The following is a 115,343-nucleotide window of genomic DNA, read 5'->3' as shown; positions in this document are numbered from 1 at the left end:
TTTCATTTGCCCGTAATCTCTTTGGACAGCAAGGTATGCTCTCTGATTTGGAATTACGCTTGAAACCGGGTAGCAATCTGGATGCTGTAAAGGCTGAGATGCAGCAGATAGCTGGTAATAAATATAAAGTGCTTGACAGATTTGAACAACAGGAAGATACCTTTAAAATTATGTCGATAGAGAAGATGATTGCTTATATCTTCCTGACCTTTATCTTAGTTGTTGCATGTTTCAATATCATCGGGTCGCTTTCTATGCTTATTATTGATAAGAAAAATGATGTAGTGACTCTTCGTAATCTTGGAGCTAACGATAAGCAGATTACCAGAGTATTTCTTTTTGAAGGTAGAATGATAGCTGTGATAGGTGCTGTTATCGGTATTGGATTGGGCTTGCTCCTCTGCTTTTTGCAGCAGCAATATGGATTTGTACGTCTGGGAGATTCTGAAGGCTCCTTTATTGTTGATGCTTATCCGGTAAGTGTCCATTACTCAGATGTTGCCATTATCTTCGTTACTGTAATTGCTGTAGGTTGGCTTGCTGTATGGTATCCTGTAAGAGCGCTGAGTAAAAGGCTGTTGAGTTAAAACCTACAGAATTTTTATGCTTGGGTGCATATACTAAAAGAAATGGCATGAATCTTTCATGGGGGATTCATGCCATTTCTTATTCTAATTGATTTTTTATTTTTTCCTGATGAGTGTAAGACCATCGCGTAGCGGTAAGATAACAACCTCTACCCTAGGATCTTTTGCTATTAAATCATTGAAAGCCCGAATGCCTTGAGTCTGGTGGTCTCGGTCGTAGGCAGGATCGATGACGTGACCATCCCAAAGAGTGTTGTCTGCAAGGATGTAGCCTCCAGGGTTCAGGATGCTCATAACCATTTCATACGTTTCTATATAGGTACGCTTATCGCCATCAACAAAAGCCATATCGAATTTTACGCCTAGTTGGGGCGCTTCTATATTGGCATCACCGATGCGGAAGTCAATCTTGTCGGCAACATTCGAACCTTCTATCCAGGGACGGGTAAAATCTTCCATCTCATCATTGATTTCGAAAGTGTAGAGTTTTCCACCTTCCTGTAATCCCTGGGCCAGGCAGATAGCACTATAGCCACTAAATGTGCCTACTTCCAGAATGTTCTTCGGGCGAATCATCTCTACAAGCATCTTGAGAAGTCTGCCCTGAATATGGCCGCTAGCCATACGTCCGTGGATAGTATGTATATTGGTGGCGCGGTAAAGACGATACAGATAATCGCCTTCAGGCTCTATATGCTGGCAGATATATTTGTCTATGAGTTCAGTCTCTGTCATAATCTGATGGATTTAGAGTAACGGAAATCTTACTCTTCTGTTTCTTTCTGTGCTAAGATTCCAGAAATGGCAAGCTCGTAAGAAGCCAGACCGAAACCGCAGATTACGCCCAGGCAAGCACAGGAAATATATGAATGATGGCGGAACTCTTCACGTTTATGCACATTAGAGATGTGTACTTCAACGCAAGGGCATTTCAAACTGCGAATACAATCCTGCAAGGCGATGCTGGTATGAGTATAGGCGCCAGCATTGAGTACTACACCATCATAGGAAAAACCTACTTCCTGCAGCTTGTTGATTAACTCGCCTTCAATGTTGCTCTGAAAGTACTCTATCTCAATATCAGGGAATTTCGCTTTCAGCTTAGGCAGATAACTCTCGAAAGAATTGCTACCATAAATACCCGGTTCTCTTACACCAAGAAGGTTCAAGTTTGGACCATTAATAATTTGTATCTTCATATTTACTTGATTTTTAATCGTAATCCATATTTTTTTCGTATCTTTGCGGCAGAGATCTTTTGTACTCTCCTGTCTTATGCAAAGACGATGCAAAGATACAATAAATTAAGGAAACTGACAAAAAATGAGGAATGAAATTATAAAGAACTATATGAGATACCTCAAGTTGGGGCGTAATTTCTCCAAAAATACGTTGGATGCCTATTATCATGACTTGAATTTTCTCTTGGAGTATGCTGATAAGAACAATTTGGTGCTGACGGAAATGAAATTGGAAGACTTGGAGAATTTTTCTGCAAGTTTACATGATCGTGGTGTTTCTGCTCGTTCACAAGCTCGGATTTTGAGCGGAATCCGTTCTTTCTACCGGTATCTGGTGCTTGATGATTATATAAAAGACGATCCGACCGAATTACTGGTTTCTCCCCAAATAGGAAAGCATTTGCCGGAGTATTTATCTGTAGAAGAGGTTGACATGCTTGAAGCGGCTATCGATTTGGAAAAATGGGAGGGACAGCGTAATAAGGCGATTATAGAAACCCTGTTCTCCTGTGGCCTTCGCGTTTCGGAACTTGTGAATCTAAAGAAAAGCGATGTGTTTGAAGAAGAAAAGTTTATTAGGGTTATAGGTAAAGGTAACAAGGAACGCATCGTTCCTATTTCAGGTAAGGCTCTGAAAGAAATCAATCTTTGGTATATAGACCGGAATCTGATGACAATCAAGCCAGGTGAGGAAGACTATGTCTTCTTGAATCGTAGAGGTGCTCATCTCACACGCAATATGATACTTATCATGATAAAAAATGCGGCTTATGATGCAGGAATCAAGAAAACCATTTCTCCTCATACTTTACGCCATAGTTTTGCTACAGCCTTGTTGAAAGGTGGAGCCGATCTGAGAGTAATTCAGGCCTTGCTGGGGCATGAAGATATTGGAACCACAGAGATTTATACTCATCTTGAAACTTCAGATTTGCGCAGAGCTATCTTGGAACATCATCCTCGAAATATCAAATATAGTGAAGAAAACCAAGTGCTTGATTCTGATAAAACAGACAAAAGATGCCCGAATAACAGATAAAGCACAAGGAATTGACGTTTTTTATATAGGAATATGACAAAATCTGAAAAAATATGAGTAACTTTGCAGCCGCAAAATAATGAATATCAATAATTAATAGAAATAAAGTAAGAAAATATGGCATATTTGTTTTCATCAGAATCAGTTTCTGAAGGACATCCAGATAAAGTGGCTGATCAGATTTCAGATGCATTGCTTGACCAGTTTTTGGCTTACGATGACCACGCTCATTGCGCCATCGAAACCTTTTGTACTACTGGTCAGGTAGTAATCATGGGTGAGGTTCGCTCTAACGTTTATGTTGATTTGCAGAACATTGCCCGCAAGACTATCAAGAAAATCGGTTATACCAAGAGCGAATATCAGTTTGACGGCGACTCTTGTGGTGTGCTTACTGCTATCCATGAACAGAGCGATGATATTAACCGCGGTGTAAGTCGTGAGGAGGATGAGAATCAGGGTGCAGGCGACCAGGGTATGATGTTCGGTTATGCTACAACGGAAACCGAAAATTATATGCCGGTATCACTCGACTTGGCTCAGCTCATCATGCGTGTACTTGCAGATATCCGCAAGGAGGGCAAGGTGATGACTTATCTCCGTCCGGACTCTAAGAGCCAGGTAACTATCGAATACTCAGACGATAATATCCCACAGCGCATCGATACCATCGTAGTTTCTACCCAGCATGATGATTTTATCAAGAAGGCAAATGGTGAGGACGATGATGATGCTATGCTGGCAAAGATTCGTGAGGATGTAATCAATATCCTGATTCCAAGAGTAAAGACTCACCTGAGTGATAAGGTGTTGGCTCTCTTCAATGATGACATCAAGTACTTTGTAAACCCTACAGGTAAGTTCGTGATTGGTGGTCCTCATGGAGATACAGGTCTTACCGGTCGTAAGATCATTGTAGATACTTATGGAGGCAAGGGCGCTCATGGTGGTGGTGCCTTCTCAGGTAAGGATAGCAGTAAGGTTGACCGTTCGGCTGCTTATGCTGCCCGTTATATTGCAAAGAATATGGTTGCAGCCGGCGTTGCAGATGAAATGTTGGTTCAGGTAAGTTATGCTATCGGTGTGGCAGAACCGGTTAGTATCTATGTAAATACTTACGGCAGAAGCCATGTGAATATGACTGACGGCGAGATTGCAAAGAAAATTGCAGAAATGTTTGATCTTCGTCCTAAAGCAATCGAGCGCCAGTTGAAGTTGCGCCAGCCAATGTTCCAGGAAACTGCGGCATATGGACACATGGGACGTAAGAATGAGATAGTAGAGAAAACCTTCACTAGCCGATATCATGAGGCTAAAACTGTGAAGGTAGAACTCTTTACATGGGAAAAATTAGATAAGGTAGACGAAATCAAGAAAGTTTTCGGACTTTAAGGAATGGTGCAACAGGCAGATTCGATACAGACAGATGCCGCACTTGAGGCTGAATCGCAACAGCAAGTGCTCAGGCAACATAGCAGCCAGCTCACACCCAAAGAGGTGTTGAGCTGGCTGCCTAAGAATGCAACGCCAGCTCAGCAGGACTCCATGATTAGGGCACATATCAAGCCCAGTGAGATTCATTGGAGCAAGATGCCGGATACATTACACTTGCCGGGACATAAGGCAGGTAAGAGTTTTAGGGATGTAAGTTTGCCACAATATTATCGTGAGTCATTCTTTTCAAAAGATTCTCTGTTTCATCCGGAATTAAAGGGTGGACGCTTAGGGGTGGCAGGTGATCCTGTTCCCTATACGGTAGCTGGTGATAGCTTTATTACTTCATTGCTGTTGGTCTGTTTTCTCTTGGCTTGTATAGCATTCTCTAAATCTAAGCATTTTGTTATACGCCAGGCAAAAACCTTCTTCCGTACTCCACGCATCGGTACAACAGAGGTGACGGAGACCAGTTCTGAAGTAAGATACCAGTTCTTCTTCGTGTTGCAGACCTGTCTTTTGCTGGCAATCGGGTATTTCATTTATTCGAAAGCATCTATCAGCGATACGTTTATCGTAGACCAATATCAGGTGATCAGTATATATGCTGGTTGTATGGGGGGCTATTTCTTGTTGAAGGCGTTCCTCTATGTGATTTCTGGTTGGGTATTCTTTGAAAAGAAAAAAAATGTACAATGGCTCAAGGCATACTTGTTCCTTATATCATGTCAAGGAGTGGCCTTGTTCCCAATGGTGATGCTTTTGTCGTATTTCGATTTTCCATTGCAAATTGCAGTGATATACACGTTGACTATCCTTGGATTAGTTAAATTGTTGGCTTTTTTGAAGGCTTACATTATCTTTTTTAGAAGAAATGGCGTGTTTCTGCAAATATTTTTGTACTTTTGTGCCCTTGAAGTGATACCCTTGTTCGCTCTTTGGGGTGGACTTGTGTTAATCAGTCATTATTTGAAAATAAACTTTTAAGACAAAATGATAAAGAAAATTTTAGTTTCTCAGCCAAAACCTGCAAGTGAGAAGTCTCCTTACTTCGATATCCAGGCTCAATATGGAGTAGAATGTGTGTTCCGTCCATTCTTTAAGGTAGAGGGGCTCTCTTCTAAAGAATTCCGTCAGCAGAAAATAAATTTGCTTGACTATACTGCAGTCGTATTTACATCTCGTCATGCAGTAGACAACTACTTTAAATTAGCTAAGGAGATGCGTATCACAATTCCTGAAGATATGAAATATTTCTGTGTGATAGAGACTATCGCTCTCTACATCCAAAAGTATGTTCAGTATCGCAAGCGTAAGGTGTTCTTTGGTGATACAGGTAAAATTGATGGGTTGATGGGACAGATGGCTCGCCATAAAACCGAGAAATATCTGGTACCATTAAGCAGTGTTCATAATGATGATATTGCCAACTTGCTTGATGAGAAAAAACTCAATCATACAGAATGTGTAATGTATCGTACTGTAAGCAATGATTTCTCAGAAGAGGAAATCAAGAACTTCGATTATGATATGATGCTTTTCTTTAGCCCAACAGGTGTAAAGGCTCTGAAGAAGAATTTCCCTAATTTTGAACAAGGGAATATCGCTGTTGGCGCTTTTGGTCCTGCTACAGCAAAAACGGTTGAAGATGAGGGCTTACGCCTTGATCTGGAGGCTCCTAATAAAGTTTTTCCATCTATGACAGGTGCCTTGGCAGATTATCTGAAACGTCATAATAAATAGGAAATATTTAATAGAATAGATATGTCAACAGACAGAAATAAAACATTCGGAAAGAAAGAGCATCTATGTAAACTGACACTTATAGAACAGCTCTTTGGAGGTGGTGCTAAAGCAATGACGGCATGGCCTATGAGAATGGTGTTTCTTCTTGTTGACAAGAAAGATGAGCAAGCACCTTCTGTTCAAGTTCTTATCAGTGTATCAAAGCGTTATTTTAAGCACGCAGTAAAGCGCAATCGGGTAAAGCGACAGATACGTGAAGCTTTTCGTTATCAAAAACAAGAGCTGGAGACTTGTATGCAGAATTATGTTGGAAAACAATTGCTTGTGGCTTTTGTTTGGCAAACAGAACAATTGCAGCCTTCAAAGCTGGTTTCAACCAAAATGACTAAACTTTTGGATAGATTGGTTGATAATATCAAGGAGATGCAATCTGAAACAGTCATGAAAGAGAGCAGTTTATGATGAAGATTCTCTTTATGATAGCACATGGCATGAGAAAGGTGTTGGTATGGATTCTTATACTGCCGATATTGTTTTATCAGAAGTGTATTACTCCTTATACGCCACCTTCTTGTCGCTTTCAGCCCACTTGCTCAGAGTATGCGAGACAAGCCATCCTGAAGCATGGTCCCTTTAAGGGACTGGCTTTGGCTGTTTGGCGCATCTTAAGATGCAATCCTTGGGGTGGTTCGGGTTATGATCCCGTACCGTAAGTTTCCGACTGTATTGTTGGACCCCTTATACATATTATATAATATAATAAAAAATCATATTCTATGGCAAAAAATTTTGTTGAAGAATTGAAATGGCGTGGTATGCTGGCGCAGATAATGCCAGGTACTGAGGAATATCTCAACACCCACATGGTGTCTGCCTATCTCGGAACCGACCCTACTGCAGACTCTCTGCACATCGGTCACCTTTGTGGTATCATGATGTTGCGCCACTTGCAGCGTTGTGGCCATAAGCCTTATCTCCTCGTCGGCGGTGCCACGGGTATGATTGGCGACCCTTCTGGCAAGAGCCAGGAGCGCAATCTTCTCGATTCAGAGACTCTCTATCATAACCAGGAAGCTATCAAGAAGCAGGTATCTAAGTTCCTCGACTTCGATGGCAATGAGCCTAACAAGGCGGAGTTGGTGAACAACTACGACTGGATGAAGGACTTCACCTTCCTCGATTTCGCTCGTGTGGTTGGTAAGCATATCACTGTAAACTACATGATGGCGAAGGATAGCGTGCAGAAGCGCTTGAACGGTGAGGCTCGCGACGGCTTGTCTTTCACTGAGTTCACCTATCAGTTGCTCCAGGGCTACGACTTCCTCTATCAGTATGAGAAGTATGGCGTGCGTCTCCAGTTGGGTGGTAACGACCAGTGGGGTAACATGACTACCGGTACTGAGCTGATTCACCGTACATTGGGTAACGATGCAGAGTGCTTCTGCCTTACTTGCCCATTGATTACCAAGGCAGACGGTAAGAAGTTCGGTAAGACAGAGAGCGGTAACATCTGGTTGGACCGTAATCGCACTACTCCTTACGCTTTCTACCAGTTCTGGTTGAACGTAAGCGATGATGATGCCGAGAAGTACATCAAGATCTTCACTGACCTTGACAAGGAGACTATCGATGCTCTCGTAGAGGAGCACAAGCAGGATCCAGGTCGCCGTGTACTCCAGAAGCGTCTGGCTGAGGAGGTTACCATAATGGTTCACTCTCAGGAGGATTTGGATATGGCTATCGCAGCCAGCAACATCCTCTTCGGTAAGGCAACCAAGGAGAATCTGGCACAGCTCGATGAGGCTACATTGAACGATGTATTTGCCAATGTACCTCACTACGATCTCGACAAGAACTTGCTCGGTGGTACAGCTGTTGACCTCTTCAACCAGGAAGGTATGCAGATCTTCCCAAGTAAGAGCGAGATGCGTAAGCTCGTTAAGGGTGGTGGCGTTTCACTCAACAAGGAGAAGCTCGCTGCTTTCGATCAGGTTGTAACTGCTGATGACCTGATTGACGGCAAGTATCTTTTGGTTCAGAAAGGTAAGAAGAACTACTTCTTGATTACTGTTAAGTAATCGTTAAAAGTATTGAAAATATTTGGTAGTGGAGAAAAAATCCACTACCTTTGTAGCCGATTTGCTTGTCCTATGGTGTAATGGTAGCACTACAGTTTTTGGTTCTGTCAGTGGTGGTTCGAATCCGCCTGGGACAACAAGTCATAAATAACCCTTCAAGTCTTTGCGGATTTGGAGGGTTATTTTGTTATATAAGAGTTTAGTTTAGATAGAGAAAGTTTATGCAAGAGATAGACTTGATATTTCAGCAGTATTATCGTCCGCTATGTCTTTATGCCACTCATTATCTGCATGATATCGATGAGGCTGAAGACGTGGTGCAGGATTGTTTTGTGAAATTGATAAGTAGGAACATCATGCCGGAAAACATCAAGGCTTTCTTATATATCTCTGTGCGCAATGCCTGTATCGACCTGTTGCGCTGCCAGTCTCCGATAGATACGGAGATTTCTCCTACCGATTTATGTGGCGTGATTTCTGATGACCAGGCACAGGAAAGTTCTTTCCGGGAGGCAAAACTGTGGACGGCTATCGAGCTATTACCCGAACGATGCAGGGAAATCTTCCTGATGAGCAAGCGTGACGGAATGACTTATCGGGAGATAGCTGAAGAACTGAACCTGTCGGAAAAGACCGTGGAGCATCAGATTTCCAAGGCTTTAAAGACCTTACGAGGCAAGAAAGATGATTTTCTTGCAGATTTTTTCTATATTTTACCTTTCATCCATGGGGGTATTCTGTAATTCTTGCGTTATAGCAATAAAAGAATGAATAAAAGTACAGTTATGAAAGGTAAAGAGATAATTTTTGCGCTCTCAATTCTAGCCTTGCCAGCTCCAACGTTGGCAGGTACGCCGAAGATGATGGTGGAAACTGAGACTTCTACCACCATCCGTCAGCAGATGGATTGGCTGCACCGCATCAGGAAAATCAACTTCGTCTATGATTCATCGCTTGATGGGGAATTGAACATCAAGTATCATGGACCAGACATCCAGCATCTTCCGGTGAAGAAGGCACTGAAAGCGCTTTTCGAGAAAACTCATATTCTATATAATATCAATGCGAACTATGTGATATTGAAGCGAAAACCCGTACAACAAATATCAACATCTTACACGAATATCAATCACAAAGTTCAGCAGGTTCAGCGTCGCCACACTCTCAGCGGATACGTCCGTGACGAGAGTGGCGAATCGCTGATTAATGCCACCATCTATGATCTGACGGATGGCATCGGCACAACCACCAATGAGTATGGTTTCTTTTCGCTTACTCTGCCTGAAGGCGAGCACCAGCTTCGCTTTTCGTATGTGGGCTATGCCGACAAGGTGGAAAAATGGAATCTTTCGAAAGATATGCATCATAATATGGCACTCCGTGTTGATGGTAAACTGCCTGAGGTGGTGGTAGATGGCGACTTGAACTCTCCGCTTCTGACCACGCAAACCGGCAAGCGCTCCTTTTCGAACAAGGATATCAAGACTGAATTTGCCCTGATGTCTTCGCCGGATGTGGTGAAGACCCTGCAGCGTGTGAGTGGAGTGGCAGAAGGACAGGAGTTGGCAAGCGGACTCTATGTGCATGGCGGCAATGGTGATGAGAACCTTTATCTGATAGATGGTACTCCGCTTTATGATACGAATCATGCGCTGGGGCTTTTCTCCAGTTTCAATGCCGATGTGGTGAAGAACGTGGATTTCTACAAGAGCGGCTTTCCTGCACGATATGGTGGAAGATTGTCGTCGGTGGTGGATGTGCGTACTGCCGATGGAAACATGAATCAGTTTCATGGTGCCTATCGCATCGGACTGCTCGATGCCAGTGTGCAGTTTGAGGGACCTATCCGGAAAGGCAAGACCTCTTATAATATAGGTATGCGCCGTTCCTGGATGGATTTGCTGTCCCGTCCCTTGACCAAGGCTTTCTCTGATCCAGACGATAAACTCTCGATAGGTTATTACTTCATGGACCTGAATGCCAAGGTAACCCATCGTTTCAACGACCGTTCGAAGATAGACTTGAGTCTCTATCACGGAAAAGACAGCTGGGATGTGAAGGATGATTTTGATCAAAGTAAGGCAGATGGGTATCAACCCAACCAAAGCTATGACAAGGACTTGACGAAGTCGCAGCTGGATTGGGGAAACTTTAATGTAGCACTCAACTGGAACTACCTGTTCTCTCCGAAGCTCTTTTCAAACATTACAGCGGTGTATTCCCATAATCGTTCCAAGTTGTATTCCTTTGATGATGATCGTTATATCAATCCTTCGGGAGAGAATGCCACTTCTGTCACTCACTTGGAGCATGGTTATACCTCAACGATTTATGATGCGGGCTATCGTCTGGCATTCGATTACCGTCCGAACCCTCGTCATCATTTCCGTTTTGGAAGCGACTATACGATGCATCTCTTTCGCCCCCAGACAGCTATGCAATTGGATTATACTGGATATGAGGGAAATGCATCAGCCCAAGTTGATACCATCCGAATGAATAGTAGTAATCGTCATGTGGCGCATGAGTGGACGGTATACGCAGAGGATGAAATCAATATCAACCGCAACTGGAGTATGAATGTTGGCTTCAATATGGGCCTTTTTCATATCAGTAACAAGAACTTCTTGAATATCGACCCACGTTTTGCCCTGAAATATCAACTGAGCAATGAGGTGTCGCTGAAGGCTTCCTTTACTCAGATGACCCAGTATGTGCATAAGGTCTCTAACAGCTACTTGTCCTTGCCTACGGATTATTGGGTACCGACTACCCGAAATCTGAAGCCAATGCGTTCTTATCAGTTTGCGGCAGGAATCTATGCCCAGCCCAACCGCCATTGGCTTCTGTCGCTCGAAGGGTATTACAAGTTGTCCAAGCATCTGCTTCAATACAGCAGTTGGGTAGGCATAGAGCCGCCTGCTGAGCATTGGGATTCGCAAGTGATGGATGGCAAGGGGCTCTTCTATGGCGTTGAGGCTGATGCCACTTATCGCACCAATCATCTGACTTTGAGTGGTTCTTATACGCTCTCTTGGAACAAGCGAAAGTATGATGACTTCTATCAGGATTGGTATTACGACAAGTATGATAACCGCCATAAGCTGAATCTGTCCTTGCGGTATGCGTTCAACAAGAAGGTGAGTTGCTTTGCGGTCTGGAACTATCACACGGGCAATCATGCCACGGTGCCAACCCAGTTGGCGGCATTGCCAAGCTTGCCAGATCAAGAAGGCAAGTATTACAGGAATTGGTGGAATTCCGCCTCTTATGTCTATGCCATCCCCAATAATTTGACGCTTCCAGCTTATCATCGCTTGGACTTGGGATTCGATTTCCGTCATGTCACCAAGCATGGACATGAGCGCATTTGGAATTTGAGCATCTATAATGCTTATTGCCATCTCAACTCGATGTACGTCAAGGTGGACTATAATGAGGGTACGCAGCAGTTTGAGGCGAAAAACAAGGGATTTATTCCAATAATACCTTCATTTAGCTATACTATCAAGTTTTAAAACAAAAGAAATCTCATTGGATATGAATACAAATCATAGAAGAATAAAAATCAATGTAAGTTGGAAATGGGGACTGTTCTTCTTTTTGATGAGCGTGGTCTTTTCTTCTTGCATAGATGATTTTGATGTGAAGAAGCTGCAAGATACTCCCCGATTGGTACTTTATTGTTTTCCAACGGAGGGAGATACCACACTTATCGTTGTAACGAAAAGCTTGCCCGTTTCTTCTTTCAAAGGAGATATAGATACCCAATCACGCTTGCCCGTGGATGCAAGTGTCGTATATAAGGTAAATGGAATGCCACAGGAGGTGAAACGTATCGAAAACATAAAGGAAGCGCAGTCCTTTTCTCAAGTTTCCGATAGTTGGTCTCTTTCTACCCTAATAGGACAGTATTATGCCGTAGGAAAGCAGAAGGCTGGAGATAAGATTGAGGTCCAGGTATCGGCAGATGGTCTCTCCGAGGTTTCTGCTTCGACTTCCATTCCTGAGAAGGTTGATGTAAATATAGGTGACATCCATTTGAAAGAGAAATCGTCGGATCATGATGTTTATTTCTCGGTAGATAAGTTGGAAGCGACTTTTAGTGACCCTGCTTCAACCACGGATTATTATTCTGTGAAGGTAACTCGCAAGCAGAAATATGGAAACTTGAAAGGTGTTCCCAAAGAAGGCAATAGATGGCAATATGATGTTTATGCTAATAATTACCAAGATTACCTTAATTATTTGGGTAGGGAGGATGAATATGAATGGTGTTTTGATAGTTTGGCATCAAATATTGTTTGGCCTGAGATGGTGACCACCAGTGAGCCATTGATTAACAAGAAGTCAGAGTTGGATAATGATTTCGGCTTTGACGAATACAAATACTTTGATGATGTTTATATCTTCAATGACCGGACGATAAATGGACAGACCTATACGATGAATTTGGAAGTGAACAGTAATGATTCTTATTGGCACACGTATGATGGTTGGGACCGTTTGTTTGGCTTTACTTATAATGTACAACTTTGCAAGGTTACTCCAGAGTACTATCGCTTCTTGAAGAGCATTAACGATGCGCAGAGCAATAGTTGGGCGGACGCTGGATTGATGCAGGTGACACCTACTTATTCGAACGTAAAAGGTGGTTTCGGTGTAGTGGCAGGATTTAATGTCTGTGAAGCTTCGAAATATATCGCCCCATTGCCATCGGCACCATCGGATAATCAAGGTGGAATATATACCAAATAAAAAAGTGAGGAGTATGAAAAGAAGTCTTTTTATCATTTTAGGTACCTTGTGCTTTGCCATTGCCGGCAAGGCACAGATTACAGGACAATTTTAAAGGAAGAAAGGGATTCTATGATGAAGATCAACAAGAATGAACAGGATTTTGTGCTGAAGTATTTTCAGCCGGGCAAGCTGGATACCCGGAAGGCTTTGCAGAAAGTGAAGGCTCGGGTTGGCATTGCTGATGAAGAGGTTTCGCATGCTGCAACTGTATCTTTACGCATGCGTCGCATCCGCTGGATAGCTGTGGCTGCATCTATTCTGGTACTTTTCACCATAGGAGCCTATACGCTTTTGCAGCCAAAGACGGTAACGCTTTCTGCCGAATCAGAAGTAGTGGCGTATCATTTGCCAGATGGAACGAAGGTATCGTTGATGCCTCATTCTTCTCTTTCCTATCAAAAAAATGATTGCAGAAAGGTGGAGATGAAGGGATGTATCTATTATCAGGTGAAGCATGATGAACAGCATCCTTTCGATGTGATGGGAGAACATGGACATGTAAGGGTGCTCGGTACCCAGTTTATGGTGGATGAAAGAACGGATGCTCCCGAAGTGATGGTAACCAGCGGAAAGGTGCTTTTCACAGCTCGTAACTCTGAAGAGGGTGTCTTCCTGATTAAAGGAAAACGGGCACGTCTATTGAAAGGGGCTGCCCAGCCTAAGTTGTTGGCAGATTATGATATCAATGATGTGGCATGGGCTACCCATCGCCTGCATTTCGACAATACTCCATTATCAGAAGTATTGGAGGATCTTTCTAAATTATCAGGCACAAGCTATACTGCTTCTGATGAGAGCAAGCGTCTGACGGGTGATTTTGATACGAATTCCATCCCACAGGTCATCCAAGTAATAGAAGAAACACTGGGTGTTCAGATAAGATAAGTGTGTGAATAAAACATCGTAAAAAGGGACAAACTTAGGAAAAGCAGTCAATAAAATGAGAAAATAAGTAAAAAGGGTGCATCTTTCGTATTGATTTAGGGTGATATTCAAAATTATTTTGTATCTTTGCCCTCGTAACAAATCAAACAATTTATAAAAAATAAAAGTATGGACTTTAACAAACTATTCTCATTGGAGGGTAAGGTTGCCCTCGTAACAGGTGCCGCATACGGTATCGGTTTCGCTATTGCTGAGGCTTATGCCAAAGCTGGTGCTAAGATTGCTTTCAATTGCCGTAGCCAACACCACATGGATCAGGCTCTTGCAGATTACAAAGCAAAGGGTATTGAGGCAAAGGGTTATATCTGTGATGTAACAGATGAGGAACAGGTGAAAAACATGGTAGCTGACATCGAGAAGGAACTTGGTGTTATTGATATTTTGGTAAACAACGCAGGTATTATCAAGCGTATTCCTATGACAGAGATGTCTGTAGATGACTTCAAGCAGGTTATTGACATTGACCTCACTGCACCTTTCATCGTATCTAAGGCAGTTATCCCTGGTATGATCAAGAAGGGTCATGGTAAGATTATCAACATCTGTTCTATGATGAGCGAGCTGGGCCGTGAGACAGTTTCTGCATATGCAGCTGCCAAGGGTGGCTTGAAGATGTTGACACGTAACATCTGCTCAGAGTATGGTGAGTACAACATCCAGTGCAATGGCTTGGGCCCTGGTTACATCGCAACTCCTCAGACAGCACCTCTCCGTGAGCGTCAGGCAGATGGTAGCCGTCATCCATTCGACAGCTTCATTTGTGCAAAGACTCCTGCAGGTCGCTGGTTGGAACCAGAAGAGTTGGCAGGTCCTGCTGTTTTCTTGGCTTCAGATGCTTCTAATGCAGTGAATGGTCACATTCTCTATGTAGATGGTGGTATCTTGGCATATATCGGAAAGCAGCCAAAATAAAGGATCAAACATGAAGATTTAAGTTTGAATAAACTTGAATAGAATAAAAAAATATAGGGCAGCCATAAAGGACTGCCCTATATTCGTAATTAAAATAATCTTTACAATTATTTGTTGATTGCATCTGCAAGCTCAGCACCAGCCTTGAACTTAGCAACCTTTTTAGCTGCAATCTGGATCTTCTCCTTAGTAGCTGGATTGATACCCTCACGAGCAGGACGCTCGTTAATGCTGAATGTACCGAAACCTACCAACTGGATCTTGTCACCTGCAATGAGGGCTTCCTTCAATGCGTTTGTTGTAGCTTCAAGAGCGGCCTTAGCCTGTGCCTTTGTAATCTCAGCACCTGCTGCAATCTTGTCAATCAATTCTGTCTTGTTCATAATTTTTCTTTATTAAATGAATAATATTGTTGTTTCTTAGTTGAATTCGTTTACAAATATAGCTTTTTCTTGTGAAAGTTCAAATAAAAAAAACAGAAAAGTGATGAAATTATTGAAATTTAAGTGTAATAAGTCTATTTTTTGGTGTTTTCACGGATATTTTTCGTAATTTTGTCGCCAAAATACAAATATTATTCAGATTATTAAACTGTTTATAGAAATAAAGTTATGCGCAATATTCCAATTGTAACAAAGAATTTGCTGATAGTGAATGTAGTAGCATTCCTGGCATGCATGCTGATGGACAAGAGTATGGGTGGCGGTTCTGGCCTGACAGATATGTTTGGGCTTCATTTCTTCCTGGCATCCGATTTCCATATTTATCAGTTAGTTACCTACATGTTTATGCATGGTGGTTTCCAGCATATTCTCTTTAATATGTTTGCCTTATGGATGTTTGGCTGTGTGGTTGAAAGAGTTTGGGGACCAAAGAAATTCCTTTTTTATTACATAGCGTGTGGAGTGGGAGCAGGTTTGTTCCAGGAAGCTGCACAGTATATTACCTATGTGGCAAAGGATATGGCAGCTTATGATTATGTTAGTGTTAATGGGGCCAGAATTACAATGGAGCAATATCTGAACCTATGGACTACCGTGGGTGCTTCAGGAGCTATTTATGCCATATTGCTTGCCTTTGGTATGATTTATCCAAACGAGCGTCTCTTCATTTTCCCGTTGCCGGTTCCTATTAAAGCTAAATTCTTCGTGATAGGCTATGCTGTCATAGAATTGGTTTCAACATTCTCTCTCTCTGATGACGGTGTGGCTCATATTGCCCATTTAGGAGGTATGGTCTTTGGATTCTTCCTGATCCGTTATTGGCGTAAGCAGATTGATAATGGTTACTATCATTCAAATTCTGCAGACGCTTTTGATAAGTTGAAAGGTATGTTCGGTGGAAAGCGTCGGGCAGGTAGAACGCATTTTACTTATACCAAGAATGAATCTTATAATCAGACTTATGAACAGGATGCTGAATGTAAGACCAACGAAAAGGTTGTATCACAGGAAGAGATAGATCGAATCTTAGATAAAATAAGAAAGAGCGGTTATGATAGCTTGACTCCTAGCGAAAAGCAGATGCTCTTTGATCAGAGTAATAAGTAAAAAGCATGTTTAAAGGATTTAAGGAATTTACATATAAGATGATAGCTGGTGCTAATGTGGCAACTATCATCATCATGTTGCTGGTGGGCTTTTCTGACTTCTTTCAGCCAGAAAAGTTCGCCGCATTGGCTAATCTTGGCTTACTTTTCCCGGTTTTTCTTATAGTTAACTTAGGCTTTTTGCTTTTCTGGTTGCTCTTCCGGTCTAAGTATGCCATTATTCCATTCTTAGGCTTCTTGATCTGTTTTGTTCCTGTCCGCAAGTATATGCCAATCAACTTTTCTGGCGAAACTCCAAAAGGCTGTATCAAAGTTCTATCATATAATACCTGGAATTTTGGTGCACAGACAGAGGATGCCGAAGGAACTAATATCTGTATTGCTTATCTGCAGGAGCAGGATGCTGATATTGTTTGTCTGCAGGAAGCATGTCCTACTTCCCGGAATGTTGAGCAGATAGATAGTATGCTCAAGCCGATGTATGCTTATCAGGATACAACGATGCACGTGAATGGTGGAAATTGTCTTATGTTGCTCAGTAAATACCCTATTCTTTCAAAAGAGCGAATTCCTTATGAATCGAAAGGAAATATGAGTGTAGCGTATCGTCTGAAAGTGAAAGATAGAGAGGTCCTTCTCATCAATAATCATTTGGAAACAACCGGCTTAAGTTTAGAGGACAGACGCCAGTTCAAGAATCTGGTTATCGGAAAATTGCAGGTCGATACTGCAGAAGAAACTTCCAAATTGCTCGTTGTAAAACTTGCCGAGGCAACAAAGAAACGGGCTCCGGAGGCTGAGGCTGTAGCAAAATACATTCAGCAGCATAAAGAACAGAGTATTATTTTGTGCGGTGACTTTAATGATGGTCCTATCTCTTATGCTCATCGTACGATAGCTAAAGATTTGACGGATTGCTACATTGCAAGTGGTAACGGACCGGGTATCAGCTATCATCATGGAGGCTTTTTTGTTCGCATAGACAATATCATGTGTTCAGACGATTGGGAGCCTTATGAATGTAAAGTTGATGATAAAATCGCCGTTTCAGACCACTATCCTATCATTTGTAAGCTAAAAATGCGCCCTAAAAAGCAAAAATAGAGCAAATTATTCTTATATAAGAAAAAAAATGCTTATTTTTGCACAACTTTATGGAGGTTTTTGAAAGAATCCCTAAAAGCAATTGAAAAGAAACAAATAATTAATAACAATAAATAGAAATGCAAAACAAAGGAATTGTAATTTGTGTAGCCGTCTTACTGACACTCGCAAGTATCTTCTATTTGTCATTCTCGTTTGCCACACGTTACTATGACAGCGAGGCTGCAAAGATTAAAGATCCTATTGCTCAGCAGGATTATAAGGATTCTGTTAAGTACTTAGGTGTTTATTCTTACCAGAACTGCTTGGAGACTCAGATTGGTCTTGGACTTGACCTTAAGGGCGGTATGAATGTAATTCTTGAGATTTCTGTACCTGATGTACTTGAAAACCTTGCCGATCATAAGACCGACGCTGGTTTTACCAATGCCATGAAGGAAGCTAGAGCTCAGGAAGAAGCTAACGGTGGTGACTTCGTGTCACTTTTCATTAACGCTTATCATAAGAGCGCACCAGGTCATAAACTCGCAGAAGTGTTCGCTACCCAGCAGTTGCAGGGCAAGGTTTCTCCTCAGAGCAGCGACGCAGAGGTAGAGAAGGCTATCCGCGCTTCTGTACAGGATGCTATTGACAACTCTTTCAATGTTGTCCGCACCCGTATCGATAAGTTCGGTGTTGTACAGCCTAACATCCAGAAATTGGAAGGTCAGCAGGGCCGTATCATGGTAGAAATGCCAGGTATCAGCCAGCCAGAGCGTATGCGTAAGATGCTCCAGGGTAGTGCAAACCTTGAGTTCTGGGAGACATACAACTCAGAGGAAATCGCTCCTTATCTCCAGCAGCTTGATACTCGTATCGCAAATGGTGATAATGGTGAGGAGGAGAAAGATTCAGTTGCTGCTGATACAACTGTAGCAAAGAAAGAAGTTGCTAAGGCTGAGCCTAAGAAGGCTGAGGCTAAGTTCTCTATCAAGAAGAAGGACGATGCTGCAAGCAAGGTAGGCGAGGATGCGCAGAATGCTGCTGCTATCAAGGCTCACCCATTGTTGGCTCGTTTGCAGCTCGGTGGTGGTTTGAGCACTGTTGGTTATGCTAGCGTTCGCGATACTGCTGCTATCAACAAGATTATCTACTCTGCTGTGGCTAAGCGCGTTCTGCCATCAGACTTGCGTCTGCTTTGGAGTGCTAAGCCAGCTGATAACCTGAAAGCTAAGAATATCTTCGAGCTTCACGCCTTGAAGGTGACTACCACTACTGGTCGTGCTCCACTGGAGGGTGATGTAATTACCGATGCTAAGGACGAGTTCGACCAGATGGGTTCTCCTGTTGTTAGCATGAAGATGAATACAGAGGGTGCCCGTAAGTGGGCTCAGATGACCAAGGCTAACGTAGGTAAGGCTATTGCTATCGTTCTGGATGGCGTAGTTTACTCTGCTCCTCGTGTAAACGGCGAGATTGATGGTGGTAGCTCTCAGATTTCCGGTAACTTCACTATTGAGGATACCAAGGACTTGGCTAACACATTGAAGTCTGGTCGTATGCCAGCTCCTGCACGTATCGTTCAGGAGGAGGTTGTAGGTCCTACACTCGGTGCACAGTCTATCCAGATGGGTATTGTATCATTCGTTGTAGCTTTCGTACTCCTGATGGTTTACATGGTGATGATGTACAATATCATTCCTGGTATGATGGCTAACCTGGCTTTGCTCGTCAACGTATTCTTCACGCTGGGTATTCTGACGTCCTTCCAGGCGGCTCTGACGTTACCTGGTCTTGCCGGTATGGTCTTGTCTCTGGGTACTGCCGTGGATGCCAATGTGCTTATCTATGAGCGTATCAAGGAGGAGCTCCGCTCTGGCAAGGGTATGAAGCAGGCTGTAGCTGCCGGTTATGGCAACGCTTTCTCTGCTATCTTCGACTCTAACTTGACATCTTTGATTACTGGTGTTATCCTGTTGATTACCGGTACAGGTCCTATCCGTGGTTTCGCTACTACATGGATCATCGGTATCGTAGTTTCATTCTTCACTGCTGTGTTCCTGACTCGTCTGGTTTACGATTATAAGTTGAACCACGATAAGTGGATGCACTGCAAGTTTGATACTCCTGTTTCTCACAACCTGATGCAGGGCAAGAAGTATAAGTTCATGTCTATGTACAAGACTACCTTCACCATTGCCATCGTAGCAGCTGTGGTATTCATCGGTAGCTTCTTTGTTCGTGGCTTGAGTAAGAGTATCGACTTCACTGGTGGTCGTAACTATGTGGTACAGTTCGAGAATCCTGTAGAGCCTGAGCAGATTCGTACTGTTCTTGGCGATGCATTCGTCAATGCAGACGGCACCAAGGCAACTACTGGCGCTATCGCTATCGGTACAGATGGCAAGACCATCCGTGTATCTACCAACTATATGATTGAGAGCAACAGTCCAACTGTTGACGATGAGGCAGAGACTATCCTTTACAACGCCTTGAAGAAGGTTAACCTGGTTTCTCAGAAGAGTGTTGAGGCATTCAAGAACCCAGATGTTCGTCAGGGTGGTTCTATTATCAGTAGTACAAAGGTAGGTCCTTCTGTGGCTAAGGATATCACTATGGGTGCTATCTATAGTGTGCTCTTCGCATTGATTGCTATCTTCCTCTACATCCTGATACGTTTCCGCAACGTGGCCTTCTCTGTAGGTTCTACAGTAGCTTTGGCATTTGATGCCTTGACAGTAATCGGTTTCTACTCACTCCTGTGGGGTCTCGTTCCATTCTCATTGGAGATTGACCAGACCTTCATCGGTGCTATCCTGACCGTGGTAGGTTACTCTATCAACGATAAGGTGGTTGTATTCGACCGTATCCGTGAGAACTTGAAGTTGCATCCTAAGGGCGACCGTCAGCAGCTCTTCAATGCATCTATCAATGAGACATTGGCTCGTACCATCAATACGTCTACATCTACATTGCTCGTGTTGCTCTGTATCTGCATCCTCGGTGGTGACAGCATCCGCAGCTTCTCATTCGCAATGATCCTGGGTGTTGTATTCGGTACATTGTCATCTATCTTCATTGCATCTCCTATGGCTTACATCGTTCTTGGTCGTAAGATTAAGGAAGAGCCAGCTGAGGAGGTTGCAGAAGTTAAGTAATCAGAAACTCTTCATTCTTTCTCTGTCCGATGTATGTCGGATAGAGAAAGATACTGGAAAGAATATAAAAATAATAAAGGTCGCTTCCTGATTGTCAGGAGCGACCTTTATTGTTTTATCATCTCTGGAATGATAAGGAAAGTACGTGGTCCCACCGAGAATCGAACTCGGATCAAAGGTTTAGGAAACCTCCGTTCTATCCGTTAAACTATAGGACCATTGTAAACCGACTGCAAAGATACATCAAATCGTTGACAATACAAAATAAAATGTTATGTTTTTCACTCTCATCTTATCAAGTTTCCTCACTTTTGTGGAGTTGAACTGCGAAAACCTCTTCGATACGAAGCATGATTCGCTGAAGAATGACTATGAATTCCTGCCACAGAGCAGTTACAAGTGGACGCCTTATCGCTATTGGCGCAAGCTGGCAAATCTTTCCAAGACTATAGTGGCTTTGGGTTATGAAGATTTGTCGCTTGTTGGTACCGCCTCCCCAGATAATCCTTCAAGACCCTCGGAGAAGTCCTGGCATGTTCCCGATTTTGTGGCGCTTTGCGAAGTGGAGAACGATAGTGTGCTGTTTGATTTAACCCGGCGTTCAGCTCTTCGCGGTGTAAATTATGATTATGTGATGACCGATTCGCCTGATGAACGAGGCATAGATGTGGCTTTGCTTTATCAGCCATCTTCTTTTGCGCTTATACAGTTCCGGTCCATCCGCATCAAGCCGCTGCCTGATACTCGCCCTACGAGAGATATTCTCTACGCTTCGGGGCGGATTATAAATGATGATACGCTCCATGTCTTTGTATTGCATGCGCCTAGCCGGCGTGGCGGCGAACAGGTTTCGCGTCCCTACCGCCTGCAGGTAGCCAGCCAGCTGGCTTCTGCTGTAGATTCTATCTATGCGCTCAATGATAGTGCAAGGATTATCGTAGCCGGCGATTTCAACGATTATTCCGATTCTCCGGCTCTTCGTTATCTTTATCAGCATCACCTTATTAATATATCTGTTGGCGTCAAAGGCTCTCATGGTGCCAAGGCTACTTATCGCTGGCATGGAGATTGGCGAAGTCTTGACCAGATTCTCTTCAGTCCTTCGCTTTCCCGGCTTAAGATGAGTTGCCAGATAGGAGATTTGCCATTCCTCTTAGAAGATGATGAGAAATATGGCGGAAAGAAACCTTTCCGCACCTATCTCGGTCCACGATATTTGGGTGGATACAGCGATCATCTTCCGCTTGTTGCCAAGTTTAAGATAGAGGGTGGATATGAATAAAAAAACAGGTATGCTCAGATTTTTACTGAACATACCTGTCTGTATATTTAGTGAGATTTTTTCTCTTCTGCCTGATTATCCGTAGATAACATTACCGTTCTCATCCTCATAAGGAGTCATATCCTTAGCATACTGGTTCATAGCACGGAGGCTCATACCCATTGATGAGAAACCACCATCGTGGAAGAGGTTCTGCATGGTTACCTTGCGGGTGAAGTCAGAGAACATCATCACGCAGTAGTTAGCGCAATCCTCAGCTACGGCGTTTCCGAGTGGAGACATCTTGTCGGCGAAGTCCATCATGTTCTCGATATCCTTGATACCCTTACCTGCTGTTGTAGCTGTAGGGCTCTGAGAGATGGTGTTGATACGCACGTGCTTCTCACGACCATAGATGTAACCGAAGCTGCGGGCGATACTTTCGAGCATGCTCTTGGCATCAGCCATATCGTTGTAACCGAAGAATGTACGCTGAGAAGCTACGTATGTGAGAGCTACTACAGAACCCCACTCGTTGATAGCATCCAACTTCTTGGCTACCTGCAACATCTTGTGGAAAGAGATAGCAGAGATGTCCAATGTCTTGTTCAGGAAGTTGTAGTCGAGGTCATCGTATGTACGATGCTTGCGAACGTTAGGGCTCATAGCTACAGAGTGGAGCACGAAGTCGATTTTGCCACCGAGTTTCTCCTGAGCCTCTGTGAATACCTTTTCCAAGTCTTCTACGCTAGTCGCATCAGCTGCGATGATAGGAGCGTTGATCTGTTCAGCGAGCTTATCCAGCGTACCCATACGCAAAGCCATAGCTGTATTACTAAGTGCGATAGTAGCACCCTCTTCAGCAGCCTTTACAGCTACTTTCCAAGCGATTGATTCCTCATTGAGTGCACCGAAGATGATGCCACGCTTGCCTTTTAACAAATTGTGAGTCATTGTTATCTTAATACTTTTGTTTATACTAACGACAATCCCCTACATATATCATTCTATATATATAATAAGGTGTAAAACCACTTTGTTTTGTTCTAGTCGTTGAAATCGTGCGCAAAATTACGAAAAATGTGCAATATACCCAAATTTTTTAACTAAAAAGTGCCGTAAACGTTTTCTTTTTTGTGGTATGTCAAGTATTTCGCTCCCTGCAGTCAGTATGATATTCTATTTATTCTTTGCAGATAATAAGCTTGAAACAGATATATCTTATGCTTATAGATAACGTATCTGTTGGTCTGAGGAATTAGATTTGTAGGGTTGCTGCCATATGCCAGCAGAGTTATCGACATATGTCAGCAACCTTGTTGGCAACTGCCGGCAACCGAACGGAACTAATTGTTAGAGCCGATGAATCGTAGAACTGTGACAATTTAATCTATTTGTTCTACGTATTTAAGCAATACGTCTTACCCGGCAGATGCCTGTATAGATAACTTAAGAACCTTCTTATTTCTGTTCTTACAAATTATAGCCTTATTGTTGCAAAAATATTCTTTTTGTTGCAATATGACAAGGTAGAAGTGTTAAAAACAGACTTTTTTATGTGCGTTATTAAATTTTTCTTTCAAAATATTTGCAAATATCCGAAAAAAAATCTAATTTTGCAGCCGATTATTATAAATTTATAAATTATTATCTAATAAAGAGAGAGATTATGTTTAAAAGAATCGCTTTATTTGTGGGGGGGGGGCAATTCTCAGTTGTGGAGTAGCCTTTGCCCAAACATCTGTTACCGGTAAGGTAGTAGCTTCAGAGGATGGTGAGCCTGTTATTGGCGCATCAATCAAGGTAGCTGGTACTAATACGGGTACTGTTACGGATGTCGATGGAAACTTCAGTTTGAATGTTCCAGCCGGCTCCAAGTTGGAGATTACCTATATAGGTATGAATTCACAAACTGTCAAAGCAAGTTCTAACATGAAGATTGTTTTGACTTCTGATAACAAATCCTTGGATGAGGTGATTGTTACAGGTTATGGTAACTTCAAGAAATCCTCATTTACAGGTGCTGCTGCTTCCATGTCAACAGCTAAGTTGAGTGATGTTCCTTCACTTTCTGTTGAAGATAAGCTTTCTGGTAATATCCCAGGAGTTTCTATTTCTTCTTTCTCTGGCCAGCCAGGTGCAATGAACTATATCCGTATTCGTGGTATGGGTTCTATCAATGCAGGTAACGATCCATTGATTGTGATTGATGGTACTCCTGTGAACTCTGGTAACTTGAGTGGTTTCAATGATGCTCAGACTGGAATTGGTTACAATGGTTCTGGTACCAATGCACTTTCTACATTGAACAGCAACGATATCGAATCTATCACTGTTATCAAGGATGCTGCCGCAGCCTCTTTGTATGGTTCTCGTGCAGCCAATGGTGTGCTTGTCATTACAACCAAGAGTGGTAGTGCAGGTAAGACCCAGGTTGATTTCCGTAGCGACTGGGGATTCTCTAACATGGCTATCAACTATCGTCCAACGTTGGATGGTGATTCTCGTCGTGCCTTGATTTATCAAGGCTTGAAGAACTATGCTTACGACAATATTGATGGTACAACCGATGCTTCGGCTGCAGCATATGCTGATGCTAATATTGATGATTATGCAGCAAAACCAGAGAATGGCTGGGCTAATTGGCGTGACGCTCTCTTCAAAAATGGTTCTAACCAGAACTATCAGGCAAGTGTAACTGGTGGTAATGATAAGACCAAGTTCTATGCATCTTTGTCATATGCAAAGCAGAATGGTATTGTTGACCGTTCAGGCTTGGAACGTATGACAGGTAATGTAAACGTTTCCCATCGTTTTGGTAAGTTCAAGTTGGATGCTAGCTCAATGATTTCATCTATGCATCAGAACTCTGCTATGGATGGTGGCGCTTCTTTTGCTGGTGCCATCTCAAGTGCAGTATGGTTCCTCGGCCCTTCTAATGCTATCTATGACAAGAATGGTAATTTGCTGACAAAGACAGATGGTGCTTATAACAATGGTTATAACCCTATTTATGAGAACCAGCACATGTCTGATAGAACCAATACGACACGTTCTTACAGCACCTTGGCTCTCGAATGGAACATTTGGGACAACTTGAAGTTGCGTGAGAAGGTAGCTTACGACTACATCAACTCTACCGAGGATGTGCTTTGGGACAAATACTGTGGTAATGGTTCTGGCTCAAATGGTGTGATGCAGCGTACTTACAATGAGTGGACAACCATGAACACTCAGACACAGTTGACATATAATAAGTCTTTTGGTGCCCACAATGTGGATGCTTTGCTTGGTTTCGAGACAGAGGCATGGCATAACAACAACTCATACGCTTCCGGTACAGACTTCCCTGGCAACTTGTATGAGTTCGCTAACTCTGGCGATACCTCTATGCAGAGTTACAAGTATGACTCAAAGATGACTTCTTTCTTGGGTCGTGTCAACTACAACTATAACGATTTGTATTATGCTGGTGTAAGCTATCGTCGTGATGGTAGTTCTCGTATGGCACGTGAGAATCGTTGGGGTTCGTTCTGGTCTGTATCTGGTGCTTGGCGCTTTGGTGCAGAAAAGTTCATGGATTCTATCAAGGATATATTGAGCGATGGTAAGATTCGTGTATCTTATGGTGTGAACGGAACTCTTCCATCTGGCTTGTATAGTTACATGAACCTTTATAAGTATGGTGAGTACTACAATGGTAGCAATGGTATGGGTATCATTGGTGTAGCCAACAAGGACTTGAAGTGGGAGCAGAACAAGGCTTGGAACTTTGGTCTTGACTTGACATTCCTCAACCGTATCTCTGTAACATTGGATTACTACGTTCGTAATACATCCAATTTGATTATGAACCGTCCTATCTCTATGATTCCAGGTTACTATGATGATTCTTCTCTGTTGGCTACCATGGCTCAGAATGTAGGTTCTATGCGTAACCAAGGTATTGAGGTGACCATTTCTTCTACCAACATTCAGAAGAAGGACTTCCTTTGGACTACTTCTCTGAACTTTGGTCATAACTCCAACAAGGTAACAGAGTTGACAGGTGATGATGACAAGATTATCAGCGGTGCCATGATTCATCAGGTAGGCAAGCCTTACTATTCTTACTATATGTATGAGTATGCAGGTGTTGACCCTGAGACAGGTTTGGAGAGCTATTACATCAATGATGGAACTGAGAATGCTCGCAAGACCACTACTAATGTAGCTGAGGCAAACAAGACTATTGTTGGTCATCATGAGCCAGCACTTGAGGGCGGTTTGTCTAACTTCATCAAGTGGAAGTTTATCGACTTCAACTTTACTTTGACCTATAAGTTGGGCGGTGACTCTTACGATTATGCTACTTGGTTGCACGATAATGGTGGTACATACGCCCTCTATGGAGCAATCCCTTCTTACTATAAGTTGGAGGATATGTGGCAGAAGCCAGGCGATAATGCTAAGTTGCCTAAGTTCCAGGCTAGTTATGGTAAGGGTGTGTTGTCTTCTCGTTGGTTGATGCCTAACGATTATCTTCGCTTGAAGAACCTTACCTTAGGTTTCTCAGCACCAAAGGAGTGGATCAGCAACCTTGGCTTGAGCAAGGCTCGTGTATATTTCTCTGCCAACAACTTGTTGACCTGGAAGTCTAAGGATCTTTTTGTTGATCCAGAGACACCAGTGGATGGCTTGTGTACATTTGAAATGCCAGCTTTGAGAACTTATACATTTGGTATCGAACTTAGTTTCTAATTTATAAAAGAACGAAATACAATGAAAGTATTAAAATCAATATATAAGGTAATGGGCTGCGCTATTTTGGCAGCCAGCCTGTCATCTTGCGTCAATGATTGGTTGGACGTAGCTCCTTCTGATGGTACAGATGCCGATGCAGCCTTGACCAGCAGTTCAGACTTGGCTGCTGCGAGAACGGGTATGTACGCGGCTTTGAAGGGAAACAGCAACTTGGTAGATTACTATGGTCAGCAATTCTTCGTTTATGGTGATGTTCATGCAGGTGATGATTATCAGTATAATAATCTTGGTGGTTCTAACCGTGCAAGTTTCTACTATGACATGAACTATCAGACAGCATCTGAGTTTACATCAAGTACTTCTTCCAGTAACGTAGCTTGGAAATCACCATATATTGTTATTGGCCGTGCTAATCGTATCATCGCTGCTGCAGAAGGTGGTGCTTTGAGCGATGCAGCAGAGGCTAAGGCTACTATTGACCAGTATGCGGCAGAGGCAAAGGTACTCCGTGCCCTTGCTCATTTTGACCTTGTTCGTATCTATGGTAAGCCATATACAGAGGATCAGGGTGCATCTCTTGGTGTACCATTGGTAACAGGAGTGCTGGAGTCTAATGCAAAACCTGCTCGTAGCACTGTTGCTGAGGTTTACACCCAAGTAGTGAAGGATTTGACTGAGGCTATCAGCTCTAATGCTCTTGCTACAGAGACAGAACCAGGTTATGTAAGCGTTTGGGGAGCAAAGGCAATCCTTTCTCGTGTTTATTTGAATATGGGTGATTATGCTAACGCCTTGTCTGTTGCTGAGGATATTATCAAGAATTCTGGCGCAGCGTTGTGGACTCGTGACCAATACTTCAAGGCATGGGATGCTTCAACTCCTAATGAGAGTGAGTTCTTGTTCCGTCTCAATGTGGCAGGTTCTACAGACAACAATGACTTGAATGGTATCGGTAACCTTCAGCAGCGTGATGGCTACAAGGAAATGGTTGCTACTAAGAAGTTTGTTGACATGCTTACTTCAGACCCAAAAGATGTTCGTAACGATATGTTCTTGCCAGCAAAAGCAGAAAAAGAAGTTGCTGTTTATGGAACCAATAAAGTCTTCCTTAACAAACTTCGTGGTCAAGGTGGTAATCTTCGTAATGTTACTATCGTTCCAATTATCCGTCTTTCTGAGGTTTACTTGACAGCTGCAGAGTGTGCATTTAGAAATAATGACAAGACTAAGGCTGTAGAGTATCTGAATGATTTGGTAAAGAACCGTACCACAACAGAGGCTTCTTTGGCTACAGTGGATAACATCACACTTGAGCGTATCTTGATTGAGCGTCGTAAGGAGTTGATTGGCGAGGGACAGCGTTACTTTGATGCTTTGCGTAATAACGAGACTATCACCCGTTATACAAGTGAAGCTGATAAGGGTTGGCACAAGACATTGAGCAAGGAAGCTCAGTCTTTCAACCGTGATTACTTCAAGGCTATTGCTGCCATTCCGCAGGCAGAGATCAACGCCAACCCTAACATCAAGCAGAATACGGGTTACGGTGAGTAATCGCTGTGATGGAATATTTTAATAAGATAATATTTTTAATCAACAATATAGGAATGCCATGAGTGGTATTTTCTATAAATCTCTCGGGAGAGGCTGGCTGTGAAGCTCGCCTCTCTTTTTTTTGTCTTTTTATTTGCGTATCTGATATTTTATTCGTAACTTCGCACCGTCTAAAGAAATATGGCTATGGAAGAGATAAGAAAATACCCAGTAGGAATGCAAACGTTCTCTGATATACGAGAGGGTAATTATGTGTACGTAGATAAGACAAGGTATATTGTCGATTTCTTGCGTAATGGTTCTAAATATGTGTTTCTGAGTCGTCCAAGACGATTCGGTAAGTCGCTTTTTGTCTCTACGCTCCAGGCATATTATGAGGGCAGGAAGGAACTGTTTGATGGTTTGGCACTTGGCGAATATGAGAAAGAATGGGTGAAGCATCCTGTTCTTCACTTCGACATGAGTACTGCCAAAAATCAGACACCCGAAGGGTTAGAAGAGATGCTGGGCTACATGCTTTCAGAATACGAGCAGGTCTATGGACGTGACGAATTGGCGGTGCAGCCGAGCCAGCGTTTGCAGTCTTTGGTAAAGCGTGCCTATAAGAAGACGGGTCAAAAGGTGGTCGTTTTGATAGACGAATATGATGCTCCTCTCTTGGATGTCGTGCATGAGAAGGAAAGTTTGATGCCATTGCGCTTGGTTATGAGGAAGTTCTATAGCCCATTGAAATATCTCGACCCTTGGCTGGAATTTACCTTTATCACGGGTATCACCAAGTTCTCTCAGTTGAGTATCTTTAGCGAGATCAATAATTTGGATAATATCAGCATGTTCGATCAGTATTCTGCTATCTGTGGTATCAGCAAGACAGAACTACTGACGGTGATGAAGCCTGATGTTGAGTTGCTAGCCAAGTCTTTGGGAAAAACTTTTGATGAAACGGTTGCCGAGTTGAGTTCATATTATGATGGTTATCATTTCAGTAAAAAATCAGAAGATGTGTTTAATCCATTTAGTCTGGTTAAAGCGTTGAGAAGTAAGGAAATAGCAGCTTATTGGTTTAGTTCAGGTACTCCTGCATACATTATCAACACTTTACGCAAACATCATGTGGGGGTGATGGATATAGAACAGAAATCCGTAGGGGTGGATGATTTCGATGTCTCTCCTGAGCAGATGACTTCTGCTTTACCATTGCTTTATCAGAGTGGGTATCTCACCATCAAGAAGTATAACCCTATCTTGCAGAGCTATCAGCTGGATTATCCAAACAAGGAAGTGCGTGTAGGAATGGTTCGTTCCTTGGCTCCTAACTATCTCTCTCCAATATCGTTGAACAATAATAGTTTCATCTTCGACTTTTTGGAGCAACTATATAAAAATAATATGGATGGTGCTTTGCAGAAAATGCAGGCTTATCTCGCCAGTATCTCCAATCGACTTGCCAACAAGAACGAGAAGGACTTCCAAACGGTCTTTTATCTCATTTTTAATTTGATGGGTGCTTACATCTTGGTGGAGGAGGATAGTGCAATAGGCAGAGCAGATGCCGTTCTTCATATGCCGGATACAATCTATGTGATGGAATTGAAGTTTGATAAGACGGCTGAGGAAGCTTTGCAGCAGATTGATGACAAAGGTTATCTCATTCCTTATTCAGCTGACGGCAAACGAATGGTAAAAGTTGGAATCAACTACGACAGCCAGAAGCGAACCATTGGTGAATGGAAGATAGTAGAAGGGTAAATATTGCTTTTTGTTACTGTTTAAACGAGTGACATTGTATAACGTTTTATCTCCATGTTATTCGATTTTTTTGTGATAAATCACACTTTTGACGAATACAGGGGTAAGAATGCTGGCTGTAAAGCTCGCTTCTTTCCAAGAAAAAAAACACGGACAAATTGAATTTGTCCGTGTTATATTTTATTTATAGCAAAGGTGTCATATATATTGGCACCAATAAGGTCTGTCCATCTTTTTTGAAATCTTTCGTATATAACAGGTATCTTTTTTCGATTCTATCAGAGAACTTCTGGCAAAACTCATCTAGCGACTTGTGACTGTTATATCCTGATGATTTCACTTCTATCGGATAAATCTTCTTGCCACGAGATAGCAAGAAATCTATCTCATAGTTCTTGTGACTTGTTGCATGGGGAAATGTGTAATAGAACAGTTTGTTTCCTGATGCGGTAAGCATTTGGGCAACGAGATTCTCATAGGCATACCCCATATCGCCACTCAGTTTGTCGCTCAACAACTTTTCGTAAATGGTGTTCTCTGTGTAGTCTTTATCCCAAAAAGCAAGTGTGACGAATAGCCCTGTGTCTCCAACAAACATTTTATAGTAGTCTTCGTCACTATGTAATGAAAAACCAACATTGGGATCATTTGCGTGATAGGCGAAATTGACCACCATGCTGTCTTTCATGTCTGCCAAGACTCCCATGAGATTCTTTCTGCCTGCATCATCCAATACGCTTGCTACCTGGTATCTGGCTGAATTTTTGTTTAATTCGGAAGGAATACTCTCGAATAACTTGGCAGCTCTTCCTGTTTTGTCAATCTTTCTGAAGTCGTCAAGATAAAGTTCTATGATTTCTCGCTTTACGGCATCTGTTTTGCTCAGATTGTTGGTATCTAAGTACTCGTTTACGGCTTGTGGCATTCCGCCTACGAGCATATATAGACGAAGGTTGCGCATGGCTTCTCGATGCGCTGCTCCCAATGGAACTTTTGCATCGAAAAACTGCTTGAGAAGGGGGAATGTAGCAGTATCGCCCATTGCCCATCGAAATTCCTCGTAATCCATCGGATAGAGATCCAAACGTGTTTCTTCGCTTGGAATCAAAATGTTTTCTACATTCTTTTTGATACTGATAAGAGAGCCTGTCTCTATGTAGTCGTATCTTCCGTCTGCTACTAGGTATTTGATGGCTTGCCGGGCTTGTGGGCACATTTGTACTTCATCGAAAATGATGGCTGATTTGCGTGGCTCCAAGATTACTTGGTAGATTGATTGGAGGCGTAAAAATATGTAGTTCAAGTCCATGAGGTTGTCAAACAGCTGTTTCACTTCCTTAGATGCTTGTGCGAAATCTATAAGGATATAGCTTTTGTATTCATTTTCTGCGAAAGCTTTGGCTACTGTTGACTTTCCTACACGGCGTGCTCCTTTGAGCAAGAGGGCTGTGCTACCATTTCTCTCTCGCTTCCATTCGAGCATTTTGTCGTACACTTTTCTTTTAAATGTTCTTTTTCTCATAACTTGCTGATTTTGAGCGCAAAGATACATATAAGTTCCAAATCCCCCAAATGTTTTTTGTTAAAATGTTCCAAATCCCCCAAATGTTTTTGCTTGAAATGTTCCAAATCCCCCAAATGTTTATCTTTTAATGTAGCAGTTCCCCAAAGTGGACACAAAAAATGATTATTAATTATTTATATTTTTAAAAGTACACATATCTATCAAATTTCGTTCCTTTTCATTTGCAAAAGTAGACAATCTCATCCATATTTGCAAGTTTTTCTTTATAAAAGTGAACATTATTCTTTATTTTTCTCATTTCCAGCCATTTTCTTCCGTTCTGTGACGAACTTCGGTGTAGCATTAGCCTCTCGCTTCCCAAAAGTGTCCTTTCTTGGAAGCTCCCCTTTATAAAACCTCTTCCTGTAATTATTTGGCGTATCATAGCCGATAGCACAACATGGTCTTTTCTCATTGTAATAATCCACGTATGCGTCCAAGGCCTCCTCGAACTCCTCTCTTGAATTACATGTCTCAATCTTGAAGTCTATGAACAATTCCTCTTTTATCCATCCGTTGAGGGATTCGTTCACAGGGTTGTCTGTAGGCTTTCCTGCCCTGGACATAGACCTCACAATCAACGTGTCCTTTATCAGCTCATTATAGGCGAGTGAAGCATACACGCTACCTTGGTCCGTATGAAGAACAGTTGGCTCATCTGTGCCCTTCAACAGGTTGATGACATCATTTAGCCCATCAATGTACTGGTCTCTATGTCCACGTCTCTCAGCCACATGCCACGTTAGGATTTCTTTCGTAAAGACATCGAAATACATGGTCAACTCAAAGAAGAACCAAGAGTATTTGATGACTGTCATGTCAGAGACGATAACTTGTCGAGGTCTGTCTACCGTGTCCCACGTGGAATAAATGAGGTTGGGGTACTTATCCTTTACCTTACGTGGTTTGTAATGTATCTTGTGTCTCGTTTGTGACTGAATACCAAGATATTGGAAGCATTTATAAGAGAAATTGTCGCTGATACTCAACTGTAAATTGATTCTTATGTACGCCGCCACCCACCTGTAGCCATGTGTTGGGTGTTCCGAGTGTATGTCCTCAACCACACCCACCATGAACTCACGATTGATCTCACGGGATGAAGGCTCTCTTCTAAGCCACTTGTAATACCCCGACCGACTTACTCCCATCATCTTGCAGATATCCTTGACAGGATACTCGTGCGATAGCATGTCCACTATTTTGAACTCTTCATTTTTAAACGAACATACTCCGTTTGCCCATCCTCGTTCTGCCTCACCAGATATTTTTTTTTGAGCCGTTCATTCTCAATACGCAAGCGTAGGATTTCTCGCTTATACCCCTCCTTGGTTTTGTCAATGCCCTCAGGAAGTATGTTCCCAATCTCAGCATCAGCACGAGCCAACCCCTCTATGCCTGCTTCTTCATATTGCTTCAGCCACTTCTTAAAAGAAGTTTCCGAGACATTGTTTGCCCTGCAGAAATCACCGAGCTTAACTTTGGAGTTTCCCTTGAACTTACGAATCAAGAACTCCTTTTCCAATGGATTTAAATGCTTTGCCATAAAAAGTTTCCTTTCTGGTGAATACTTGACGATAAGATAACCGTGCTTCGGCAAGTTGTGTGCCCTTACGTTCGGGCTACGCCCTCTCTACAGGGCACACAACTCTATCTGCTTGCAAAGGTAATCATTTTCCATCAGTTTTCCACCTTTCTGTGTCTACTTTTTGAGGGGCAGCATAATCGGGATGAGGAAAACTTTCCAAGAAAAAAACACGGACAAATTGAATTTGTCCGGACAAATTTGTCCGGTATGATATAAATCGCTGACTATGAGAAGATTATGAAGCTGCCGGACAAACAACCGGACAAATTCAATTTGTCCGTGTTATATTTTTAGGTCATAAATGCAGGTTTGGCATGGCGTAAACTATGACTTATGCTCCAGAAAACGGTGAGTTGAGGGGAAGAAAACTATGAGTTGTATTTGTTAACACTTTGCGAGAACAGGTCTTTCATGGAGAAAAATGGCTGTAGGATGCAATATTATCCCTTGTTTCTTGTTATTATGATATACAAACTGTTGTGGAAATGAAAAAGAAAATAGTTATAATGATGGTGCTGCTGCTTGCTGTTGTGGGAGCAAAGGCACAAGAAGTGGAGAATCCGGTAGGCAGATTCTCGGTAATTCCTCGTATTGGTGTATCTCTGGCTAACTGGAGCGGATTGGTCCTCGAACCAGAGAAGGAAATCTCGCTAAAGCCTAAGTATCAGGCTGGATTCATGGGCGGCGCAGATGTGGAATATCGCATAGGTAAGAGCCTGGGTATTACGCTGGGTGCTTATTATGCCCGACAGGGTATGCGCTTCCCAGACTGCGAGTTGACTGAGAATGCTGAAAAAGGGGAATATACAGGTATTAAGAATCATCATGTGAACCTCAATTATATTCAGGTACCGCTCATGCTGAAAGCCTATCTTGTAGAGGGTTTGTCGGTGAATGCAGGCGTTCAGGTGGGATTCCTTTGTGGTGACGGCAAGGTGAAAAGAGAGGAAACCGACCTTCAGAAGGACAAGAACGGGTCGATTACATACAAGGAAATGCACGAGACCGAAGCTACTTGGCCTGCCAAGAAGGTGGATGTAGCCATTCCTTTGGGCTTGAGCTATGAATATATGAACGTGATTCTGGATGCCCGTTACAACGTGAGCCTGACGAAGGCTAGCAAGGGCGATTGGGATAACTGTAAGAACAAGGCTCTGACCTTTACCGTGGGTTATCGTTTTACATTATAAAAGAATATTTGGATAGAAATAAGAAAAGCCTCAAATCCGCAAAGGATTTGAGGCTTTTACCTTATCTGATAATCAGATGATTCTATGATTCTTTATCCAACCTGGCTTCCTGGCTTAACCTTGCCAAGGAGAGAAGTTACGTTCAATGAGCCGTCGAAGTTGACAGCACTCAGAATCATACCCTGACTCTCGATGCCCATCATCTTGCGAGGAGCAAAGTTGGCTACGAACAATACGTCCTTGCCGATCAGCTGCTCTGGCTCGTAGTAGGCTGCGATACCTGAGCAGATGGTGCGCTCTACGCCAGAACCATCGTCGATGGTGAACTTCAGGAGTTTCTTAGACTTCTTTACCTTCTCGCAGTTCAGAATGTGACCTACGCGGATATCGAGTTTCTCGAAATCATCGAAGCTAACCTCTGGCTTGATAGGAGCAGCCTGATAAGAAGCCTCCTCGTTAGCCTTCTTGGTGTCAGCGAGCTTCTGGAGCTGTCTTTCGATAACCTCATCCTCAATCTTCTCGAAGAGCAATTCAGGCTCACCGAGCTGGGTACCAGCCTTGAGCAAATCTGTGCTGCCGAGCTGAGTCCACTCGAAGTTAGGCATATTGATCATCTTGCGGAGCTTCTCTGAAGAGAATGGCAAGAATGGCTCGAAGGCGATGGCGAGGTTGGCAACCAGCTGCAGGGAGATGTTCAGGATGGTCTCCACACGCTTAGGATCGGTCTTCCAAACCTTCCAAGGCTCACACTCTGTGATGTATCGGTTACCGATACGAGCCAGGTTCATAGCCTCTTTCTGAGCCTCGCGGAACTTGAATACGTTAAGATACTGCTCAACCTTCTCCTTCACGTCCTTGAACTCAGCGATAGCCTTCTCATCTACCTCCTGCAATTCACCACAGGCAGGAACTACGCCGCCCCAATACTTCTTGGTGAGCTGGAGGGCACGGTTTACGAAGTTACCGTAAACGGCAACCAACTCAGAGTTGTTGCGCTCCTGGAAATCCTTCCAGGTAAAGTTGTTGTCCTTGGTCTCAGGCGCATTGGCTGTCAATACATAGCGCAATACATCCTGCTTGCCTGGCAAATCTACGAGATACTCGTGCAACCATACAGCCCAGTTGCGGGATGTTGAAATCTTATCATCCTCCAGGTTCAGGAACTCGTTGGCTGGTACGTTGTCTGGCAAGATATAGTCGCCGTGAGCCTTCAGCATAGTAGGGAAGATGATGCAGTGGAACACGATATTGTCCTTACCGATGAAGTGAACAAGACGTGTTTCAGGATCCTGCCACCACTTCTGCCATGTTCCCCACTTTTCTGGATGAGCATCGCAGAGTTCTTTGGTATTTGAGATGTAACCGATAGGTGCATCGAACCAAACGTAGAGCACCTTTCCATCTGCTCCCTCTACTGGAACAGGAATACCCCAATCCAAGTCGCGTGTCATCGCACGTGGCTGAAGATCCATGTCCAACCAACTCTTGCATTGGCCGTAAACATTGGTACGCCACTCTTTGTGGCCTTCCAGAATCCACTTCTTCAACCAATCCTGATACTTGTTCAATGGAAGATACCAGTTCTTGGTAGGCTTCTTTACGAGACCATGACCTGGGTTGTTCTTGTTGGTAGGGTTGATGAGCTCCTCAGGAGAGAGGGTAGCACCACATTTCTCGCATTGGTCTCCATAAGCACCCTCTGCACCACAGCGAGGACAAGTACCTACGATATTACGGTCGGTAAGGAATTCGCCTGTTACCTCGTCGCAGAACTGCTCCTCTACCTTTTCTTCCAATACGCCCTTGTCGTAGAGTGTGCGGAAGAAGTCTGAAGCAAACTTATTGTGAGTAGGCGAAGTGGTACGGCTGTAAATATCAAAAGAGATTCCGAAGTCCTCGAAGCTCTTCTTGATGAGATTGTGATAGCGGTCAACCACCTCCTGAACGGTAATTCCCTCTTTCTTGGCACGGATAGTAACAGGTACACCATGCTCATCGCTACCGCCGATGAAGACAACATCCTGCTTCTTGAGGCGGAGATAGCGAACATAGATATCGGCTGGCACGTATACACCTGCCAGGTGACCGATGTGCACACCACCGTTGGCATAAGGCAAAGCCGCAGTCACGGTAGTACGTTTAAAGTTCTTTTGTTCCATATTAGCTAATATATTTTTGTTATTTGGCTGCAAAATTACAAAAAATGTTGGAGATAAGAAAGAATTATCGTCGCTTTTTCTTACTTATATATATAATAAGGTGTAAAAAGCTGGGTTCTTTAGTGTTTTTATAGTAAGGATAGCGTAGGGCTGGATACAAAAAAAGGCCCTTCGCATCTCTGCAAGAGCCTCCCATCTTGTACATTTCCATCAGACTCCTCCCTGATAGGACTGTACCTAATTATTATCATTTACTTTTTCTAAGAGCTTATTCGTTTTGACAACTTATGTTGTTGACCTTTTACAATCTAATTACCTTAGTATGTAGAAAACTTCCTCCTTATATATTTATATCTATAGAGAGATTTCTTACATTACGTTCATATAGGCGATAACGGCCAACTCTGCAAGAAGAATTACGAAACCAATCTTCTTTACTGCGTTTGTAATTTTAAAAATGCAATCCATAATCTTAATAGTTTTGTTGTTAATAATTAAACTAGCGTTGTGCTAACTTTCTTTTTACGGTTGCAAAGGTAATGCATTTTTTTATCCTATATGGGGTAATTTTTATTAGAATTAGTGATTTTTGTAAATTTAAAAGGTAATTAAAATCAATTATTACACCTTAGAGAATAGAAATTACCCCGTCTTGGACGATTTTACTATTCGTTTTTGTCTGTTTTTTGTGGTACTTTTGTCTTCATGGGGTAATATTTTCGTAATGACAAAAGAAAATAGCCATTCTAAAACAGGTTTGTAACTATTTTAAAATGGCTATTCTTCTATTTTTCTCCCTTTTTTTCTTTATAAATCCAACTTTTTAGAGCGAATGATAGGAAAAAACGGATTTTTATCCTTTTACATATATCTTCTTTATGATTATAAATGTCCTCTTTCTGCCCAATCGCCTCTGTCGAGGGTTCTGTATCCCACGGCTTCTGCTATATGGTCAGGCTTAATCTGTTCACTTCCTGCCAAATCAGCAATGGTTCGTGCCACTTTCAGGATTCTGTTATAGGCTCTGGCTGACAAAGAAAGCTTCTCCATTGCCATTCGGAGCAGTTCTATGCCTCGTTCGTCGGGTTCGGCAAACTGATGAATCATTCTTTCTGTCATCTGGGCGTTGCAATGGATGCCTTTATAATCTTTGAATCTTTCGGCCTGAACTTCTCTTGCCTTGATGACTCTTTCTCTGATCTTGGCACTAGGCTCACCTGGTGCTGCCTTCGATATGTCCTGGAAAGGAACGGGACTGATTTCGCATTGGATGTCGATGCGGTCGAGTAACGGACCCGAAATCTTGTTCATGTATCTTTGAATCTGGCCTGGCGTGCAGACACAGCGATGTGTCGGATCACCATAATATCCGCATGGACAAGGGTTCATACTTGCCACAAACATGAATGAACATGGGTAATCTGTAGAATATTTCGCTCTGCTGATGTTGATGTGGCGGTCTTCCAAAGGCTGGCGGAGTACTTCCAGAGTGGTTTTATTGAACTCCGGAAGTTCATCGCAGAACAGAACGCCATTATGGGCGAGCGATATTTCTCCCGGTTGTGGTGAAGTTCCACCTCCTACCAGAGCCACTTGAGAGATGGTATGGTGAGGAGACCGGAACGGGCGTTGGGAAATGAGTGATACATTCTTGCCCAGTTTGCCTGCAATGGAGTGAATCTGTGTTGTTTCCAGACTCTCAGAGAGCGTGAGGGGAGGAAGAATAGACGGCAAACGTTTTGCCATCATCGACTTTCCGGAACCTGGAGGACCTACCATAATCAGGTTGTGTCCGCCAGCCGCAGCCACTTCGAGCGCTCTTTTCACGTTCTCCTGACCGCGAACATCGGCATAATCGTATTCACAATGTGTCTGGTTTTCGTAAAATTCCTTGCGGGTGTCAACAATTGTAGGAGAAGGATTGCTTCTGTCGCTCATGAATTGTATGACTTCGAAAAGCGTTTTCATGCCGTAAACCTCAAGATTGTTTACGACAGCCGCTTCCCGAGCGTTCTGTTCCGGCACAATCAGTCCCTTAAAGTGCTCTGCTCTGGCTCTGATAGCTATCGGCAGGGCACCTTTGATAGGCTGGAGCGTACCGTCAAGGCTCAGCTCGCCTACCATCATGTACTCTTTCAGATGATCTTCGGGAATGTTGTTGTTGGCGCCTAGAAGTCCGATTGCAAGCGGCAAGTCGAAACTGCTGCCCTCTTTCCTGAGGTCAGCTGGAGCCAGATTGATAGTGATGTCGGCTATCGGAAATTTGAAGCCGCTATACTGGAGAGCTGCTGAAATTCGGTTACGGCTCTCCTTAACCGCCTCGTCGCCTAAGCCTGTGAGGTGGTACATGACGCCTCTGTTGAGGCTTACTTCTACGGTTACAGTAGTTACTTCTAGTCCGTTAACTGCTGCACAATATGTCTTTACTAACATATAGGCGTGCTTTTTATGGGTTCTTGACTAGCTCGAAAGTATTTATTTTAGCAGTTGGTCGAGCTTATTGTAAAGCTCTTGCTTTTTCATGCCTCGGGCGATGATTTTACCATTTTGAAGTATGATGTTGTCAGGAAGGTTTCCCAATCCCAACTTCTTCAAGGTCTTGTCTTCCAGCATTTCGCCGTTGCAGATGATAGGGCATGCGATAGAGTCGCGCTTGATGTTGTTCTTGCATTCGCTCTTGCTGGCATCCAGACAGAAAGCCATCAGCTTAAGCTTGCCGTTCGATTTCTTCTGACGGCTCTTCAGTTCGCGCTGCATGTCCTGGCTGTCATAGTTATAGGTAGCCCAGGTGTAGATTACGGCAACCGGAGCGCTGCTCATTTCTGTACTGGAAACGAGTTTTCCATTGATATCGTATGCTGTAAATGAAGGCAGGGTTGCACCGGTGCCTACATTCTTCATGGTTTCTGCCAACTGCTTCATCTTAGCCAACTGTCCGTTTTTAGGCTGTTCCTTCTCTACGATATTGATGAGTGAGAGCGCCTTGCGGTAATCAGGTTGTGTAGAAGTGATGAAGTATTTTTTGATCAGATAGATGCTGCACACAGAATTCGGATGTTCTCTGACGAAGTCTTCAGCATGCTTTTTAGCCTCAGGTGGCGTATCTTTCAAGATGTTCTTGCGGAATTTTGTCATCAGTTCGTTATCCTCGGTTCCGCTTACCTCCATTTCCTTAAGGTGCGAAGCATCTGCCTTGATTTCTACTGATTTGCCCGATTTTGCGAAGATAGGCTGCTCAGAGAAATTAGGGAAAACAAGCATAATGGTAAAATCTTCCTTACATTCAGTTTCGAAAGTGAAACGGCCGCCTTCTACCTTGATGGTGTCAACGCCTTCGAAGCCCCCGTCAGGACTGTATACATAAAACTCGCCTTGATTCATATTGAGAAATTTGCCTTCAAACTTGAAATGCCCACTGCTAACACCACATGATGTTAAGACCAGCGTAATGAATAAAATGAGGATGTAAGCAAATTTTTTCATAAGGAAAAACTTTAAGGTGCCGCGAGCGGGACTCGAACCCGCACAGCCATTACTGGCCAAGGGATTTTAAGTCCCTCGTGTCTACCAATTCCACCATTGCGGCATGGTAAACGTTAAGAGTTGAGCGGAAAACGGGACTCGGACCCGCGACCCCAACCTTGGCAAGGTTGTGCTCTACCAACTGAGCTATTTCCGCGTTATGTGGGTGCAAAGGTAATGCTATTTCTTTAAATCTCCAAACGATTTACATTTTTTAAGACAAGAAAGCGCCATTTTTTTCGTTTGCCCTCCGTTTCAGCTTAGTTTCCCACGTATATATCGGTTCCTTTGCCACCGTAGGTTACCCGATATTGCATCAGCGGCTTGTCGCTTTTGCTCTTTCCGCCGCTTGTGATGGTTCCGTTTTCCAGGCTGTAGATGCGTTTACATTTGTCGCAAATTACCGATTGGCGGTTGCCGGTCCATTCCAGCGGATAGTTGGTGCCGCCATATTGTTCCAGACAGTTGGGGCATTGGCGGTCCCAGGCTACAGGTCCGCTGAAGTTGGATAATCCCATGATGAAGCCGTTCTTTTTGGCATCTTTAGGGTCGTTGCCCGCTCCCAGATAGGTATAGTTGGCATAATTCTCCTTCGCTGTAGAGAGGATGATGGTTTCCGTCTGTTTTTTTCCATCGTTTAATGTAGAATAGATATTCCAGGCTCCATTCACCTTTTTGGCGCTAACCATCGTGTAGATGCCCGTTCCGTTGAGGGCTGTTTCCAGACTTGTGCCCGGATGGTATTGCGACTTGAAATAGAACTGGCAGGGATATTTGGTGCTGATGCTGTTTTCTGCATCGCACGAACAAAGTAAGAGCATAGCTATTCCAGCCATGCTCTTCACCTTATTATATATGCTATTCTTCATGCAGAAACCTTTCAGTCTTTATTTCAGAAGATTCTTCTCGGCATTCTCCATGCGCTCGAAGTGGAACTCAGAGAGAGTCTGCTCCATCAGCGCCTGAATCTTGTCGTTGCAGAGATTGCCGATGCTGCCTTCGTGAGTATGATGAATATCCTTGTTTGGCTTGAATTCGCCAGCCTCGATTTCCAGTCCTACCTTCTTGTAAGCATCGCGGAATGGCATTCCGTTGGCTGCAAGCTGGTTCACTTCTTCTACTGAGAACATAGGGTCGTAGCGAGGATCGTCAAGAATATGCTCGTTCACCTCCATCTTGTTGATGATGTAGGCAGCCATCTGCAGACAGTCCTTCAACTCGTCGAAGGCAGGGAGGAACACTTCCTTGATAATCTGGAGATCGCGGAAATAGCCTACTGGCAGGTTGTTCATGATGAGCATTACCTGTTGTGGAAGGCTCTGGAGCTTGTTGCTCTTGGCGCGAATCAACTCGAATACGTCTGGATTCTTCTTGTGTGGCATGATGCTCGAACCGGTGGTGCACTCCTTAGGCAATTTCACGAAACCGAAGTTCTGACAGTTGAACATACAGGCGTCGAAAGCCATCTTTGCCAAAGTTCCTGCCACGGTAGTCATGGCGAAAGCCACGTTGCGCTCCATCTTTCCTCTGCCCATTTGTGCATATACCACATTATAGTCCATGCTGTCGAAACCGAGAAGTTCGGTGGTCATGGTGCGGTTCAATGGGAATGAACTTCCATAGCCGGCAGCACTACCCAACGGGTTGCGGTTTGTCATGCGGTAAGCAGCCTGAAGGAAGAGCATGTCATCGGCAAGTCCTTCAGCATAAGCGCCAAACCAGAGACCGAATGATGAAGGCATAGCCACCTGCAGATGGGTGTAGCCCGGCATCAGCACGTCCTTATACTGGTTGCTCTTCTGAATCAGCTCGTCGAAGAGAATCTTCACGGCGTCCACAATCTCCTTCAACTCATGACGGGTGAAGAGTTTGAGGTCTACAAGAACCTGGTCGTTGCGTGATCTGCCCGAATGAATCTTCTTGCCCATGTCGCCCAGTTTCTGGGTGAGCATCAGTTCTACCTGGGAATGAACGTCTTCCACGCCGTCTTCTATTACGAATTCGCCCTTGTCGGCGATGGCGTAGATGTTTTTCAGTTCAGCAAGGAGCTGGGTGAGTTCATCTTTCTCCAGGAGTCCGATGCTTTCGAGCATGGTGATGTGTGCCATACTACCCAGCACGTCATACTTGGCGAGATAGAGGTCGAGTTCGCGGTCTCTTCCTACGGTGAATCTTTCAATTTCCTTGTTTACTTCGAAGTTCTTTTCCCAAAGTTTATGTGCCATAATTTCTTTATTTATTAATCCTGGTAAGGAATCATCGCAAGCGCATCAGCAATTTTTTCGATGCCTTCCTGCAATGGCTTCTTCACCATACCCTTGATAAACATGTTAAGTTCTGCCTTGATGGTGAGTTTCATTTTGCATGAGAACTCGCCAGTAGGGAGTAGCTGAATCCAGAAGTTGAAAGGAACAGGGCTGTTTTCTGTTTCAAACTTGATGGTCTTAGGCTCCTCGCGGTCAATGATGCGCATCTTGATTTCACCCACCATAGGTGCTGTGATAGAGATGCTGTCGCTATCAAACTTGAGGTCCTTCAGCTTTTCCATTTCCTTTCTCTTGTCCTCAGGAATCTGGTCTTTCACCTGCTCGAAGCGGTCTTTGAGCATCTGCAGGTTGTTCAGATCGCTCAATGTACGGTAAACAGATTCCTGCTTGTGAGGAATCTGTTTGATATTACTTTCGAATGTACTTGTACTCATTATTGATGGGTCAGCTTGATTACTTCTTCCAGTTAGCTGGGTCCTTGCGCCACTCGTGGAGCAACTCTACGTCTTCCTGCTTGATATAGCCAGTCTCCAGAGCCTCTGCCACTACGTGCTCATAGTCGGTCAGAGTAACCAGCTTTACGTTAGCATCAGCAAAAGCCTTCTCGGCGATAGGGAAACCATAGGTGTAGCTAGCTACCATGCCCACAATCTCGTTGCCGTTCTTGCGGAGAGCCTCTACTGCCTTGAGAGAGCTGCCGCCGGTAGAAATCAAGTCTTCTACTACCACAACCTTAGCCTTAGGGTCGAGCTGACCTTCGATGAGGTTCTGCATACCGTGATCCTTTGGTTTAGAACGAACGTATACGAAAGGCATGTTCAGTTCGTCAGCAACCAAAGCACCCTGCGCGATGGCACCAGTAGCTACTCCGGCTACAGCATCAGCCTCTGGGAACTGCTCCAGGATAGCGTGAACGAGCTCAAGCTTTACATAATTGCGGAGTTCTGGGAATGAGAGAGTCTTGCGGTTATCACAATAGAATGGTGACTTCCAGCCAGAAGCCCATGTGAATGGATCATTAGGCTGCAACTTGATAGCCTTTACTTTCAATAACTTAGATGCGAATTCTTTCTTCAGTTTGTCCATAATCTTTAAAGGATTAAATTATTATTAATTATTTTGCAAAGGTACAATGATTTTTGCACACGGCGGCTATATTTAGGGTTAAAATGTTTTAACTCTCGGCAAAAAGGGCCTTTAGTCGTGTGCGAAACCTACAGTCAGCACGCTTATCTTCATCTTTCCGGCTGCTTTTATCAGGGTTTCCGCACAGGAAATGATGGTGGCTCCGGTGGTGCATACGTCGTCGATGATGAGGATATGTTTGCCCTCAAGTTGCGTGATGGGGTGCTCGCCCTGCCCGTCATGATAGGTTGCTGCGGCTTCAAAAACCTGGCTCACGTTTTCCAGTCTTTCCTGCCGGTTCTTGTGGGTTTGGCTTTCGCTAAACTTTTTTCTTCTTACGGCATCCTTGATGATGGTCAGATGGGTGAGTTGCTGGATGCCTTTGGCGATGAGAAGACTCTGGTTATAGCCGCGTTCTTTTTCTCGTTTTCGGGTGAGCGGGATGGGGATGATGGCGTCTATTCCGTCGAAGAACTGAATGCCTAACCCCTTCTTTGCCAGCATTCTGCCCAGATAGATTCCCATTTCAGGATGATGCATGTATTTCAGCTGGTAGACGGCTCTAGCCGATGTGGCATGGCTGATGTGATGGAAGAGAGCGCAGCAGCGTTCGATGGGAATCAGATGCCAGAAGAGTTTTGCCATCTCGTTGTCGTAGGGCTGTTCCCAGGTATCGGTTCCCGGCATGCGGAACAGACATTTTATGCATATCATCTCCTCCCCGCCAGCGAGCACATTTCCGCAGATGGCGCAGGTTCGGGGGAAGAATAAATCTAATATGTCTCTTAACAGGCTGGTACGCATGGCTTTACTCTTAATTTTGAGGTTTGGATATTGAACTTTAGAATTCCTCTTCGAAATCGATGTCTCCCAGATCTTCTTCCTTCATCCGGTCGATGCATTTGTGGATAACCTCCATGCTGTATCCTCTTCCCAGGGCAAAGCGGATGAGTTTCATCGAGCGTTCATAGTCGTTCTTTGCCTTGATGGTTTTATATTTGTTTTTCATCAGGGGCAGGAGGTTTTCCATATACAGATCGTCTTCAATCTCTTCGAAAATAGGGTCGGAGATGTCCTTCGGAATATGTTTCATCCACAGCGCCTGTTCCACCTTCCGGCGTCCCCACTTGTTGTATTTTATCTTGTCGTTGATAAAGAAGCGTGCGAACCGTTCGTCGTCGATGAATTTCTTTTCGGTCAGGAATTCCATGTTTCTGGCGATGGCATCTTCGGGCAGTTCCCACTTCTTCATCTTGTCGATCATCTCTTGCGAGCAATGTTCGGCTTGGGTGCAGAGGGTGGTGAGCTTCAGGAGCGCCTGCTGCTCGGTCATCGGCTTTTTATACTTTGAACTTTGAGATTTGAACATGATGATTTTACTTTGAACTTTGAGATTTGAACATTGAACTTTATGATTTGCCGGCTCGCATCATTCTCTGCTTTCCGAAGGCATCTTCCTTTGTATCAATAGCTTTAAACCCCAATCCTTCCAGCATTTCCCTTGTTTCTTTTTCGTAGATAGGATTGATTTCGAAGTATAATGCACCTCCGGATTTGAGGGCAGAAGAGGCATATTCGGCGATGGCTCTGTAGAACTTCAGAGGCTCTTCATCGGGCACGAAGAGAGCGATTCCAGGTTCGTGTTCCAACACATTCTTCTCCATATCCGCTTTCTCCTTTTCGCAGATATACGGGGGATTGCTCACGATGATGTTCCATCTTCCGGCATCCGATGTTTCCGCCAACTTCAGGGCATCCTGATATTCTATTTTTACGTTACCGGCATCCAGAAGCGCAACATTTCCCTGTGCTATCTTCAAGGCATCTTCTGAAATATCCCAACCCGTAACCTCCGAGCCGCCGATGTCCAGTCCCAGCGTAATGGCAATGCAGCCCGAACCCGTACAGATGTCCAGGATGCGGATGGTGTTTTCTTCCTTCTCTCCTTCCGTAATCCCTTTGTTTTCAGTCGCATCTTTTTCTATCCACTCGCAGAGTTCCGCCGTTTCGGGTCTCGGAATCAGCACGCCCGGCTCTACATGGAAGGTTCTTCCTGCAAAGTCAGCTTCGCCCAGAACATACTGTACAGGTTCGCCTTTTTGCAATCTTCTGATAATTTCTTCCAGTTTTCTTTCTTCATCTGCAGATAATTCATTAACTTTGCCGCAGATTATGTCGGTCAGCGTCATTCCGTACTTCACATCGAGTACGGTGCGGACGATAGCCTGTGCTTCGCCCGCCTCATATAGAGTGGTAATGGATTGCCAAAGTTGTTGATACGTTTTCATCTCTAAATCGTATATTATGATTTGATTTGAGAGCAAAGGTACGACATTTTATCGAAAAGTAAGTAAAAAACGAAGAAAAGTTTTAGATATGGAACAAAATAATGTTTCTTTTCAGAATGTGAAGACGGGCGAACCGTTGTCGCAAAAGGAAATAGACGAAATGTTTATGCGCCGCTGTCTGCAGCTGGCGAAAAACGGAAGAGAGAATGCCAAACCCAACCCGATGGTGGGAGCCGTTATCGTGAGCGAGGATGGCAGAATCATCGGCGAAGGCTATCATGTAAGATGCGGCGAAGGGCATGCTGAAGTCAACGCCTTTGCATCTGTTAAGCCCGAGGATGAGCATCTATTAAGCCAAGCTACCATCTATGTGAGTCTCGAACCCTGCTCTCATTACGGCAAGACGCCGCCTTGCGCCGATTTGATAGTAAGAAAAGGAGTAAAGCGATGCGTTTGCGGCTGCGTAGATCCCTTTGCCAAGGTTCAGGGCCGCGGTATCCGCAAGATTCGCGAGGCAGGCATCGAAGTAACAGTAGGCGTTTTGGAGGCGGAATGTCTCGAACTCAACAAGCGCTTCATCACCTTCAACACCCATCAGCGTCCTTACATCATTCTGAAATGGGCGCAGACCGCGAATGGCTTTCTTGACAACGGGGGTAGGGGTATGGCTATTTCCTCGCCTTTCACCAAGATGCTCTCCCACAAGTTGCGTGCTGAGAACGATGCCATCCTCATAGGTCGCGTAACCGATGAGCGCGACCACAGTCAGCTCAACGTTAGAGATTGGAGCGGCAAGGACCCGATGCGCCTGGTCATCGACCGTCATCATCCTTGTTTCGAAGGTCTGGATTTTTCACGGGGCAAGACGGAAGTGTTGCAGCAAATCATGCAGTACTTATATGATAATAAGGTGCAGTCGCTGATAGTAGAGGGAGGCGCCATCACCCATCAGGCATTCCTCGATGCCAGACTTTGGGATGAAATCAGGGTAGAAACGTTGTTATCCACATCGGTGGAAAACGTGGTAACTGCCGGAACACCAGCGCCTATGCTTCCTCATAACATCCGGTTAATCAGCCACGAGGCGTATGATGGAAACATCATCAATACCTATGAGCGCCAATAGCTTCATAGAAGCAATAAGACTAATCATAAAGTTCAAAGTTCAAAGTTCAAAGTTCAACATTCAAAGTTCAAAGTAAAGAAAATGAGTAACAGATTTACATCGCGTCTGAGTGATGACGACGATTTCAAGCGAGACGAACTGATACGTAAGATAGAGCATTCGGTAGAGCAGATGACGCTCTCAGAACTGGAAGCCCTGTCTTATGATATGTTTACCAAGGGTTATATGGAGGATTATTAGAAAATGTCGGGAACAGCTGATGCGAGATTCGGAAATAGCTAACTGGCAAAATATAAATAGCTAACTGGCAAAACGCAAACAGCCGACTAGCGCATGAGTGGCTAGTCGGCTGTTTTACTGGAACAGTTATCGAAACCTCCTTTATTTTGTTTTCGTATAGGCTTTCTGCCAAATACTCTTCACTCTTCACCAAAAGCCCCGAATCCCCTGTGTTTATCGGCATTCCGAGGGGTGAAGAGTATTCGGGCACTCTTCACCTACTCTTCACCACTCTTCACCCTTCAGTTCTGGCTGATTTGCAATCCTTCTATCTGTCTTTCGCATCTGTTTCCGTTCCTGAAGGTGAAGAGTGGTGAAGAGTGGGTGAAGAGATAAAAACAACTCTTCACCCCTCGGAATGCCGATAAACACAGGGGTTTCCGGCCGAAAGGTGAAGTGTGAAGAGTACCAGAAATAATTGACTCAAGTTTCGCATGTTATCATCAATCTCTTTGATAGATAGGTAATGAAGAAATAGTGATGAAAACTAAAAAATGGGCGATTTTTTACCCAAATCTATGTTTTTGAATGAGATTTGGGTAAAAAATCGCCCATTTTCTTTGTTTTTCGGGAAAATTGGCTTAAATTTGCAGTCAGTATCGAAACGAATAAAAAGCGAAGAAAATGGGAACAAGCAATAAGTTGGTAGGTAGGGAGCGAGAGTGCTTGGAACTGGATAGGGTGATGGAATCCGACCGCTCTGAGTTTGTGATAGTGTATGGAAGACGAAGAGTAGGCAAGACCTTCCTTGTTGACCAATACTATCAAGGTTCCTATGACTTTACATTTGTGGGAGGACATAATCTTTCTCGCCAAAGACAATTGACGAGTTTCGGCAAGGCATTGAAGAAATTTTCGGGCAGTAAGCCAGATAAGTTTTCCGATTGGTTTGATGCCTTTGATGCTCTTGAGGAATATCTGGAGTTGCTTGATGCAGACAGGAAGAAAGTGGTGTTTATCGATGAGATGCCTTGGATAGATACGCAGAAGTCGGATTTTGTTTCGGCTTTGGAAAATTTCTGGAATGGTTGGGCTGCTCGCCGAAGCGACATCGTGTTCATTGCCAGCGGTTCCGCCACTTCCTGGATGGTGGATAATCTGATAGAGAACCAGGGTGGCTTGCATGCCCGAATTACCTCTAGCATCTATGTGCGCCCATTTACGCTTCATGAGGTGGAGGAATACTTGCAACGCAAGCATTGCAAGTGGGACAGATACCAGATATTGCAATGCTATATGGTAATGGGTGGCATCCCATTCTATCTGAGCCTTATCGACCCAAGACAGAGTTTGGTGCAGAATGTGGATCGCCTTTTCTTCTCTCATGGCGGTATCATGAGAGGGGAGTTTGATGAACTCTATAATGCGTTGTTCAGCAATGCCGAACTGTATATCAGCGTGGTCAAAGCATTGGCTCAGCACCATGATGGTATGACTCGTACGGAAATTTCCAAAGTCATTGGGGCGAATGGAGGTACGCTCACTCGTGTACTGACCAATTTGGAAAGATGCGATTTTATCTCACGCAGTCAGAACTTTGGTTGCAAGACAAAAGATACCATCTATCGGTTGATGGATTTCTATACCTTATTCTATTATAAGTTTATAGCGCAAGATACATCTGGGGATGAACAATGGTGGAGCCACAATTTTGAGTCACGCTTGGTTTCTACATGGCAAGGACTTACCTTCGAGATTGTCTGCTTGATGCACACGGATTGCATCAAGAAAGCCTTGGGCATATCAGGCATGGCTACGGAAGTTTCTTCATGGAGAAAGGTGGCGGATGACAAGCAGCGAGGTGGGCAGATAGACTTGGTCATCAAGCGTGCCGACCGCATCGTGCATCTATGCGAGATGAAATTCAGCAAGTCGGAATACCGCATCACTGATGCCTACGAGCAGCTGTTGCGGCAGCGCATGGAACTCTTCCAAAGTTCCACCAAGACCAAGCTTTCTTTGGTCATCACCTTTGTTACTACGTATGGAGTGGCTGATGGCTTGCATCATAGCATCGTGCATAGCGAGGTGACGATGTCGCAGCTGTTCATTCGGAATGTTACATGATAGCCTGCCACATTATGCTCGGCTAGGGAGAGGGTGATGGATTGCATCATCAGCATCTGGCGGGAGATGGAGAGGCCGATGCCCGAACCTGATGGCTTGGTGGAGAAGAAGGGGATGAACATCTCCTTTGCCACATCGGCTGGGATGGGGGCGCCATTGTTGCTGAAATAGATGCCCGAGAATTGTGAACTCTCGATGCTCTCTGGATGTTTGTGGAAGCATCGAATGTCGATGGCTGAGGCGTGAGCCTCGATGGCATTCTTGGTCAGATTGATAAATACCTGGTGCAGCATGTTTTTGTCGGCAGACCAGGTGGCATCTTCGGGGATATGGATGTGCCATTCTATCTGAGGATAGAGCGGCTTGATGCCTTCCACGAAATCCTTGAGTGGAATGTTCTCGATGACAGGTTCTTGTAGCTGGGTGAGCTTGCGGTAGCTGTCCACGAAACTGGTGAGCGACTTGCTGGTGTCTCGAATGGCTCGGATGCCTTCCTCGTAGGGCGAGCCTTGGATGTCGGGATTGCTAAGATAGGCTTGGCAGATGCTGGAGATGGGGGCGGTGGCATTCATAATCTCATGGGTGAGCACACGGGTTAGCCTTTGCCAAGATTCCACCTCATGCTGCGCCACCAGTCTGCCGATGTCGTTCTCCATATCGTTGAGGGCTTGCTGCAAGGCTCGTTCTCCAGAGAGCAATCCCTTGGTGGATAGACGGAAGGAGTAATCGCCATTGCGGATAGCCTCTTGCATCAAGAAGGCACGGCTCTTCAGGTTGCGCTGATGGCGCAAGAAGAGATAGATGATACCTCCTATGACGAGGAGAATGATACCTATTATATATATGTGGAAGATGGTGTCCATATCAGATGTTGATAATCATGAATGATTGTGATAAGTGATAACGGGAATGATTTTGATAAGTGATTATCGCTTGAGTTTAGCATAAAGCGTTTGGCGAGTGATGCCGAGCAGTTCGGCGGCACGAGAAATATTGCCGTGGCATTGATCCACCACCTTGTGGATATGCGTGGTCTCGATGCTCTCCAGTGTCTCCACTTCCTGGCTTCGGTCGATGGCATCTTTCAGGGTTCTGATAAGTTCGTCATTATCCCAAGGCTTGGTTACAAAGTCGGCGGCTCCCGTCTTCAATCCCTTGATGGCGAGCTGGATATCTGCGTAGGCGGTGATGAGTACCACGGGGATGTTGGCATGGAGACGGCGGAAGGTGCGGAGCCAAAGCAAACCTTCCTGTCCGCTGTTTACGCCCAAGGAAAAATTCATGTCGAGCAAGATGATGTCCACTGGCTCTTGTTGGAGCAGAGTGGGGGCGGTGTCTGGGCGAGGCAAGGTGAGAAGCTGCTCGAATGTACCGCCCAGGCATATCTTCAAGGCTGTGAGTATCGATGGATTGTCGTCGATAACAAGTATTGTTCCGTATTTCATCTATTTGTGTTCTGTTATATCTTTTGTTTGCAAAAGTACACTTTTTTCTTGAAATAGCCAACAAAATGGAATGTGATGTGTGATTATCATACAGAAAAGTGTATGAATTTCATACAATCCACTTGCCGCTGGCTTCTGGTCTTTGGCAGAATCAAAAGGAATGGCTACCTTTGCATCAGAAAAAATAATGAAACAACAGATATGAAAAGTTATTTTAAGTTCTTATTACGCAACAAACTCTATACTGCTATTGAGGCTTTCGGACTCTCGATAGCCTTGGCTTTTGTGATGATTTTGGTATCTTACGCCTTCATGGAGTATCGGGTGGGCACTCATCAGCCAGATGCCAAGAACCTCTATGTGCCTGGTTCGGGCGATTATCTTGGCATGACCCTGGGTACGGCTAAGGAGTTTTTCCCTTCCATCCCGGAAATCAAGGAATGGACCCGATTTAGCGATTATTATACAGACAAGGGTGCTGTGGTGGATGGTCAATACTTCCATGTGCAGGCACGTGCCATAGATCCTAACTTCTTGGATATGATGGGAATGAAGTGCAGGGGATGCTCCGCTCATCGTGTGCTCACGGATAAGCACCAGGCCCTTATCTCCGAGTCTTTTGCCAAGAGGGCTTTTTGCAATGCGAATCCTATCGGGCAGGTAGTTACATGCGATACGCTACAATTCAAGGTAGTGGGCATCGTGGATGATTTTGGCAGGGAAGACTTGCTGGAACCCACCGACATCTTTGTTTCCATGAAATTTAAGGACGCAGATTTGTATCCGATGGATCAGTTTGGCGAGGTTGTTACCATCGTCCGATTGGCAGATGGCGCTGACCCAGAAAAGGTGAATGCCACGTTGCTCAATAAATATATGGGCTATTGGAAGAAATGGTGGAGTCGTGAGAAGACGACTGGCAGTTTCTTGTGGGGCTCTAGCTTGGTGCGCTGGGACAAGTTGTATTTTTCAGATATTACATGCTCGCATGTCCGTCATGGCAGCAAGACCTTGGTCAATGTCCTTTTGATTGTGGCACTCGTCCTCTTGCTTTCAGCCATCTTCAATTACATCAATCTCACCGTGGCGCAGATAGGCAATCGAGCCAAGGAGATGGCTACCCGCCGCCTGTTGGGTGAGTCGGTACTGGGTGTGGTATTGCGCTATATCAAGGAGGCTGCACTCTTCACGGCAGGTTGCTTCTTGCTGGGCATTTTGCTGGCTTGGGCATTCACACCTTTATTTAATAGCATCTTGGATACGAAGATTTCTCTCTTCTCTTCGCCTGCCGTTTGGGGATGCCTGTTGGTGGCTTATCTCGTCATCTCCTTATTGTCGGGCTTGTTCCCTGCCATTGTGGTGTCTCGCTTCAATCCGATAGATGTAGTGAAGGGTACCATCCGCTTGCGCAGCAAGATGTGGTTTAGTAAAATATTCATTGTGGCACAGAGTGTTATCAGTATGTCGCTGGTGGTGATGGCTATCACGATGATGCTCCAGATGCGCCATCTCGCCAACATACCTTTGGGGTATCAGACGAAAGACATTCTCTGCATCTCCACCACTTTCGGATTTGATAATGTGGATGTCAGAAACGCAGCGTTGATAGCGAGATTGAAATCTCTGCCTGAGGTGGAGGAGGCTACGGCTATCGGCAACAATCCTGTCATCAGCTTTGCTAATGGAGTGCATGATGAGAAGGGAGAAAATTTAGCGTTCTTGCGATTGAGCGTATTGGATTCCATAGCGATGAAGATGATGGGCTTCAAGGTGCTGGAGCGATATTCTGACCCAACGCCAGGCAAAATCTGGGTTAGCGAGGAAGCCAAGCGAACCTTTGGCGTATCGAGCAAGAAACCATATTTCGGTAATCGTGAAGGCAAGCCGGAATATGAGGTTTGTGGCGTTGTGAAAGATTTCCACTGTGGCGATGCTCTTGATGAGTTCAAATCTGACAAATTTGGAAATCATAATGCGATACGTGTTCCTTCTAATCATGATGTGCTTTGGACCATCTTGGTGAAGACTCGTGGCGACCATGCCCAAGCCTTGGCTGCTATCCAGAGTGCCTGCAAGCAAGTGGCTAAGGAGCAGTTGGGCGTACCTACGGATATGGATACGGAGTATCTGGACGACACCTTGGCGGATGCCCTCAAGGAGAAGCGCAACATGATGGTGCTCATCATCACCTTCATGGGCATCTCCATCTTGATTTCCGCCCTCGGCTTGTTTGGCATGTCGGTATATTACGGCAACCAGCAGCGCCGACAGATAGCCTTGCGCAAGGTGATGGGTGCCTCGGTAGCTGATGCGGCATGGCAACTTTCCAAGCGATTCCTCATCACATCGTGTGTGGCTGTGGTTATCGCCATCCCATTGTGTGTCAAGCTGATGCAGGAATACTTGATAGGTTTCAAATATCGCATCGATTTCCCTTGGTGGACATTGGCGGCTGGAGCCATCTTCACCTTGCTGCTAGCCTTGGTATCGGTCTTCAGCTATACCCTGCGCACCGCTATGGAGAATCCGATAGACAGCATCAAGATGGAATAGCATGATGAGCTAAGTAAACATTAAACACTACACATTAAACATTAAATCAAGATGATACGTACAGAGAATTTAACGAGAATATTTCGTACAGAAGAGATAGAGACCATCGCCCTGAACGGCGTGAACATCAATGTAAAGGATGGCGAGTTTGTAGCCATCATGGGACCTTCGGGATGTGGCAAGTCTACCTTGCTCAACATCCTCGGCTTGCTCGATACACCTACCGAGGGTAAGTATTGGCTGGGCGATGAGGAGGTAGGACATCTCAAGGAGCGTGAGCGCACGGCTTATCGCAAGGGTCGCATCGGTTTCGTCTTTCAGAATTTCAATCTGATAGATGAGTTGACGGTAGAGGAGAACATCGACCTGCAGCTCAAATATCTAGGCATTGGCAAGGCGGAACGCAAGGAGCGAGTGCTCGACATCCTGCGCAAGGTAAAGCTCAGTCATCGTGCCAAGCATTATCCTCATCAGCTCTCCGGAGGTCAGCAGCAGAGGGTTGCCATCGCCCGTGCCGTGGTGGGCAAGCCTAGCATCATCCTTGCCGATGAGCCTACGGGTAATCTCGATTCCAAGAATGGTATGGAGGTGATGCAGTTGCTCAGCGAACTGAATGATGAGGGTACCACCATCGTGATGGTGACTCACTCCAAGCACGATGCTACTTACGCCAGTCGCATCATCAATCTGTTTGATGGACAAGTGGTGGATGCGATGAATGATCAGCTTTAAGCTGCGGTTTCTGTCCAACAATTAGACGGTGGTGTCTAATTGTTGGACAGTTTGTTTAATGAGAGTTTTTATTTAATGGTTTGATTATCAGGAGAAATGCTGTTTTGGCACGGCTCTTGTCCTTATCATGACAAAATGAAGAAGATTATGAAAAGAATAGGAATATTGATAGGATGGTTGGTCTGGGCGGCTGGAGTCTCGGCACAGAGTTGGAGCCTTGACGACTGCATGGCTTACGCCGTGGAACATGCCACGGAGGTGAAGCGGGAGGTGGTGAATGCTCGCCAACGCAAGCAGGATTACCAGCATGCTGTGGCTGGATTCCTGCCTACCGTTACGGGTGGCGTACAGGGACAGTATGCCTGGGGACGAAACATCGACCCGGAAACCAATACTTATAATAATGTAACGACATTCAACAACTACTATCAGCTTTATGCCGAACTGAATGTCTTCGATGGTTTCGCCACCATCAACGCCTTGAAGCAGGCTAAGTTGAGCCGGGATTATTCAGCCACGGCGATGCAGAAGATTCAGGACGATAGAGCCATCGACGTGATGCAGAAATATGTGGATGCTGCCTATGCTGAGGCAAGCATTCGGATAGCAAGCGAGAAACTGAACGAAAGTAAGCGGATGTTAGTTAAGATGAAGCGCCTGTATGAACTGGGCGAAAAAGGCCGACCGGATGTGGTACAGATGGAATCGCAGGTGGCGGAAGATGAATACAATCTTACGCATCAGGAGAATGTGGCAAAACAGAGTCTGCTCGCCTTGAAATCCGCGATGAATTTTCCGGTGGATGAAGAGCTGAAAATCCAGATAGCTGAAGAGCGGAATCTGAAGCTAAAGGCAGAAAATAAAGAGGTTTCAGAATCTGGAGTAAACTACGAAACCGTTTACCAGGGCTTTCAGAATATTTCTCCCGATTTAAAGTCGGCAGAATACGAAGTGGAGCGGGCACGGTATGATTACAAGATAGCAAAAGGCAGATTGCTGCCATCACTCTCTCTCGGTGGCGGCATTTCTACCAACTATTACAAGAATCTCTCTCAGAAAGGGCAATACGATGGGTTTGCCTCGCAGTTTCACAACAACCAGGGCGAATACCTCGCGTTGACCCTTTCCATACCTATTTATAATAGTGACCGATGGCACAGCGTGAAGAAGGCACGCAACGACTGGCAACTGGCACAGGTGAACCTGGAGGAAACCCGTCGCAAACTTCACGACCAGATAGCCCAGGCGGTAATGGATGCAGAGGGTTACGCCAAGGAGTTGCATCAGATGCAGAAGAAGGTTGCCTCCGATTTGCTCGCCTATCACATGTCGAGCCGCAAGTTTGAGGAAGGAATGCTTTCCACCTTCGATCTTCATACCGCAGCCCAGACGCTTCTGGAAAGCAGAATCAAGGAACTCCAGATGCAGTTGCTGCTCATCATCAAACAGAGACTGGTTGCTTATTACCAGGGAGAAAATTTAATAAGATAAATTATGGATATAAAGATAGAAAAGAAAAAATATCTCGTGCCTCGCAAGTATTGGGCATGGATTGGCGGAGGAGCGGTTTTGATCGCAGTCCTCATTTGGTTGGGATTGAGCAATTTCTCTTCCACCCTGAAGGTGGACAGGAAGGGATTGAGCATCGGAACCGTAGAGAAGGCGCAGTTCAACGATTATGTTTCGGTGGATGGACAGGTGGTTCCAATCTCCGTGGTGCAGATCAGTTCCGAGGAAGGCGGTATTGTTCTGGAGAAAGTGGTGGACGAAGGTGCCCACGTAAACAAGGGCGATGTAATCGTGAAACTGAGCAATTCGAATCTCGACCTGGAGATTCTGAATGCCGAAAGCGAACTTGCCGAAAAGCAGGACATGCTTCGCAATACCCAGATTTCGATGGAGCAGGACCGACTGAACAACAGCAACGAGGAACTGTCGCTTTCACAGGATGTCATTACCAAGCGCCGCTCCTATCAGCATCAGGAGGCATTGCACAAGGAAGAACTCAATTCGCGCGAGGAGTATCTCAAGGCTAAGGAAGATTACGACCTTGCCGTCAAGAAGCATGCGCTCATCAGCAAGCGATTGAAGAAGGATGCACAGCTCCGCCGTTCGCAGATGGAGCAGATGGGCGATAATCTGGAAGCCATGCAGAAGAATGTGCAGCTGGTTCGCCAGCGCAAGGAGAAGCTGAACATCCGCAGCACCATTTCGGGCGAAATCGGCTTGCTCGATGTGGAACTGGGACAGAGCATTCAGGCTGGACAGAAGATAGGCGTCATCAACGACCTCAGCGATTTCAAGGTGCAGGCGCAGGTGGATGAGCATTACATCGACCGGGTAAAACCGGGACTTACTGCCACCTTCGACCAGAACGGCAAGCATTATCTCCTGCAGGTACGCAAGGTTTATCCCGAGGTAAGAGATGGCAGATTCCGCATCGACTTCATTTTCAAAGGCGTTCGCCCTGGCAACATCCGAACCGGTCAGACTTATTATGTAGATTTGCAGCTCGGTCAGTCGAAGCAGGCAATAATTATCCCTAAAGGCACGTTTTATAGTGTAACAGGCGGTCAATGGATTTTTGTTTTAGACAAGAGTGGCAAGAAGGCTTATCGCCGCAAGATCACCATCGGTCGCCAGAATCCTCAGTATTATGAGGTAATTGAGGGCTTGGAACCGGGCGAGCAGGTTATCGTTAGCGGCTATGAGGCCTATAAGGATAATGATGTATTAGTTTTTAATTAGTAGTGATTAGTTAGTAATGATTAATTAGTAGTGATTAGTGATAAATTGGGCTAACGCCCTTGAAACAGGATATTTGATATGAATCATATTATTAACGCATTCAAGAATCTGCCCCGAAGGGGCCAGCACAATTTCGTGAAGATCTTGTGCCTGGCGCTCGGATTGGCAATCAGTTCGGTAATTATTGCCGAGATTTATTTCGAGCAGACCTACGATACGTACTTTCCAGGATGGGATAGGACGTATCAGATTTCAGAAGTGGGAACGATGGGAAGTGACGCAGAGGGGCAGACCCCTTTTTCCTATTTTGCAACATCAGGAGCCACAGCCCCAGGCATCAAGCAATATGCTCCTATGGTGGAGGCTGCAACACGAGTGGTAGATATTGGAGAAAACCAATGCAACTTGGAAAACCAAAAATCCATTTCTGCCAATATATTACTGGCAGATAGTTGCTTCTTTGATATGTTCCCACAAAAGATATTAGTGGGCAAAGCAAAGGATGTCCTCTCTCGTCCGCTCTATTGTATGATAGATTCCAAGATGGCTGCAAAGATTGGTGGCAATGTGGTAGGCAAGCATTTTATAATGCCAAAACATCCCGGCATCACTTTCACGATAGGTGGTGTGTTCGAGAGCTTTCCTTGGGGTGCTTCTCTACATGACGAGCAAGTTCTTTTGTCGCTAAGCAGTATCGGGGAAGTTTTGGGGTATGATGGAAGAAATAATTGGTTAGGCAACGACTGTTATAGCTCCTATATCCGATTGGCTAAAGGATGTCAAGCGAGCGAACTTCGTCCATACGTTGACAAGATGAGGAAAGACCATTTCCCTTTGAAGGAATGGAAACAATCAGGAATATCTTTGGATTATGATTTTACGGTTCTTAGCAAAGTATATACCCAAAATTCTTACATCAAGATGATGGGGTGGATTATGGGAATCATCGCTTTTGTGCTACTCTTTACCTCCGTGATGAACTATCTGCTCATCATCGTGGGCAACCTTGTGTCTCGTTCTCGTGAGATGGCGGTGCGCAAGTGCTATGGTGCAGAGCCGAAGAACATCCATGCGATTATCTTCTCCGAGGCTTTGGTGCATGTTGGGTTGTCGGTGATATTGGCTGCTATCCTCGTCTTCCTTTGCAAGGGAACGATAGAGAATTTCCTTTCTGCTCCTGTAAGTACATTGTTGTTTAATCGTGGCAGTTGGATATTGGTTGCCATTTGCGTCCTTGTGCTTTTGGTTGGCGGCTTGGTGCCGGGATGGCTCTACAATAAAATTCCAGTGGCGATTGCATTCCGTGGATATAGCGAGAATCGTAATCGTTGGAAGCTCGCCTTGCTCGGTATTCAGTTCGTTATCTCTGGCTTGTTGTTCAGCTTGCTCTTTGTGGTCAATAGTCAATATAATAAAATGGTGAATCTGAATCCTGGTTATGATTACAAGGATGTGGCAATCGTTTATGTAGAGGGAATCAAGCCAGACCAACGAATGCAATGCTTGTCGGAATTCAAGCATTTGCCGAATGTTAAGCAAGTGGCATCTACCTATTGTGTGCCACTGCAAAACTGGAGTGTAAATGGAAATAATTTGACTTTGCCAGGGGATGATCGTACTCGAATGATTATCCATGACACGCAGGGCGTTGATGACAATTACTTTGACCTTATGAGCATAAAGTTTGTACAAGGCTCTTTCTTCACGGAGCGAACGGATAGTAGTCGTCAAGTGATTATCGACGAGACTTTAGCGAAGAAGTTGACGAAGTTGGGGCATTGGAAAGACGGTGCTGTAGGCAAGAGAGTGTGGATTTCCGCACATTGCAACGAAAATGAAACGATGACAATCTGTGGTGTGGTCAATGATGTGAAGTATGGTACGGTCAGCACGGAAAATGCAGATTCAAGATCTGCTTCATTTGTTTATTTTTATTCAGCCACTCCTGCTTCTTATATGCTCGTCAAGTACAATGACTTGACAGAAGAGGCTTTGGCAGACCTAAGAGATAAGGTGCAATTGATGTATCCAAACAACAAAGTGGAGGTACTCGACTATGAGTCTGAGTTCAAGGCACAGTATGCTTCCCAGCTCCATTTCCGCAACGGAATCCTGGTTGCCGGCATCGTAACGATGATTATCGCCCTCTTCGGATTGGTGGGCTATACGAGTGATGAGGTGAACCGCCGCCGCAAGGAGATTGCAATCAGAAAGGTGAACGGAGCCAAGGTGAAGGATATTCTTCGCATCTTCCTGAAGGACATTATGAAGATTGCCTTGCCTTGCATCATCGTGGGCGACTTGGGGGCTTGGCTGATAGCCAGACAATGGCTGATGTCGTTCAGCGAGAAGATTACGCTGACGCCTTTGCTGTTTATCGGCGTTACCATCATCTTGCTCGTCATCATCGGGCTTTCCGTCGTCATCAACTGCTACAAGGTGGCGAATAGTAATCCGGTGAAATATCTCAAGGATGAATAAAATTAAAAGTAAAAAAGGTAAAAAAGTAAAAAGATAAGAAAATGCTTAAAATAGAGAATCTTTGCAAGTCTTTCCGCACAGAAGATGTGGAGACGATTGCTTTAAATAACGTATCTTTCATAGTAGAAGACGGCGAGTTTGTTGCCATTATGGGACCATCCGGTTGCGGCAAATCCACCTTGCTCAACATCCTCGGTTTGCTCGACAACCCAACTTCTGGAAAATATTTCCTGGGTAATCACGAGGTGGCAAATCTGAAGGAAAAGGAGCGCACGGATGTGAGAAAGGGAGAAATCGGATTTGTGTTTCAGAGCTTCAATCTGATAGATGAATTGAACGTAGAGGAGAACATCGAGCTTCCTCTTACCTATCTTAATATTCCGAAGGCGGAGCGCAAGGCAAAGGTGCAGGCGATTATGAAGCGAATGGCCATCAGCCATCGTGCCAAGCACTTCCCTCACCAGCTTTCTGGTGGTCAGCAGCAGCGAGTAGCCATCGCCCGTGCCGTGGTTTTCGGTCCGAAGCTCATCCTTGCCGATGAGCCTACGGGTAACCTCGATTCCAAGAATGGAGCCGAGGTAATGCATCTGCTTACCGAGCTGAACCACGAGGGCACCACCATCGTCATGGTGACGCATAATGAGCATGATGCCAAGATAGCCCATCGCACCATCCGCCTGTTTGATGGACAGATTGTGGAGGAGGGCAATCAGTAATTATTTGACTAAGTTTAATATGGCTTTTATAAAATCGTGTGATAAGCCAATAATTTCCAGGATGTCATTTTCGGAAATTTCATAGGCGCAGTTGTAATCGGCTTTTTGCCTTAATTGGAACATACGGGCGAGGAAACTGCCATAAGAGATATCTACGATACCAGTCTTTACGAAGTGTAAACTGAATTGGGTGTTAATGCCAGCATGAGTGTGGGCATTAACACCTTTTGCTATGAATAGAGCTTGTACGGCATGGAAGCAGGCATAATAATAGCGATTGGCTGCTAAATCCCAATGCTTTAGTTCAACCATTTCATCTGCTTGAGTTAAAAATCGCTTGGCTTTTTCTACTTGCAGACTGATTAATGTGTCTTTGTTTACTTGATCCATAACTTTTATATTAAACTAATGCCGTCTCGATTTACATTCTCGTAAAAAGGGGTGAAGTTATACGATTCCCATTCTTTCTTTGTGTAAAGAATTGGATTGATTTCTGTGCCGAGGTCGCAACCTAACAAGACAAACGGGTAACTTACTTTGTCATAGTCTGTTTGTTCTAGTTTGTCTTTATCTAAAAGGATAAGAATGTCCCAGTCTGAATCGTTGCGAGCATCACCTCTCGCTCTTGATCCATACAATATAGCCTTGCTTCCTGAAGGAATAGCAGATTTAGCTATATCTTTTATCTTTAATATGGTCTTATCGTCTGTTGACATAAGCTTAATCTTTTATAATGGCAAAGATATGGTAAAAAAGCGAAAGTGCCAAACTTTCCTCCCCAAAATTATACTTTTTTATGGGATGATGATGCGGAAGGTGGTGATTCCCTGTGCCTTGTCCTGATGGAGCGAGAGGCTGCCGCCGCTTACTCGCATGATCTGGCGGGAGAGGGAGAGACCGATTCCGCTTCCTTCCGGCTTCGTGGTGAAGAACGGGATGAAGATGTGGGAGGCTACATCTTCGGGGATGAGACCGGCGTTGTTGCTCACGTCGATGATGATGGATTCCTGGGCGTTGGCGTAGGCTTGGAGACGGATAAATACCTTCTTGCTTGCCGCGGATTGCAAATCCGCGGAGCGGCATTCCTGCTTGTCTTCTCTTTCCTTTTCCTTGAAAGCTTCTACGGCATTCTTCAGAAGATTTGTTACTACGTGAGAGAGGAGGCTCTCGTCGGCATAAACCAGCAAATCCTTGGGAGAAACCGAAATCTCTACTTCGTGGTTGCAGAGCAGCGCCATTCTTTCCAGGAATGGTTCCACATAGAAGAGAGCAGGCTGAGGCTGGGGAACATGGGTAAAACGGCGATAGTTGTTGACGAAAGCCAACAGTTCGGTTCCTGTTTTGTGGATGGTTTCCAAGCCTTGCTTCAGGTCTTTATCCTCTGTAACCCGGGTAAGCAGAGTCTCGCTCAGCGAAGTAACCGGCGTGATGGTATTCATGATTTCATGGGTCAGCACACGAATCAGTTTGATCCAAGAATCCACCTCCTGATTGCTCAGCTCGTGGCTCACGTCGCTCAGGGCGATGATACGCACGTGCTTGTCTTTCAGCATGGCTTGCGTCTCATGCTTTGCCAGGTGTTCATCCTTCAGTTTCCCTTTTACCTGGTTCATGTGGGTAAGCACATCCGTATCGAGCAACCGGAGGGCTGCCTGATTATGTTGCAGGATGTTGTCGTGACTATCTACCACCAGGATGCCCGTATCCACCGCATTCAGAATCTGCTCGTAATATTTCTCCCGATCCATCTGCTCCTCTCTCGTATGCTGCAGGAAAAGCTTGATGCGGTTGAGGGACTGGTGTAGAATATTATCTTCCTTAAACCTCTTCTCCGTAGGAAAACTGAAGGAGAAATCCCCATTATCTATTGCATCAAAAAGGAAGGTTACCTTCTTGATGTTACGGCGATAGTGGCGGTAAAGGCGAATGTAACCTACTACAGCCACGTGCAAAAGCACGATAATTATAATTAGTTTATAACCCATATCGCTTAATCTTATTATAAAGCGTCTGGCGGGAAATGCCCAGTCTTGCTGCTACCACCGACAGATTTCCTTCACATTCCCTGATGGTTTTCTCTATCATTCGGCTTTCCATCTCGTCGAGCGTCTGAACCTCTTCCAGGGGCTTCTCTCTTCTCTGCTGGTTTCCGCCATCAATATCTTCGGCAGAAATCATTCCGCCATCAGATAGAATCACGGCTTTCTCGATGGCGTGCTGAAGTTCTCGGATATTTCCGTACCATGGCAAACTGGTAAGTTTTTTCTCTGCCTCTTCCGAAAAACGGAGATTCAACTTATTATATAAATCGCCATATTGATGGAGGAATCTTTCTGCCAGCGGAACGATGTCTGATTTTCTCTGTCTCAGGGCAGGCAATTCCAGATGGATGGTGTTGATGCGGTAGAGCAGATCCTCTCTGAATTCGCCATCGTTTACCATCTGCTGCAGATTGCGGTTGGTGGCGCAAACCAGTCGTACGTTGATGGGAATCTGCGTGCTTCCGCCCACTCTTACGATGCTTCTGCGTTGCAGGGCGGTAAGGAGTTTTGCCTGAAGACCATAGGATAAGTTTCCTATCTCATCCAGGAAGATGGTGCTGCCGTCGGCAAGCTCAAACTTGCCCGGTTTATCCACCTTGGCATCGGTAAAAGCACCCTTCACATGACCGAAGAGTTCGCTCTCGAAAAGGGTTTCCGTAATGGCTCCCATATCCACAGGCAGCATTTTCTTTCCACATCTTGTGGATAAACGATGTATCTCGTTGGCTAACACCTCTTTACCCGTTCCATTTTCGCCCGTAATGAGGATGTTTGCATCGGTTGCAGCAACTTTTTCCACAATACTTCTCAAATTGTTCATAACTTCGCTATCTCCCCAATACATAGCGCTTTGCGCATCTTTTCCACCAGGTTTTCCACCTTTCCTGTTGATAATGTTATCCATAGCCATGTTCTTATCCCTAGCCTCTACCAGCGTACGGATCATCTTCTCGTTTTCAAAAGGCTTCACGATGAAGTCGGCGGCACCTTCCTTGATGCCTGTTACGGCAAGTTGGATGTCGGCGTAGGCGGTAAAGAGTACCACTTCGGTTTTCGGGCTGAGGCTCTTGATTTCCCTGAGCCAGTACAATCCCTCGTTTCCCGAATTGATTCCGCTGGAGAAGTTCATGTCGAGCAGCACCACGTCGGGATGCTCCTCTCTCAGTTTGGCTGGGATGGAGTTAGGGTTGGCGATGGTGATGATGCCATCGAATATGGGTTCCAGCAGCATCCTTACCGTAGTAAGAATGTTGCGGTTGTCATCAACAATCAATATCGTTCCTTGTTTCTTAATCATGGTTGCAAAGTTACGAAATATCATCGAAAAGCGGTCATTATTGTCTAATTATTAGACGAAAAAATGCCGATAGTGGCGCCAAAAGTTACTTTTTCTGTAGTTTTGGGCACCCTATCGGCATTTATTTATTCCAAATTCTGATTCCTGATGAGGAATTACTTATTCCAAAAGAGGAGTTACAGCTCTATCGGAACCACTATCTTTATGCTGAAGTTGCGGCCCATATTGTAAACGCCTCTTCTGCCTGTAACCTGGTTTACGTCAAGATACTTCAGACGGCTCAGGTGGTTCTGGTAAGCACGGTTGGTAAGGTTCTCGCCCGAAAGATAGAGCGAGAGAATGCGCTTGCCATGGAGCTTCACGTCGGTACCGGCATACATATTTAATAAGGTGTACGATGGCGTTGCGGTCTCCGTATCGTTGGCTGCGAAATAATGGTTCTGGCGGAGATTGCAATCCATCTGTAGCTTTACGAAGAGATGGTCGAAAGTCTTGCCGTCGCAGACAAACTCATACCTTACATCCGAAACCCAGCGAGGGGCTGGGGTGAATGGCAGATACTTTGATTTGGATGGCTGATGCAACTGCACGGAGTTGACATACGAGAAAGTATTGCCGAAGTGCAGACGCTCTACAGGATGGATGTCGATGCTCGCCTCACCACCCAGAATGCGGGCGTCGCCCGATGTAAACTGATAGGCAGGCGTGTCGTCGATGAGGATAGGCTGATTGTTCTCATCAGCCAACTTCTCGCTGTAGATGTAATGGTTAATGCGATTGGCAAACAGCGAGAGTTCTGCCGAAATAATAGGCGAAGAATAGTCTAAACCAAGGTCGAATTGCCAGCTGTTCTCAGGCTTCAGTCCGGTATTTCCCAATTCGTATCGCTGGGTTCCCTCGTGCACACCATTCGATGATAATTCGCTGATGTTTGGAGCACGGAATCCTCTTGCCAGGTTCAGCTTAAGGTTGAAATCGGGCAGGATTTCATAAGCCAATCCGATGCTTCCGGTTACTCCTTCAAAGCTGCGCTTAAAGGCCTGGAAGCGGAAAGAATCATTCGATTCAGAACGATGCGATTCTGCATCATTCTCTTCTCTCAAAGCCTCGCTGTGCAGGTGGCGATGATCGTATCTGATTCCGCCGCTTAGATTCAGCTTGCCTATTTTCTTGCTCACCGTGGCAAACACGCCGTAATCGAAGAGATGATAGGCTGGAATCAGAAACTCTGTTCCCTTGTTAATTGATTGTTGCCACATGCCGTTGACACCTGTTGAGAATTTCCAGCCATTCATTTCCGGCGAGAGATAATGTAGGTCATAATTCACGGTATGGAGCATGAAGTCGAGTCCGCATTCCTTCGGATTCTCTTCCTCCTCAAACTCCTGACGGCGGTTCTGCTGATAACCCAAGAGGAGTTTCAGATTGCCGTCGCCCAGGAACCAGGAATTGTCGAGCACCGCCTTGTAATGGTGAATCTGCTGATAAGGCATCGGTTTGCCGTAACTTTTGGCATCGTAGCCATCGGGAACTTCCAGTTCGCCCGTTTTCTCATCTCTTTCTCCCTCTACGATGCCCGGAGTGAGATGATAATAATCGAGTGTAAGATGCGAATGCCCCTGGCGGTAGTTCCAACCGAGAAGCTGCGAGAATGCCTGCTCTCTGAGTGATGAACCGAATACATAACCATCGTATTTATTCTTGTAGGCATGCGCCATCTTTCCGCTGTAGCGGGTGTTCCATACAAATCCGCCCTGGTTGCCGGCAAAGTTGAGCGAATAATCAAAAAGTCCGTTGTTGGTTTGATAACCCGTTGAGAAATTTGCTCTCATGTCGCCCTTGGCAAGGGTAGGAGCGGAGTGGAAGATGAGGACGCCTGCCATCGCATCCGATCCATACATGAGACTTGCCGGACCTTTCAGAATCTCTACGGAATGAACCGAAGCGGGGTCGATTTCTATTCCGTGTTCATCGCCCCATTGCTGTCCTTCCTGTCTTATTCCATCGCTTACCACTACCACGCGGTTATAGCCCAGGCCACGGATTACGGGCTTTGAAATTCCGCTTCCCGTGGTAATCTGCGAAACGCCTGGCTGGTGGGCGATGGCATCGATGATGTTGGTAGAAGGCTGCATTTCGAGCTGGCGGGCAGAAACGAAAGAGATGGGTGCTGGCGACTGCTTGAGTTTCTGGCTGCCAGTCAATCCCGTAACCACCACATCGTTCAGTTTCACGCCCGATTCCGTCAGCGGCTGGTGTCTGGTAGAATCGTTTGCCTCTTCTTCATAAATGTTTGCGTCCTTCTTATCATGATTTGTTCTGTTTATAGCCATAGCTGGGGCTGTTGCCGACGAGCATAGACTCATCAGCAATATTGCTTTCAATATTGTTCTCATTATGTTATTAATTACCTTATTATGTTATTTTTTCAATTATTTATAAAAACTGATAATAAGGTGGAGCACGGGTAGATTTTACCCCCTTCGCCCTGCACAAGCAAGGAGAGCAGAAGGCACGGCGAGGGGAGAGATGGAGCACGGCGATGGCAACCCAAACCACGAGGGATGGAGCCAGATAAGGAGTGCTTTGCAATTGGCAAAGCACACAGTCGTGCATGGTATGCTGCAGGGCTATCAGATGCCCGTCGTGATGAACATGATGGGCACAATCGGCACAATAGAAATCAGTATGAGTTACCTGCGCTTCACCATGATGGTGAAACGTAACGGCCAGCAGCATCGGAAGGTAAACCAATAGCAGCAGCCAGGAAATTCTGATTCTCTTATGCGTTATCCTCTGCATTTATCTACAGTATTCTGTTTTTGTTTGCAAAAATAATCATTTCTGTCGGGATTATTCTTAGAATTCCGATATTTTAATGAAGATTATTTGTTTTTCAGCAGAAAAGCCATGTAGAGGGGAAGAATGAGTGTTTGTGCTCATCACTTTTCCATTCTTTGAGATATTTCTCGATTTTTCGTTTAAACATCTGTTTTCTAATGATTTATGATGTATTGCCATTTATGCTGTGCACGTTTTTCAAGGGACTTTTCTTGAATTCATGCACGTTTTTCAAGGGACTTTTTGCTCTGTTCTGCCACTTTTCCAAGGGACTTTCGGTTGCAAAGATACGAAAATATTTCTAACTATACTTTGAAATAATCCTAGAAGGTGGCTTGTTTAAGGAAAATTAATGTTTTTCCTATGATTTTCTGTTCCTAAGGTGAAAAGCAAATGGATAGGTCTTGCCTTCTAGAGAAAAGGGGATTTCCTTGGGGGCTGCGTTCCAATTAGCTTGCTCCGGTTGGCTGCGTTCCGGTTGTTCCAGTTGTTCCAATTAATTTTGAGTGGGTATGCATCTTCAGTTTGTTCTTCTTTTTTACTTCTTTGTGTTATATAACTTATTGATTATTAATTAATTATATATAATATATATATAAATATATATAAAAATAGGGGTAGGAGGGATATGTTGAAAAAATAATTGGAACAACTGGAACGGGAACGCTTCCTCTTTTTCTAGAAGGCTTATTATCAGATAGTTAATGCATGGAAATGGCGTTCCAGTTAGCTCGTTCCAATCTTCCAAAATCAGAAAAATGAAAATATTTCTTCCAAAAAAGGGGCGTTTTTCGGGATTTTATTCGTATTTTTGCCCTGTCGTTTGATACGATTTCAACAACAAACAATTCAAAACCTAAAAAAATAGTTGGATTATGAACATATTTAAAAAGCTATTTGGTGGCCAAAAGACTACTGAGGAAGTGAAACAGGAGAAGGAAAAGGGCTTCGACAAGGTGAAATATGAGGGTGTTCGTGCTCTCCGCATGCATCAATTTGACCTTGCAGTCAAGTCTTTGGAACACGCTCTGCAGTTGAATGCCGAAGATTTGGAATGCCGCGACTATCTCTCGCAAGCTTACATCTCTATGGGTGATCTGCAGAAAGCCTATGAGCAGTTGCAGATTCTCTCGGAAGCCCAGACCGACAACGTGGCGGTGTTGCTGCGTATGGCGGATGTGGCGTATATGATGGAGAACTATACTGCCATGTCGGAGGTATGCGATAAGGCTCTTCACCTGGACACATCGAATCTGCAGACCTATCTCTATTATGCCAAGGCTTGCCGGGGATTGGGCGAACCCATCCGTGCCGTGTCGATGCTGACTGAGGCGATAGGCAAGCGTGAGGATTTCTATGCCGCCCGATTGCTTCGTGGTTGCATCCTGTTGGATCAGGCTCAGCTTTCCGAGGCAGAACTCGATGCAACTTTCCTCTATGAGCATATTCCGGGCAACGAGGATGTGCTGTTGCTGAAGGCTCGTGTAGAGAAGGCGCAGGGAAAGATGGAGGAGGCTGAACAGACCTACGGTAAGGTGATGGAGGTAAATCCTTTCTCTATTGATGCGTATCGCGAGCGCAGCGAGGTTCGCAGAAGTCTGGGTGATAGTGCCGGTGCTGCCGAGGATGAGGCTGCAGCCAAGGAAATGGGTGCCGAAATTCCGGAATCATCAGAGGGAATAGAGCAGAAAATAAAGGAAAAAATGCAGCAGATGGACCCCTATAAGGTTTTCCATAACGAATACTGAATAATAGAATTTCATCTTTCTAACTGGAAAAAAATATTTTCCCAGTTAGAAAGATTATTTTTTATAACTACAAGTCGTCGTTTTCATCGTCTATAGACGATAAAATGTGGGTGTTTTGTCGTCTATAAACGATAAAATGTGTATTTGGATTACTGATGACATGCAAAAAGGCTAAACTTTGGGTTAGGAAGTTCAGCCTTTTGCTTATTTGTGATTTCAGGAAAATATAAAACTATTCTATCTGATACCATTATCTCTATCGCTATTGTTCAGCTTACGGCTGCCTGTATGGTATCTGCGGCCATGGCTGAAGTTGAAGCTGGCAGTAAAGACAAGCATGTTGCCCTGGTCAGCAAGGCGTACCTTGTTCTTCTGCTGCACATACTTGTTGAAAAGTTCATCCTTATAGACGCAGCCATGAGGATAGAATACGAATAATCCGAGAACGCCAAACTGCCAGTTCTTATAACTGTAGGTTACGGCAAGATTGGAGGTTGGCTCTCCGCCGTTTGTCTTTTCTCCCCAAAAACTCTTTTCCACCTTATAGGCACCATAGCCAATGTTCCAATTGCCCGTCATGTACCGAATTTCTGCTCCATAACTGAAGTAATTGAACTCGTGGGAATAATCCAAACCCTTTGTCTTGACATTCTGATACTCGCACATAAGGTTCAAATCCAGATGATCCTTGATGAGGTGAACTTCAGGAGTCAACAGCAGGTGCTTGTAATCATGATTCTTCTGATTCTCCGGTTTGCTCACAAAGAGATAAGAGCCATCCTCCCGCTTTTCGGGCAAGATAGAAGTAGCTATAGGCTTGTCGTAATACGTCCAGTTTCCCTCCAGGTACACAGACATCAGCGGAATGTTCCAGGAAGCCGACAAGGTATTGTTGTAGCCGGTAAATGGCTTCAGGCCGCTATTGCCGTCACGCGCCTCAAAGCTGTTGGAATATTGGCGCAACTCGCTCAAGTCGGAAAGGCTTGGGATGTCTGACGTGATTTTGCTGCTCCATTTAAAACTCAGACGGTCGCTAGCCTTTGCCTGTAAAGTTACCTGTGGTCGAAACAGCCATTTGCTGTATCCGTTCTCCCCCTGATGGATGGAAGACCTGGTTGCGCCAACTCCCACCTGATAACTGAACCACTTCTGCTGTCCCTGTAGCTGGGTGAAAAGATAGAGATTGCTGTACTTCAATTCCGTATCAGCATTACTGCTTCCCACATAGATGTTATCTGTGTGGCTGATATTATATTGTCCACCTACCGATAAAGCCATCTGTTTCCAGTTCTTGCTGTATGTTCCTTCACCAATAAGAGAGCGCTTTCTACCAGTTGCATCATAACTGTAATCGGTCAGCGGAGCGTTCTTTACAGATTCATCCGGCGATTTGTTGAACGTATATTCCCTCATACGATACTGGTAATCTGTGCCGATGTAAGTACCCACCAGGTTCAGAGCCAGGTTCTGATCATGGGGCATGTTGAGCGAATAATAAATGTCCAGAGATGGAATCTGCTCCAGCATTTTTCTGTTGTTTTGCAGATATTGATTTGCCTTGCCGCTTTCCTGATAAAGCTGGTTCATGCCTCTCACAGGACTGTTGTGATTGTAGAAATTCAACCGTACATTCAATGTATATTTGTCTGGCTCACTAAGATTATAACCCAACTGTACATTATTGGTGGTGTATAGGAACGGAGAATCATAACCTAAATAATTGCGATGTAGAGTTTCTCCTGTGGGCAGATGATAAGTACCGAGACTCTCATAGCTTCGTTCCTCTACCGAGCGATAGGAGAAACTGTAGTTGATGCTGAATTCCGATTTCTTCACATTGTATTTGAAATAACCGTCGCTATTATTGAAACCTGCCTTGGTGCCTTGCATCGTAGAAACTCCACCCACATAACCGGCATAACGTCGGCGGACCTGGTAGTTGATGACTGCATCCAGATTGTTGTCTCCATATTTGAGTCCTGGAACATTGATGAATTCCACCTTTGTAACTTCATCCGGCTGCAAAGCCAATACATCTTGCATGCTAGCCTTGACATCGTTGATGCGTATTTGCACATCTCCGCCCTTTAATGACAGAACTTTGCGTTCTGCTCGATTTACGATAATGGTAGGCAAAGACAAGTTGTCCAACAGATCATAACCATTGGAAGCCGTTTTCACCTGCTCTTTTGTAGGGAAGATGATTTGTCTATCTACTTTTTCTACAACCCTTGCGGCTTCAACGGTCACACCTTTCAACAGGTATGAATTCGCCTGCATTTTCACATTTCCGATGCGGGCAATAGGTACCAGCTTGCAAATCGTCTTGTAGCCCACGAACGAAACCTTCATGAGGGCCTGTTTCTGCTGGCAGGGGATGACGAAATCGCCATTGGCGTTGCTCACGCCTCCACAGAGAAAGGAGGAATCCTTCGGGTTAAGCAGCTGGATATTGGCGAATTCTACAGGAAGATTGTGATTGTCTATCAGTCTGCCTATCAGCTTGCGCTCGCTCTTGCGTATGCATTCTACCGTGATGAGGCTGTCGCCCACGGTCATCTGCATCGGATAGAAACCGATTACCTTGCGGATGGCATCGGGAATATTGGCTGTCTTCACGTTCTGGGTAACTGTGAAATCCTCCAGTTCGTTGTAGATGAAACTGATTTTGTAGCGCTTGGAAGCCTTGTCGAGGTCGATGAGAACGTCCGACATGCTGCGGTCGTGATAGTTGCGCTGGATGTGCTGTGCGCTCATCGCCAGGGCGAACGTGCACAGCAGGAATATGATGGCTGAAAATCTTCTCATAATGATACTTTTTAACTTTGAGCTTTGAACATTGAACTTTATGATTACTTTGAGAGTCGATAATATTATGCTTACTTTGGATAAACTTGTTATTTTACAATCAGCTCGTTTTGCTGCAATTCGATGTTTACATTCTCGAATTGGTTCAGTTCTTTTACGATGTTCTCGATGCTCGAATGACTGTTCCATTCGTAATAGAGGCGGAGGGTCTTGTCCTCGTTATTCTCAAACTTCACTTGTAAATCATAATAAGAAGCAATCTCTGAAATCATCTGCTCGAAAGCCACATTCTCGAAAGTCTTGTGAATGGCTGGCTTTTCTGGTTTCGGATGAGTCAGGGAATCCTTTGCTGCTACCTGCTTTGCGGAATCTGATTTTATGACTTCCGGATGAGTATCTGCGGTTACCTGGGTTGTTTCCTGGCTGCGCTTGATGTAAGTATGGATTGCGGCAAAGGCAATACCCGAAATCAAGACAAAGCCGGCGATGGATGCAGCCAGCTTACGCCAGGAAGTTATAGGATGGGATACTTCCTGAAGTTGATGTTTCTGACTGAATTTCCCCCATTCCTCATCTACATTAATAATAGGAGAGGGGCTTTCAAGTGCAGAATCCACTTCCACCATCGTCTGATAGAGTTTTCGGCATTCCTCATCCTGCAATATTTCATGAATCTCCTCATCAGAATACTTCTCCTGATGGTCGATGATATCCAGTATTTTTTCAAACTTGTCCATAATAAATCTGCTAAGGGTTAAACTTTTGCTTTAATTTTCTGATGCCTTGCGCCAGATGCTTATAAACTGCCACTTCGCTGATGCCCAATTCCGTAGCAATCTCCCGATATTTCAGTTTCTGCCGAAAGCGGAAATCGAGTACCTTGCGGGTTTGTGGTGTGAGCTCAGCATCCATATAAGCCTGAATTGCCTCGTACTTTTCGGTCTCCCTGTTTATTTCGGCAATCATCGCTTCCTGGGGAACTATCGAAGGCGAAGTATCGGCTTTCAGGAGGTGATGAACCCGGTCTTTCATTTGCTGTCGGCTCAACAGGTTGAGGCATTTATGGCGCACACACACCAGAAGATAGCTCCCGGTCTTAGTGGAAGGCAGGGGCGAATCGCTGGTTATAGTCTCGTTATCAAGACCCAGTTGGGTCTTTCCGTCGAGCACATCGGCAAAGACTTCGCTTACCACATCCTTGCTGGCTGCATCATACTTCAGAAGTACCCTGGCCAATTGGTACATCCTCAGATAATGCTGCCGGAAGAGCTGTTCTATCGTTTCTTTGTTTATTTGCATTACTTTATTTCTTTTCTTTTGCCTATATTACAATCGAATTTTCATTTTCCTAACCCTTAGCAGAATATTTTTTATAACTACAAGTTGTCGTTTTCATCGTCTATAGACGATAAAATGTAATACAAGAATTACTTGAATGCGCCAGCATCTGAATCGTAGTTGTTGATGTTCTTCCGGATGTTCTTCTTCTTTCCGGAGAAGAAGTTGTAGCTGACACCCAGCATCAGCATGCGGCGATTATCCTTGATAATGTGCTGTTCCGTCTGGTTCATAATCGGATTGTCGAACGACTGGCTCTCGTGCTTGGCAGGAGCAAACATCCACATGCCATAGAGCGAGAAACGCCAGGCTCCCTTCTGATAAAAAGCAGAGAATTCACTCTTAGGCTCATCCGCCTTGCGATAGTCCAAGACAGCCATCTTCGAAGGAATATTTCCCTGGTAAGATGCTCCCCAGTTTCCCTTCCGGAAGTTGATGCCATATTTGAATGGACTCCACCAGTAGCAATGGTGACCATAGGAATTGCTGATTACCTCTCGTTCAAAACCTCCACCCACCATCAGTTTCAAAACCTCGTTCTTGAACGGCTTGAACTGAAGATAATAGCCTGTGCCATAACGCCAATAGAAACTGCCGTTTTCATAGGTAGAAACTATGCTGCGCTTGTCGTTCACCGTTGTCCAATAATAATAAGGTGTAATTACCTTGTCATTATAGATTCCATAAAGTGCTACTTGCAGGTAGAGCATCGCATCATTATAGGTGTATCTGAATATCGGTCCCCATTCCATCGTAGCCTTTACATTTGGGTTGCCCTGCTTCATCAGTCCGGGGATGACAATCGTCATGTTCTCGCTCAATGTTGAGATGGCGGGATAATTGGTGCCGCTGGATGATAGCAGCTGCAACGAACCGTTCTTCAGCTTATAAGATAAATACAGCAACGGATGAATATAGTTGTTGTTATAGGTGAGATCCTGATAGCTCTGGGTTCTCCACGTGCTCTTTACGCCTATACGATAGGTAAACTTGCCGATATGGTTCTGGTATTGGGCATAAACCGTATTGATCTTGATGCATGAAGAATACTTGGATGGCTCATAGCCGGAAAGGATATTGCGCACATTATAGTCGCTCCACTTATTCCAGGTATAAACTCCTGCCGACAGCTCTCCCTGCTCCCATTCTTTGGTATAATCTGCTTCTCCTATCAGGGAATAGATGTGGCTCCTGGAGTGCATGTCGTCATCGGTCAAGATGCTATCCTTGTCGGAAGTCCATTGCCGGTTGAGCATTTGCTGCCTGGTGTTGAAGTAAGAGCCGAGCACGTCCACATCGAGTGTCTGCTTATGGGCAAACTGCTTGCTGAGATAGAGATCTACTGCTGGTTTCACGTAATCTACAATATCCTTCGTGTTTCCGAAACCATCCTTCCAAGCCTCGTTTCCTTGCGTTGCAACCTCGCTATTTCCCCGGTTGAACTTATGTGACAATTCTGGCGAAAAGGTGACCTGGAAGGTTACGTCATCTGGCTTGCTGTAAGCATACTTCAGGTTGAACTTGTTGTCGGTATAGCCAAAACGTTTGTGCAGATGGTAATCATAGACAGCCTGTTGGTTGTCAAGCGTAAAGGAATACTGGTTGTCTTCTATCCAGTCACGATAGTTTCTCACGTTGATGCTGTAATCGAAGGAAAACTGATGATTGCCCTTGTTGTACTTGAAATACACATTGTCATCGCTAAACCCTGTTGTCAAGGCACTAGACACGTCAAAACCGGTAGTATAACCCGTATCAAGCGGCTTGGTAATGATGTTCATCAAGATGCCCACATCGCCGTATCTGATAGGAGGATCTTCGTAGTATTCCACCTTCTTTATTTTGTTGGCGGCAATAGCCTTCAAGTCGTTCTCGCTCGTCATCGGCACGTTGTTGATGAGAATCTTGATGGATTTGCCGGTCATACTGGATGTCTTGCCGGTCATCGGATCGGTATAGATTCCTGGGAGTGTTCCCAGGAGATCCTGTGAATGGCGTGAGTTCCTGATCTGTTCGTCAGAGAATGTATAAGAGGCATGGTCGCCGTGGTCGATACGCAGCTTGCCCTTTACTTCCACCTTGCCCAGTTGATAGGCATTCGCCTGCATCTTTACATTTCCGATGCGGGCAATAGGTACCAGCTTGCAAATCGTCTTGTAGCCCACGAACGAAACTTTCATGAGGACCTGCTTCTGCTGGCAGGGGATGACGAAATCGCCATTGGCGTTGCTCACGCCTCCACAGAGAAAGGAGGAATCCTTCGGGTTGAGCAGCTGGATGTTGGCGAATTCTACAGGAAGATTGTGATTGTCTATCAGTCTGCCTATCAGCTTGCGCTCGCTCTTGCGTATGCATTCTACCGTGATGAGGCTGTCGCCCACGGTCATCTGCATCGGATAGAAGCCGATTACCTTGCGGATGGCATCGGGAATATTGGCTGTCTTCACGTTCTGGGTAACTGTGAAGTCTTCCAGTTCGTTGTAGATGAAGCTGATTTTATAGCGCTTGGAAGCCTTGTCGAGGTCGATGAGGACGTCCGACATGCTGCGGTTGTGATAGTTGCGCTGGATGTGCTGTGCGCTCATCGCCAGGGCGAACGTGCACAGCAGGAATATGATGGCTGAAAATCTTCTCATAATGATACTTTTTAACTTTGAACTTTGAACATAGAACTTTATGATTACTTTGAGAGTCGATAATATTACGCTTACTTTTGATAAGCTTGTTATTTTACAATCAGCTCGTTTTGTTGCAATTCGATGTTTACATTCTCGAATTGGTTCAGTTCTTTTACGATGTTCTCGATGCTCGAATGACTGTTCCATTCGTAATAGAGGCGGAGGGTCTTGTCCTCGTTATTCTCAAACTTCACTTGTAAATCATAATAAGAAGCAATCTCTGAAATCATCTGTTCGAAAGCCACATTTTCGAAAGTCTTGTGAATGGCTGGCTTTTCTGGTTTCGGATGAGTCAGGGAATCCTTTGCTGCTACCTGCTTTGCGGAATCTGATTTTATGACTTCCGGATGAGTATCAGCCGTTACCTGGGTAGGTTCCTGGCTGCGCTTGATGTAAGTATGGATTGCGGCAAAGGCAATACCCGAAATCAAGACAAAGCCGGCGATGGATGCAGCCAGCTTGCGCCAGGAAGTTATAGGATGAGTTGCTTTTTCCTGAAGTTGATGCTCCTGGCTGAATTTCTCCCATTCCTCATCTACATTAATAATAGGAGAGGGGCTTTCAAGTGCAGAATCCACTTCCACCATCGTCTGATAGAGTTTTCGGCATTCCTCATCCTGCAATATTTCACGAATCTCCTCATCAGAATACTTCTCCTGATGGTCGATGATATCCAGTATTTTTTCAAACTTGTCCATAATAAATCTGCTAAGGGTTAAACTTTTGCTTTAATTTTCTGATGCCTTGCGCCAGATGCTTATAAACTGCCACTTCGCTGATGCCTAATTCCGTAGCAATCTCCCGATATTTCAGTTTCTGCCGAAAGCGGAGATCGAGTACCTTGCGGGTTTGTGGCGTGAGCTCAGCATTCATATAAGCCTGAATTGCCTCGTACTTTTCGGTCTCCCTGTCTATTTCGGCAATCGTCGCTTCCAGGGGAGCTATCGAAGGCGAAGTATCGGCTTTCAGAAGATGATGAACCCGGTCTTTCATCTTCTGTCGGCTCAACAGGTTGAGGCATTTATGGCGCACACACACCAGAAGATAGCTCCCGGCGTTGGCGGAAGGCAGGGGCGAATCGCTGGCTATTGTCTCGTTATCAAGACCCAGTTGAGTCTTTCCGTCGAGCACATCGGCAAAGACTTCACTTACCACATCCTTGCTGGCTGCATCATCCTTCAGAAGTACCCTGGCCAATTGGTACATCCTCAGATAATGCTGCCGGAAGAGCTGTTCTATCGTTTCTTTGTTTATTTGCATTACTTTATTTTCTTTTCTTTTGCCTATATTACAATCGAATTTTCATTTTCCTAACCCTTAGCAGAATATTTTTTAATGCAAATTTTTAAAACGTCAAAAATACCCTATCGGACTTGCTCCTTCTTCAGATGCTTATAAAGCCACAGGAAGGCGGGGATGAGGAAGAGATCTGCCATAACCCACGCCACAGGGTCGCCGAAGCAGACTCCCGTCCACGCCAGGGCAGGCACCAGCCAGAGACTCACACCGCATCTCGCTATCATTTCCATTACGCCACTCAGCATCGAGAGGTTGCTGTAACCCAAGCCCTGGATGCTGTAGCGCAGGATGGTGAGCAAGCCCAGACATGGATAGAAATAGTTGGCTATGCGCATAAACTGGGCAGCATAAGTCACCACATCCGCCTCGCCCTTATCCACGAAGAGCATCATCATCTCGTCGGCAAACGGATAGATGAGCAGGAAGGTGAAGACGAAATAAACCAGCATCATCCTGATGGAAGCCCTTACGCCCTGACCGATTCTATCCAGCTTCCTGGCTCCCAGGTTCTGACCGCAATAGGTAGCCATCGCCACTCCAATATTCTCGAATACGCAGGTAAAGAGATATTTGATGCGCATAGAGGCAGTAAATGCAGCCACATAAACCGTTCCCAGAGCGTTGTTGGCACTCTGGAGCATGATGAGGCCGATGGCAGTAATGGAGAACTGCAATCCCATCGGAACGCCGTTGTTCAGCAGAATGCTTACCTTTTTATTATCAAATTTCCTTTCCTCACCCTTCGGAATCAGAATCTGCATTTTCTTCTTGATAAACCAGATACAGAGCAGCACGGAAATTCCCTGAGAAAGCCAGGTGGCAATACCTGCTCCCTCTACACCTAACCCCATACCGAGAATCAGAATGCCATCTAGAATAATGTTGATAACGGAAGCTGTGATGAGGAAATAGAAAGGCTGTTTCGAGTTGCCCAGAGCACGGATCTGACCGGAGAGCAGGTTGTAGGCGATGGTAAAAGGAATCGCCGCAAACTGCAGCATCAGGAAGATGTAGGCGTCATCGAACACCTCCTTCGGCGTATTCACCAGATGCAGAATCTTTCCGCAGAAGATGCAGGAAAGGAAGGTGATGACCAAGGCAAACACCACGGCGATGCGGATGCTGTTGCTTACGTAAGCCCGCATCTTGGCATAATCCCTGGCGCCGAAAGCCTGGGCGACAGGGATGGCGAAACCGGCACAGGAGCCGTTGCAGAAGCCCATGATGAGAAACATGATGGAGCTGGATGCGCCTACTGCCGCAAGAGCCCCCACGCCAATCCATCTTCCCACGATGGCGGCATCGATAATGAGATACATCTGCTGAAGGATGTAACCCAAGATAAGTGGAATTGCAAATTTGATGATGGCTCGCAAAGGCGAACCTACAGTCATGTCATTAGTAGACTTTGAACTTTGAGTTTTGACCATTGAATTTTATGATTAGTTTTTGTTATCCTAAAAATATAAGGAGGATGCACTCTTTATTTGAGTGCATCTCCAATCTTCTGTTTGATTTGTGCCATTTTGTTGCGGCGTTCGATGGAGAAGGTATCTCCGTGGGTTTCCACATAATCGAAGAGCATGAACGCCTTGTTCAGGAGTTCGTCTCTTGTGGGCTGTCCCACCATATCTGCCTCGTGATAATAGAGTTCGGCAAGCATGTCCATCTTGGAGAGTCGCTTCTCCTCGTCCTCTATTCCTGCCATCGCCTTCATCACGTCTTCTATGGTGGCGATGCTGTAGAAGGCGTAAGGACCCACGTATTGATTGTAGAGTTCCTTAATCTTCTCACGTCTCACCTCCACCTCTTTCTTTTCGAGCATTCTTTCGAGTGCCGCCATAAACTCGCGAATCAGTCGCTGTATGTAGTCTCGTTGTAGCATAAAATAGTCTTTATTTTATTCGTTGTTGTTGATTGCCTCCACATACTCCCACAGTTTCTTGTAGAAAGGATGTTTCGTCATCGTGTTCTTGTTGCCCAGGATGATGAGTTTCATTCGGGCTCTCGTCATCGCCACGTTCATGCGACGGAGGTCTTTCAGGAATCCAATCTGGCCTTCATCGTTGGAACGTACCAGGGAGATGAGAATCACGTCGCGCTCCTGACCCTGGAAACCATCCACCGTATTCACGCTGATCAGACGGCGGTAAGGCTTGAAGAACTCATATTTCTTGATGAGTTTCTTGAGATATTGTACCTGGGCACGATAAGGCGAAATGATGCCTACATCGATTCTTTCCTCCAAAACGCGCTGTTTGCCTATCTTGGTGAAGTATTCCGCCAGGGTGAGCAGGGTAAGCTCGGCTTCTGCCTTGTTGATGCGCCCGAAACTCTCGCCCACAAACTGCTCCTTGAAGTTCAAATCAGAATTCTGATTGGCTGCAGATACAGAAGATGCTGTGGAAGCAGAATCCTCAGGAGCATCTTCTCCTTCTATCGTTATCTGATTCTCCTCGTTTGAAGTATCAATCCACGTTATCGGATGGTCATAATCCAATACGCTCCGGTATTTGATCTGAGGCGCACTCTCCACCTTGCCCCCGTAGAACCAGTCGCTGGAGAATCGCATGATTTCGTCGTTCATGCGGTATTGGATTTTCAGCAGGGTTACCACCTCTGGCTTGTTTTCGGCGATGCGCTCCATCAGGGTCTTGCCCAGTCCGGCTCTTAATGCCGCAATACTCTTTACGGTAGGCGGCAGCTGACAATGATCGCCTGCCAGAATCACCCGGCTGGCTCTCTTCATCGGAATCCAGCAGGCAGCTTCCAAAGCCTGGGCAGCCTCGTCGATAAAGAGGGTACCGAACTTCATGCCTTCCAGCAGATGATGGGCTGAGCCTACGAGGGTACAGGCGATGACACGCGCCTCGCCAAAGAGTTCTGCGTTGATGCGGAGTTCTATCTCGGCAGCACGGCTCTTCAGCCTGTCCATCTTCTGATGATAGTTTTCGCTACCCTTCTTTCTGTTCTTTCTTAATTCCCTGATTGCCTTGCGGATTGCCCAAAGCTGAGGGTAATCAGCATGGCTCTCAAAGCGGCGCTCGTAGGTGAAGCCCAGCATCTTGTCGTTCACGCGGGTCGGGTTTCCGATACGGAGCACGTTGATGCCTCTATCCACCAGTTTTTCTGATATCCAGTCTACCGCCATATTGCTCTGTGCACACACCAGAACCTGGCTTTCGCGCATCAGGGTTTCGTTGATGGCTTCTATCAGGGTTGTAGTCTTTCCGGTTCCCGGAGGTCCGTGAACGATGGCCACATCCTTCGCCCAAAGCACCTCGTTCACAGCCCTTTCCTGGGTAGGATTGAGCCAAGGGAACTTCATCGGTTCGAAGGAGAATCTTCCTGCCTTCTGATGGGAATAGAATAAATCGCGGAGATAAGCCAGACGGTTGTTCTTCGCCTTCATCACGCGGTCCAAGGCCTCGAACATCAGCTTGTAGCTGGTTTCGTCAAAGGATAGCTGTACGCCGATAGGATCGGTTGACTGCTGAAGTTCGAGCAGAGGGGCAGAATCGGGTACGGTAATCACCATTCTGTCGCCATCTACATAACTCACGGTTCCGGTAAAGGAGAAATATTTTATACTTTGAACTTTGAGATTTGAATTTTGAACTTTATGATTAGCGTCTGAAGCGTTTTCTGGCTGCTGAAGGGCTGTGTTGCCCTGGTTCTCATTCTTGCCCATCTTCTTGACCATAAAGAACATGACGGGGCGACCGAACTCAAAATTGTGCTCGATATCCTGGTCAGAGGTTCGGAAAACCTCTATGGCTGTCTGGTTCAGCGAATTATAAAAGCTCTTTCCCACCTGTAGCGGGAACCAGGCATCACCTCGTTTCACCTTCCGCTGCATTCCCATCTGTTCGGTAAGCTTGCGGAAGGCTTCTTTCTCGGTATAATACTCCAGCTGGAGCAGGGTGCGTTGCTGCAATAATGCCTGAATTGGTGAAATCTGTTCCATATAGGATGCAAAGTTACACCAATTCAGGCAAAAATAAGAAGATAATAGGATAAATTATCTAAAATTTATTTCATGATGCGTTCTACGTCCTGGATGGTGCGGTTGAATGGTCCGTTGTGCTCCAGTTTGATGGTACACATGGCTGCAGCAAACTTGCCGGCTTCTACCGGATTGGCTCCCTGCAGGCGCTTGTAGAGATAGCCTGCCGAATAGGTATCGCCGCATCCGGTAGCATCTACTACTTCATGAGGAGGATAGGCTGGAATGTCGTAGAACGTATCATCTACATAAACCAGCGAACCCTCGCTACCCAGGGTGATGATAACCTCGGCTACGCCCCAGGCATGAATCAGCTTGGCGGCTTCCTTCGGGTCCTTCAGTCCGGTAATGGTCTCCATTTCGGTCTCATTCACCTTCAGATAATAGGTGTTCTTGAGCACATCGAGCTTGTCCTTCCAGTCGATGGCGTAAACTTTCTCGTCTCTCACCTCGCGCAGATATCCCTGCACATCGATGGAAACTTTTCCCTTCTTGGCAAGAAAGGCAACCACTTCTGGCGAGAAATCATCGCTCAGCAGACTGCCCAGGTGGAAGACCTTGGCCTCTACATGCTCCAGCTGCTGGATGGTGAAAGGATCTGCCTTGGCAAGCACACGCTGCTTACGGTCGTTAGGATTATCGCCATAAATATTCTCGAAGAAAACCGTATTGCGTGATGGGTTCAAGGTGACGTCTATTCCTGCCTTGAGCATCTTTTCAACTGGTTCCTTCTCTGTAGGATCCATCGCCGTAATGAGCGAGAAACTTACATCCTTTGGCAATTGGTTGATGGCGTAGGCAAAATAAAAAGAGGTGCCGCCAGCCATGTAAACCGTACTGCTCGGGGTCACGATTTTATCCTTTGTTACGTGCCCAATACAACAAATATCTTTCATTTTTATTACATTTTGCGGATGCAAAGGTACTGCAAATCGAGAATAATACAAAAAAAAATGGGAATTATTTTGTTTTGTTCGCATTTTAATGTACCTTTGCATCGATAAAAAGCAATTTTTAAAATATTATCTAGAACAGATATAAAGAAACATTATGTGGTTTGATAATTTAATCAACGTGCATTCGGCGGTGCAAGGCATCGTCATCCTGTCTTTGATTTGTACTTTGGGTCTTGCCCTCGGCAAGATTCATGTCAAAGGAATCTCCCTTGGCATAGCCTTCGTATTCTTCGTGGGTATTATAGCAGGGCATCTAGGGCTCTCTATTGACCAGAACATGCTGGAGTTTGCAGAAAGCTTCGGCCTTACCATGTTTGTGTATGTGTTGGGTCTTTATGTGGGTCCTAACTTCTTCGGTTCGATGCGTCACGAAGGCATTTCGCTCAATCTCTGGAGTCTGGCTGTCATCCTGGTGGGAACCTTGTTCTCGCTCGGCTTGTGCTGGATTTTGCCAATCAGTCTGCCTGATATGATGGGCATCCTGTGTGGCGCCACAACCAATACGCCTGCCCTTGGTGCTGCCCAGCAGGCGTTGCAGCAGTTGGGCTTGCCTAGCGAAGGTGCGGCTCTGGGCTGTGCCGTTACTTATCCGTTGGGTGTTGTGGGCGTTATCCTGGCGATGATGCTCTTGCGCAAACTCTTTGTGAAACCGGAAGATCTGGAGATTCGCAATAATGATGATGACGACCATACGTCTATCGGACAATACGTAATCGTGAATCCTGCCCTGAACGGCAATACCATAGCAGAGATTACGATGATGACGCATCGCAAGTTCATCATCTCCCGTGTGTGGAGAGGTGAACAGGTGATTGTTCCTCAGGCTGATACGGTACTTCATACGAATGATAATGTACTCGTGGTTACCAATAAGGACGAGGTCTCGGCGATGCAGATTCTCTTCGGAAAGAAGGTGGATAAGGAGTGGAATAATGATAAGGTAGACTGGAATGCGATTGATGCGAAGGTAGAAAGCCGCATTATCGTTGTTACCCGTCCGGGACTGAACGGCAAGCGCCTGGGCAGTCTGCAGATGCGAAATTCCTATGGCGTGAATGTGAGCCGAGTGCTTCGTGGTGATATCCGTCTGCTTGCTACAGATGACCTCCGTCTGCAGTACGGCGACCGACTGACGGTAGTTGGCGACCCTACGAGTATCGACCATGTAGAACAGTTCCTGGGTAATGCCGTAAAGACCCTGAACGAGCCGAACCTCGGCGCTATCTTCCTTGGAATCATTCTCGGTCTTGCCGTAGGAACCATTCCTCTGGATATTCCTGGAATGACGGCTCCTGTGCGTCTGGGTATTGCCGGTGGCCCTATCGTGATGGGTATTCTGATTGGTGCGCTGGGGCCTCGTGTGCATTTCATCTCTTACATGACGCGAAGTGCGGGTCTGATGCTGCGAGAACTGGGTCTTGCCCTCTATCTCGGTTGCCTGGGATTGGCGGCTGGTGGACAGTTCTTCGAGACGGTAGTCCGTCCGGAAGGTTTGATGTGGGTAGGCATCGGTTTCCTTATCACGGTTGTGCCTGTGGTTATCGTAGGTCTCATCATTCTGAAGACCAAGAAGTATGACTTCGGCAGTATCTGCGGAATCCTCTGTGGAAGTATGGCGAATCCGATGGCGCTTACTTACGCCAACGAGACGCTGGATGGCGATACGCCAAGTATCAGTTATGCTACGGTTTATCCGCTCGGCATGTTTATCAGAGTGGTGATAGCCCAGGTTATCGTGATGTTCTTTGTCTGATGTTACGATGTTTTCATCTGTTTCTGCGGATTCTGTCATCCGCAGATATGAAGAAAGGCTGGTTTCGGTTAGAAATCAGCCTTTCTTGTTATAGTCATCTTCTTTCCCGTCATCGGGTGCTCAAATGTGATTTCCTCTGCATGAAGATGCAGTCTTGTTGCAGGCTCGTTGCCGTAGAGCGGATCGCCGATGATAGGGGCATTCAGACCTTCCTGATGAGCACAATGCACTCTCAGCTGGTGCGTTCTGCCTGTTTTAGGATAGAGCGCCAGGCGAAGATGGGTATCGTCAATACGCTCTAGAACCTCGTATTCTGTAATGGCTTCCTTGCCCTGTTCGCGGTTTACCATCTGTCGTGGACGGTCTAGGAAATCTGCCATTAGAGGAAGCGAGATGTAACCTCTTCCGCTTTCTGCTTCTTTCAGAATCCGGTTGCACGATTCCTTGTCTTTTCCGCAAACGATGGCTACGTATTTCTTCTGAACCCGATGATTCAGAAACTCCTTCTGCAGGCGATGATAGGCAAACTCGGTCTTGGCAATAATCATCAGTCCGCTTGTTGCCATGTCCAGACGGTGGACGATGAGCGGACCAGTAGCTTCCTGATATTTCCTGCGCATCAGAGCGTAGACGGAAGGCTGGGCTGCATCTTTCCCGGGAACCGAGAGTAAACCTTCGGGCTTATAGATGACTGCCAGTTCACGGTCTTCGTAGAGCGTTTCCACCTTATTATATATAGTAGTTTCGGTCTGTTGGGTTTCAAAGACTGTTTTAGGCAGCATCCAATGTAGTATCGGTTTGCATTTTCCGTTGCAGGCAGGATAAAACTGAAGATGATGTCTGATTTCTTCTTTCGGACTCTCTCCCCACCAGAACATCGCCATCTGCAGAGGCTTGTAGCCATGCTGGTAAGCGTATTGCAGGAGTTTCGGCTCGCAGCATTCTCCACTTCCGGCAGGTGGAATCTTAACCGCCTCGTCCTTGAAAATCTCCAGCAGATCCTTGCTTTCTCCTTCCGCATTCAGCATCTGGAATTTCGAAAACAGCCATTGCTGAAGTGCTTCTGATAGCTCTTTGCGGAGCTGTTTCGCACTTTTCAAATCCTTTTCGTAGTTTTCATATAGCGTTTCGTACGCCGTCTTTTCGTTTATCGATTTCTTCAGTCTCTTCAGTTCAGCCTTCATAAACTGGCTCTCTTTTATCATCGCTTTCTCCTCTTCCTCGCTCAGGGGTGTTCCTGCCGAAAGGGCTTCCTGGCGCCTTGCATCTCGCTTTTCCTTTGCTTCTTTTATCTTTGTCTGATAGTTTGCGATAACTTCCTGGCGCTTTTGCTGCAAATTATCAATCAGGTTTTTCGCCTTTATCAGGGTTTCGTTGGCTTCAAACTGTCTGATTTGCTGGTTCATTTCCGAAATCTCAGCCTCATGTACCTTGAAATATCCGTCGGGTTGAAGATAATCGAAAACGGCTGGCACAAAACCTTCCCAATCGCTTCTGCCGCCAATCTGTCCGCTGTACGCTCTCAGATAGCCAATCTTACCGTTACCGGTTTCTACGATAAGTACGCCGAACATCTTTCCACGGTCAATTTCCTCTCGCCAGTCGTTTCGCTGTGAGAGTTCAGCCTGCAGCTCCTTGCATGCTTCGATGCAGAGCGGATGAGGTTCGTAGCTGAATGGATTGTTCATCCTTTCAGGCATATTATTTAGTTCTATATTTTTGAATAAATGCATTTCCATGCTACAAAGATACACATTTAAACGCGTTTTAGTTCATATTTTATATAAAAAATGAGTTTTTCAGTTATTTTTTTGTCTATTTGGATTTTTTGTTGTACTTTCGCAACTGAAACATAAATTCATTTAAATAGTCTATCATGGTAAGTGTATATAGAAAGATAATGACGATGCAGATTAAGAACGGACTGTGCCTTCTGTGGCTATTCGTTCTGCTGCTGCTGTTTGCCGCTTGTTCTCATCGGCAGAAGGATGATGAGTTGTGGCATAAAGATATCGATGAATTTGTGTCCGGTCACCAATCTCTCATGCAGAGTTATCCTGATTCGATGATCATGCTGATAAGAAATTTCAAATGTGAAGGTAATCCCGATAAAAGCGATCAATGGAAAAAATTATTAATAGCTAAATGTTATTATATGAAGGGGGCTGATGCCCAATGCCAGTCGTTGATAGATTCGGTTAACGCTTATTGCAAACAAACTCCTGACAACAGAATTCTTTCTTATGCTGATAATCTGCAAGGCATACTTTTGCTGGTTTCCGGCAAAAGGAAGGAGGCTTTAATTTATTATGAGAAAGCTTATCATGAAATCATGAACCTTGACAGTTGCGGCGAGGCGATTGATGTATGTATCAATATTGCCGATGCGTCAAGACAGATGGGTAAGCTGGCGGATGCTTCTTCCTGGTATCGCCGTGCCTATTTCCTGGCAGATTCTCTGAATCAGCATGAAGCCCAGAACAGTATTCTCTCAGGACTGGGACAGGTTTATAATGATTTGCAGAACTATCAGCTGGCGCATCATTATTTCCAGAAGGCTGAACGCCTGTATCCGCCAAAGAATCCGAAAGATGTTCATTTCTTTTACAACAGTTGGGGAAATGTGTACAGCAGTCAGGAAAAACCGGCTGAGGCTCTGAAATGCTTCCTGAAGGCTCAAAAGGCTACACGGCAGATGGAACAGCCCCTGGCAACGGCTATTGTTGATGCTAATCTCGGACAGACTTATCTGGAACTCAACCGGTTGGATTCTGCACAGAAATATCTGACTCTTACCACGAAATTCTTCTTTGCCCAGCCCTCCATGCAGAGCGATGTACAGTTCTATGTGGATGGGTTGAATGCATCTCTGGCTCTGAAGCAGGATAGTCTGGCTAAGGCTACCGAGATTTTGAACAAGCCATACGATCTCTCCAAGATGTCGCCTAATTATCTTTACCTTTATCATAAGGGACTGGCGGCTCTTTGTGAGCGCAAGGGACAATATGCCAAGGCTCTGCAATATCAGAAACTGATGAATCAGTACGACGATTCGCTCCGTAATGCCACGATGGTTTCGAATGTTCAGGAGAATGAATTGAGATTCAAGCAGGATACGGCCATCGTTCGCCGTGATTTATCCCTTAGCACCACGCAAGCAGAGATAAGATCCTTTAGAGTCATCCTGCTCCTGATTATCGGCTTGCTGGTAATGAGCGCGTTGGCTCTCATCGCTTTCCTCCGTTACAAATGGTTGCGCAGCAAGCATCAGCATCATGAGGAGATGAACCGGATGATGGCTCTGAAGATGGAGAATGTGCGCAATCGTTTCTCGCCTCATTTTGTATTTAATGTGCTCAATATCTTCGTATCTAATCTTCCGAAGGGGGTTAATGTCAAACCGCTTCAGCTCCTGATACAGGTACTGCGTGCCTACTTGCTTTCTTGCGATAAGATGGCGGTAAGTTTGGAAGAGGAACTGCAGATGGTGACGAGCTATTCTACTCTTCGCCATGAAACCAATCCGTTCCTTCCGATGCCTCAGTTCCATGTTGCCAAGGATGTGGATATGAAGCTCATGCTGCCGTCTATGATTATCCAGATTCCTGTAGAGAATGCTTTGAAACATGCTTTTGTGGGAATGAAAGAGACGGAAGATAAGCCTTTGCTGGATGTAAACATCTGGGTTGAGGACGATATGCTCCGCATAGATGTTACAGACAACGGATGTGGAGTTTCGGGTACCGTTGGCAAGAAAAAGAAAAATTGTGCTGCCAGTACGGGAACCGGATTGAGAATTCTGAACAGTACCATCGAAATGCTTAATGCAAGCAACGAACGCAAGATGTTTTTCAAGATGCAGAGCAACAGAGGAGCATCAGAAGAGGAGGGTGGTACCAGGAATAGAGGAATATGTGTAAGTATCGGAGTTCCATGTAATTACGATTATAATGTCTTTAAGTAAGAAACTTTTCATAAGAATTTAAAACGAAATAACATGCAAGATAGAATTAAGGTTGTGATTGTGGACGATGAACCACAGAGCATCCACAGGTTACAGGATGATTTGGCAACTCTGGAAGATTTTGAGGTGATTGCCACATCCTCTTCGGCGGTATCGGCAAAGAATCTGGTGATGAGCATACAGCCCGATGTACTGTTCATCGATGTTGAAATGCCTGGACAGACGGGTTTTGAGGTGTTGCAATCTTTGAGAGATGAAATTCCGATGGAACTTATCGTAGTATTTTACAGCGCCTTTGATAAGTATATGATTGATGCGCTCAGAGCCTCTGCCTTCGATTTTCTGTTGAAACCTTATCAGCAGGATGAGTTTGAACTGGTGGTAGACCGAATCCGGCAGAAAATGAAAGATGGAGATGATGTGGATGAAGATGCTTCTTCCGTTCCAGAGTCCTCTTCCTGTTCTTCTGAATCAGTCTTGGCTTCTCAGAAGGCTCAGGATTTTTCGGGAATGAATGGGATGCTGGGAACAGCAGCCAAGCGTCTTGCCATTCAGACCATTTCGGGTTTATTGATGTTGAAGCCCGATGATGTGTTCAGTTGCACTTTTGATGAGGCTACTCATCTTTGGCAGTTGAAGTTGTCGAATGGGCAGGTTTATAAATTGAAGAGGCAGGTCACGGCAAAGACCATCCTTTCCATGTCGCCTTCTCTGGCTCAGGTTCGTCAGGATTGCATCATCAATCTCGATTATCTTCTCTGCATTGAGAACTATACGCTCCGCTGCATTTTTTCTCCTCCCTTCGACCATGAGGAAATCACGGTTTCCCGCCGCTGCTATAAGGCGGTAAAGGATCAGTTGGAGATATTGTAGGGATATGGAAAAAAAGAGGGTGTGCAAGATATTGTCTTTGCACGCCCTCTTCTAGTTCTTGTTTATAGCAGGGGTGTCATATAGAGTGGCAGATATACTATCCCATCTTTTTCCGCTAAGTCTGAGGTGTGAATGACGTAAGGAGTCGATAGGTAATACGTCGTGCCCCATCAATGAGTAATGCGTTCTGCCCATTATCGTCTGATTTCCATCTTAATAATTGACTATAGATTTTACGTCTTATAACTTCCTGGTATTCTTGTTGTTGCACGTATCCTAGCTTTCAAAGTGCTAGATTTTACACGTTTCCTCTTTTTAAATCTTTAAACGTTTGATAATGAGGTAATTATCTCTCCTGTATAGCGTGATGGATATTCCCGTTTTCGGAGTATCTGTCACGCTATTTAAGTATCTGTATATTAGTGTATTAATGTGCGTGGTGTATGTAAATCGTGATGGATGATAGATAATTATCTAAAACTTATTCACGAATATGGCTGCGTTGGGTTACGAATATGGCTGCATTGGGTTACGAATATGGTTGCACTGGGTTACGAATATGGCTGCGCTGGGTTACGAATATGACTGCATCGGGTTACAGATATGGCTGCGTAGGCTAACAGAGCCGTATCTGTAAGCTTATCGAGACGTCTGCATCAGCTAACTGAGACGTCTGAACTCGCTGACTGAGCTACTTGAGTTAGCTGATTGAGCTACTTGAGTTAGCAGATTGAGCCACTTGAGTTAGCAAACTGAGCCACTTGAGAATTTTTCTTCATGTGCTTGCGTGCAACCATAGAAAAAATCAATTACGAAAACTCATTTGATTTCGATGCGGAGGGAATCCTTGTTGAATCGGATGCCGTCACGATTGATGAATCTGGATAAGGAACCATCGGCAGCCAGTTCTTTAGAAGTGCCGATAGAGAAACGGCTTTCTTCCATCAGCCAGAGATGATCGGAGAGCTGGAGCGCCAACTCTACATCATGGGTTGACAGTAATATGGATTTATGCTGTTCGTGCGCCAGACGGCGGAGCATCTGTAGGGTTTCTATCTTGCTGGGGAAATCGAGGAAAGCGGTTGGCTCGTCCAGGATGATGATGCGGGTTTGCTGCGCCAAGGCTTTGGCTATCATTACCTTCTGGCGCTCACCATCGCTCAGTTCGCTGATGTTTCTCTGGGCAAGATGCTGAATGCCCGTTTCCTGAAGTGCAGAGGCTACAATCTGCTTATCGGCAGCTGATAATGTGCCCCAGAAACCGGTATAGGGAGAACGGCCTATGCCAACAATCTCTTCTGCTGAGAGCTGGGCATGGTCTGTCTTCGATGTGAGAACGATGCTGATTTCTCTGGCGAGTTCCTGGGCAGAGAAATCAGAAAGAGATTTGTCCTGAATCAGGATTTCGCCATCAAGCGCTGGCTGAAATCCGGCTAAAGTTCTGAGTAAGGTAGATTTGCCCACTCCGTTGGCTCCGATGAGACAGGTCAGTTCACCGGCTTGGAGCGAGGCATGAACAGGTGAGGCTATCGCCCGGAGCTGGTGCTTCGAACGATAGCCTATAATCAGATTCTTTAATGTAATGCTTGATACCATCTAAAGAATATTTTCACCTTGAATGTTTACTTCCTGATAGAAAAAAGGAAGAATTACTTGGCTGCCAAAACCTCAACCTCTACGAGGGCGCCCTTTGGCAACTTCTCTACAGCTACGGCAGAACGGGCTGGATATGGCTGGCTGAAGAACTCGGCATAAACCTCGTTCATGGCTGCGAAATCGTCCATGCTGTTCAGATAAACTGTAGTCTTAACCACATGAGAAAGGTCGGTACCTGCTGCCTTCAGGATGTTCTGGGCGTTGGTGAGGCTCTGGCGAGTCTGCTCCTTGATGCCACCTTCTACGAAATTGCCTGTTGCAGGGTCGATAGGAATCTGACCAGATGCAAAAACAAAACCATTTACTTCGATAGCCTGGCTATATGGACCGATAGCTGCAGGCGCATTGTCTGTGTGAATTGCGTTCATAATCTTCAATTTATAATTTACAATTTATAATTTAACACTTAACACTTAACACTAAACATTGAACACTAACCATTCAACATTAAATATTATACTATCCAGAGATGGAATCCCTTTGATTCCAAAGCCTCCTTGATTTCTTTTACGTGTTCCTCGTCGCGAGTCTCCATGGTGAGGCGGAGCACGCAGGCATTCACCTTGTTGCGGTTGGCAGAACGGTCGTGGTGAACACCGGTGATATTACCGCCCAATCCGGCGATGACAGAGCAGACCTCTACCAATTCGCCCGGTTTGTCATCCAGTTCCATCTCGATGGTACAGAGACGGCCACTCTTGGCAAGACCACGGGTGATGACGCGGTTCAGGATGGTTACGTCGATGTTACCGCCGCTTACCACGCAGATGGTTTTCTTGCCCTTCACCGGAACCTTGTTGTACATTACTGCTGCCACACTGGCCGCACCGGCACCTTCGGCTACCATCTTCTCACTCTCTATGAGTTTCAGAATGGCTGCACAGATCTCATCCTCGCTCACGGTTACTATTTCGTCAACATAGTTGGAGCAGGTTTCAAAAGTAATCTTGCCCGGTTCCTTTACGGCAATACCATCGGCTACGGTCGCTACAGAAGGCAACTTCTCCTGTTTGTGATCGTGCAGACTCTGGACCATACTTGCTGCTCCTTCTGCCTGAACGCCATATACCTTGACGTTAGGATTCAGCGACTTGATGGCAAAGGCTACACCAGAGATAAGTCCGCCGCCACCTACAGGAACGACGACAGCTTCTACATCTGGCAACTGGTCGAGAATCTCCAGACCGATGGTGCCCTGCCCGGCGATGACATTCTCATCATCGAAAGGATGAACGAAGGTGTAGCCATGCTCATCTCTCAGTTCCAGCGCCTTCTGGTAGGCATCATCGTAAACGCCAGGTACCAGACAGACTTCAGCACCCAGTCGCTTGGTTGCTTCTACCTTAGAGATAGGAGCACCCTCTGGCAGACAGATAAGACTCTTCACTCCCATGGCGGTGGCACCGAGAGCTACACCCTGTGCATGGTTGCCCGCAGAACAGGCTATCACACCCTTCGCCTTTTCTTCATCGGTGAGTTGTGAAATCTTATAGTAAGCACCGCGAATCTTGAACGAACCGGTCTTCTGCAGGCACTCTGGTTTCAAATAAACATCACTCTCTGGGTTGATTCTTGGCGTGTGAACCAGCTCAGTCTTTCTTATTACCTTGCTCAGCACGAAGCGAGCCTTATAGAAATTGTCAAGTTGTAACATAACTGCTGATATGTGTATAGTTTATTTCGTGCAAAGTTACTATTATTTGAAGAAAATACAAAATAATTCGGTTTAATTTTTGTTTATTCGATAATATTGCTTAACTTTGCATAAGATAAGCTGCACTCGGCAATTTGAAAGCAAGCTTTCATTGCGCTCATTTGCATTATCTTTGCGGCATATTGGTCTGATGAAGGGCAATATGAACTTTATATAAATCAACAAAAGAACCCATCATGAAGAAAGCCGTCATTACCATACTCGCAGCGATGTTCTGCCTGTTGGCTGCCATTTATTGCTTTAACCCTGGCAGAAGAGCCACCCTCAAGGTGCTACAGGAAAAAGGTAAGCAGACTGTGAGAGATATGATGCTCTCTTCGCAGAGCGTTACGTCTTTCGCTAGAGACAGACGGGAACTGATGTGGATCGGTACTTCGGCAGGACTTAATGTATATGACGGGAAAAGTTATATACAGTTTGGTTATGATGTGAAAGATACTGCCGCCTTGCCTGATGATTATATCAACGTGCTTCATCTTGACCGCAAGGGCAGAATGTGGGTAGGAACGCAGAACGGACTTGCCCGGTATGTTGGGGCTTACCGCTTTCATCGCGTAGCTCTTCCCGCTCATCATCACAACATCATCGCCATAGAAGATTCACCTGAGAAACATGATTCCCTGGCGATATTGGTGAGCGATGGCAATCAGACTTACCGCATCGGCGGTGATGAAAAGATAACGCCTTCCTCTCATTCTATCCAGCCCAACAATCTGCAGGCTCCTCTGCCTGCCGATCTTTCCATCCTTCGTAAACCGGCGGAAGTGGTAACGGCTACATTCTGCGATTTGGGCGGCAATCTGTGGGTAGGTTACCGCAACGCCGGTGTACAGATTATTTCGCAAAACCGTATCGCTTATAAAAAAGCAAATGCCAATGCCTTATCTGATAAAACCAAGGGCATCTCTATTCTCACGATGGCTACTGTGGGCAGACATGTGCTGGCTGGTACAGCCCTTCGTGTTTTTGCTTATGATGAGAAGAATAGCCGGTTGGAACAGACGTTGTTTAGGGATTTATTCGATTCTTTGCCAAAGCCCCATCAGGTCAACCTGAATAATATGGTGGGCTATGATGATGAACATCTCTGGCTAGTGAGTGAACATCAGGTGTTATCTTGCCGTATAAACAACGAACGCATCGGAGTGCTTGCTAAATCACCTTTGTTCAAGTCAGTTTTAGGACAGGGTTTAAAGGCGGGAAATCATCTGTATGTAAGTAGTGAAAAGGGGCGTCTTTTGCGTTTTGAATTTGGTAAACCGCAACCGGAAATCATCCGTATTCCAAGTCCGTATTTTAATTATGAAACCAAACTGGCTAAACTGAGCGATGGGAATATTCTGCTCTTTATGTCGGGCATGCATTTGGCGATTCTATCTCCTGATACCGGAAAGATACGCGAGATGAAAGTTGCAGGTATGCCTCAGGAGGGCAGTCTGGATCCGGCGTTTGTGAAACAGGATTCCTATGGATTCGTTTGGCTGGGAACCAAGCGGGATGGTCTTTATTTAATGAATAAGGAAAAAACGCACATGCGCCGTATCAATATCTTGAATGATGCCCATATTCAGGCTCTGGTTGAAGATACGAAACGACAGGTTTGGGTAACCACCATACGTGATGCTTTCTTCGTAACCTTTGAGAGAAAGCAGTTTCAGATGAACAGCCTCCTGTCTGCCAGCCAGGATCTAGACGACTGGCAGTATTTCAGCAACTCTGCCTGTATTTCTCCTTCGGGCGATGTGGTGTTGGGCAGTTCTGACGGCTGCAAGTTCATGCCGCCTAAGGCGATGCAGACTAACTTCCTGAACACTCAGGCCGGCATTCATGCCAGCGAGATGCTGTCGGTTTATGGTGTAGAAGTGACGAAGAATAATGGCAAGGTGCTTGCCGTTACTGATGAAGTGGCTCATCTGCACAGCTATACTTTTGCTCACGATGAGAACGATCTGAAGTTCAATTTCTATTATCCCAACTTCAGCCGTCGCTCGGCATTGATGTGCCAGTACAAGCTCGAAGGCTATGATAGAGACTGGCAGGTTCCCACATATGGTCGCGAGGCCCGTTATGCCCATCTTCCGGCTGGAACTTATACTTTTCGTCTGCGGCTCATATCATCTCCCGACAAGCCGGCTTTGGCTGAGCGCAAGGTAGAGATTAGGATTATGCACGCTCCCTGGTGGTCATCAGCAGCATGGCTGCTCTATTTCAGCATCGTTCTTGGTATTCTCTTTTATCTCAACACGTTCTATCTCAGGGCTCGCACCAATCATCTTCTGCTTTTGCAGGAGCAGCGCGAACTGGAACGCGAAAAGCAGGCTAAGGAGATGAATATGCGTTTCTTTGCCAATATTGCTCACGAATTCCGCAATCCGCTTACCATCATAGCCGGACCTCTGATGACGCTGAATGCCGATAAAGCCTTGCCAGAGTCGGTACACCGTATCCTGATTCATGTATGTATGAGTGTGAACAGAATGTTGAGGCTGATAGACCAGATGCTCGACTTCAACCAGTTGGAGACCGATGAACTGCGCTTGAGAGTTTCGGAAGTGGATGCTGCTGAAGAGTTGCGCCAGCAGGTAGCGTCTTTTAAAGAATCTGCCAGAGTAAAAGGCATCAGACTGGAACTGACAGTAAAGAATGGCAATTACCGTGCATGGTTGGATTGTGACAAACTGGAAAAAATCATGAGCAATCTTTTCACCAATGCCCTCAAGTATACGGCTCCGGGCGGCATCATCCGCATCCAGGCTTCAGTAGATGAAGGAAGTTTGAAGGTTTCGGTCTTCAATAGTGGACAGCTGATGGAAGAAGATAAGATACAGGATGTTTTCAAGCGTTATTATCAGCTTTCTTCTTCTCAGGATTCCCATCAGTATGGCTGGGGTTCCGGAATCGGTCTCTATTATGTGAAGCGCCTGGTAGAACTTCATCATGGAGAGATTCATGTAAAAAATATGAATGCGGTCAGCGAGACTTCTTCAGAGGCCTCGCTAAGGAATGGTGTGGAGTTCTGTTTCAGTCTTCCTACCGATAAGTCTATATATAATAAGGTGGAGATTGTTGCTCAGGAGAAGCATGTGATGCAGATTCCGTTGAAAGTGGAGAATGAAGAGGGAAGAACTCTGGAAATGAAGAGTGAAGAGGGAAGAGTGAAGAATTCTCTTGCTGGAAATGCTTCTGCTCCTAGTAAGAATCTGCCTAGAATCCTGATTGTAGATGATGATGTGGATGTAGCTGATTACCTCCACTATCTCTTTGCGCCTGATTACGAAGTGGTGAACCGCTATTCTGCCGAAGAGGCTTTGGCGGATCTGGAAGAGGTGAAGCCAGATATCATCCTGAGTGATATTATCATGGGAGATATGTCGGGATTGGAATTCTGCAAGATGCTGAAGGGGAATCTCTCGTTCAGCCATATTCCGGTGGTCCTGATTACAGCGATGGCGAGCATACACAACCAGATAGATGGCTTGAAACTGGGGGCTGTGGCTTATATCACCAAACCTTTTGATCCGGCTTATCTGAAAGCGCTCATCAAATCGCAGTTGCAGAACATGCAGATGCTCCGTCAGCGTCTGGGCGAGAGTACGAAGACTGATTCGCTGGCAGAAAACATAGCTGATACGCTTTCTCCGCAGGATAGAAAGTTTATGGATGAGGTATATGAAATGATGGAGAAGCTCTTGGCCCAGCAAGACCTGAATGTGAACAGCATGTGCCGCGACATGTTCATCAGTCCGTCGAAGTTTAATTATAAGATTAAAGAACTTACTGGCGAGACACCTGGCATCTTCTTCCGTAAATACAAACTCAACAAGGCAGCTCAGATGCTGCATGAGGGTCAGTATAGCATTTCAGAGATAGCTGTGTTGACTGGATTCAGTACTGCAGCTCATTTCTCTGTTGCTTTCAAGAAGCAGTTCGGTGTTTCGCCGAGTGACTACCAGTAGATTCATTTTCATGAAACCTAGTCCCGCCAAGTAAGTTCAGTGGCTTCCGCATATGAAATGGATTGCCTAATATCATCTAATCTCCCCGTATCATATTATGGGGATATCATCTTCTACTTGATGCAAAACGCTGTATTAAATACTTTTCGCCGCAAAGATAAGTTTTTTATCGTTTCCTGGCATTCGATTTTCTATAAATCGTATTCGAAAACCTTTAAATGCAACATATAATAATATATTTTCTACCTTTTAGGGGGCAATATTTCTTTGTTTTGTGTTACATTTTCTTTGGCTTTTGTTCCATTTTCATGATTCGTGAACAAATTATCACAAAGAGATGCAGTCATTCTTCTCTTTTTTTTGTAATTTTGCCGATGGAATTAAGCATAAAAACATAGTAACAAATAAACTAATTACTTTTATCTGGAAATGAAGAAAAACGTTTTAGCAGTAGCGCTGGCATTGATGGCGAGCATCGGTGCATACGCAGAGAAGAATACTGTCAGTTCTCCTGATGGTAAGTTGAATGTCGTGGTAGAAGACCGCGATGGTAAACTCTATTATTCCATCGACTATGCAGGCAAGCGAATGATGGAGGAATCACAGCTCGGACTCCTTGCCAATGTAGGCGATTTCAGTCAGGGCTTGACCTATCAAGGCAAGAATGAGATAAAGGTGGAGAAGAGCTATGACCTCCGCACCGCCAAGGTTTCGCATGTAGATTATCATGCCAACCAGCTCAACGTGACATACATCAACGGTAAGAAGCAGCCAATGACGGTTACTTTCAATGTAAGCAACAACGATGTGGCATTCCGTTATACTTTTGATCAACTGAAGGCTCAGCATATCATCGTAAACGAGGAGAAGACTGCCTTCAATCTTCCTAAGGTAACCACCACTTACCTCTGTCCACAGTCGGATCCGCTCATCGGTTTTGCCCGAACCAAACCAAGTTATGAAGAAGATTATAAGGTGGATCAGCCTCTTACTGCCAAATCGGGTTATGGTCATGGCTATACCTTCCCATGCCTCTTCAAGGTAGGTGGCGATGGCTGGGTATTGGTCAGCGAGACGGGTACTCACGGCAACTATCCGGGTTGTCACATCAGCGATTACGATGCTGCAAAGGGTTATCAGATAGCCTTCCCAATGGAGAAAGAGGCTGATGGCATCGGTTCTACATCGGCAGCTTTCATTCTTCCGGGTTCCACTCCATGGCGCACCATCACCGTGGGTTCAGATTTGAAGCCTCTGGTAGAGACCACCATTCCATACGATGTAGTAGAGCCAAGATTCGAGGCTTCCCAGAAATACGGAACAGGTAAGTATGCCTGGAGTTGGCTCATCTGGCAGGATGAATCCTGCAACTATAACGACCAGAAGCAGTTCATCGACCTGGCTGCTACCATGGGATATGAATATGTGCTGGTTGATGCGCTCTGGGATACCCAGATTGGTAGAGACAAGATAGCAGAGTTGAGCAAGTATGCGCAGAGCAAGAATGTGAGTCTGATGCTCTGGTATAACTCTAATGGTGTGGCAAACGATGCACCTCAGGGTCCTCGTGGCATCATGGATAACATCGTAGCCCGTAAGAAGGAGATGGCCTGGATGAAGAGCATCGGCATCAAGGGCATCAAGGTAGATTTCTTCGGTGGCGACAAGCAGCATACCATGCAGCAGTATGAAGACATCCTGAGCGATGCCAACGATTATGGCATTCAGGTTATCTTCCATGGTTGCACCCTGCCAAGAGGTTGGGAGCGCATGTATCCTAACTATGTGTCGAGCGAGGCTGTACTGGCTTCGGAGAATGTATTCTTCTCTGAGTATCATGCCAAGCAGGAGGGCTTTGAGCTGACCATGCATCCATTCTGCCGCAATGCCGTGGCTGCGATGGATTGGGGTGGTACCATCATGAACAAATACTTGTCTCGTGACAACAAGAGTCGTCATCGTCGTTATACCACTGATGTTTTCGAGATGGCATCGGCTATCATGAACCAGGCTGCCATTCTGTGTATCGCCATCTATCCGAATAATCTCTCTGAGCTTCCTCAGCACGAGATTGATTTCCTGAAGAGCGTTCCTACAACCTGGGATGAGACCAAATTCATCGCTGGTTATCCTGGAAAATATGCCGTTGTTGCCCGTCGCCATGGTGATAAATGGTATGTTGCCGGTTTGAACGGCACCGACCAGGTGATGAAGCTCACCCTGAATCTGCCAATGCTTGCCGGCAAGAGCGTTACCTATTATCATGAAACTGCCAGCAAGGACAAGAAGGCTCTCTGGCCTGTTTCTCAGATGAAGACCGTAAAGGTGGATAAGAAGGGAAACCTGAAGGTGGAAATGCAGCCTAAGGGTGGACTGATTGTTGAAAAGTAAAAAGGTAAAAAAGTAAAAAGGTAAAAAAGTAAAAAGGTAAAAAGAAACTAGGGAGATTATACCCCGCTAGGCTTTTTACCTTTTTACTTTTAAAAATCCTTTTTACAGAAATGTTCCAAAGCAGCAGCTATGCCATCTTCTTCATTGGACAGCGTGATGTAGTCGGCTTCGGCTCTAACCTCTGGTGCTGCATTCTGCATGGCTACACCCATGCCTGCCAGTTTCAGCATGCTCAAGTCGTTGTAGCCATCTCCGAAAGCAATCATATCGGCTGGGGTGAGATTGATTTTCGACAGAAGGCGGAGCAGGGACTTTGCCTTGTCGATGCCTTTAGGAACCAGTTCCAGGAAGAATGGGGCTGAACGGAAGATGTCCATCCTGTCGCCCAGAATCTCAGAAAGTTCGTTTTCTGCCTTGAGCATATCTGCCGGGTCGCCTGTCATGAGGAGCTTGGTTGGGTGAGGCTCCAGGGCTTCGAACAGGTTTTCTACCTTTCGGATGTTCATCTTGTTGATACGCGATTCTTCCTTCACATACTGGTCGTCGGGCATCTCGGTGATAATCTCGTTGCCGGCATAGCCCAGAAGGGCATGGTTCTTCTCCTTCGCGTACCTATATAATATAGGTATCACTTCATCAGGCAGGAACTGGGCGAAGAGTTTTTCGCCAGTCTTGGCATTCACGATGTTGCCGCCATTATAAGATAGGATGTATCCGCCTCGCTTATCCAGTTCTAGACATTCCGCCACCGGTTCGATGCCGTAGGTCGGTCTGCCTGAAGCAAGGATGATAACAACACCCTCGGCTTCTGCCTGGAGCAGCGCTTCGCGGGTTTTCGGGGTAACCACCTTGTCGTGGTTGGTCAGGGTGCCATCCAGATCAAGGGCGATGGCACGGTATGGAAGATGATTCATATTTGATATATTATTGTATTTCTAATTTGACTGCAAAGGTAAGATAAAAAAACGATTGTAACAAAAAAAAGCGTTAAATATGATATAAATATGGGTGTTTGACTGATAATTACCTGTTTTTTATTGTTTATTATACACTATAGTCGGAAAGTTTTCTTATCTTTGCAACTGAAATAACAAACAATAATATAAAATTAATAAAACCTATTTGAAAATGAAGAGATTAATTTCTGCAGTATTGCTTTCTGCAGCCGTAGTTGTGCCAACCATGGCGAAGAATGCAAAGACATTGGGCAATGGTTATCCATTTACTCAGGTTCCTTTCACCAGTGTGAAGATTTCACAGAATACTTTCTGGGGTGCCCGCTTGAAGGCTGCCCGAGAAGTAACCGTGCCATTGGCTTTCAGCAAGTGTGAGAGCGAGCACCGTTACAAGAATTTCGATATGGCTGCCTATACCCTGCAGCATCCTAACCACCCGGGCTTGGATACCAAGGAGTGGGATGTGAGCAAGTTCATGGGCTTTTCTTTCGATGATACCGATGTTTATAAGACCATCGAAGGTGCCAGCTACATCCTCCAGACTTATCCGAACAAGAAGTTGAAGGCTTATATCGACAGCGTGCTCGATGTGGTAGCTGCGGCACAGGAGCCAGATGGCTATCTCTATACCGCCCGTACCATCAATCCAAAGCATCCACACCAGTGGTCGGGAAATAAGCGTTGGGTCAAGGACGAGGAGGCGAGCCACGAGCTTTACAACCTCGGTCACATGGTAGATGCAGCCTGCGCTCACTATCAGGCTACGGGTAGCACCAAGTTCCTGAACATCGCCAAGCGCTATGCCGATTGCGTGGTAAAGGAAGTGGGACCTAAGGCAGGACAGGCTACCATCGTTCCGGGACATCAGATTGCAGAGATGGCTTTGGCTCGTCTCTATACCTTGACCGGTGAAAAGAAGTATCTGGATGAGGCTAAGTATCTGCTCGATTATCGTGGCAAGACTCATATCCGCAATCCATATTCTCAGAGCCAGGCTCCTATCCTGGAGCAGAAAGAGGCGGTAGGTCATGCGGTTCGTGCCGGCTATATGTATGCCGGTATAGCCGATGTGGCTGCCCTGACCAAGGATTCTGCCTATATGAAGGTCATCGACCGCATTTTCGAAAACATCGTTGGCAAGAAGTACTATCTTACGGGTGGTGTAGGTGCCCGCCATGACGGTGAGGCATTCGGTGATAACTATGAGTTGCCAAACATGACTGCCTATAATGAAACCTGTGCAGCCATCTCTATGGTTTATCTCTTCGAGCGCATGTTCCTCCTTCACGGCGAGAGCAAGTATATCGACTGCATGGAGCGTACCTTATATAATGGTGTCATCTCGGGTATGAGCATGGATGGCGGTCGTTTCTTCTATCCTAACCCATTGTCAAGCGACGGCAAGTATGCCTTCAATGCTGATGGCAACACCACCCGCCAGCCTTGGTTCGGATGTGCCTGCTGCCCAAGTAACCTGAGCCGCTTCATCCCTTCTGTTCCAGGTTATCTCTATGGTGTGAAAGACAACAATATCTATGTAAATCTCTTTGCCGGCAATACATCTACCATCAAGGTGAATGGCAAGGATGTGGTTCTGGAGGAGACTACCGAGTATCCTTGGAACGGCGACATCAAGATTGCTGTGAAGAAGAGCGGTGTGAAGAATGCCAACCTCCTGGTCCGTATTCCTGGATGGGTTCGCAATCAGGTAGTACCTAGCGATCTTTACAAGTATAGCGATGCAGAGAAGCCTGCTTACACAGTAACCGTAAACGGCAAGGCTGTAGAGGCTGATCTCGATGCCAACAAGGGTTATCTCCCTGTCAAGAACATCAAGAAGGGCGATGTCATCCGCATCCACTTCGATATGCCGGTTCGTACTGTGGTTGCTAACGATAAGGTAGCAGATGATAAGGGCAAGGTTGCCGTAGAGCGTGGACCATTGGTATATTGCGCTGAGACTGTGGATAATAGCAATGAACCTGTGCTCCATGCCGTTATGCCAGAGAAGCCAAGCTTCACTCTCGTTGACAACTACAGCATTCAGAACACGGAGACCAAGGGAGCCCCAGCCTTCACCGTAAAGGCTATCGTTACCTCTCCTGCCCATATTATCTACCAGAAGAAGGAGGATGTGGTCGCTGTAGATTGCACCCCTCTCACCTTGATTCCTTACTATGCCTGGAATCATCGTGGTGCCAACCAGATGAATGTCTGGTTCTATCAGGGCTTGTCGTTTATGGATAAGTAATAAATAGTTTTTTTAATCAAGAAAGCCTGGCAAACGGCGTTTGCCAGGCTTTCTTGTTAATATAGGTTAATCCCATTAAGAAAAACACTTTTTTTCCGTTTATGTTGTAGTTTTGAACAAATAAAACAAAAGAGAGCAAATGACAGAGAATGAATTCATCCATATCGTTCCGCAGTTGCGGCAGATAACCTTGCAGATCAGTCAAGGTTATGGTGTTGGCTGCGATGAGGCTGAGGATATCGCACAGGATGCGATGCTCAAGCTCTGGGCCATCAAGGATGATATTCAGTCTGCTGCTCATGCCAAAGGTTCGATGGGTTGCATCGCCAAGCATCTTTGCATCGACTTCTTTCGCAAGCGGAAGATGATTTCGATAGATGCCCAGCCTTTCGATAAGTCGCCTAGCCACTATGCGCCGCCCGATGTGGAAGTGGAAAACTCGGAGAACGAGCTGTGGCTGCAAAAACGCCTCAAGGCTTTGCCCTCCAACCAATATCAGGTGCTTTATCTGCGACAGGTAGAGAAGAAAAGCTTTGAGGAAATAGCGCAAATCGTGGGCATCACCCCTGAATCTGTATCTGTCTTGCTTTCGAGGGCAAGAAAGCAGATGTTGCAGGAAATCAGAAAAAGATGTCGATAGCCCTTATATATAAAAATAGGTATAATCAATAAAGGAGGAAACTGGATATGAACGAAAAAGAAAAGGACATACGACTGTTGCTCGACCGATTTATGGTTGGTGAGACTTCTCTGGAAGAGGAGGCTCTGATAGGGGAGTGGTTTCGTAAGCATCCCGATGTGAGCGATGACCTGAAGGAATACCAGATGATGTTTGGATATTTCGACGAGGGTATGCCTCTTGACCATGAGGCGGAGGAGCATGTAGAAAATGCTCATCCAAAGGCTAAGGCACGAATGCGCCGCCTATGGTTGCCGCTTAGTTTGGCTGCATCCATCGCCTTGCTGATAGGGTTTGCTATTCCTTGGGTAGGGCGACAGACAGGGCATCGGGATGATTCGAAGATGGCTCAATTCGAAGGAAGAACGCCTCCGGAGGATGTTGATTCTGCTGTTGTCCACGAGGAGAAATCGACAGATGCCAATCTTTCCATGCCTGAAAAGATAAAAAAGTCGGGTGATTCCGTATCTCCCAAGACAAGGAAGCACAAGCAGAGGCAATATCGTCAGCATCTGTTTGCTCCTGCTTCTCCAAAGCTTTGGATAGCTCAGAATATTGCTACCGATTCTTTGTTGGCAGAGCCGGAAAAGCTTGCCGATGAGCATCTCTGTGAGATGGAGGCACAGCAGACCGAAATGTTCTTCAAACTCTATCTCATCAATGCTCTTCAGACCCAGTCGCTCAATGCCGAAGTAGCCAGTGCCTCGTTCGAAAGCGAGGAGAATGTGCATGATGAGGACTATGTGAGTGGTGACCAAGAGGTTTATTAACAAGAAACAATTAAAAAGAAGAAGAATATGAAAACAACTTTTAAATTAGCATTTGTGGCTTGCCTGATGATGCTCTCTTCGGCTTGCCATGCTCAGGAGCCTATACCGGCTATCGACCAGGCTTTTGATGTATTCGCACAGGATTTGTTGAAAGGCGACTTTGTTACTTCTTCCTCTATGAATACCTATAATATTGGTATGATGAAGGGATTTGAGTTCGCTATTCCTGAGAGAAAGCAGAAAATGGTTGATACCTTTCAAAAGGCTTTATTGAGCAATAGTCGCCTCGCTTATATTAGTTTTACCAAGAAAGCGGGCTCTCTCAGTCTTGAAACGAATCGGGTGGGGTATGGCAAGGATAATTCCATGACTTACGAGTTTGGTACTCACAAAGACCGCAACTATAACCTGCAGTATTTCCGCGACAGCAAGGATTCTACCATGCGATATGTTTATGCCTTGGTATGGTATCAGGGAATGGATCGTTCGGTAAAGGGCAGTGTATATAAGTTCTACTCCAAGGATCCGCAAACCTATAAGAAGCCATTATCTTATAAGATGAATGCTGTTCAAGGTTTGGATTCTCTTGTTTCTCTGGGCAACATCAGGTATAACAAAAATCTGGTTCGCAGTTATGGATTGGATATGACTCCTCCAAAGGATGCGGCAGAGTTTATAATGCAACTCAACACGCTCCGTGCTGCCTTTAAGAATGCCAGAGACCAATACCCTTATTGGGGAAATCAGGTGACTCGGCGTACCCTCCAGACGGGCATTGCCAACAAAATAGTCAAGCTTTGTAAGGGATACGGCAAGTTGCTGAATGCTGACGAGAAGAAATTCTGCGCCTCTTCGCTGAATAAGATGAAGAAGGATACAGACGATGAATATCTGCAGAGTCTTCTGGAACTGACTGCCAATTCTTTGAGAAAGTAGTAAGTTTTGGAGGTATAAACAGAGGAAAAAGTGAAATTCTCTCTCTTAAAATACCGCTTAAAGCGATATTTGCTCTAAAATTATCATTTTCTAGACTTCGGTCTTGTTATAATTTCGTAACTTTGTACGCAAAAAGTAAACGATATGACTAAGAAATTGATAATGATATTAGGCTTGGTGCTTTCATCCATGTTGATGAAAGCCCAGGCTTTTTTTGTGCCTTTCCCGAAGGCTGGCGACAAGTATTGGCAGAAGCAGGTGCCCGTAGCGATGCGCAACGACTATATCCAGTTGGGCAATCTCTATCAGAAGAAGCTGGAGAATATGGGCAGATTCATCACCACGATGTATATCAACGACCTTACCTTCGTGAATTTCTCGGATGCCCAGGCTCAGAATGTTCCGAATATCAACATCCTCTTTCCTTATGGAGCCTATCTCCAGAATGAGCAGATGATGCAGCTGGAGGTATACGTGGCAAAGAAATATCTGTATATGCAGAAGCCTTCTGAGCTTTACCGGAAATAGCCAACTGGCAAAATATAAATAGCCAACTGGCAAACTGCAAACAGCCGACTAGCGCATGAGTCGCTAGTCGGCTGTTTTACTGGAACAGTTATCGAAACCTCCTTTATTTTATTTTCGTATAGGCTTCCTGCCAAATACTCTTCACTCTTCACCAAAAGCCCCGAATCCCCTGTGTTTATCGGCATTCCGAGGGGTGAAGAGTATTTGGGCACTCTTCACCTACTCTTCACCACTCTTCACCCTTCAGTTCTGGCTGATTTGCAATCCACCTATCAGTCTTTCGCCTCTGTTTCCGTTTCTGAAGGTGAAGAGTGGTGAAGAGTGGGTGAAGAGATAAAAACAACTCTTCACCCCTCGGAATGCCGATAAACACAGGAGTTTCCGGCCGAAAGGTGAAGAGTGAAGAGTATTTTGATGATAGCTTCGTTTATTTCTTAAACTGTCTTTGGTTTCGCCTTCCAGACGATGCAAGTCATCAAGACAGACATCAGGGCTGCACCAATCCAGAAATAATTGATGTAGGTAAAGTCGTAAGTTTCTACGCCATTTACCAGATGCTTGTTGCCCTCGATGAGCAGACCGCTCATGATGTCCTGGATGCCGGCACCTACATAACTCGCTACGCCGACAACGCCAAGAGCAGCACCCGATGCATTCTTAGGCGCAATATCTACCGCCATCAAACCACCGAGGAAGCAAAGCAACACGCCGATGCTCAAACCGAACAGTACCATCGCCGTAGCATCAACCCAGAGATGATGGCCCGGAATCAGCAGGAACAGACAGAGTGCCAACGCATTCAGTAAGCCGAAGATAACGGCTGGCAAATAACGGTTGCCCTTGAAAATCTTATCAGATACCAGTCCGGATGATACGGTTCCCACAATACCCAGGATAGAGTTGATAGAGATGATGAAGCTGGCATCAATCGTAGTATATCCCTTCTCGTTCTCAAGATAGAAGATACCCCAGCTGTTAACAGCATAGCGGCTGATATACATGAAAGCACTACTCAAGGCCAGAATCCAGATGAGCGGATTCTTCAAAACCGCACTCTGTGCCTTGTTGTAAGATTCCGTATCCTGTTTCTTTTCCTCTACCTTGATACCCGGCAGGGTAACACCCTTGCTGGCAGGCGTATCGTGGAAGAAAGTAAGGAGCAGGACAACGCCCGCCAAACCTACTATCGCAGCTCCGATAAAACCATATTGCCATCCGAAGGCGCTCACGATGGAAGCCACAAAGATGAAGGTCATCGCCTCACCTATATTATGGCTCGCACTCCAGAATCCGTAGAACGTTCCTCGGTTCTTATCGTTAAACCAGCGGGAGAGACCTACCACGCAGGAGGCAGCTCCCATCGACTGGAACCATCCGCTCAATCCCCACAAAACTGCGAAGAGGATGAAGGAATTGGTAAAGCCCAAAGCCAGATTCACCAAGGCTGTAACGAGCAGACCGGTAGACATCAGTCGCTTGATGTTGCTTCGGTCAGCAAGGAAACCGTTGGTAAACTTACCGATAGCGTAAGTGAAGAACAAGACAGAGCCTATGATACCGAGCTCAGTTTCAGAGAATACGCCATTATCTACAATCGGTTTTTTGATTACGTTCAGGCTGAGTCGGCACACATAATATGTACCATATCCTATGGTAGCAGAAAGGAAAGTAGCCCATTGCAGACGTTTCAGCTTTCTTTCGTTTTCCTCAGGTGTTGAGGCTTTAGCCGGAATCGGTTCCGAAACCTTATAGAAATCTATTATTTTCTTAAACATATAATCCTTAGTTGTTATTTATGAAGTTTCTTTGCTCTCAAATAATCGAGAAGCAGGGCAGGGCGATCGGTCTGAATCAGTTTGAATCCCTGTTGGATAAGCCATCCCCAACTTTCATCAGGTTGTTTCAGTTCAACAGCCCTATCATCGTCGTGTTCAGCATTTTGTGCAGGCCATAAGGCGTTGACAAATACTTTGATGCCGTTGTCGTTTAGCTTTTTAATCAGTTCAAATACCTTATCGTTTACTTGAGAAAATCTAACCTCAAACGCTAGAGGTTTCTCATTCTGCAAGTAACTGTCGATAATGCTTTCTGCCTCTGGCTTGCATAAGTCTGCCTTAGGCATGAAAATTACTTTGTCTAGAATATCGCCATGCTGTTCCTTAATCGTTTGATAAGGTATCTTTTCCTTGACAACACATTGGTTAGCCGTACCGGTTTCTTCAAGAATCTTTTGAACATCTTCAAAGTATTCGTAGCCCTTGTCAACATTCACCAGAATTTTTCCCTTACAGAGCAATATGGTTTCTCTAAGTGTAGGAATCTTATGACGGGTAAGGCAGCCTGCGCCGTTCTTCAACCTGAGTCCTTTCAGTTCAGCCTGCGTATAGTCTTCCGGTTTTCCTGTACCATTGGTTGTGCGGTTCAGCGTATTGTCGTGCATCAGGATAAGTTCTCCATCCTTGGTTTTCTTCAAGTCCAGTTCAACCATGTCTACTCCCATGTCTATGCAGTTCTGAAATGCCTGAAGTGAGTTTTCTGGAGCATTACGCCAATCGCCACGATGCGAAACCACCAAGACTGATTGCTTGGCAGGAGCAGATAATTCTGAGAGGATTTCATTTAGGTGCTGTGCATAACTTGCAATAGCAAGCATGCACAACAAACCTAAACTTGTTAACCTTTTGAACATATATGCGAAACCTATTGAATTTTACTTATGAAGTTTCTTGGCTCTCAAGTAATCAAGAAGCAAAGCAGGACGGTCTGTTTGGATAATCTTGGTACCCTGACCAACAATCCATCCCCAGCTCTCTTCTGGCTGTTTGAGTTCTACGGCGCGATCATCATCATGTCCACCGCAAAGCTCAGGCCAAAGTGTGTTGATGAAAACTCTTGCTCCACTATCACGTACTTTCTTTATCAGGCGGCGAGTGTTGGCATCATCAGTCTTGAATACCAATTCGTAAGCCTTTGGCTTCATGTTCTTGATGTAACCGTCGATTACCTCTTCTGCACCAGGCTTGCCGAGGTTAACTACAGGCATGAAAATCATCTTGTCGAGAACATCACCATGCTCAGCCTTTACCACCTCGTAAGGAAGTTCAGCCTTGATGATGCATTGGTCAACTGTACCAGTCTCCTTCAAAACCTTCATGGCATCGTCGAAGTAGTCGTAGCCCTTGTCAACATTTACCATGATTTTGCCTTTACAGAGTTCCATTACCTCACGGAATGTTGGAATCTGATGGCGGGTCTTGCAGCCTAAACCATTCTTCAGGCGGAGCATCTTCAAAGAATCAAGAGTATAATTCTCTGGGAATCCCTTACCATTCATGGTTCGGTCAATCTTCTTATCGTGCATCAGAACCAGAACGCCATCCTTTGTCTTCTTCAAGTCCAACTCAACCATATCAACACCCATGTCGATACAGTTCTGGAATGCCTGAATAGAGTTTTCAGGAGCATTACGCCAGTCTCCACGATGAGAAACTACCATAACATTTTCTTTTGCAGGCTTATTGAAATTCTTAAGAATCTCTTTCAGATTGCTTTGTGCAAAGCTCACCGAAGTGAGCATGCACAACAAGGATAAAATATAAATCTTCTTCATTTTAATTCAATTTACCGTCTTTCCAAACTAACTTTTCTCCCCAGAAAGGAACAACAGAGTTCTCGCAGTTAAGCTTGCTGGCTCTTTCTAAGGCAGAATTCAAACTCCATCTAGATTCTTCCTCGCTTTCGTGAGAAAGTTCCAGAATGTGTGAGAGCAATACATAGTCAGGTTTTGTCTGACCGGCACCAGTACCGATAATGTTGTTCTCGGTAAGCGCATTAGGTGCGTAGCGAGGAATCAAAACATTAACGTGTGGCAGAATGTTGGTATACTGAGCAGCCTTGAAGTTTGAGTCGCCAGTATGGAGCATTGTGAAGTTGCCACTATCATCGCCACATTCAAAAGTAAATACAGAAACGAAGTTTGATAAGCCAGAGTTGTTATGGTCTGTAATAGACACATGAATCTTGATGTTATTAAACTGGTAATCGGTATTTACCTTAGAAGTATAGCCACCCTTTATCCAGTTAGAATAAACAGGCTTTCCTGCATTCAGCATCGCGTTGATGAGAGCTGTGTTGTAGTGATCTTGGTGTTTGTGAGTAACACAGAGGAAATCCAGGTAAGGCTCCAGTTTCTCTGCCCAGCGATGGTTGATGTCAATACCAAAGCAAGTGGTAGGAGTCTTTACGATGTAACCCATATTGTAGAGCTGCCAGATGCATGTAGTACCATTCTCAACGGTAGTCGTCTTGATGGCATTAATTACATGATCCAGAGACAAACGGTAGAACGCCAGCATAGGGTCGTACTTTTCTCTCATTTCAGCAGACTGGTCCAAAGAAGCAATATAGCTTTCAAAGAAATCAGAAGTGCAGTCGTCTGCCATCTTCTGTATCTTCTTTAGAACTTCAGATCTTTCCGCATTGAGAGGTTGCTGCTGTAATGGAGTAGTAGCCCACAAAGCTTCAGCCACCTCTTTTGCAGTCTTCATGTCGGTAGTTTCACCTATTTCGACAGGCTGCGCATAAGTCATTCCATCTTCGTCACTTCCACAAGAGCAGAGGGCGCAAGCGAATAATGCGATGAATAAATATATCTTTTTCATACTGATTCAAATATTAATATTGGTTTGTACCATGAATATTACCACCTCTGCAGCTCCATGTAGATTTCTCTGGGCCGGCAAAGATCTTAATAGCAGCAACATTACCGCCGATATAAGAAACATAGAGCATCTGGTTCTCGCCGATAGTCATACCAGACATAATCTTGGCATTATTATCTGTACCTTCTGAGTCCATGTGCCAAAGTTCCTCGCCATTTGCGCTGTTTACTGCGTAGATGCGACCGGCGCCGCTACCGAAATAAACAGTTTCCTTATCGTCGAGAACAGGGAAGCAATAAGTAGGAGCTGCATCAATAGTAAACTTCCACTTCAACTGTCCAGCCTTATCTACAGAGTAGAGAGCCTTGTCACCCTTGTCTGTAAAGTAGATATTGCCGCTCTTGTCAACAATAGGAGCATAGATATCACCCGCAGCTTCAACGTTCCACTTGGTAGAACCATCTGCTGTGTTCAAAGCCAGCAAACCTGCACCACCAATCTGGGCAGCATAAAGAGTTTCGCCATCCAAAGCGAAAGAACCGATTTCAGTTACCTTACCGGCTACCTTCCAAAGTTGAGTGCCATCGGCCTTGAAACCATAAATAGTAGTACGTGTACCTACATAGATATTGCCTGTCTTGTCTATAGCTACAGCTCCAGCCTTGTTCTTTGCCCCAGCCAGTTTAACAGACCAGTTCTTAACACCAGTAGCTGTATTGATAGAATGGAGAACGTTGTCGCCATCAAGGATATAAACTGTCTGTCCGTCAGCAGTTACAGCAGGGAAACAGTCCAGATTCTTGTTGGCAGCTCCTGTAGCGTATGTCCACTTCTGTGTTCCATCGCTATTGATAGCATACAAGGTTGCGTTGCGAGCACCCTGATACAAAGTACCGTCTTTGCCTACTGCTACACCACCACCATAAGTAGTCTTAGGGATGGAAGCGGTCCATTTCACAGTACCAGTCATCGCATCAAAAGCAGTAACATCACCCGTAGCACCTGCAGAAGGCAAGTAGAATGTATTTCCGTCTAAAGAGAATACTGCATTTGCAGTCTTCACCATACCACCGTTAGGCATATCTGTAGACCAAACCTTGAAAGGCTCTGTATCAGAAACAGGTCTTGCCTTTGTCGTAGAAATCATAGAACGCTGGTTGCCATAGATGGCCTGGATGGTGATGGTATAAGTAACCTTGTTAACCAAACCTGTTATAGTATATGAAGTAGTCTTTGCATCCAACTCTACAGAACCACCTTCGTATGTAGCAACTTCCGGTGTCCAATTGACCAAATAACCTGTTGGGTTGGCTCCCTGCATAGGAGCCCATTCCAACAATACCTTCTCATCTTGTGCCGTAGCGTTCAAAGTACCTACCTGGCAAATGTCCCAACTTGCTTTTGGAAGATCATCGCTACAAGAACCGAGAATAAAAACTGTCACTAAAGACAGCAAATATATAATCTTTTTCATGTCTTAACCGTTTATTAATTGTTGTCATATCCAGGGTTCTGCCAGAGGATAGACTTGTCGCCTACCTTTTCAATCTCCTGCTGAGGAATAGGGAAGAGTAATTGATAATCCTTGATTTCAACACCATTCTCAGCCATCACGCTCTTTGCAAATCCCATTCTTACCAAGTCGAACCAGCGCTGACCCTCATAAGGGAATTCTCTCTGGCGTTCAACCAAGATGCCCTTACGGAACTTCTCCTGTGTAGGCAACTGTTTTACAGTCAGATTAGAAATGCCAGCTCTCTGTCTTACGGCGTTGAGATACTTCAGGGCAAGTGAACCCTCAGATGCATCATACTGAATCTCGTTGAGCGCTTCTGCATACATCAGAAGGACATCTGCGTAGCGAAGAAGGATCTGATCATTACCTACAGTCTTGAAGGTTGGGCTCTTTGTATCATAGAATTTATTCATCAAACGAACGTTTTTCTCAACCTGTACGTATGTTATGAGGTCTTTGCGAGCATCACCTGTAGGGAATGTGTTGAGCAGAGAACTTGTCTGGTTGGTATCATCAGATGCGTTGGTGAGATTGTACCAGTAACTATGTCCCTCTCCCTCTATTTCCTTGTTGAAATGTACGGCGAAGATAATCTCATTATTATTCTTGTTATCCACATTGAAGACTTGGGCGATAGGGCTTACCAACTGATATTTTCCGATTAACTGAGAAAGAATGTCTTTAGCCTCAGTCCATTTGTGGAAAGTAAGATATACCTTACCGAGCAAAGCCTTGGCAGCACCAGAGGTTGCTCTACCCATATCTGCAGAAGAGTAAGTTTCTGGAAGATAGTTGTTGTCAACAATCTCCTTCAAATCTCCGGCAATCAAATCGAACATCTGCTCATCAGAATATCTCGCAACTTTCAGAGCCTCCGCAGCACTTACTACATGCTTGGTAGCAGGAACGCCACCCCAAATGCGGTACATGTTAAAATAGTTCAAAGCTCTGACAAACATCGCTTCGCCCTTGTACTGCTTCTTCAGGTTTTCTGCAAAGTTTGCACCATCAATCTGGTCGAGCAAGAGATTGCAACGATAAACGTTGTTGTTGAAGTTCGCCCAGTAAGAACTGAGGATTCCATTAGATGGTTTCTCTGTGAAATGGTCGATATCGTAACGGTCCTGGGTACCTGCTGTTGGGGCGCCCAAAGAAAGATTGTCACTACGATACTCGCAGCATTCTGTATAGAAATTCACCTGTGACTGCAATTTTGCGTAGCAGCCGATAACTGCTACATTATAATCGCTCGCAGTCTTATATACTTTGTCAATGGTTACGCTGCTTGCTGGCTCCAAATCGAAGAAGCTGTCTCCGCAAGAGGTCATGAGCAGGGTTGCCAATGATGCTAATACTAATATCTTTTTCATGTTACTATATTCTTTATAATGTGAGATTCAAACCAAACATATATGTTCTTGCCAAAGGATAAGTACCATAGTCCTCACCTGGAGTCAGGTTCTTGGAAGGACGGGCATTTACCTCTGGGTTGTAGCCGCTGTAGTTGGTAATAGTGAAGAGGTTCTGTCCAGAAACATAAACTCTCATCTTCTCAACCTTAAACTTCTGAGTAAGTGCACGAGGCAAAGTATAACCTAATGACAGGTTCTGGAGACGGAGGTATGAACCGCTCTCCAAGTGCCAGGTAGAAGTACGGCTGTTGTAACCTGTCTGCTTACGGTTTGCCTTATTTACCGAACCACTGCCTGGATTCTCAGGACTCTTCCAACGATCGAGAGCAATCTTGGTACCATTGGTGTTACCCTCCATATTGTCGAGGTAGCGCTTGTTCAAGTTCAGAATCTTGTTGCCATATACACCCTGGAAGTTGAAGTCCATATCGAAACCTGCATACCAGAGCTTACCGCCGAAGCCGTATGTGAACTTAGGCATGTAGTTGCCGCAGATTGTACGGTCTTTATCCAAATCCAACTTGCCGTCTCCGTCAACATCAACGAAGCGGAAGTCACCTACTTCTGTATTGTCGAAGTGAGGATACTTTTTCAAGTCTTCTTCTGTAGCAAAGATGCCGTCCTGTACCAGGAGGTAATAGTTACCGATAGGCTTTCCTACCTCTGTAATATAATATGCGTGTCCTACACTACCCGAAGAAATGATAGGCGCATTACCAGGACCTAACTCTTTCACCTCATTGGTGTTCTTGGCATAGTTGGCATTAAATGAATAGCCGAAGCCATTAGCAAATGTATGCTGTGATGTCAAAGCTAATTCCCAACCGCGGTTGTTTACCTTACCCAGATTCTGAAGTGAGGTGCTGTAACCTGTCAACAGAGGTACTGGTACATAAAGCAACATGTTTGAAGTGTTGGTATTGTAATAGTCTACAGAGAATCCAATGTAGCCGTCAAACATCTGAAGGTCGATACCGGCGTTGATCATCTGGTTCTTCTCCCAGCTCAGGTCGTCGCGCTTGATGTTGTCTGGTTTATAACCATAATGCAACAAACCTCCATTGGTACCTAATATGTAATTGTCTGTTGACATGGTTGCCAAATGGTCGTAGTTACCAATCTCAAAGTTACCGGTTACACCATAGCTGGCACGAATCTTCATATCATTAACGAAAGACAACTCCTTTACGTTCTTGAAGAACTTTTCGTCGCTGATACGCCAAGCTGCTGAGGCTGATGGGAAGTAACCCCAACGGTTGTTCTTACCGAAACGTGAAGATCCATCAGTACGGATGGCTGCAGAAAGCATGTAGCGTCCCTCGTAGTTGTACTGAACACGAGCCAGGTAAGAAGCAATAGACCATTGTGTCTTGTCAGAACCACCCTTGGTTACAGTACCGCCATTTACGGTCTGGATGTAATCATTAGGGTAATCGGTTGCTGTTACGTTGTCGGTCTTCTTGGTTTCTTTCTGAGCAGACTGTACAAGTATGGCTGTAATGTTGTGCTTCTTATTGATTGTTGTTGTGTAAGTCAACTGGTTTTCAACCAACCAGTTGAAGAAGAAACTGGAAGAGCTGTAACCTGTTGGGTTTGAAGGAGAATCATAGTAGTCCTTTCCCTTCAAAGGCAAACCTGACTGGCGATATTTATCATTATGAGCACCATAATAATCACCACCCAAAGACAACTTATAGGAAAGTCCCTTCATCAGTTCCAATTCTGCATAAGCCTTACCTGTAATAGACATGCGGTCGGTAACATTAGACTGCAAGCGAGCCATCGCAACAGGGTTCATCACCTCGTTGTGCTCATAGTCTGTACCAATTCGCCAATATCCATTACCCTGGAAGTTATATGAACCGTCTGCGTTGTATACAGGGAAGGTTGGAGGCATCATCAAAGCTGATTGAACGATACCACCTGCACCAGATGCATCTACTGTATTAGAAACAGAATAAGAAGGAGCGAAGTTAACACCGAACTTCAAGCGCTTGTGCTGACCTGAGAGATTCATGCGGGCACCAAACTTCTCGAAGTCAGAACCGATAATAGTACCTTCCTTCTTCATATAGTTGCCTGATACGAAATAGTTGACGCTGTTAGACTTACCTGAAAGTGAAATGTTGTGTCCGGTAGTCATCGCTGTGCGGAAGATAGCATCCTGCCAGTCTGTATCTGTCAAGCCCTTAACACCCTCCAGATATGGGAACAAATCGGTTGCAATCTGCATGTAACCTTTAGGTCGTACGCTGTTAGGGTCACTTGCAGATGCACCAGGAACTTTAGAAAGATATGCGTTATTACGTGCATCCTTTACGAATTCTGCATATTCGTAAGCGTTCATCATATCGAGTTTCTTTGATACGTTCTGCACACCTACGTAACCATCGTAAGAAACAGAGAGCTTGTCAGAGGTACCCTTCTTGGTTGTAACGAGAACTACACCATTAGAACCACGGCTACCATAGATAGCTGCAGCAGAAGCATCCTTCAAAACTTCAACAGACTCAATATCGTTGGTGTTCAGGTTGGCAAAACCACGCTCCATAGGAACACCATCTACTACATAGAGAGGGTCGCTACCGGCGTTGACGGTACTTACACCACGAACGCGAATGCTTACGCTACCCTCTGGGTCTCCGCTAGGTACAGTTACCTGTACACCAGGCATCTTACCTGCCAAGGCCTGACGGAAGTCGGTAGAAGGATTGTTGGCAAGAGCCTCTGCCTTGACAGAAGACACAGCAGTAGATACGTCGCGCTTCTTCTGTACGCCATAACCTACAACCACAACTTCTTCCAATACCTTATTATCATCTGCCAGGTTAACATTGATTACTTCGCGACCATTTACCTTGATGTCCTGGTCCTTGCAGCCAATGTATGATACTGCCAACATACCGTCGGCAGGAATCTCGATGGTATAGTTGCCGTCAATATCGGTTACAACACCATTGGTGGTGGTACCCTTCTCCATGACGGTAGCGCCGATAACTGGCTCGCCAGTTTCGTCTTTCACTACACCACGTACCTTGATTTTCTTTCCATGAGTCTGAGATTTAGCTTTTTGCTGAGGCTTGATGACGATGTAGTTGCCTTCCATCTCATAGGTAAAATTGGTACCTTTGAGCAATTGGTTCAACATACCAAAGACATCATCACTTTTCTTGGTTAATGTAACCGAACGGTTAGCATCCAACTGTGAGGAGTTGTAGGCAATCTTGTACTTAGATTCCTTTTCAATCTTCTCAAAAGCTGACTTAAGCGTTACCTTGTTTGAGCTGAAGCTGACGTTCTGAGCCGAAAGGGTCATCTGGCCTGCCAGGAGCAAACAGAAGCATGACGCAGAGATTCGTTTAAGATTCATACTTTATCTATTTAAGTTATTAATAATTTTCTTGTTACGTCTTGAAGACAACGGGAAAGAGAGTTACACCCAATTACAAAACTGTTAAAATGAAGTTTTTCTGAAAAAAATATCTTGTGTTCGCAAACACCCTATAAAATTCTTCTTTTGGAAATTATAAATACATAATATGAAGGCTCTAAATTAGCATTTCTTGCTGCTAATTTAGAGCCTTGATTTTTTTAAAAAGTAATGCTTGGGGTATGGAAATAGCAGTAATGCTTTTGATAATCAGAACTTACTTTGTTCTTTCCTCAGACAGAATTTTTCTCAATTCCCGCTCGTACTGCGCAGCATTCTCAAAGCAGATGGCCTGCATTCCGAAACGCTGGGCGGCTTCTACATTCTCTATTCTGTCGTCAGCAAAAAGGCATTCTTCCGGTTTCAGATTGTATTTCTGGCAGATTCTTTCGTAAATCGCCCTGTCGGGTTTGATGATTTTCTCTTCTGAAGAAATCACCTGTCCTTCCAGAAGTTGGAAAATGGGATATTGGGCCATCGTTTCATGAACCTTGGTGCACCAGTTGGAAAGTCCGTAAAGGTGGTAGCCTTCTGCCTTCAACTGAGTCAGCAAGGTGCGCATACCTTCTTTTTCGCCCCTTACAAAATCGTTAAAGCGCTGGGCTACGGTTGCTATTTCTTTCTTGTATTGCGGCATGATCTGCTGCATCTTGCAGAAGGTTTCTTCGAAAGAATCTCCGCGATCCATGTTTTCATTCCACTTGCCATCTATCAGGAGATGATAGAATTCTTCAGTCTGTTCGTGGGTCTTGAATATCTGGTCAAGCGTTTCAAAGTATTCGTAATCTACGAGTACTTTTCCAAAATCAAAAATCAAATTCTTTATCATGATATTTTCCGTTTATGTTATTATTTCTGTTTTCATATCTCGTGCAGAGATACTCTTTTATGAAATAAGGCGCATCATTTTTACATAATGCGCCTTTTGTTTACCTATTATAATATATGCCTACCTGATGATTACTTCATCTTTCTTCACTTCATATTCCAGACCAGGAACCAGGTTCTTCAGGACAAACATGGCTCCCGAGAGGGTTTCGCCACGGTTGAAATGAACTGTAACCTTCGTCTTCTGGTGAATCTTTGAACGGAAGGTGAATTTCACTCCGTATGCATTACCCAGAATCTTACCAGCTTCTGCCAGCGTAACATCGT

Annotated in this window: 92 protein-coding genes and 4 tRNA genes (2 of these 96 running past the window's edge); 44 read left to right on the top strand and 52 right to left on the bottom strand. The window is 45.1% G+C overall.

What is annotated here, in order from left to right:
* Positions 1 to 587: the final stretch of an FtsX-like permease family protein gene (locus tag ONT19_RS11555; RefSeq protein ID WP_006848096.1), read on the top strand. 643 nt of this gene lie to the left of the window's left edge; the window shows 587 of its 1,230 coding nt (coding positions 644-1,230); the start codon falls outside the window, past its left edge; the stop codon is at positions 585 to 587.
* A gap of 96 nt (positions 588 to 683) precedes the next feature.
* Here ONT19_RS11555 and ONT19_RS11550 read toward each other — a convergent pair whose 3' ends face one another.
* Positions 684 to 1,322 (bottom strand): O-methyltransferase, encoded by a 639-nt coding sequence (locus ONT19_RS11550; RefSeq protein ID WP_006848095.1) that lies wholly within the window; start codon positions 1,320 to 1,322, stop codon positions 684 to 686.
* Positions 1,323 to 1,351: 29 nt separating this feature from the next.
* Positions 1,352 to 1,786, bottom strand: a complete 435-nt coding sequence (gene aroQ / locus ONT19_RS11545; protein WP_006848094.1) for a type II 3-dehydroquinate dehydratase — start codon at positions 1,784 to 1,786, stop codon at positions 1,352 to 1,354.
* Between the two features lie 124 nt (positions 1,787 to 1,910).
* On the opposite strand from aroQ, the gene xerA reads away from it, so the two are divergent.
* The 13 genes from xerA to ONT19_RS11480 all read left to right on the top strand — a co-directional run bounded on the left by xerA (position 1,911) and on the right by ONT19_RS11480 (position 14,782).
* Positions 1,911 to 2,867 carry a site-specific tyrosine recombinase/integron integrase gene (gene xerA, locus ONT19_RS11540; protein ID WP_022121521.1) on the top strand — a complete coding sequence of 319 codons (957 nt, stop codon included), beginning with the start codon at positions 1,911 to 1,913 and terminating at the stop codon, positions 2,865 to 2,867.
* 117 nt (positions 2,868 to 2,984) lie between these two features.
* Positions 2,985 to 4,259 (top strand): methionine adenosyltransferase, encoded by a 1,275-nt coding sequence (gene metK, locus ONT19_RS11535; protein WP_118079556.1) that lies wholly within the window; start codon positions 2,985 to 2,987, stop codon positions 4,257 to 4,259.
* A gap of 3 nt (positions 4,260 to 4,262) precedes the next feature.
* Entirely contained in the window at positions 4,263 to 5,288 is a 1,026-nt protein-coding gene (locus ONT19_RS11530; protein ID WP_117693275.1) for a DUF4271 domain-containing protein, read from the top strand.
* 6 nt (positions 5,289 to 5,294) lie between these two features.
* The gene (locus ONT19_RS11525; RefSeq protein ID WP_118079554.1) at positions 5,295 to 6,044 is read left to right on the top strand and encodes a uroporphyrinogen-III synthase; all 750 of its coding nucleotides are present in this window, start codon (positions 5,295 to 5,297) and stop codon (positions 6,042 to 6,044) included.
* 21 nt (positions 6,045 to 6,065) lie between these two features.
* On the top strand, positions 6,066 to 6,509 hold the full coding sequence (rnpA, locus tag ONT19_RS11520; RefSeq protein ID WP_117693277.1) for a ribonuclease P protein component: 444 nt from the start codon (positions 6,066 to 6,068) through the stop codon (positions 6,507 to 6,509).
* Positions 6,509 to 6,760, top strand: a complete 252-nt coding sequence (yidD, locus tag ONT19_RS11515; protein ID WP_040553354.1) for a membrane protein insertion efficiency factor YidD — start codon at positions 6,509 to 6,511, stop codon at positions 6,758 to 6,760. Before rnpA ends, yidD begins: the two co-directional genes overlap by 1 nt.
* 63 nt (positions 6,761 to 6,823) lie before the next feature.
* On the top strand, positions 6,824 to 8,125 hold the full coding sequence (tyrS, locus tag ONT19_RS11510; RefSeq protein ID WP_006848087.1) for a tyrosine--tRNA ligase: 1,302 nt from the start codon (positions 6,824 to 6,826) through the stop codon (positions 8,123 to 8,125).
* 66 nt (positions 8,126 to 8,191) lie between these two features.
* A tRNA-Gln gene (locus tag ONT19_RS11505) sits at positions 8,192 to 8,262 on the top strand.
* A gap of 84 nt (positions 8,263 to 8,346) precedes the next feature.
* The gene (locus ONT19_RS11500) at positions 8,347 to 8,868 is read left to right on the top strand and encodes an RNA polymerase sigma-70 factor (RefSeq protein WP_264952021.1); all 522 of its coding nucleotides are present in this window, start codon (positions 8,347 to 8,349) and stop codon (positions 8,866 to 8,868) included.
* Positions 8,869 to 8,892: 24 nt separating this feature from the next.
* On the top strand, positions 8,893 to 11,643 hold the full coding sequence (locus tag ONT19_RS11495; RefSeq protein WP_264952020.1) for a TonB-dependent receptor: 2,751 nt from the start codon (positions 8,893 to 8,895) through the stop codon (positions 11,641 to 11,643).
* A 22-nt stretch (positions 11,644 to 11,665) separates the two neighbouring features.
* A complete protein-coding gene (locus ONT19_RS11490; RefSeq protein WP_264952019.1) occupies positions 11,666 to 12,883 on the top strand; it encodes a DUF4249 domain-containing protein in 1,218 nt (405 codons plus the stop codon).
* Positions 12,884 to 12,994: 111 nt separating this feature from the next.
* Positions 12,995 to 13,810 (top strand): FecR family protein, encoded by an 816-nt coding sequence (locus ONT19_RS11485; RefSeq protein ID WP_234564573.1) that lies wholly within the window; start codon positions 12,995 to 12,997, stop codon positions 13,808 to 13,810.
* 168 nt (positions 13,811 to 13,978) lie between these two features.
* Positions 13,979 to 14,782 carry a gluconate 5-dehydrogenase gene (locus tag ONT19_RS11480; RefSeq protein WP_022121527.1) on the top strand — a complete coding sequence of 268 codons (804 nt, stop codon included), beginning with the start codon at positions 13,979 to 13,981 and terminating at the stop codon, positions 14,780 to 14,782.
* A gap of 107 nt (positions 14,783 to 14,889) precedes the next feature.
* On the opposite strand, the gene ONT19_RS11475 is transcribed toward ONT19_RS11480, so the two are convergent.
* Positions 14,890 to 15,165: an HU family DNA-binding protein gene (locus ONT19_RS11475; RefSeq protein ID WP_006848085.1), complete on the bottom strand. Its 276-nt coding sequence runs from the start codon at positions 15,163 to 15,165 to the stop codon at positions 14,890 to 14,892.
* Positions 15,166 to 15,393: 228 nt separating this feature from the next.
* Between ONT19_RS11475 and ONT19_RS11470 the strand changes: the two genes are divergently transcribed.
* From ONT19_RS11470 to secDF, 3 genes are all read left to right on the top strand, one after another.
* Positions 15,394 to 16,332 carry a rhomboid family intramembrane serine protease gene (locus ONT19_RS11470; RefSeq protein ID WP_264952018.1) on the top strand — a complete coding sequence of 313 codons (939 nt, stop codon included), beginning with the start codon at positions 15,394 to 15,396 and terminating at the stop codon, positions 16,330 to 16,332.
* Between the two features lie 5 nt (positions 16,333 to 16,337).
* Positions 16,338 to 17,435: an endonuclease/exonuclease/phosphatase family protein gene (locus ONT19_RS11465; protein ID WP_264952017.1), complete on the top strand. Its 1,098-nt coding sequence runs from the start codon at positions 16,338 to 16,340 to the stop codon at positions 17,433 to 17,435.
* A 119-nt stretch (positions 17,436 to 17,554) separates the two neighbouring features.
* The gene (gene secDF, locus ONT19_RS11460; protein WP_264952016.1) at positions 17,555 to 20,572 is read left to right on the top strand and encodes a protein translocase subunit SecDF; all 3,018 of its coding nucleotides are present in this window, start codon (positions 17,555 to 17,557) and stop codon (positions 20,570 to 20,572) included.
* A gap of 146 nt (positions 20,573 to 20,718) precedes the next feature.
* Here secDF and ONT19_RS11455 read toward each other — a convergent pair.
* A tRNA-Arg gene (locus ONT19_RS11455) sits at positions 20,719 to 20,790 on the bottom strand.
* A 56-nt stretch (positions 20,791 to 20,846) separates the two neighbouring features.
* On the opposite strand from ONT19_RS11455, the gene ONT19_RS11450 reads away from it, so the two are divergent.
* Positions 20,847 to 21,854, top strand: a complete 1,008-nt coding sequence (locus ONT19_RS11450; protein WP_264952015.1) for an endonuclease/exonuclease/phosphatase family protein — start codon at positions 20,847 to 20,849, stop codon at positions 21,852 to 21,854.
* 75 nt (positions 21,855 to 21,929) lie between these two features.
* On the opposite strand, the gene ONT19_RS11445 is transcribed toward ONT19_RS11450, so the two are convergent.
* Complete coding sequence (locus ONT19_RS11445; RefSeq protein WP_117587234.1) at positions 21,930 to 22,787, bottom strand: enoyl-ACP reductase FabI; 858 nt, start codon at positions 22,785 to 22,787, stop codon at positions 21,930 to 21,932.
* 735 nt (positions 22,788 to 23,522) lie between these two features.
* Here ONT19_RS11445 and ONT19_RS11440 point away from each other — a divergent pair.
* The 3 genes from ONT19_RS11440 to ONT19_RS11430 all read left to right on the top strand — a co-directional run bounded on the left by ONT19_RS11440 (position 23,523) and on the right by ONT19_RS11430 (position 29,879).
* The gene (locus tag ONT19_RS11440) at positions 23,523 to 26,573 is read left to right on the top strand and encodes a SusC/RagA family TonB-linked outer membrane protein (RefSeq protein ID WP_264953061.1); all 3,051 of its coding nucleotides are present in this window, start codon (positions 23,523 to 23,525) and stop codon (positions 26,571 to 26,573) included.
* Positions 26,574 to 26,594: 21 nt separating this feature from the next.
* Positions 26,595 to 28,130 (top strand): RagB/SusD family nutrient uptake outer membrane protein, encoded by a 1,536-nt coding sequence (locus tag ONT19_RS11435; RefSeq protein ID WP_264952014.1) that lies wholly within the window; start codon positions 26,595 to 26,597, stop codon positions 28,128 to 28,130.
* Positions 28,131 to 28,316: 186 nt separating this feature from the next.
* A complete protein-coding gene (locus ONT19_RS11430) occupies positions 28,317 to 29,879 on the top strand; it encodes an ATP-binding protein (protein WP_153101139.1) in 1,563 nt (520 codons plus the stop codon).
* Positions 29,880 to 30,063: 184 nt separating this feature from the next.
* On the opposite strand, the gene ONT19_RS11425 is transcribed toward ONT19_RS11430, so the two are convergent.
* The 3 genes from ONT19_RS11425 to ONT19_RS11415 all read right to left on the bottom strand — a co-directional run bounded on the left by ONT19_RS11425 (position 30,064) and on the right by ONT19_RS11415 (position 32,989).
* A complete protein-coding gene (locus ONT19_RS11425) occupies positions 30,064 to 31,401 on the bottom strand; it encodes an ATP-binding protein (RefSeq protein ID WP_264952013.1) in 1,338 nt (445 codons plus the stop codon).
* Between the two features lie 281 nt (positions 31,402 to 31,682).
* A complete protein-coding gene (locus tag ONT19_RS11420; protein ID WP_264952012.1) occupies positions 31,683 to 32,636 on the bottom strand; it encodes an IS3 family transposase in 954 nt (317 codons plus the stop codon).
* Between the two features lie 5 nt (positions 32,637 to 32,641).
* A complete protein-coding gene (locus ONT19_RS11415; RefSeq protein WP_118067409.1) occupies positions 32,642 to 32,989 on the bottom strand; it encodes a helix-turn-helix domain-containing protein in 348 nt (115 codons plus the stop codon).
* A gap of 527 nt (positions 32,990 to 33,516) precedes the next feature.
* Between ONT19_RS11415 and ONT19_RS11410 the strand changes: the two genes are divergently transcribed.
* Positions 33,517 to 34,221 carry a porin family protein gene (locus tag ONT19_RS11410; RefSeq protein ID WP_264952011.1) on the top strand — a complete coding sequence of 235 codons (705 nt, stop codon included), beginning with the start codon at positions 33,517 to 33,519 and terminating at the stop codon, positions 34,219 to 34,221.
* 92 nt (positions 34,222 to 34,313) lie between these two features.
* Here the strand turns inward: ONT19_RS11410 and metG are convergent, their stop codons facing one another.
* The 12 genes from metG to prmC all read right to left on the bottom strand — a co-directional run bounded on the left by metG (position 34,314) and on the right by prmC (position 45,582).
* A complete protein-coding gene (metG, locus tag ONT19_RS11405; RefSeq protein ID WP_006848073.1) occupies positions 34,314 to 36,380 on the bottom strand; it encodes a methionine--tRNA ligase in 2,067 nt (688 codons plus the stop codon).
* An 882-nt stretch (positions 36,381 to 37,262) separates the two neighbouring features.
* The gene (locus ONT19_RS11400) at positions 37,263 to 38,813 is read right to left on the bottom strand and encodes a YifB family Mg chelatase-like AAA ATPase (RefSeq protein ID WP_264952010.1); all 1,551 of its coding nucleotides are present in this window, start codon (positions 38,811 to 38,813) and stop codon (positions 37,263 to 37,265) included.
* A 42-nt stretch (positions 38,814 to 38,855) separates the two neighbouring features.
* A complete protein-coding gene (locus ONT19_RS11395) occupies positions 38,856 to 39,863 on the bottom strand; it encodes a DUF4369 domain-containing protein (RefSeq protein WP_153082755.1) in 1,008 nt (335 codons plus the stop codon).
* Between the two features lie 17 nt (positions 39,864 to 39,880).
* Positions 39,881 to 39,966: transfer RNA gene (locus tag ONT19_RS11390), tRNA-Leu, on the bottom strand.
* A gap of 20 nt (positions 39,967 to 39,986) precedes the next feature.
* Positions 39,987 to 40,059, bottom strand: a tRNA-Gly gene (locus tag ONT19_RS11385).
* A 103-nt stretch (positions 40,060 to 40,162) separates the two neighbouring features.
* On the bottom strand, positions 40,163 to 40,771 hold the full coding sequence (locus ONT19_RS11380) for a hypothetical protein (RefSeq protein ID WP_264952009.1): 609 nt from the start codon (positions 40,769 to 40,771) through the stop codon (positions 40,163 to 40,165).
* An 18-nt stretch (positions 40,772 to 40,789) separates the two neighbouring features.
* Positions 40,790 to 42,127: an argininosuccinate lyase gene (gene argH, locus ONT19_RS11375; protein ID WP_264952008.1), complete on the bottom strand. Its 1,338-nt coding sequence runs from the start codon at positions 42,125 to 42,127 to the stop codon at positions 40,790 to 40,792.
* A gap of 14 nt (positions 42,128 to 42,141) precedes the next feature.
* Positions 42,142 to 42,603 (bottom strand): SRPBCC family protein, encoded by a 462-nt coding sequence (locus tag ONT19_RS11370; protein ID WP_117587246.1) that lies wholly within the window; start codon positions 42,601 to 42,603, stop codon positions 42,142 to 42,144.
* A gap of 19 nt (positions 42,604 to 42,622) precedes the next feature.
* Positions 42,623 to 43,255 (bottom strand): orotate phosphoribosyltransferase, encoded by a 633-nt coding sequence (pyrE, locus tag ONT19_RS11365; RefSeq protein WP_006848066.1) that lies wholly within the window; start codon positions 43,253 to 43,255, stop codon positions 42,623 to 42,625.
* Positions 43,256 to 43,366: 111 nt separating this feature from the next.
* Entirely contained in the window at positions 43,367 to 44,008 is a 642-nt protein-coding gene (locus ONT19_RS11360) for a ComF family protein (RefSeq protein ID WP_264952007.1), read from the bottom strand.
* Between the two features lie 127 nt (positions 44,009 to 44,135).
* A complete protein-coding gene (locus tag ONT19_RS11355) occupies positions 44,136 to 44,663 on the bottom strand; it encodes a regulatory protein RecX (protein ID WP_264952006.1) in 528 nt (175 codons plus the stop codon).
* Positions 44,664 to 44,703: 40 nt separating this feature from the next.
* Entirely contained in the window at positions 44,704 to 45,582 is an 879-nt protein-coding gene (gene prmC / locus ONT19_RS11350; protein ID WP_200756442.1) for a peptide chain release factor N(5)-glutamine methyltransferase, read from the bottom strand.
* An 88-nt stretch (positions 45,583 to 45,670) separates the two neighbouring features.
* On the opposite strand from prmC, the gene ribD reads away from it, so the two are divergent.
* From ribD to ONT19_RS11330, 4 genes are all read left to right on the top strand, one after another.
* A complete protein-coding gene (gene ribD, locus ONT19_RS11345; RefSeq protein ID WP_264952005.1) occupies positions 45,671 to 46,708 on the top strand; it encodes a bifunctional diaminohydroxyphosphoribosylaminopyrimidine deaminase/5-amino-6-(5-phosphoribosylamino)uracil reductase RibD in 1,038 nt (345 codons plus the stop codon).
* A gap of 81 nt (positions 46,709 to 46,789) precedes the next feature.
* Entirely contained in the window at positions 46,790 to 46,948 is a 159-nt protein-coding gene (locus ONT19_RS11340; RefSeq protein ID WP_022121547.1) for a hypothetical protein, read from the top strand.
* Between the two features lie 231 nt (positions 46,949 to 47,179).
* Positions 47,180 to 47,323 (top strand): hypothetical protein, encoded by a 144-nt coding sequence (locus ONT19_RS11335; RefSeq protein ID WP_181976503.1) that lies wholly within the window; start codon positions 47,180 to 47,182, stop codon positions 47,321 to 47,323.
* Between the two features lie 288 nt (positions 47,324 to 47,611).
* Positions 47,612 to 49,054, top strand: coding sequence for an AAA family ATPase (locus ONT19_RS11330; RefSeq protein WP_119229877.1), 1,443 nt, complete (start codon positions 47,612 to 47,614; stop codon positions 49,052 to 49,054).
* On the opposite strand, the gene ONT19_RS11325 is transcribed toward ONT19_RS11330, so the two are convergent.
* Both ONT19_RS11325 and ONT19_RS11320 read right to left on the bottom strand, forming a co-directional pair.
* A complete protein-coding gene (locus ONT19_RS11325; protein ID WP_264952004.1) occupies positions 48,994 to 49,917 on the bottom strand; it encodes a sensor histidine kinase in 924 nt (307 codons plus the stop codon). The two genes, ONT19_RS11330 and ONT19_RS11325, sit on opposite strands and share 61 nt — an antisense overlap.
* A gap of 63 nt (positions 49,918 to 49,980) precedes the next feature.
* Complete coding sequence (locus ONT19_RS11320) at positions 49,981 to 50,499, bottom strand: response regulator (protein WP_264952003.1); 519 nt, start codon at positions 50,497 to 50,499, stop codon at positions 49,981 to 49,983.
* Positions 50,500 to 50,700: 201 nt separating this feature from the next.
* On the opposite strand from ONT19_RS11320, the gene ONT19_RS11315 reads away from it, so the two are divergent.
* The 6 genes from ONT19_RS11315 to ONT19_RS11290 all read left to right on the top strand — a co-directional run bounded on the left by ONT19_RS11315 (position 50,701) and on the right by ONT19_RS11290 (position 59,729).
* Positions 50,701 to 53,052, top strand: coding sequence for an FtsX-like permease family protein (locus tag ONT19_RS11315; protein ID WP_264952002.1), 2,352 nt, complete (start codon positions 50,701 to 50,703; stop codon positions 53,050 to 53,052).
* Positions 53,053 to 53,103: 51 nt separating this feature from the next.
* The gene (locus ONT19_RS11310) at positions 53,104 to 53,784 is read left to right on the top strand and encodes an ABC transporter ATP-binding protein (RefSeq protein WP_218434823.1); all 681 of its coding nucleotides are present in this window, start codon (positions 53,104 to 53,106) and stop codon (positions 53,782 to 53,784) included.
* 147 nt (positions 53,785 to 53,931) lie between these two features.
* Positions 53,932 to 55,275: a TolC family protein gene (locus ONT19_RS11305; RefSeq protein ID WP_264952001.1), complete on the top strand. Its 1,344-nt coding sequence runs from the start codon at positions 53,932 to 53,934 to the stop codon at positions 55,273 to 55,275.
* Positions 55,276 to 55,278: 3 nt separating this feature from the next.
* Entirely contained in the window at positions 55,279 to 56,532 is a 1,254-nt protein-coding gene (locus ONT19_RS11300; protein ID WP_117727377.1) for an efflux RND transporter periplasmic adaptor subunit, read from the top strand.
* 78 nt (positions 56,533 to 56,610) lie between these two features.
* A complete protein-coding gene (locus ONT19_RS11295; protein ID WP_264952000.1) occupies positions 56,611 to 59,013 on the top strand; it encodes an ABC transporter permease in 2,403 nt (800 codons plus the stop codon).
* A gap of 41 nt (positions 59,014 to 59,054) precedes the next feature.
* Positions 59,055 to 59,729 carry an ABC transporter ATP-binding protein gene (locus tag ONT19_RS11290; RefSeq protein WP_264951999.1) on the top strand — a complete coding sequence of 225 codons (675 nt, stop codon included), beginning with the start codon at positions 59,055 to 59,057 and terminating at the stop codon, positions 59,727 to 59,729.
* Here the strand turns inward: ONT19_RS11290 and ONT19_RS11285 are convergent, their stop codons facing one another.
* The 6 genes from ONT19_RS11285 to ONT19_RS11260 form a co-directional block, all read right to left on the bottom strand.
* Positions 59,730 to 60,119, bottom strand: a complete 390-nt coding sequence (locus tag ONT19_RS11285) for a HEPN domain-containing protein (protein WP_089543306.1) — start codon at positions 60,117 to 60,119, stop codon at positions 59,730 to 59,732.
* A gap of 5 nt (positions 60,120 to 60,124) precedes the next feature.
* Positions 60,125 to 60,445 (bottom strand): nucleotidyltransferase domain-containing protein, encoded by a 321-nt coding sequence (locus ONT19_RS11280; protein ID WP_022111204.1) that lies wholly within the window; start codon positions 60,443 to 60,445, stop codon positions 60,125 to 60,127.
* A 78-nt stretch (positions 60,446 to 60,523) separates the two neighbouring features.
* Complete coding sequence (locus tag ONT19_RS11275; RefSeq protein ID WP_264951998.1) at positions 60,524 to 61,714, bottom strand: sensor histidine kinase; 1,191 nt, start codon at positions 61,712 to 61,714, stop codon at positions 60,524 to 60,526.
* Complete coding sequence (locus ONT19_RS11270) at positions 61,704 to 63,068, bottom strand: sigma-54-dependent transcriptional regulator (RefSeq protein ID WP_264951997.1); 1,365 nt, start codon at positions 63,066 to 63,068, stop codon at positions 61,704 to 61,706. The genes ONT19_RS11275 and ONT19_RS11270 overlap by 11 nt, the downstream gene beginning before the upstream one ends.
* 176 nt (positions 63,069 to 63,244) lie before the next feature.
* Positions 63,245 to 65,464: a TonB-dependent receptor gene (locus tag ONT19_RS11265; protein WP_264951996.1), complete on the bottom strand. Its 2,220-nt coding sequence runs from the start codon at positions 65,462 to 65,464 to the stop codon at positions 63,245 to 63,247.
* 40 nt (positions 65,465 to 65,504) lie between these two features.
* Positions 65,505 to 65,870 carry a hypothetical protein gene (locus ONT19_RS11260; protein WP_264951995.1) on the bottom strand — a complete coding sequence of 122 codons (366 nt, stop codon included), beginning with the start codon at positions 65,868 to 65,870 and terminating at the stop codon, positions 65,505 to 65,507.
* Between the two features lie 914 nt (positions 65,871 to 66,784).
* Here ONT19_RS11260 and ONT19_RS11255 point away from each other — a divergent pair.
* Entirely contained in the window at positions 66,785 to 67,657 is an 873-nt protein-coding gene (locus tag ONT19_RS11255; protein ID WP_264951994.1) for a tetratricopeptide repeat protein, read from the top strand.
* A 237-nt stretch (positions 67,658 to 67,894) separates the two neighbouring features.
* Here the strand turns inward: ONT19_RS11255 and ONT19_RS11250 are convergent, their stop codons facing one another.
* The 10 genes from ONT19_RS11250 to ONT19_RS11205 all read right to left on the bottom strand — a co-directional run bounded on the left by ONT19_RS11250 (position 67,895) and on the right by ONT19_RS11205 (position 80,682).
* On the bottom strand, positions 67,895 to 70,465 hold the full coding sequence (locus tag ONT19_RS11250; protein ID WP_264951993.1) for a TonB-dependent receptor: 2,571 nt from the start codon (positions 70,463 to 70,465) through the stop codon (positions 67,895 to 67,897).
* Between the two features lie 89 nt (positions 70,466 to 70,554).
* On the bottom strand, positions 70,555 to 71,202 hold the full coding sequence (locus ONT19_RS11245; protein WP_264951992.1) for a DUF4974 domain-containing protein: 648 nt from the start codon (positions 71,200 to 71,202) through the stop codon (positions 70,555 to 70,557).
* Between the two features lie 10 nt (positions 71,203 to 71,212).
* Positions 71,213 to 71,764 carry a sigma-70 family RNA polymerase sigma factor gene (locus ONT19_RS11240; protein WP_264951991.1) on the bottom strand — a complete coding sequence of 184 codons (552 nt, stop codon included), beginning with the start codon at positions 71,762 to 71,764 and terminating at the stop codon, positions 71,213 to 71,215.
* 128 nt (positions 71,765 to 71,892) lie between these two features.
* A complete protein-coding gene (locus tag ONT19_RS11235) occupies positions 71,893 to 74,439 on the bottom strand; it encodes a hypothetical protein (RefSeq protein WP_264951990.1) in 2,547 nt (848 codons plus the stop codon).
* 89 nt (positions 74,440 to 74,528) lie between these two features.
* Positions 74,529 to 75,179 carry a DUF4974 domain-containing protein gene (locus ONT19_RS11230; RefSeq protein ID WP_264951989.1) on the bottom strand — a complete coding sequence of 217 codons (651 nt, stop codon included), beginning with the start codon at positions 75,177 to 75,179 and terminating at the stop codon, positions 74,529 to 74,531.
* Positions 75,180 to 75,189: 10 nt separating this feature from the next.
* Positions 75,190 to 75,741: a sigma-70 family RNA polymerase sigma factor gene (locus ONT19_RS11225; RefSeq protein WP_264951988.1), complete on the bottom strand. Its 552-nt coding sequence runs from the start codon at positions 75,739 to 75,741 to the stop codon at positions 75,190 to 75,192.
* 104 nt (positions 75,742 to 75,845) lie between these two features.
* Positions 75,846 to 77,210, bottom strand: a complete 1,365-nt coding sequence (locus ONT19_RS11220) for an MATE family efflux transporter (protein ID WP_264951987.1) — start codon at positions 77,208 to 77,210, stop codon at positions 75,846 to 75,848.
* A 53-nt stretch (positions 77,211 to 77,263) separates the two neighbouring features.
* A complete protein-coding gene (locus tag ONT19_RS11215; protein ID WP_022121599.1) occupies positions 77,264 to 77,665 on the bottom strand; it encodes a hypothetical protein in 402 nt (133 codons plus the stop codon).
* A gap of 15 nt (positions 77,666 to 77,680) precedes the next feature.
* On the bottom strand, positions 77,681 to 79,747 hold the full coding sequence (locus ONT19_RS11210) for an AAA domain-containing protein (protein ID WP_264951986.1): 2,067 nt from the start codon (positions 79,745 to 79,747) through the stop codon (positions 77,681 to 77,683).
* Positions 79,748 to 79,812: 65 nt separating this feature from the next.
* A complete protein-coding gene (locus tag ONT19_RS11205; protein WP_118190212.1) occupies positions 79,813 to 80,682 on the bottom strand; it encodes a PfkB family carbohydrate kinase in 870 nt (289 codons plus the stop codon).
* Positions 80,683 to 80,836: 154 nt separating this feature from the next.
* Between ONT19_RS11205 and ONT19_RS11200 the strand changes: the two genes are divergently transcribed.
* Positions 80,837 to 82,495, top strand: a complete 1,659-nt coding sequence (locus ONT19_RS11200) for a putative transporter (RefSeq protein WP_117691816.1) — start codon at positions 80,837 to 80,839, stop codon at positions 82,493 to 82,495.
* Positions 82,496 to 82,563: 68 nt separating this feature from the next.
* Here the strand turns inward: ONT19_RS11200 and ONT19_RS11195 are convergent, their stop codons facing one another.
* Positions 82,564 to 84,183 carry an RluA family pseudouridine synthase gene (locus ONT19_RS11195; RefSeq protein ID WP_264951985.1) on the bottom strand — a complete coding sequence of 540 codons (1,620 nt, stop codon included), beginning with the start codon at positions 84,181 to 84,183 and terminating at the stop codon, positions 82,564 to 82,566.
* Positions 84,184 to 84,395: 212 nt separating this feature from the next.
* Between ONT19_RS11195 and ONT19_RS11190 the strand changes: the two genes are divergently transcribed.
* On the top strand, positions 84,396 to 86,459 hold the full coding sequence (locus tag ONT19_RS11190; protein WP_264951984.1) for a tetratricopeptide repeat protein: 2,064 nt from the start codon (positions 84,396 to 84,398) through the stop codon (positions 86,457 to 86,459).
* Between the two features lie 33 nt (positions 86,460 to 86,492).
* Positions 86,493 to 87,332, top strand: coding sequence for a LytR/AlgR family response regulator transcription factor (locus ONT19_RS11185; protein WP_118065188.1), 840 nt, complete (start codon positions 86,493 to 86,495; stop codon positions 87,330 to 87,332).
* 819 nt (positions 87,333 to 88,151) lie between these two features.
* Here the strand turns inward: ONT19_RS11185 and ONT19_RS11180 are convergent.
* The 3 genes from ONT19_RS11180 to ilvA all read right to left on the bottom strand — a co-directional run bounded on the left by ONT19_RS11180 (position 88,152) and on the right by ilvA (position 90,642).
* A complete protein-coding gene (locus ONT19_RS11180; RefSeq protein WP_264951983.1) occupies positions 88,152 to 88,928 on the bottom strand; it encodes an ABC transporter ATP-binding protein in 777 nt (258 codons plus the stop codon).
* A gap of 53 nt (positions 88,929 to 88,981) precedes the next feature.
* Positions 88,982 to 89,356 (bottom strand): RidA family protein, encoded by a 375-nt coding sequence (locus ONT19_RS11175; protein ID WP_006848032.1) that lies wholly within the window; start codon positions 89,354 to 89,356, stop codon positions 88,982 to 88,984.
* An 86-nt stretch (positions 89,357 to 89,442) separates the two neighbouring features.
* Positions 89,443 to 90,642 carry a threonine ammonia-lyase gene (ilvA, locus tag ONT19_RS11170; RefSeq protein WP_022120251.1) on the bottom strand — a complete coding sequence of 400 codons (1,200 nt, stop codon included), beginning with the start codon at positions 90,640 to 90,642 and terminating at the stop codon, positions 89,443 to 89,445.
* A 236-nt stretch (positions 90,643 to 90,878) separates the two neighbouring features.
* Here ilvA and ONT19_RS11165 point away from each other — a divergent pair, with 236 nt between their 5' ends.
* On the top strand, positions 90,879 to 94,658 hold the full coding sequence (locus tag ONT19_RS11165) for a hybrid sensor histidine kinase/response regulator transcription factor (protein WP_264951982.1): 3,780 nt from the start codon (positions 90,879 to 90,881) through the stop codon (positions 94,656 to 94,658).
* Between the two features lie 429 nt (positions 94,659 to 95,087).
* Positions 95,088 to 97,049 carry a glycoside hydrolase family 97 protein gene (locus ONT19_RS11160; protein ID WP_264951981.1) on the top strand — a complete coding sequence of 654 codons (1,962 nt, stop codon included), beginning with the start codon at positions 95,088 to 95,090 and terminating at the stop codon, positions 97,047 to 97,049.
* Between the two features lie 89 nt (positions 97,050 to 97,138).
* On the opposite strand, the gene ONT19_RS11155 is transcribed toward ONT19_RS11160, so the two are convergent.
* Positions 97,139 to 97,963: a Cof-type HAD-IIB family hydrolase gene (locus ONT19_RS11155; RefSeq protein WP_118200709.1), complete on the bottom strand. Its 825-nt coding sequence runs from the start codon at positions 97,961 to 97,963 to the stop codon at positions 97,139 to 97,141.
* Between the two features lie 214 nt (positions 97,964 to 98,177).
* On the opposite strand from ONT19_RS11155, the gene ONT19_RS11150 reads away from it, so the two are divergent.
* From ONT19_RS11150 to ONT19_RS11125, 6 genes are all read left to right on the top strand, one after another.
* Positions 98,178 to 100,256 carry a glycoside hydrolase family 127 protein gene (locus tag ONT19_RS11150; protein ID WP_264951980.1) on the top strand — a complete coding sequence of 693 codons (2,079 nt, stop codon included), beginning with the start codon at positions 98,178 to 98,180 and terminating at the stop codon, positions 100,254 to 100,256.
* 139 nt (positions 100,257 to 100,395) lie between these two features.
* On the top strand, positions 100,396 to 100,896 hold the full coding sequence (locus tag ONT19_RS11145) for an RNA polymerase sigma factor (protein ID WP_144154066.1): 501 nt from the start codon (positions 100,396 to 100,398) through the stop codon (positions 100,894 to 100,896).
* Between the two features lie 47 nt (positions 100,897 to 100,943).
* Complete coding sequence (locus ONT19_RS11140) at positions 100,944 to 101,705, top strand: hypothetical protein (RefSeq protein ID WP_264951979.1); 762 nt, start codon at positions 100,944 to 100,946, stop codon at positions 101,703 to 101,705.
* A 27-nt stretch (positions 101,706 to 101,732) separates the two neighbouring features.
* Positions 101,733 to 102,641: a hypothetical protein gene (locus ONT19_RS11135; RefSeq protein WP_144154070.1), complete on the top strand. Its 909-nt coding sequence runs from the start codon at positions 101,733 to 101,735 to the stop codon at positions 102,639 to 102,641.
* Between the two features lie 144 nt (positions 102,642 to 102,785).
* Positions 102,786 to 103,169 (top strand): hypothetical protein, encoded by a 384-nt coding sequence (locus ONT19_RS11130; protein ID WP_264951978.1) that lies wholly within the window; start codon positions 102,786 to 102,788, stop codon positions 103,167 to 103,169.
* Positions 103,170 to 103,362: 193 nt separating this feature from the next.
* Positions 103,363 to 103,506 carry a hypothetical protein gene (locus ONT19_RS11125; protein WP_264951977.1) on the top strand — a complete coding sequence of 48 codons (144 nt, stop codon included), beginning with the start codon at positions 103,363 to 103,365 and terminating at the stop codon, positions 103,504 to 103,506.
* 97 nt (positions 103,507 to 103,603) lie between these two features.
* Here the strand turns inward: ONT19_RS11125 and ONT19_RS11120 are convergent, their stop codons facing one another.
* The 9 genes from ONT19_RS11120 to ONT19_RS11080 all read right to left on the bottom strand — a co-directional run.
* On the bottom strand, positions 103,604 to 104,944 hold the full coding sequence (locus ONT19_RS11120; RefSeq protein WP_117727346.1) for an MFS transporter: 1,341 nt from the start codon (positions 104,942 to 104,944) through the stop codon (positions 103,604 to 103,606).
* A 14-nt stretch (positions 104,945 to 104,958) separates the two neighbouring features.
* The gene (locus ONT19_RS11115) at positions 104,959 to 105,858 is read right to left on the bottom strand and encodes a glycerophosphodiester phosphodiesterase family protein (protein WP_437183494.1); all 900 of its coding nucleotides are present in this window, start codon (positions 105,856 to 105,858) and stop codon (positions 104,959 to 104,961) included.
* 21 nt (positions 105,859 to 105,879) lie between these two features.
* The gene (locus ONT19_RS11110) at positions 105,880 to 106,779 is read right to left on the bottom strand and encodes a glycerophosphodiester phosphodiesterase family protein (RefSeq protein WP_264951976.1); all 900 of its coding nucleotides are present in this window, start codon (positions 106,777 to 106,779) and stop codon (positions 105,880 to 105,882) included.
* 1 nt (position 106,780) lies between these two features.
* Positions 106,781 to 107,830, bottom strand: coding sequence for a hypothetical protein (locus tag ONT19_RS11105; protein ID WP_118065170.1), 1,050 nt, complete (start codon positions 107,828 to 107,830; stop codon positions 106,781 to 106,783).
* A gap of 13 nt (positions 107,831 to 107,843) precedes the next feature.
* Positions 107,844 to 109,304: an outer membrane protein assembly factor BamB family protein gene (locus ONT19_RS11100; RefSeq protein ID WP_264951975.1), complete on the bottom strand. Its 1,461-nt coding sequence runs from the start codon at positions 109,302 to 109,304 to the stop codon at positions 107,844 to 107,846.
* Between the two features lie 14 nt (positions 109,305 to 109,318).
* On the bottom strand, positions 109,319 to 110,716 hold the full coding sequence (locus ONT19_RS11095) for a RagB/SusD family nutrient uptake outer membrane protein (RefSeq protein ID WP_264951974.1): 1,398 nt from the start codon (positions 110,714 to 110,716) through the stop codon (positions 109,319 to 109,321).
* A gap of 13 nt (positions 110,717 to 110,729) precedes the next feature.
* A complete protein-coding gene (locus ONT19_RS11090; RefSeq protein WP_437183493.1) occupies positions 110,730 to 114,128 on the bottom strand; it encodes a TonB-dependent receptor in 3,399 nt (1,132 codons plus the stop codon).
* A gap of 277 nt (positions 114,129 to 114,405) precedes the next feature.
* The gene (locus ONT19_RS11085) at positions 114,406 to 115,017 is read right to left on the bottom strand and encodes an HAD family hydrolase (RefSeq protein ID WP_264951973.1); all 612 of its coding nucleotides are present in this window, start codon (positions 115,015 to 115,017) and stop codon (positions 114,406 to 114,408) included.
* A 120-nt stretch (positions 115,018 to 115,137) separates the two neighbouring features.
* Positions 115,138 to 115,343, bottom strand: the 3' portion of a protein-coding gene (locus ONT19_RS11080) for a FecR family protein (RefSeq protein WP_264951972.1). 805 nt of this gene lie beyond the right edge of the window; 206 of the gene's 1,011 nt are visible here — the last part of the coding sequence; the start codon falls outside the window, past its right edge; the stop codon is at positions 115,138 to 115,140.

Origin of the sequence: Segatella copri (assembly GCF_026015625.1) — a bacterium.
Classification (GTDB): domain Bacteria; phylum Bacteroidota; class Bacteroidia; order Bacteroidales; family Bacteroidaceae; genus Prevotella; species Prevotella copri_H.
The sequence above is the reverse complement of the archived record's forward strand: the minus strand, read 5'-3'. Positions and strand labels throughout refer to the sequence as shown.

What these genes read in the sequence shown, in the direction of transcription:
- ONT19_RS11550 (WP_006848095.1), bottom strand. Translation starts at nt 1,322, where the DNA reads ATGACAGAGACTGAACTCATAGACAAATATATCTGCCAGCATATAGAG.
- ONT19_RS11175 (WP_006848032.1), bottom strand. Translation starts at nt 89,356, where the DNA reads ATGAACGCAATTCACACAGACAATGCGCCTGCAGCTATCGGTCCATAT.
- ONT19_RS11315 (WP_264952002.1), top strand. Translation starts at nt 50,701, where the DNA reads ATGAAAAGTTATTTTAAGTTCTTATTACGCAACAAACTCTATACTGCT.
- ONT19_RS11135 (WP_144154070.1), top strand. Translation starts at nt 101,733, where the DNA reads ATGAAAACAACTTTTAAATTAGCATTTGTGGCTTGCCTGATGATGCTC.
- ONT19_RS11450 (WP_264952015.1), top strand. Translation starts at nt 20,847, where the DNA reads ATGTTTTTCACTCTCATCTTATCAAGTTTCCTCACTTTTGTGGAGTTG.
- ONT19_RS11370 (WP_117587246.1), bottom strand. Translation starts at nt 42,603, where the DNA reads ATGAGTACAAGTACATTCGAAAGTAATATCAAACAGATTCCTCACAAG.
- ONT19_RS11355 (WP_264952006.1), bottom strand. Translation starts at nt 44,663, where the DNA reads ATGTTCAAATCTCAAAGTTCAAAGTATAAAAAGCCGATGACCGAGCAG.
- ONT19_RS11380 (WP_264952009.1), bottom strand. Translation starts at nt 40,771, where the DNA reads ATGAAGAATAGCATATATAATAAGGTGAAGAGCATGGCTGGAATAGCT.
- ONT19_RS11420 (WP_264952012.1), bottom strand. Translation starts at nt 32,636, where the DNA reads ATGCTATCGCACGAGTATCCTGTCAAGGATATCTGCAAGATGATGGGA.
- ONT19_RS11105 (WP_118065170.1), bottom strand. Translation starts at nt 107,830, where the DNA reads ATGAAAAAGATATATTTATTCATCGCATTATTCGCTTGCGCCCTCTGC.
- metG (WP_006848073.1), bottom strand. Translation starts at nt 36,380, where the DNA reads ATGGAACAAAAGAACTTTAAACGTACTACCGTGACTGCGGCTTTGCCT.
- prmC (WP_200756442.1), bottom strand. Translation starts at nt 45,582, where the DNA reads ATGAAAACGTATCAACAACTTTGGCAATCCATTACCACTCTATATGAG.
- ONT19_RS11485 (WP_234564573.1), top strand. Translation starts at nt 12,995, where the DNA reads ATGATGAAGATCAACAAGAATGAACAGGATTTTGTGCTGAAGTATTTT.
- aroQ (WP_006848094.1), bottom strand. Translation starts at nt 1,786, where the DNA reads ATGAAGATACAAATTATTAATGGTCCAAACTTGAACCTTCTTGGTGTA.
- ONT19_RS11150 (WP_264951980.1), top strand. Translation starts at nt 98,178, where the DNA reads ATGAAGAGATTAATTTCTGCAGTATTGCTTTCTGCAGCCGTAGTTGTG.
- ONT19_RS11430 (WP_153101139.1), top strand. Translation starts at nt 28,317, where the DNA reads ATGGAAGAGATAAGAAAATACCCAGTAGGAATGCAAACGTTCTCTGAT.
- tyrS (WP_006848087.1), top strand. Translation starts at nt 6,824, where the DNA reads ATGGCAAAAAATTTTGTTGAAGAATTGAAATGGCGTGGTATGCTGGCG.
- ONT19_RS11200 (WP_117691816.1), top strand. Translation starts at nt 80,837, where the DNA reads ATGTGGTTTGATAATTTAATCAACGTGCATTCGGCGGTGCAAGGCATC.
- ONT19_RS11295 (WP_264952000.1), top strand. Translation starts at nt 56,611, where the DNA reads ATGAATCATATTATTAACGCATTCAAGAATCTGCCCCGAAGGGGCCAG.
- xerA (WP_022121521.1), top strand. Translation starts at nt 1,911, where the DNA reads ATGAGGAATGAAATTATAAAGAACTATATGAGATACCTCAAGTTGGGG.
- ONT19_RS11265 (WP_264951996.1), bottom strand. Translation starts at nt 65,464, where the DNA reads ATGAGAACAATATTGAAAGCAATATTGCTGATGAGTCTATGCTCGTCG.
- ONT19_RS11255 (WP_264951994.1), top strand. Translation starts at nt 66,785, where the DNA reads ATGAACATATTTAAAAAGCTATTTGGTGGCCAAAAGACTACTGAGGAA.
- ONT19_RS11250 (WP_264951993.1), bottom strand. Translation starts at nt 70,465, where the DNA reads ATGAGAAGATTTTCAGCCATCATATTCCTGCTGTGCACGTTCGCCCTG.
- ONT19_RS11500 (WP_264952021.1), top strand. Translation starts at nt 8,347, where the DNA reads ATGCAAGAGATAGACTTGATATTTCAGCAGTATTATCGTCCGCTATGT.
- ONT19_RS11490 (WP_264952019.1), top strand. Translation starts at nt 11,666, where the DNA reads ATGAATACAAATCATAGAAGAATAAAAATCAATGTAAGTTGGAAATGG.
- ONT19_RS11330 (WP_119229877.1), top strand. Translation starts at nt 47,612, where the DNA reads ATGGGAACAAGCAATAAGTTGGTAGGTAGGGAGCGAGAGTGCTTGGAA.
- ONT19_RS11280 (WP_022111204.1), bottom strand. Translation starts at nt 60,445, where the DNA reads ATGTCAACAGACGATAAGACCATATTAAAGATAAAAGATATAGCTAAA.
- ONT19_RS11275 (WP_264951998.1), bottom strand. Translation starts at nt 61,714, where the DNA reads ATGGGTTATAAACTAATTATAATTATCGTGCTTTTGCACGTGGCTGTA.
- ONT19_RS11245 (WP_264951992.1), bottom strand. Translation starts at nt 71,202, where the DNA reads ATGGACAAGTTTGAAAAAATACTGGATATCATCGACCATCAGGAGAAG.
- ribD (WP_264952005.1), top strand. Translation starts at nt 45,671, where the DNA reads ATGGAACAAAATAATGTTTCTTTTCAGAATGTGAAGACGGGCGAACCG.
- ONT19_RS11285 (WP_089543306.1), bottom strand. Translation starts at nt 60,119, where the DNA reads ATGGATCAAGTAAACAAAGACACATTAATCAGTCTGCAAGTAGAAAAA.
- ONT19_RS11185 (WP_118065188.1), top strand. Translation starts at nt 86,493, where the DNA reads ATGCAAGATAGAATTAAGGTTGTGATTGTGGACGATGAACCACAGAGC.
- ONT19_RS11260 (WP_264951995.1), bottom strand. Translation starts at nt 65,870, where the DNA reads ATGCAGAGGATAACGCATAAGAGAATCAGAATTTCCTGGCTGCTGCTA.
- rnpA (WP_117693277.1), top strand. Translation starts at nt 6,066, where the DNA reads ATGTCAACAGACAGAAATAAAACATTCGGAAAGAAAGAGCATCTATGT.
- ONT19_RS11110 (WP_264951976.1), bottom strand. Translation starts at nt 106,779, where the DNA reads ATGAAGAAGATTTATATTTTATCCTTGTTGTGCATGCTCACTTCGGTG.
- ONT19_RS11220 (WP_264951987.1), bottom strand. Translation starts at nt 77,210, where the DNA reads ATGGTCAAAACTCAAAGTTCAAAGTCTACTAATGACATGACTGTAGGT.
- ONT19_RS11230 (WP_264951989.1), bottom strand. Translation starts at nt 75,179, where the DNA reads ATGGACAAGTTTGAAAAAATACTGGATATCATCGACCATCAGGAGAAG.
- ONT19_RS11470 (WP_264952018.1), top strand. Translation starts at nt 15,394, where the DNA reads ATGCGCAATATTCCAATTGTAACAAAGAATTTGCTGATAGTGAATGTA.
- ONT19_RS11465 (WP_264952017.1), top strand. Translation starts at nt 16,338, where the DNA reads ATGTTTAAAGGATTTAAGGAATTTACATATAAGATGATAGCTGGTGCT.
- ONT19_RS11140 (WP_264951979.1), top strand. Translation starts at nt 100,944, where the DNA reads ATGAACGAAAAAGAAAAGGACATACGACTGTTGCTCGACCGATTTATG.
- ONT19_RS11305 (WP_264952001.1), top strand. Translation starts at nt 53,932, where the DNA reads ATGAAAAGAATAGGAATATTGATAGGATGGTTGGTCTGGGCGGCTGGA.
- ONT19_RS11425 (WP_264952013.1), bottom strand. Translation starts at nt 31,401, where the DNA reads ATGAGAAAAAGAACATTTAAAAGAAAAGTGTACGACAAAATGCTCGAA.
- ONT19_RS11340 (WP_022121547.1), top strand. Translation starts at nt 46,790, where the DNA reads ATGAGTAACAGATTTACATCGCGTCTGAGTGATGACGACGATTTCAAG.
- ONT19_RS11415 (WP_118067409.1), bottom strand. Translation starts at nt 32,989, where the DNA reads ATGGCAAAGCATTTAAATCCATTGGAAAAGGAGTTCTTGATTCGTAAG.
- ONT19_RS11225 (WP_264951988.1), bottom strand. Translation starts at nt 75,741, where the DNA reads ATGCAAATAAACAAAGAAACGATAGAACAGCTCTTCCGGCAGCATTAT.
- yidD (WP_040553354.1), top strand. Translation starts at nt 6,509, where the DNA reads ATGAAGATTCTCTTTATGATAGCACATGGCATGAGAAAGGTGTTGGTA.
- ONT19_RS11100 (WP_264951975.1), bottom strand. Translation starts at nt 109,304, where the DNA reads ATGAAAAAGATTATATATTTGCTGTCTTTAGTGACAGTTTTTATTCTC.
- ilvA (WP_022120251.1), bottom strand. Translation starts at nt 90,642, where the DNA reads ATGTTACAACTTGACAATTTCTATAAGGCTCGCTTCGTGCTGAGCAAG.
- ONT19_RS11180 (WP_264951983.1), bottom strand. Translation starts at nt 88,928, where the DNA reads ATGGTATCAAGCATTACATTAAAGAATCTGATTATAGGCTATCGTTCG.
- ONT19_RS11320 (WP_264952003.1), bottom strand. Translation starts at nt 50,499, where the DNA reads ATGAAATACGGAACAATACTTGTTATCGACGACAATCCATCGATACTC.
- ONT19_RS11360 (WP_264952007.1), bottom strand. Translation starts at nt 44,008, where the DNA reads ATGATATGCATAAAATGTCTGTTCCGCATGCCGGGAACCGATACCTGG.
- ONT19_RS11160 (WP_264951981.1), top strand. Translation starts at nt 95,088, where the DNA reads ATGAAGAAAAACGTTTTAGCAGTAGCGCTGGCATTGATGGCGAGCATC.
- ONT19_RS11130 (WP_264951978.1), top strand. Translation starts at nt 102,786, where the DNA reads ATGACTAAGAAATTGATAATGATATTAGGCTTGGTGCTTTCATCCATG.
- ONT19_RS11165 (WP_264951982.1), top strand. Translation starts at nt 90,879, where the DNA reads ATGAAGAAAGCCGTCATTACCATACTCGCAGCGATGTTCTGCCTGTTG.
- ONT19_RS11310 (WP_218434823.1), top strand. Translation starts at nt 53,104, where the DNA reads ATGATACGTACAGAGAATTTAACGAGAATATTTCGTACAGAAGAGATA.
- ONT19_RS11240 (WP_264951991.1), bottom strand. Translation starts at nt 71,764, where the DNA reads ATGCAAATAAACAAAGAAACGATAGAACAGCTCTTCCGGCAGCATTAT.
- ONT19_RS11445 (WP_117587234.1), bottom strand. Translation starts at nt 22,787, where the DNA reads ATGACTCACAATTTGTTAAAAGGCAAGCGTGGCATCATCTTCGGTGCA.
- ONT19_RS11290 (WP_264951999.1), top strand. Translation starts at nt 59,055, where the DNA reads ATGCTTAAAATAGAGAATCTTTGCAAGTCTTTCCGCACAGAAGATGTG.
- ONT19_RS11215 (WP_022121599.1), bottom strand. Translation starts at nt 77,665, where the DNA reads ATGCTACAACGAGACTACATACAGCGACTGATTCGCGAGTTTATGGCG.
- ONT19_RS11090 (WP_437183493.1), bottom strand. Translation starts at nt 114,128, where the DNA reads ATGAATCTTAAACGAATCTCTGCGTCATGCTTCTGTTTGCTCCTGGCA.
- ONT19_RS11395 (WP_153082755.1), bottom strand. Translation starts at nt 39,863, where the DNA reads ATGAAAAAATTTGCTTACATCCTCATTTTATTCATTACGCTGGTCTTA.
- argH (WP_264952008.1), bottom strand. Translation starts at nt 42,127, where the DNA reads ATGGCACATAAACTTTGGGAAAAGAACTTCGAAGTAAACAAGGAAATT.
- ONT19_RS11525 (WP_118079554.1), top strand. Translation starts at nt 5,295, where the DNA reads ATGATAAAGAAAATTTTAGTTTCTCAGCCAAAACCTGCAAGTGAGAAG.
- ONT19_RS11095 (WP_264951974.1), bottom strand. Translation starts at nt 110,716, where the DNA reads ATGAAAAAGATATTAGTATTAGCATCATTGGCAACCCTGCTCATGACC.
- metK (WP_118079556.1), top strand. Translation starts at nt 2,985, where the DNA reads ATGGCATATTTGTTTTCATCAGAATCAGTTTCTGAAGGACATCCAGAT.
- ONT19_RS11115 (WP_437183494.1), bottom strand. Translation starts at nt 105,858, where the DNA reads ATGTTCAAAAGGTTAACAAGTTTAGGTTTGTTGTGCATGCTTGCTATT.
- ONT19_RS11435 (WP_264952014.1), top strand. Translation starts at nt 26,595, where the DNA reads ATGAAAGTATTAAAATCAATATATAAGGTAATGGGCTGCGCTATTTTG.
- ONT19_RS11480 (WP_022121527.1), top strand. Translation starts at nt 13,979, where the DNA reads ATGGACTTTAACAAACTATTCTCATTGGAGGGTAAGGTTGCCCTCGTA.
- ONT19_RS11195 (WP_264951985.1), bottom strand. Translation starts at nt 84,183, where the DNA reads ATGAACAATCCATTCAGCTACGAACCTCATCCGCTCTGCATCGAAGCA.
- ONT19_RS11410 (WP_264952011.1), top strand. Translation starts at nt 33,517, where the DNA reads ATGAAAAAGAAAATAGTTATAATGATGGTGCTGCTGCTTGCTGTTGTG.
- ONT19_RS11530 (WP_117693275.1), top strand. Translation starts at nt 4,263, where the DNA reads ATGGTGCAACAGGCAGATTCGATACAGACAGATGCCGCACTTGAGGCT.
- ONT19_RS11120 (WP_117727346.1), bottom strand. Translation starts at nt 104,944, where the DNA reads ATGTTTAAGAAAATAATAGATTTCTATAAGGTTTCGGAACCGATTCCG.
- pyrE (WP_006848066.1), bottom strand. Translation starts at nt 43,255, where the DNA reads ATGGACAAACTGAAGAAAGAATTCGCATCTAAGTTATTGAAAGTAAAG.
- ONT19_RS11190 (WP_264951984.1), top strand. Translation starts at nt 84,396, where the DNA reads ATGACGATGCAGATTAAGAACGGACTGTGCCTTCTGTGGCTATTCGTT.
- ONT19_RS11300 (WP_117727377.1), top strand. Translation starts at nt 55,279, where the DNA reads ATGGATATAAAGATAGAAAAGAAAAAATATCTCGTGCCTCGCAAGTAT.
- ONT19_RS11155 (WP_118200709.1), bottom strand. Translation starts at nt 97,963, where the DNA reads ATGAATCATCTTCCATACCGTGCCATCGCCCTTGATCTGGATGGCACC.
- ONT19_RS11475 (WP_006848085.1), bottom strand. Translation starts at nt 15,165, where the DNA reads ATGAACAAGACAGAATTGATTGACAAGATTGCAGCAGGTGCTGAGATT.
- ONT19_RS11085 (WP_264951973.1), bottom strand. Translation starts at nt 115,017, where the DNA reads ATGATAAAGAATTTGATTTTTGATTTTGGAAAAGTACTCGTAGATTAC.
- ONT19_RS11400 (WP_264952010.1), bottom strand. Translation starts at nt 38,813, where the DNA reads ATGTTAGTAAAGACATATTGTGCAGCAGTTAACGGACTAGAAGTAACT.
- ONT19_RS11495 (WP_264952020.1), top strand. Translation starts at nt 8,893, where the DNA reads ATGAATAAAAGTACAGTTATGAAAGGTAAAGAGATAATTTTTGCGCTC.
- ONT19_RS11325 (WP_264952004.1), bottom strand. Translation starts at nt 49,917, where the DNA reads ATGGACACCATCTTCCACATATATATAATAGGTATCATTCTCCTCGTC.
- ONT19_RS11210 (WP_264951986.1), bottom strand. Translation starts at nt 79,747, where the DNA reads ATGGAACAGATTTCACCAATTCAGGCATTATTGCAGCAACGCACCCTG.
- ONT19_RS11270 (WP_264951997.1), bottom strand. Translation starts at nt 63,068, where the DNA reads ATGATTAAGAAACAAGGAACGATATTGATTGTTGATGACAACCGCAAC.
- secDF (WP_264952016.1), top strand. Translation starts at nt 17,555, where the DNA reads ATGCAAAACAAAGGAATTGTAATTTGTGTAGCCGTCTTACTGACACTC.
- ONT19_RS11145 (WP_144154066.1), top strand. Translation starts at nt 100,396, where the DNA reads ATGACAGAGAATGAATTCATCCATATCGTTCCGCAGTTGCGGCAGATA.
- ONT19_RS11205 (WP_118190212.1), bottom strand. Translation starts at nt 80,682, where the DNA reads ATGAAAGATATTTGTTGTATTGGGCACGTAACAAAGGATAAAATCGTG.
- ONT19_RS11235 (WP_264951990.1), bottom strand. Translation starts at nt 74,439, where the DNA reads ATGAGAAGATTTTCAGCCATCATATTCCTGCTGTGCACGTTCGCCCTG.